Below are 115,343 nucleotides of genomic sequence, written 5' to 3'. Positions count from 1 at the left end.
CTAAGAGTGAAGAAAAATCATAACAGACTCTGGATTGTGACATTTGTATGTTTATGTCTGTGTCTGACTTCGACTATCTCTGCCATGCAGATGGGAGGTTTTGATATTGATGTAGGAAATGGAGAAAACAGCAGCTGGCAATGGCATGAGGAACAGCAGTGGAATCAGAGCAGTTGGGAGAATGCGTGGGAAAATAACCGGCAGACTGGAGACAACACATCAGAAACTCCTGCACAGAACGATCAGGCCCAGGACAATGGATATCAGTATGATTCTGATACAGGAAACGGAACACAGGATAATATACAGCAATGGAATGGTGTACAGCAGAATAACACTGACTGGAATAACAGCAGTCAATGGAACAATAATTCTCAGTGGGATAATAATTCTCAGAATAATAATGCCCAGAATAATAACGTTCAGAGTAATAATGCCCGGAATAATAATTCTGCATGGAACGCTCAACCTCAGACAGATAACAATATGCAGATAACATCCCGGACGGATAATGAATCCGCTGTTAAGATATCAGAAAAACCCACCTCAACATCAATACCTGTACCAACACCTAAACCTGCGAAAAATCCGAAGCTGACAAAAACACCCAAATCAACTCAGCCCCCAACTCCTAAGCCGTCAAAAAAGAAAAATAAGAAGAAACAAAATAAAGCAAAGAAAACAGAAAAAGAAAACAAGAATACAGGTAATTCCAAAGTGTTTCAGAATAAAGAAAACCAGGGGGATACTGTTGAATACACGCATGTAAAAGATGAAGCTGTTAAGTTTCATTGCACACAAAATACAGATAGTTTCCATACCCCGCGAATTCAGATAATATCCCGGGGCTCTGTTCAGATTCTTTCTTTTCGGCTTAACAAAACAGAATGTCCCTGGCATTGGGAAGGAGACTGGATCATACCGGATACGGAAGATGAAAATGTAAAAGAAATAGAATTGTTGGTTATCTCTCAAGGCGGAAAGCTGATAAAAATGAATCCCTGGATTTTTTCCTCATAGACGCTTCAGGAAAACAATGCTATAATTTATCATATTATATCAATTTTTCTGAGACAGGAGGAACCTATGTACAAAGTAATTTTGTTTGATTTAGATGGAACATTAACAGAATCCGGAGAGGGTATCACGAAATCTGTTCAGTATGCACTGGAGAGAATTGGAAAGCCTGAACCGGACCTTGAGAAACTGAAGGTTTTCATAGGACCGCCGCTTATGGAGATGTTTATGCAATATGCACAGATTGATGAGGCAACCGCAAAACAGGCGGTGGAAATTTACAGAGAACGCTATTCTGTGACAGGAATCTTTGAAAATGCCGTATATCCGGGAATTGAGAACATGCTGGCACAGTTGGAGAAGAAAGGATATATTCTCGCAGTAGCATCCTCTAAACCGGAAGTATATGTGAGACAGATCCTGGATCATTTTGGACTTACCCGGTACTTCACAGAAATCGGCGGAAGCGAATTGAATGGTCGAAGAACAAACAAGACAGAAGTGATCGAAGATGTTCTGAAACGTCTGAATATGGACAAACACAGAGATCAGGTTATTATGGTTGGAGATAAAGAACATGATGTATACGGAGCACGCAAAGCTGGCCTGGAATGCATTGCAGTTTCTTTCGGATATGGAACTGAAGAAGAGCTTAAACAGGCAGAACCTCTGAAAATCGTTGATTCTGCAGAAGGAATCGTAGATTTTTTCGCCTGAGCCCTCTGCGAAAACAAAATATTGTTTCTAAAATCTGGAGGGCAGGATATCCGGCAGGAATCCATTTTGTGATTTCGCAGATCGTTGCAGGGACTGCGTTGGCAGTATTTGCAAGAACAGCAGAAAATTCGGCAGAGACATACTATAATTACACGATTTTTCTCACAGGCTTAACAGGAATCCTGGCTATGATCCCGGCATTGTATTTTTATCGAAGAGATAAAGTTAGAAGAATTGCCGGCGGTCTGATCCCGGCACAGAAAAAAGTACCGCTTTCCTTACTGGAAATAATTCTTCTGCTTCTGGCAGGAGCCGGACTTGCACAGTATGGAAACTTCCTGATGGCAATTCTTCAGTCATTTATCAACAGCAGTGCCTACCAGGAAAGCATGACCAGAATTACAGAAGGAAAATCACTTCTTATGATGATTTTCTGGATGGGAATTATTGCACCTGCGGCGGAGGAAATGATCTTCCGCTGGTTAATCTATCTGCGTCTGCGTGACTGGCTGAAGATGCCGGTGGCAGCAGTGATTTCCGGAGTGGTCTTTGGTATCTATCACGGAAATATCGTACAGGGAATTTACGCAAGTATCCTCGGAACTGCATTTGCATGGATACTGGAAATGAGTGGAAATATTTACAGCAGTATGCTGCTCCATATGGGAGCAAACATCTGGTCACTGCTTATCTCAGAATATGCACTGGATTTGTATTCCATGAAATATGGGGTACAGATTCTCATATTGATCTATCTGATTCTGTTGATCAGTGTGGTATATTGCCTTACCCATTTCGAAAAGATGTGCAGTATAAGAAAAAAGAAAAGAATGATATAAAAATAGAGACAAGATAAAGACATCTGCAATTGTGGAATGACAGTACACATGCAGGTGTCTTTGTTATTAGAAAAAAGATTATGTTAAGGCAAAAAGAAAATAATCAGTATACGGAAATTTAGATGTACTGGAAAGAGTAAAACCTAACAGTTTGATTAGGATTCGGAAATAACCTTTTACTGAATTAAACAGAGAATATCTGTTTGACAAATAAGTATTTAGCTATTAAGTACTTGACAGATACAACAGTATTTTGTATTATGAGTGTATCAATACAACTAATACACTGAATACACGCATAAAATAAAACAACACATCATGAAACACGTAACAGAAAGGAGGAATCACCAGTGATTGTTTTGGATTATCAGGACAGGCGTCCAATCTATGAACAGGTTACAGATAAATTTCAGATCCTAATCCTGAACGGTGTCCTGCCGCCGGGATCGCAGATGCCGTCAGTAAGGCAGCTTGCCACAGAACTGTCCGTCAATCCCAACACGATCCAGCGTGCATATATGGAGCTGGAGAAACTGGGACTGATCTATCCTGTAAAAGGCAGAGGAAATTTCGTAGCAGACAGCTCTCAGGTACAGAAGATAAACAGAGAGAGCTACCGAAAAGAATTCACAGCACTGATACAGAAAGGCAGAAACACAGGATTCAACAGAGAGGAACTGGAGAAAATGCTTGCGGAAATCTTTGAAAAGGAGGACGAATCATGATAGAGATCAGAAACTGCAGTAAAGCTTTCGGAGAGATCCATGCCATTGACCATGTATTAATGGAAATCGGTGAACGCCAGATTTTCGGACTGGTAGGGACCAACGGTGCAGGAAAGAGCACGCTGCTTCGAATGGCTGCCGGAGTGATAAAGCCGGACGAAGGAGAAATCCTGGTGGATCAGGAACCGGTCTATGAGAATGAAAAGATAAAACAGCAGATATTTTACATTTCAGACGGTGGATATTTTCCACAGGGATATACGGCAGCAGATCTGAAAGATTTCTACAGAGAATATTATCCGGACTTTATGACTGACCGTTACAGTAAATTAATGGACCAGTTTCATCTGGATGAGAAACGCAGGATCAGTTCCTACAGCAAGGGAATGAAGAAACAGCTTCTGGTCATTATGGGAATCAGTGCAGGGACAAAATATCTGTTATGCGATGAAACGTTCGATGGACTTGATCCGGTCATGCGTCAGGCAGTAAAGAGTCTGTTTGTGTCTGAAATCATGAATCGGGATTTTACCCCGGTGATCGCATCTCATAATATGAGAGAACTGGAGGACGTGTGTGACCATGTAGGACTCCTGCACAAAGGAGGAATTCTTTTATCCAGAGAACTGGAAGACATGAAATTCCATATCCATAAGATCCAGTGTGTACTGCCGGATCAGACAAAAGAAGAAGCACTTTTGAAAGAATTGGACGTTTTAAAGAAAGAACATCAGGGATCACTTCTGATACTTACTGCAAGAGGGACCAGAGAAGAAATACTTCAGAAAGTACAGACACAGAATCCAATATTCTGCGAAGTGATTCCATTGACACTGGAGGAGATATTTATCAGCGAAACGGAGGTGGCAGGCTATGAAGTCAAAAACATTTTCTGGTAGATCATTAAGAAGCAGCTTAAAAGGCAGTACCTGGATTCTGGTGCTGTTGTTACTGGGGTTTATGGTTGCATTTCCGGTAGCAGAACTGATGCTGATCGGAAATCAGACGGATGAAATCCACAGGATGACTTTTGCCATGATCTGTTCCTATCTGATAGTTCCAGGCTTTTTGGTTACAATGCTTGCGGCCGTTGTAAATGCCCTGAATGAATTCTGGTATCTTTTTTCCAGAGATAAGATTGATTTTTATCACAGTCTTCCGGTAACAAGAAGCAGGTTCTTTTGGGAAAAAGCAATCAGAGGTCTGGTGCTGTATCTGGTTCCATATGTGATCATGGAACTGATCACAATGGCGATCGCAGTCAGCAAAGGACATGGTAGTCATCTGATCACGGCAGCGGGGAAAATGTTTCTGGAACATTTGCTTATGTATCTGCTGCTGTATTTCGGAGCAGTGTTGGCACTGGCAATTGCGGGAAATATTCTGGCAGGTATTCTGTCATTATGCTGTGTTTACCTTTACGGACCGGTACTGGGCATTCTTTTATGGGTGCTGGAAATGATGTATTTCAGAACGAATATGGGACTTAAAGAGGGAATGGCAGAAAAGATATCTGTTTTTCTTTCACCTGTATCTATTTCCGTGGCATTGCGGACTTATTCAGGACAAAAGAATTTCTGGATCATTATAGTGGGCGGGATACTGCTTCTGATTGTTCTGGCAGTATGTGCATATCTGGCATATACAAAGCGTCCAGCTGAGAAAACAGGAAAATCTTTTGTTTACGGATTTCTGGAACCAATCCTTTTGTTTATGGTCGTAATCCCTGCTGCTCTGGCAATTGGAACGATGTTTGCGCTGATCGGACCGGAAGAGAACAGGACTGGCTGGTGGATATTCGGGCTTGTGTTGGGGACAGTTGCATTTTATGGAATTTTGCAGGTTATTTTTGCAATGGATTTCCGTAAAATGGCAGCACATAAGCTGCAGCTTCTGCTTTTGGGAATATGTGTAGCTGTCAGTGCCTGGATATTACACACAGATGCCATCGGATATGATACAAGAATTCCGACAATGGCAAAAACTGAGGGAATCAGTCTGAATCTGGAGCGGATAGGAACTGAGAGTGTGAATGAACCGCAGATGGAAGTGAGCTCTGGTTCATATAAACTGGACAGACTCTTTTATTTTATGGGCGGAAATTATGGCAGATGGACAGATGCAGGAATGTCAGATACAACCTATGAAGTGTTAAAAGAAATTGCGTCTTATCAGAACAGTAAGGAGTGCAGCGGAACAGAAATAGGAGTTCAGTTTAAAAAGAAGAGCGGTTTCGATATTACCAGACAATATATAGTGACAGCGGAGCAGCTTGGCAGACTGCTGGAAGCATGCTATGAGCAGGGAACATTAAAAGATAATAAATATGATATTCTGGAAAAGTACAGACAGAAAGTGTCTTTTATAACAGTAGATCCTTTAAATGAATTAGATGATCAGTACTCTGTAACATTGGAAAAATCTGACAGTCAGAAGCTGCTGGATCTGCTGAAACAGGATATAGCAGAAGCCTCACCGCAGGAACTTATAGGAATCCCGTGTGGACAGATGGAGCTTTACGCTACTTCCTATGCAGATATGGATGAGCATATTGCACCGGAATCCTATGCAGAAGTAGGAAGATATATTTTCCCGACATTTAAGCGGACACTTGTTTTCCTGAAAGAAAAAGGTTATGCTTTTGTTATGGAAAAAGAAAATCTGAAACAGTACGATTATTCAGTGACATATAATGCAGAAGAAATGGATGTCACAGATCCTGAACAGAAAGAAGAATTAGCCCAGAGCCTGATCCGTGAATTGGAGTGTCCGGCATGGCTGGAAACGGAGGCGGGTGTGAGTGTGAAAGTGGCTCTGAACAGTACAGAGTCTGCCGGAGAATCGCTAAACGGAATAGAGTTTGCTGTACTGAAAGAGAAAGAGCCGGAATTTATAAAGAAAATAGTAGAAACTGGCGAGGAAGAAGAATGAAGAAAGCAGTTCGTCTGGACAAGTTCCTGGCAGATGCAGGAGCAGGAACCAGAAGTGAGGTAAAAAAATTTATTCAAAAAGGAAAAGTCCAGGTCAACGGTGTGCCTGCAAAGAAATCGGAGATCAAGGTCAGTGAAGAGGATGAAGTAGTTCTGGACGGAAACAGAATTTCCCAGGCACCGGAATTTGTCTATTATCTTCTGCACAAACCGGCAGGGTATGTTAGTGCCACAGAAGATAAGCGGGACAAAACAGTGATGGAACTTGTAGCATCAGACAGAAAAGGCCTGTTTCCGGTGGGAAGACTGGACAAAGATACGGAAGGACTGCTTCTGATCACAGACGACGGGGCAGTGGCGCATGAATTGCTTTCTCCAAAGAAACATGTGGACAAGACCTATTATGCGGTTACAGACGGATGTATGACCAAAGAGGATGTGCAGCGCTTCGCAGATGGTCTGGAAATCGGAGAAAAAAATCCCACAATGCCGGCAAAACTGGAGATCCTCAGTACAAGAAAAGTTGAAGAGACAGAACTGGAACAGTACCCGTCAGGATGGTCATCAGAAATTCAGCTTACGATCAAAGAGGGGAAATTCCATCAGGTCAAGCGAATGACAGAAACAGTAGGAAAGAAAGTCGTCTATCTGAAACGAATTTCCATGGGAGTATTGACATTGCCGGATGATCTCAAAAAAGGCGAATGCCGACAGTTGACTGCAGAAGAAGAAAAGAGATTAAAAGAAAGTATTGTCACAAAATAAGTAAAATTGTAAGAATACATGGTTGATTGTCCGCTGATATAATGGACATTATAACATGTGTCGGTAAAGTGCAGGAAACTGAGTTTGTCAGAAGCAGATCAGAACCTGGAAGAAACTGTAAAAATAATAAAAAATTTGCAAAAAACCCTCTTTACATGGAGGGTTTTTGTATGCTATACTACAGAAGTTGCGAGTCATGCGCATCTATTGTGCATGCAAAAATATACACGTTCGGAGATTCCCGCGGATGGTGCCCTGCGGTGTGAGGCTGGGTCCCCAGGAAAAAGAACCGGGCGGAAGAAATTAACCAAAAAAGGAGAACAAACATGAGCGTTATTTCAATGAAACAGCTTTTAGAAGCAGGCGTACATTTCGGACATCAGACAAGAAGATGGAACCCTAAAATGGCTCCATACATCTACACAGAGAGAAACGGTATCTACATCATCGACTTACAGCAGTCTGTAGGTATGGTTGACGATGCTTACAATGCAATCGCTGATATCGTAGCAGACGGTGGAAGCATCTTATTCGTAGGAACAAAGAAACAGGCTCAGGATGCTATCAAAACAGAAGCAGAGCGTTGCGGACAGTTCTATGTAAACGAGAGATGGTTAGGTGGTATGCTTACAAACTTCAAAACTATCCAGAGCCGTATTGCAAGACTGAAAGAAATCGAAGCTATGGAAGCTGATGGAACATTTGATGTTCTTCCTAAGAAAGAAGTTATTGAGCTGAAAAAAGAACTTGCAAAATTACAGAAAAACATCGGCGGTATCAAAGAAATGAAGAGACTTCCGGATGCAATCTTCATCGTAGATCCTAAGAAAGAAAGAATCTGCGTACAGGAAGCTCATACATTAGGAATCCCGCTTATCGGTATCTGCGATACAAACTGCGATCCGGAAGAACTGGATTATGTAATTCCGGGTAACGATGATGCAATCCGTGCAGTAAAATTAATCGTTTCCAAAATGGCAGACGCTGTTATCGAAGCAAAACAGGGTACTGCAGATGCAGACGGTGAAATCGAAGCTGAATCTGAAGAGTTCGCAGCTACAGAAGAATAATTTTTTGAACCAGTACAGGAAAGCCGACAGGCTTTCCTGTCATTGAAAAAGGAAAAGCCCCTCCGGGCGATTTACGAATATTATTCAGGAGGAAAATGAAATGGCTATCACAGCAGCACAGGTAAAAGAATTAAGAGAAATGACCGGCGCCGGAATGATGGATTGTAAGAAAGCTCTTACAGCTACAGAAGGTGATATGGATAAAGCAGTAGAATTCCTTCGCGAAAAAGGTCTTGCTACAGCACAGAAGAAAGCAAGCCGTGTAGCAGCAGAAGGTCTTTGCAAAACTTTAGTTTCCGAAGACGGAAAGAAAGCAGTTGTTGTAGAAGTTAACGCTGAGACAGACTTCGTAGCTAAGAATGAAAAATTCCAGAACTACGTTGCAGATGTAGCAGCTCAGGCTATGAACACAACAGCAGCAGATATCGATGCTTTTCTTGCAGAAGCATGGGCACTTGATACAACTAAGACTGTTAAAGAAGCTCTTGCAGCTCAGATCGCAGTTATCGGCGAGAACATGAACATCAGAAGATTTGCTCAGGTTACAGAAGAGAACGGTTTCGTTGCTTCCTACACACATATGGGCGGTAAGATCGGTGTTCTTGTAGACGTTGAAACAGACGTAGTTAACGATGCTGTTAAAGAAATGGCTAAGAACGTAGCAATGCAGATTGCAGCTCTGAAACCACAGTACACAAGCGATAGCGAAGTAAGCGCAGAATACATTGAGCATGAGAAAGAAATCCTTATGGCTCAGATCCAGAACGATCCGAAAGAATCCCAGAAACCGGCTAAGGTTATCGAAGGAATGATCACAGGTCGTATCAAAAAAGAGCTTAAAGAAATCTGCCTTCTTGACCAGACATACGTTAAAGCTGAAGACGGAAAACAGTCTGTAGCTAAATACGTAGAGCAGGTTGCTAAAGAAAACGGTGCTAAGATCACTGTTAAAGGTTTCGTACGTTACGAGACAGGTGATGGTATCGAAAAGAAAGAAGAGAACTTTGCAGAAGAAGTTGCAAAACAGATGGGTAAATAATCTGTAAAGATTAATTTTCTATTTAAATTTCAGTATTTATAGGCCCTGAGAGTCTTATAAACACTACGTTTTAGAAGTGATTATAAGATTTTCAGGGCTTTTTTTCTCTATTTTTTTCTAAAAAGTCTAAATTATCTTCAGGCATCACTGAAAATCGTCAAAAAATGCAATTAGTTGAGTACAAAATGAGTAAAAGTTGAGTAAAAACCGAGGTCTGAAATCTTCAGCGAAGTTTACTCAAGTTATCGGCGATTTTATTAGATTACTATAATTTTCAAACTTCAAATTATAAAACTTTGAACTATAAGAAAGGAGAAAAATGGTAAAAATCAGATTGATGGGAAAGAAAGAAGATATGCATGCGATGATAAAAAGAATTTATCAGATTGAGGACGTGCAAGTCATAGAAACATCAGATTTTTATATGAACAAAGGTACAAGTAAATATGGAAGAATTTATATGGAAGTAGAACCCAGAAAATAAGAAAGATGATTTCAGTATAGAAAGGAAGCGGGTGATTGCAAATGAGTAATACAGCGCTAGGTGCAATGAAGAGTTTAGAGTTTGCAGGTAAAGAGCATGAAAATAGTGAATCAAAGATCAATGAATGTAAGGGATATTCCGTAGAGCAGATCTTCTGTTGTGATCATGCTAAATATTTTTGGGAAGCAGTTAAATTTAGATATCCAGAATATTGTCTGTAAAACTAAGGAGGAAGAGATATGTGTATTATTGCAGTAGCAAATCAGAAAGGCGGAACAGGAAAGACAACCACTTGTGTGAATTTAGGGATTGGACTTGCCAGGACGGGAAAAAAGGTTTTATTAGTAGATGCGGATGCTCAGGGGAGCATGGCTGTAAGTCTTGGAGTCGTAGAGCCGGATAATCTCGATCATACAATCGTGAGTATCATGGAAAAAGTAATCAATGATGAAAGTATAGATGATAATGAGGGAATTATGCATCACGAAGAGGGTGTTGATTTTATTCCGGCTAATATCGAATTAGCAGGATTGGAAACTGCACTGGTTGGGGTGATGAGTCGTGAATTTGTATTGAAGTCATATCTGGATCATATGAAGGATAAATATGATTATATATTGATCGACTGTATGCCGTCACTGGGGATGGTAACGATTAATGCACTGGTGGCTGCTGATTATGTATTGATTCCGGTGGAAGCTGCATATCTTTCGACAAAAGGTTTACAGCAGTTGATAAAAACAATTGGAAAGGTTCGCCGCAGGCTGAATCCGTCGTTAGAAATTTTGGGAATACTATTAACCAAAGTAGATCGCCGTGCAAATTTTTCAAAAGATATCTGCGATCAGATCAGAGAAGTGTATGGTAGAAATATCCATATTTTTGAAAACTGTATTCCAATGTCCATCCGGGCGGCAGAAACGTCTGCAGAGGGAAGAAGCATTTATTATTACGATCCTAAAGGTATTGTAGCAGAGGGATATCAGAGTCTGACGAAAGAGGTGCTGAGAAATGAGAAGTAAAAGTGCTGAAAAAATCAAACTTACATCATATGAAGATCTGTTTGGAGAAACTGTGCAGGATAATGGAGAAAAAGTCGTATATATTCCTCTTGATAAATTACATCCGTTTAAGAATCATCCATTTCAGGTAAAAGATGATTCCAAAATGCAGGAAACGGTAGCCAGTGTAGAACAGTATGGTGTACTGGTTCCTGGCATTGTACGTCCCTCTGAAAATGGTACATATGAGATTATTTCCGGTCATAGACGTTGTAGAGCATGTGAACTGGCAGGTATGGAAGACATGCCTGTTCTGATCAGAAATCTGAATGATGATGAAGCTACTATTATAATGGTAGACTCCAACATTCAGAGAGAGGATATTGCTCCCAGTGAAAAGGCTTTTGCTTATAAGATGAAATTTGAAGCATTGAGACATCAGGGAAGCAAAGGCGAAAAATTTACAGCTGATATAGTAGGAGAGAAAGCAGGAGAAAGTGGAAGAACCGTACACCGTTATATTCGTTTGACTGAGTTGATTCCTGGAATGCTGGAAATGGTAGATAACAATATGATCAATGTGGGGATTGGTGAAAGATTATCTTACCTGAGGAAGACTGAGCAGGAATATTTGCTGAAACTATTCGTGGAAAGAAATATCCGTATAAAAAAAGAACAGGCAGAACAGCTGAAAAAATTGAGCAGCAAAAAAATGCTTACAGAGGAAATGATAGATTCACTTCTTATTAAAAAAGATACCTCAGAGAAAAAGGATGTTCTTTCATACAAGACAATAGGAAAATTTTTTCCGCCAGAGTATACAAAAGAACAGATAACTGCTGTTGTATTTGAACTTTTAGCAGAATGGAAAGAGAACAAGGTAGGTGAGGAATAAATGCAGAAAGTACAATTTGAATATTTCTATAATGATGATTCTGATCAGTATAGTTTTTATCGTATTCCGAAATTGCTGTTTACAGAGGAATATTTTTCCTCACTTTCTTGTGAAGCAAAGGTATTGTACGGTCTTATGTTAGACCGTATGAGCCTGAGCTTAAAGAACAAATGGTTTGATGAGCAGGATCGGGCGTATATCATTTTTACAATAGAAGATGTAATGGAACTCTTGAATTGCAAAAGCCAGAAAGCAGTTAAGATTATGAAAGAACTTGATGCAGAGGATGGAATCGGACTTATTGAGAAAATAAGACAGGGCTTTGGAAAGCCTAATATCATTTATGTGAAAAATTTTATGATAAAAGAGGCTGAAGAACAACGGCAACAAGTCCAGCAGAATGAGCTGCCTAAGAATTGTGAAAATCAAAATTCAGTAATGCAGAACTCTGCAGATTTCAACACTGTCGATAGTGAAAATCAAAATTCAGTAATACGAACCCCCGTAAATTTCAGCACTGTTGATAGTGAAAATCAAAATTCAGTAATGCGAAATCTCGTAAATTTCGGCATTGTCGATGGTGAAAATCAAAATTCAGTAATACAGAGTCCCGCAGATTTCAGCGCTGTCGATAGTGAAAATCAAAATTCAGCAATTGTGAAAATCAAAAATCAAGAATGCCGAAAATCAAAATCTAATTATACTGATTATAGTAAAACTGATATAAGCAAGAATAATCCTATCTATCCATCAAAAACAGGATCGATGGATGAGATGGATAAATATAAGTGCGTTGTGAGAAAAAATATTAATTATACATGTTTTGAGAATGATTGGGCTTATGATATAAAGATGGTAGATGAGCTGATTGACCTGATAGTGGAGATCATGACACTGCCAGATACTACAACTGTGCGAATTGGCGGGATAGAAAAAAATGTAGCTCTGGTAAAAAGCCAGTTTATGAAGCTGAAAAAAGCACATATAGAGTATGTGATAAATTGCCTGAAGAAAAATACGACCAAAATCAGTAACATCCATGCATATCTACTTACAACCTTGTATAATGCGCCGTTGACCATGGACAGCTATTATCAGGCGAAAGTGAATTATGATCTGTACGGGAATAGTTAAGCGAATGACATAAAAGTTTATGACATTGTGTCATAAACTAAAAGAGGTACACAACTGGCATCTTTCAGTTGTGCACCTCTATAAGAATTATTTGCATCTAGGTAGTTTTAATAAATTATCGTTAGGTGTATCATTCGGCGCGGAGCGGACATATTTTTCTCCGTTTGAACTTGTTGCAGGTATTAAATCAGGATAAGGATAAATGTTTACTTGGATGGAATGAGGATGTTGTTTCAAATAATTATGTAAAGTAGTTTTATCAAAAAATCCTGGGCTAGTACATCCCTCTATATAAATTTCAGATATTTCAGATGTTCTGGTTGAATAATAACAGCCAGATTTCATTTTAATTTTAGTGGCTTTCATTATTATGAGTGCTCCTTTCTATGAGTTATATAAATAATAGTTATGTATGTAAACAATAAGAAAAGAAACAAACGAATGTTTTGGATTGTGTCGGTTATAATTCTATGATACACTAATCTCGGCTAAAAGTTTATATGTATATAGAAATCAGTATGCTATTCGTTTAGATGCTTTGGTTTCTTTTTTATTGGAATTTTTATTTCTGAATTTAATATATCATTACTACTAAAAAAAGTCAATATAAAATTTGTCCCAATATTGACAAATTTGTCCCATGACATTATTATATAAGTATAAAAAAGAATAGGGGTGACGCAAATGAAAAAAAAGAGCGTTATAAATTTAATTAAATATTATGCAGAGAATAATGATTCAGGATTTAGAAGTGAAGCATATGAAATAGCAAAAGACTTTGACAAATCAGGAGATTATCAGTTAGCAGAATATATTATGGCGTTGATGTCTGATGCTAACACATTTGTACCACAAATGCAGGAAAATGATTCAGCATTATTTGAGAGGATAGAATCTTCTGGAGAAAGTTTATGGCTTCCCGAAAAAATAACGCAGGATATGTTAGGAATTGTTCATGCAATATCGTACAATGCTGGAATAAATAAATTTTTGTTTCAGGGAGCGCCAGGAACTGGAAAAACAGAGGCTGTTAAACAATTAGCACGTATACTAAATAGAGAAATCTACATGGTTGATTTTGCTGGCGTTATTGATAGTAAGCTTGGACAGACGCAAAAAAATATTGCTACATTATTTAAAGAGATTAATAATTTTGTTCATCCTGAAAAGGTTATAGTTTTATTTGATGAAATTGATGCAGTTGCATTAGATCGTACAAACGCAAATGATTTGCGAGAAATGGGAAGAGCAACTTCAGCTATGCTTAAAGGAATGGATTATATGGATGAGAGAGTTGTTATGGTAGCAACAACAAATTTGTTTTCACATTTTGATAAAGCTTTGGTGCGAAGATTTGATTCAGTGATTGATTTTAATAGATATACACCAAAGGATTTAATTACGATTGCTGAAGAATTTCTAAATAAATTTCTCTCAAAATTTAAACTGGCAAATAAGGACATACGACTATTTAGGAAAATTATAATGCTGCTAGATCCAATTCCATATCCGGGAGAATTAAAAAATATAATCAGAACTGCGGTTGCATTTAGTGATCCGGGAGATTCCATGGATTATCTGCGAAGATTATATTATACAGCTACTAATGAAAACCCAGAGGATTTGAAGAAACTTCAGGAACAAAAGTTTACAATTCGAGAGATAGAGATATTGACAAAAATACCTAGAAGTACTGTGGCAAGGGAATTAAAGGGGATAAAGGATGAATAATATATTACAATTAAAAGGACAATTTTATAAAAGAAAAAATACACAAAGTTTTGGGCAGGTTAATTTACCTAAAGGAGCAAAAGTTTCAGCAAAACATGTGGATGATTTGAGAAAACAGTTAGAGGGTGTAAAAAAGTTTTGGGAAAATAATCCAGTAATCAAAGGAGCTTTGGTAAGTGTTCACTATCAGAGAGTAGTTCCTAAAAGTAATCGAGTTCAAATACTTTTGGGTGAAATAGGAAAACATCCCAATGATGCGATCCGGGGAGCTAAATTTGTAGATGAGCATATAGAAAATAATAAAATTAGAAAAAAACATGTGTTCACATATTTTGTTTCTTTGGAAACTCTCCAAAAAACGATTGACTATCTGGTGAAGTGCGAAAAAGTAATAAAGAAGTTTTATAATGATGAAATATCTGATATAGAGACAGAAATTATTAATCAGGGACGATATGATGATACTATCATGAAGAAAAATCCGTTTTTAAAGACAGTGGTTGACTCGTATTATGTAGAACGTTTTCAAATTGATCAGGCACCAGAAGAAGCAAAGGAAAGTTCAATAGTTACGATTTATAAAACTGGCGTAGAGACAATAGAACTTTTGAGTAAATTTGGAATTGAAATGATAAATGCCAAGATGATTAATGAGACTACACTACGTTTAGATAAAAATGAGATAGAAATATTACAAAATAATGCACCTTATTTAATTGCAATGCAGGTGAAAGATTTTTCCAAAGTTGTAGTAGATGATTTAGAACAAAGAGATAATGAAGAGGTAATATCAATAGTTTCTCCAAAAAATGAACCGACAGTAGGAGTAATTGATACTCAATTTGATGAAAGAGTTTATTTTCATGAATGGGTAGAATATCATAAAAGAATAGATGATAATATTAGTTTAAACTTGGATGATTATTTCCATGGTACAGCAGTTTCATCAATCATTGTTGATGGACCAAGGTTTAATCCTAAGTTAGAGGATGGATGTGGACATTTTAAAGTAAGACATTTTGGAGTTGCAAGAGCTGGTGGATTTAGTTCCTTTACAATATTAAAACAGATAAGGGATATTGTCGCTTCGAACAGGGATATTAAAGTATGGAATTTGTCATTAGGATCAGCAATGGAGATTAATCCGAACTTTATATCACCAGAAGCCGCTGAATTAGATCGAATTCAATGTGAATATGATGTTATTTTTGTTGTGGCAGGAACTAATAGAAGTCCTAAAAATATAGAAAGTATAAAAATAGGAGCACCTGCAGATTCTTTAAATTCAATAGTGGTAAATGCGGTTGATTTTGCCGGAAAGCCAGCATCATATACAAGAGTTGGTCCGGTATTATCCTTTTTTTATAAACCGGATATTTGTTATTATGGCGGAGATAAATCTGAAAGAATTACAGTATGTGAACCATTAGGTGAAGCAAATGTCTGTGGCACATCATTTGCTGCGCCTTGGATAACAAGAAAAGTAGCATATTTGATTCACATAGTTGGATTAAGTAGAGAAGTGGCAAAAGCTCTGATAATTGATTCCGCGGCTGGCTGGAATAGACAAGATGGCATAAATTATTCTATGGGTTATGGAATTGTCCCTAAAAATATACAGGATATAATACATTCTTCAGATGATGAAATTCAATTTATAATGAATGGAATTATAGATGAATATGAGACATATACTTATAATATACCAGTGCCTCAAGATATGAATGCATATCCATTTTTTGCCAAAGCAACATTAGTATATTTTCCAAGTTGTGATAGAGATCAGGGAGTTGATTATACAAGTACAGAAATGGATTTGCATTTTGGAAGAATTATGGAAAAAAACGGTAAAGCAACTATAAAAGCTATTGATTATAATAAACAGGCTGAAGAGGGATTACAAAAAATTTATGAAGAGTCTGCAAGAAAATTGTATCGAAAATGGGACAATGTAAAACATATCAGTGAGACATTAAAAGATAATGCAAGACCTCGAAAAGTTTATGATTCCGGAATGTGGGGAATAAGTATAAAAACAAAAGAGCGTCTTTTACCAAAAGCGGGTAGAGGGCTGCAATTTGGATTGGTTGTTACATTAAAAGAAATGAATGGTATTAACAGAATTGATGAATTTATTAAATTATGTATGATTAAAGGCTGGCTAGTAACATCTATCGACGTTCAGAATCAGATTGATGTTTACAGTAAGGCTGAAGAAGAAATTGAATTTGAATAAATTTATCGGTATAATATCATTTTTATAGGATGTGTAGATAGGACGAAATCTCTTGGCAGGGGATGTCGTCCTATTGTTATTTTAGTTAGATATATGTATTTTTGAGTTTATAAAGTTGAAAAAGACACATATGGAATACATGATAAACAGTCTAAAGAAAAATATCACCAAGATTGGTAACATTTGGGCATAGTTGCTGCGGGGCTGACAACCTGGTACAATGTTCTGCTAATAATGGAAGGCTATTGGGGGGCGAAAGTGAACTATGATTTGCATTAAGATATTTAAGGAAAATTATTAAAGAATGTGAGATTGTATCATAAAGTGAAAAAAGATGAGCATTGTGTAGTTAGATAAATACTTGTTATTTTGTATTATTATTGTTAATATATTTTTAGGTTAATATATAAAATAAATGGAAAGTGGTGAAGTATAATGAATAATCAAAAAAATGACAAACGACGTCAGCATTATGTGCCCAAATTTTATCTTCGTAATTTTTCTGAAAATAATAAGTCCGTTGGGATATATCTTTTTAAGGAAAATAAGATGATTAAACACGCTTCCATTAATGATAATCTCTGGAAAGAATATTATTATGGAGAAGATGCGGTGGTGGAAAATAAATTGGCTGATTACGAAGGACGATGGAATGAAATTATTTCTTCCATACTTGAGACAGAAAGTCTTCCTGATACAGAAAAAGATTTGGCATGTTTACGTTTTTTCATATTAATTGCATCTGCTCGTACATTAAAACGTGGAAATCAAATAAATAGTGACTATAACACATTAATAAAAAAAATTCTTGAGATAGAAGATCCAGAACTTTTAAAAAAAATAATAAATAGCGATGTTTGGATTGAAATGCAACATCCAGCATTAGTTTCTATAAAAGCGGCCCAAGAATTTTTGCCATTAGTAGTTGATCTGAAAATGGATTTACTAATTAACAAGAGTGAAGAGAGTTTTGTGACTTCTGATAATCCTGTTGTATTTTGTAATCAATTATTTCAAGAAAAAAATTTGTCCCGTGGATTTGGATGGGGAGAGATTGGAATACAGTTTATTATTCCGGTTAGCGCAAAAATTGCTGTTTGTATGTACGATGGTGAGGTATATGATATGAAAGAAAAAATATTGACTTCATGCAGTACAATAAATAAGCTGAATGAATTATTTTTGAATAATTCTGATGAAATGATTGTTTTTGAGTATAATGAAAAAGTAGCAAAAAATGAAAAGATAAATTATATTGATAAACTCATTAAAAAACCGAAACATATTTTGGAGTCAGATGAAAATGGCAATGTAATAAAATTTGTGAACAAACAAATTGCCGGAAGATATGATTTATCGGACATATTTGAAATAAAGCATAAGTATATAGAAATGAATATATCAAGTCATACAAAAGAAGAAGTTGAAGAGAAAATTAAAGAAAAAATTAAAGAAAAAATGAAGTCTGATATAGAAAAAACGCAAACAATGTCAGACACCGAAATACAAAAATTTTTAGAAAGTAAAAATGATGAATTAATAGAAATTGTGTTTGATGATATGATAAGACCATGGGTTAAATTATGTGAACATATATTTAATCTTTCTTAAGTGATATAACATTTCCATTAACAGATAAATAGTTTTTAGGTTGCTAATAAACGCAATGTGATATTAAGGGGGGATGAACAGAACCCCCTTTTACAAATTATTCCAGCTTTCCATGTTTTTTCTCGTACTCGGAAATTGCCTGTCTAATCAGATATAAAATTTCTCCATTGATAGAACGTCCATCATATTCTGCCATACTTTTCAGTTTTCTATGTGTATCTGAATCAATACGCAGTCCTAAGTGTTTATCTTTTTCCATAATAATCTCTCCTTAAAAATAAGTTCGAAATAAGTACATTCTAAGTATTTATATTAGACAAAAAGTTTGATAAGATGTTTTATATGAACTTATTTTAAGTACATAAAATATTTCAAAGGAGGCAGGAGATGAACGGACTAACAATTATCAAAAAGATATTGCAAAGAATTAATTTTATGCGTAAATACATGGACTATTACATATTTAATCGTGTGATGATCTCGCAGGAGAGAATGATATATCCGCTATCATTTTATATGAAATCTAAGAAAGAACAGGAGAAGATTGTTGAAGAAATCAGGAAAGAATTGCTGGAATATATAGATGAAATATCTAGGAAGTATCTGGATGATGAAAACGAGGCATTGGAGAATGACACAAAATCATAAATATGGAAGTTAAAGATCTGGTTTATTTATGTTTACTGAAATTGTGATTATGAAATAAATCAGATTTTTTTGTAAAAAAATATGTAAGACCCGAACATTTCCCCCTCGCCGGTTGGGAGATATAGCGAAAGGAAAAAACTTTGCTATATCTCCCAACCGGCGAGGGGGATTTTTATGGGTGAGGATTGTTCCTGTTATAAGGAAAGGATCCGGCATGAATTTGACAGAGCATGTATACTGGCAATCAATGGAGAGGCAGCAAACTATTTCAAGGCATTGGACCGGTACGGAAAAAGAGAAACCAGTTTTTCTGAGCTGTCAGAAGTACAGCTTGGGGAATTATATACCGTAGATGAATACAGTGTAGAAAATTTCTTTTTTCAAGTATTGGAATATGATATAGAGGTCAAAGACCCGAAGATCGCAATGGCATTAGAGAAACTTACGGAAAGAAAACGGAATGTAATTTTGCTTTACTTCTTTATGGATATGAACGATGTGGAAATTGCGAAGAGCATGAATTTGGTACGTAGCACTGTCTGCGAACACCGTAAGCGTTCTCTTGAAATATTAAAAGAAATTTTAAAGGAGGCAGAGACTGCCGATGGATAAAAGAAAAGAGCCATTAAACAGAAAACTGCCTGAATATGAAGTGATCCAGAAAGCAGCATCCGGAAACATTCTGGCTGTAAATCAGATCCTGGATCATTACCGTGGATACATAATAAAGAAATCCATCAGAAGATTAAAAGATGAGTATGGAAACACTTACTGTTATGTAGACGAAACATTACGTCAGTGTCTGGAGAATCAATTAGTTAAAAAAATCATAAATTTCAAATTATAACAAGAGATATAGAAACTTTTTTCCTTTCTGAATGTTTTCCCCCTATTGCACCTTGAAAATTTAATAGAAGTATCCCAGGTACGTTACTGTAATTAGGAGCAACAGGATTCGTGCCGCCATGATCTAAAGATAGGGAGCGATAAGCGCAGGTCAAAACAGACTTATTGGTACAGTCTGCTTGCCATGAGAAATTGCAGGGATAATGATACTTCTGTCCAGCCATAGGTATCCCCATGGGGACAGTAATTGAAAATAGATTAAGCCGCGCAGGGTTATGACGTTCAGACCATGAACGGCCTGGGACTCTTTTGAAAAAGAACTTTGTGACACGATGTCATAAAGTGAAAGGAGAACGCTGTATGGTATGTATTGCTATTTTACTGGTATTTTTAGAGGGTAATTCTATTCTTATGTATGCCTGTCTGATCGTTGCAAAGCGGGCAGATCAGGATGCAGAAATCATGTTTAAAAAGAAAATCAATGAAAAAACAGCAGGAGAGAATGATGGAAAATAAAATATACCGCCCTCAGATAAGACTGCATCGTGACAAACCGGAAGACCGGATCATCATAGAGAAAATCGAAAACAGAGATCAGTTACTGCATAAAACAGTAAATGATTATATCAAACATGCAGTTTACGCCTTTGAAGATAAAAAGATTCCATTGCCAGAGGAACAAAACCAGATGGAAACAGAACTGAAAGGGTTATTCGATACACATAAATTTTAATTGGGATTAAGGAAAAAGTGAGATGAAAGATCTTGCTTTTTTTATTGTAAAAATGGGGATGTGATGCCTATGAATGTGTGAGATTCTAATGAAAACGCAGAGAAAAAGAGGAGGAAAGCCCATGATTAAAAAAACATATGGAAAAGTAGTTGCGTTTTTCATGGTACTGTTAATGATCGTGAATACGGTGATCGGTTATCTGCCGTTTTCCGCGCAGATCGTATAGGCTGCAAGCGCAATGACATTAAAGACCATACAGAACGGCACGGATGTCACGACTATTGATCCGAGACAAGACAGTATCATTACTTTTAAATGGAATAAGAATAACGGATTTAAAACTGTAAATGTAGACAACGATATGTCCCCTATTATGGATGTATCAAAAGACGCGGCAGGAAAGAGTGTAAAAGTAGACAACCTTGGAGATAAAAAGCCGAAGATCATCTACTATAAAGCTGCCTACGATAAGATCAACAAAGTCTACTACAATGTAGAAATGACCGTTACCAACTGGAAAAAGCAGCCGTTCAGCTGGATCGATGTGCCGACAGGCAAAGCAATCCCTCCGTTTATCCGGTTCCATACAACAAAGATCGGTATCAGTATCCGTGGACTTGACTATATTGATACCACTTTTCAATGGACGAAATACGGAGAAGACAGTTCAGGTAAAAAGCAGTCCCTGAAATTAACCGATGAGGAAACCGCCAGACTCCGTTCCTATATTACATTAAGTGACCTGGATGCTGCGCAGGCATTCCGCATCAATGAACAGCCGGGTATGGTCGGCATTTATAAATTAAAGGGTTATGACCATATCTATCAGGAGGGAGGAAATGTAGTTTCCAAAGATGTCCTGACAACAGATGCAGATAAAAAAGCCTGGGTTACTGCCTATATAAAAGGAGCAGACCAGTTTTCCCTCCGCTTTTATGAGGGGATGAATTTTGGTAACCTGGGAAGCGGGGATACCATAAGAAATGCACGTACCTCTGCCGGAAACATTGGAAGCTCTTATTACAGCTTTACCAGCAAGTGTCTTTTAACCATCCCGAAAGTTGTAGATCCGAATGAGCCGGATATCGAGAAAAGGGTAGGGGACAAAGGAACTGCCTGGGATGATGCAGAGGAAGCAACGGACAAAGAGACCGCCTATGAGATCCAGGATTATAATGAATTTGACTATCTTGTAAGATCTGCAGGTCCAGGGATTGAAATAGAAAATTATACAAGATAAAAGATCAAAAAAGGACTGGTTTTATGGAAAAAATAGATCACAATGCACATTCAGTATATTTGATGTATTATCATCTGATCATGGTGGTAAAATATCGAAGAAAAGTTATCAATGACCCAATTTCAGAAAGAGCAAAAGAAATATGGGAATATATTGCACCCCGATATGGAATTGTTTTGGAGGAATGGAATCATGATATTGACCATGTGCATGTAATGTTTCGTGCACAGCCTAAAACGGGACTCAGTAAATTTATCAATGCATATAAAAGCGCCAGCAGCAGGCTGCTGAAAAAAGAGTATCCGGAAATCCGGGAGAACTTTGGAAAGAAGCATTCTGGAGCCAGAGTTTCTGCCTTTTGACGGCAGGAGGGGCACCAGTTGAAGTAATCCGTCAATACATCGAAACCCAGGGAGAGAAAAAGAATTGAACATAGCATATCGTTTCCGGATCTATCCAACAGAAGAACAGAAGATACTCCTTGGAAAAACATTTGGCTGCTGCCGTTTTCTGTATAACCAGATGCTTAATGACAAGATCCGGGAGTATAAAAAGACGAAAAAGCTGTTAAAAAATACACCAGCCATGTATAAAAAGGAGTATCCATTTCTGAGAGAAGTAGATTCGCTGGCACTGGCAAATGTTCAGCTTCATCTGGAGAAAGCATATAAGAACTTTTTCCGTGATCCCAAGGTTGGATTTCCACGTTTCAAGTCAAAACATCACTCCCAAAACAGTTACACAACAAATGTAGTCAACGGAAATATTCTGGTAGAAGATAAGCGGATCCGGCTTCCAAAATTAAAATGGATCTCCATGAAAAAACGCAGGGAGCCTGCAGAAAACTGCTGCCTGAAATCAGTGACAGTCAGTATGGAGCCGTCCGGAAAGTATTTTGCAAGTCTGCTGTATGAAGGATACAGCTGCGAAAACCAAGCAGCAGATAAAGATTACAGCAATGCCAAAATACTGGGGATTGATTATGCGATGCAGGGGATGGCAGTGTTTTCATAAGAGATTGAGCTTGAAAAAGCAGGATTCTTCAGAAGAAATGAAAAAAGGCTGGCGAGAGAGCAGCGTAAACTGTCGAGATGTGTAAAAGAAAGCCGCAATTATGTGCGGCAGAAAAAGAAAGTTGCCAGGTGCCATGAAAAAATACGAAACCAGAGAAAAGATTATCTGCATAAACTGAGCCGCAGGATCACAGACCAGTACGATATAGTCGCGGTAGAAGATATTGATATGAAAGCAATGAGCCGGGGCCTGCATTTTGGAAAAAGTGTACAGGATAATGGATACGGGATGTTCCGGAATATGCTGGATTATAAGCTTTCCTGGAAGGGAAAGAAATTAGTAAAGACAGACCGCTTTTTCCCTTCAAGCAAAAAATGCAGTAAATGCGGAAAGATAAAAAAAGAGCTGGGATTATCTGAAAGAGTATACCGCTGCACGTGTGGAAATGAGATGGACAGAGATCGAAATGCAGCGATCAATATCCGTGAAGAGGCAAGAAGGATGCTGGCAGTATAAACTGTCCATATCCGGACAATAAGTAAGAAAATACGCCCGTGTCCGGGCAAAAAGAATCGCGGGGCACGCGAGGATAGCTTGTAGATACTTGGCTCAGTAGAGTCATTGAGCAAGAAGCCCCCACTTCAAAATCTGGGATTTAAGTGGTGGGAGCATGTCACAACCTGATGAGACAGAGGACATGATTTTTGATTGATCTGTCCTGAGGGGCTGGAATCATTGACAGCCGTATCATGTAAAAACACATGGTACGGCTGTTTTTAGTACCTGGAATATTTTATAGCACCTTTCCGGGTAATCATGAAAAGCATGGAAGTGTTCAAACTAATCTTTTGGGGATTTTCTGAGATTGTTAAAAAAAGTGCAACTTTTTTGGGAGTTTGCACGTCTAATAAGTAGAAGCACATAAAGAAAAGCTTTTATACAATATTTCCTGATGACCGGTCTGATATAGGAGAAGGGAGACGACAATGAATGAGATTTTGATACGAAAAGCAAAGAAAGGCGATAAAGATGCTTTTTGTCGGCTTATAGATGAGAATGTACAGAGTATGTACAAGGTTGCAGCAGCATATCTGAAAAATGATGAAGATGTTGCGGATGCAATACAGGATACGATTCTTTCCTGCTATGAAAATCTGAAAAGTCTGAAACAGAACAGATATTTCAAGACATGGATGATTCGAATTCTGATCAATAAGTGCAAGGACATGATACAGAAGAAAAAGCTGGTTACTTATACGGATCAGATGCCGGAAACGCCTTTTCACGAAGAAAAATATGCAGCAATGGAATGGATCCAGGCCTTAGAGCCATTGGACAGTAAATACCGCTTGGTTATTCTTCTATACTATATGGAAGGATTTGGTATCCGGGAAATCAGTGACATTCTGGATATGAAGGAAAGCACTGTAAAATCTCGTCTTTATCGTGGCAGAAAACAGATTGCAGAGATGTATGGATATAAGGTTAAGGAGGGACGTGCCTAATGATGACTTTAAATTATAATGAGAAAGACTTTCAGAAAAAACTTCAAAAGGATATAGAAATGCCGGAAATCGTGAATGAACATATTAATCAGGCATATCGTTTGATTGAAAATAACACTGTTTTACAGAGAAAAGCATCAAAGGATCCATATCATTGGATGAAAAGTGGAGGCAGGATAGCAGGAGGTATGGCAGCGGTACTGGCAGTAGGATTTGTATTCTGTGCAATCAATCCGGTAATGGCAAAGAATATCCCGGTTGTAGGAGGACTCTTTGAAATTTTACAGGATAATGTGAGTTTCTTTGGTGACTTTTCAGATCATGCAACAACTTTGGAAGCTGTTGATGGAACGAAGACAGACAGCAGTGAAACAGATGGAGCCAAGAACGGCAACGCCAATAGTGGTGCTGCTTACACTAAAACTGCAGATGGGCTGACAATTACATGCTCTGAGGTGTATGCTAACAGCCAGGCGATTTATGTGACCATGCAGTTTAAAAGTGATACACCATTTCCGGAGACAGAAACTTTGGCGGAAAATGGAACACCGGTCATTGATCTGGATATGACTGGTGGTGTGGACTTTAATCCGGATGCCAGTCCTGTAATTGATGGTCAGGTGGAAGGACAATTTCTGGATGATAACACTTATGCATGTATTTTCCGCTATGATCTGGCAGAAGCTGCAAAAGATTATACTGAATACAGCGAGAAATACAATGAGATGACGCAGCAGGTACTGGACGAGATGGGAATAACACTGGACGATCTGGACGATCAGACAGATGAAGGATATGCGCTGTTGGAAGAGTTTACAAATAAAGTGTCTGAACGTGGTGGGGAATATCAGAAATATATTAAAGAAATTGAAATTCCAGATACCTTTAATCTGCATCTGGACATCACGAAGGTAAAAGGACTGGAAGCAAACTACCAGTGGTCAGAAGAGGATGAGAAAAAATATGGAACGGATGCCGGTTACTACAAATATGAAGGTGACTGGAGCTTCGATATCCCGGTTACGGTAGATGATTCCCAGACAGAAGTATTGGAACTTAATGATACAAACGATGCAGGTATTGGACTTAAATCGGTGATTCGTACTCCATATGAATTAACGGTAAATGAACTTTATAAGGAAGGTTCCAACAGTGATTGCTTCATGGTAGCTCTTGATGCCAATGGAAACACACTTCCGTACAATGAGTCTACTGGAAACTGTAATAACTTCGCAATTCAGGACAGAGATATTTCTACGGTAGACATTTATTTTCTGGATTATGTCCAGTATATGGATGAGCTGAAAGGTCAGCAGAATTTTGATAATCCTACGAAAGAGGATGGACAAAAATGGAAAAAACTTCTGGAGGAGAATGCGAAGTACCATAAGACATTGCATTTTGACAATGACAATGCAAAAAACTAATTGATATAAAAGAAAGATGAATAAGATATGAGACAAAAAGAAGTGATAGGGCAATCAATAAGAACCTCAAAATCGGCAAGACCCGGAACAATTACTTATGTGCCGATGAACAAGTCTGAATTCAGATCTACTGTATTTTCAGACAAAAACAAAATTATGAAAATAGTTGTAATGCTTATAGTGATGATTTTGGTTATTAGCTGTTGTGTGTATGCAGGTATATCTTATTATTACTCATATCACTTCTTTTTGGGTACGACCATCAATGGAATTGACAGTTCAAATAAGACAGCTTATGAAGTTGAGCAGGAGATTGCAGGGAAAAAGGATAACTATGTTATTCAGGTAAGTGCAAGGATGCAGGAACCTCAGACTATTACAGGTAAAGACATTGATTATCAATATGTATCCAGCGGGGAAATCCTTCAGCTGCTGAAGACTCAGAAACCATGGGAATGGATCAGAGGTTTTTTTGAAACGAAAAATTATATGGTTCAAGAAGAGACTGTTTTCAGTCGGGAAAAGCTGGAGGAACAGGTAAGTTCATTAAATTGTGCCAAAAAAGAGAATCAGATAGCACCGGAAAATGCGTATGTAAGTTTTTCTAATTCAGAATTTACTATTGTGCCAGAGACAGAAGGCAGTGAATTAAATGCCAAGGAAGCTTATCAGATGATAAGCAGAGCAATTGATAATGAGGCGGCAGATGTAGATCTGGGAAGCAATCCAAAGGCTTATAAGGAAGCAGATGTGACGAGAGATAGTTCAGAACTTCAGAATATGGTAAATATGTATAATGGCCTGGCAAAAGTAAATATCACATATACATTTGGAGATGAAACGGTAACACTTGACGGGAATACCATCAAAAACTGGCTGCAGTTTGACGAGAAAGGGCAGTTGCTTCCGGATGATGGAGCCTTCAGGCAGCATGTAGTGGATTATGTGGCACAGCTTGCAGCAGATCATGATACAGTTGGCACTGAAAGACAATTTGAGACCACAAGCGGAAGGATTGTGTATGTATATGGCTCAGCCTATGGATGGAAGATTGATCAGGACAAGGAAGCAGCACAGCTCATGCAGGAAATTCAATCAGGAACCCAGACAACCAGGGAACCGGTATATTCTATGAGAGCAAATGCACATGGGATCAATGATCTCGGAGATACATATATAGAGGTAGATCTTACAGAGCAGTATATGTGGTATTATCAGAATGGAAATATTATTTTTCAATCAGAAATCGTATCCGGACTGCCAGGTGATCCGGATAGAAAAACACCCCCTGGAATATTCACACTGAATTCAAAGAGCAGTCCGTCTGTGCTGCGAGGTGAAATGACAGCAAATGGAACCTATTCTTATGAACAGCCGGTAACGTACTGGATGCCATTCAATGGAGGAATTGGCTTTCATGATGCAGACTGGCAGCCGTACTTTGGTGGTGACAGATATCTTACAGGTGGTTCTCATGGATGCATCAATCTTCCCCCGGAAAATGCCGGGCAGCTTTATAGTCTTATTCAGTATGATGTCCCGATAATTTGTTTTTACTAATTCTATATTATTCTGCCAGACGGCTTTAATTAATATGTTTTCAATCCGCCGGATATTTGTTTTTGGAAAAGAAGACCTCATTTTTAAAGAATAAAAAAATACCTGTGATGTGGGCAAAACTTTTTCAGGATCTTTTAAAAGATTGTGACCGGGAGATATATTCAAATCCGCAATTTTATACATGGAAGAAAACAAAGTAATAGCAAGTCGAATGGCTGTGTATTAAAATTAGGTAATGTAATTGAAGAAAAGATATGATATCATATGGGTAACAAATTGAACTGTGTGTGGAGGTGATGGCTGTGAAGAAAAAAGTGACAATAGTGTTGGTCATTATTAGTATTGTTGCTATAAGTACAATGATTATGTTTTCAACATATAAGTCTTCAGAAGCCTGTCGAAAAGCAAATGCCGCGATACAGTGGGATTGTTCTGTAACCTGTGCGGAAGAGTCAACGCCTGATTCTTATGTAATTACATATTCTGATGCAAAAATTTTATCCAAAACAGGCGTGTTGACGGTTCAGAACAGAAACGATTTTGACGTTATTGTGCATCTGCTCTGCGAAGGAAAACAGGAACTCGTATCTGGCAGTATTCCTGCGGGTGGTTGCTATTCTTTTCTGAACGTTACAGATAAAGAATACACGGTAGGTATTCATGCTGATGTTGGTGAAAATACGGATATAAAAGTATTTGTATATGACGGAAAAGACACCGAACCATATACACGATAAATTTTTTATAAAAATGCATGAACCAAAAAACTAAAAGTGAAATCTCTGTGAAACAGGAAAGTTTCTTGACAGTAATACCAAGAACTCCTATAATGAAACCAATCTATTGGTTTTAGACACTTAGATACGTGTATGGACATAAATATAGAAACAGGAAAGTAAAATTTGTAAAGAAGTGTGGAGATTGATATGTATAAGATTAACAGTTCATCACAAAAAATACTTGAAAAGATGCTGGGAAAGAAATATCGGGAAATTGTAGATATGGACTATGATGACGAGATTTCGTATATCCAAAAAAAGAACAACAGAAAATTGGTATTTTCTAATAAGGTGGATCACAGGAAAGTGGGACGTGGAAATCCTTTATTGTCCAGAAGACGTATTAAAACAATGGATAAAGTAAATGCAGGATTGTCGAGGATTAAATAATGTCAGAAAGTACCAATAGTACACCAGTGTTTAAGGAAGAATATCAAAAACAAATAGCTGATATTTATAAACAGTACCAACAAACGGTAAAACCTTATGTAGCTCAATTGGAGGTAATGGAAAATGAATTTCCGATAGAAATCTTAAATGAAGTCAGGGCTATTATGAGTCATATAGCAAAATGCTATGAAATTACAAATGAGGAACTAATTCAAAAGAATATAGGAAAAGCCAAGAGTCATATGAAGCGTTGTGTACTGGATTGCTATAAGTATCTGTGCCTTGCGTACAGTGATTATTATGAAAATTTTGTACATAAATATCGCTTTACAGATTTAACTGTTGTAGATAATGGGGAATTTTGGTCAGATCTTTGTGAAACCGTATCTAAAGCAAAAAAGCAGTTAATACTTGCTAAGCAAAAGGAAGGTATGGTTGAAGATGTGGAAGACGCATACAACGAATTTGAGGCGGCGTATAATCAATATCATAGAGTGTATGAGATTATCGAAAATTCATATCGTCATCTAATAAAACTTAAAAGAAAGACGTTTTGGAAGGTAGCAATTTCCGTTTTAGCTTGGATAATCCCTCTTGTTCTTTCAATTGTGTTATTCTTTCTCGGATAAGAATATGGAAAGCATTATCGCTAAAAACGGTAGTGCTTTTTATTTTATTTTTTAAGGAAAAACGAATGGAAACTTTTGAAATGCCGTTTAAATTGGGAAATGATGCAAAAGCGGCCCTTGTAGGAGAAATATGTACTTGCAGACTATGAAGACAAAACAGAGCTGCATTTAATAGCAAATTTGAGATAGAGTGTATAGAAACAAACTATACGTTCTATTTTGGGGCTTTTTTGAGAAAAATCACAAAGTAATTTTTGACTATCTTTTCAAAAGTTCTTATATGCCGGTATAGCCTATTGTTACAGGCTTTTCCGGCATTTTTTGTTATGGAAGATATTCTCAAATCTTCTTATATCCCCGTATGTTTTGGTGTTCAAAAGTAGTATGTGGAGTAGTAAATTCTCCGTTTACTACTTATGCAATCAGCCGCTTCATTTCTGTTATCGACGTTTCGGAAGTCGTATGCGCGTAATAGTTCAGCGTCATATTGATGTTGGAATGTCCCATGATGTACTGCAATGCCTTTGGGTTCATTCCTGCATTTGCTAACGTGGTGCAGAATGTGTGGCGTAAGGTGTGCGGTGTCATTACCTTTGGCAATGCTACCTTTTGCGTTTTTGTGTATTTCCTTACAAGCCCCCGGAACATACTTTCATAGTTGACTGCCACTTTTGGCAAGCCGTTCCGGTTAAGAAACAGAAACTTTGTGTAGCCCTCTAAAATAACAGGCTGTGCATATTTCCGTTTGTTCAGCACCCGTTGAAATGCTTCCAACACTTTTTCACTCATAGGAATAACCCGATTGCCGCTTTTCGTCTTAGGCGTTTCCACATAGTAACCCACGTCTGCAATCTTCAAAAGTTGGTGGTCTACATTGATAAGCTGTTTGTCTAAGTCAATGTCAGCTTCCGTCAGTCCGCAGAGTTCCGAAATGCGAAGCCCTGTCCCTAACAGTATGATAATCTCGTCGTAGTATTTCTGATAGACTTTATCATGCTGCACAAAGGACAGAAAAGCCGCTTCCTGCGTAGGGGATAGAGGTTCCTTTGGTTCCGTATCATCTTCAAGGACTGTGTTCAACTGGAAGTCAAATGGATTTTTACGAATACAATCGTCCTGTATGGCTGTGTAAAAAGCAGCCTTTAAGGAACGCTTGTGGTTGTTGATAGTCTTGAAGCCGTAACCTTTTTCTTTCATGCGTAATGCCCATTCCTTTGCGTCGGAGAGCTTCACATTTTCAATCCGGCAGGCTCCAAGTTTATCCTCCTGCAAAATCCGCATGAGCTGTTTTCGCCCCTGCTTTGTACCATGCCGCACATTTGCCCGGTGGCGTATCTGCTTTGCGTAGAGTTGGCAGACCGTCATTTTCTTTCCGATATGGTCGATACCGTCGTCAAGGTCTTTTTGGATTTCTTTCTCTTTTTCCCTCAACGCTATATCGTCGCGTTTTCCTGCCGGGGTTTTGTCCGTAGGTACTAACTTCCAAGAATACACAAACTGCGGTTTTCCAAAGGTATCTATATATTTGTAGGCATATCTCCCGTCTTTTCTCTGGCTCTCTCCGGTGCGGAGAATACGATTTTTATTATCCCGTCTTTTTTCCGACATCGTTATGCTCCTTTCCATAATGGAAAGAGCCTTGATATGCTTGACTACATTGTACCACATTCAAGGCTCGATTTCACTATCAGATTGCGTCCACCGTATCAATCATTTTTTCAAACTGCTTACGCTTAATCTGAATACGGTTTCCGTTCATCATTACCCAGTCCGGGACGGGATTTTCTTCTGCCAGTTTCCGCAGCTTGCTTTCTCCGATACGGAAATATTTTGCGGCTTCTTCTATGGTAAGAGTGTACTTTTCCCAAATCGGCACGTCGTTATTGTTCAATTTGTCGTCCCCCTTTCTAAATGGGTCAAAAGTCAATTTGTAACATAGGCTTTAATCGGACGGCTATTAGCGTAACCTCATGGGACTTGCACCCCTCCGGCGGTCTGCCGAAGCCCTACCCATTGCCTGCGACGCTTCTAACGCTCGGACTATGGCTGTAAGGAAGTATCATTATGTATTCTGTGCGTTATCGCCCGCAAGTTGCTACACTTGCTTTGCAGCGGTGGTGTTGTTCGCTCGCTTTTCCCGTAGGAGAAAGGTCATGGCGCACCCGCCGTATGGCTCGGCACAAAAGGAACGTATCCGATTTGCCTTATGCTGCGTCGCCGTTCTATTGCGCCGCTTTCTTTGTCAAGGTTCAAAATGGCTGTGTTGCCGCATTAGCAGCGGAACGGAAAAGGGGGAGTAAAGACGTTCCACCGCCGATTGCGGTTATTTCTCTGTTCTAAAATTGAGGACAGCCATCATCAGTTTGGCTTGCAGCCGTTCCCGAATGTCGTTGTCTATACCAAAATAAACATTTCCACGCTCGTCATATAACTTTCGCATGGATAAACGGGCTATATAACCGCTGAAATGCTGCAAGACCATTTTCATAGCGTCCGGGTCGCCCTTTGTCGCTGCCACAATGACAGGATAAGGAACAAGGGCATTTTCCGGGTAGCCAGGTTGATTACCATTCGTCCCATTCATCAGCATTTTCCTCCAAATATTTTCTTAATTGTTCAAAAGAGCTTGTCCGCCTGTACTGTATTGTGCTTCTCGGTGTATTGAGCAACTCTGCAATTTCTGTATCGCTCATTCCCTCGAAATAATACAGCAATATGGCTTTGCGCTTTTCTTCCGGCAAAGTACGGATTGCTTCAAGAAGCAGCTTCGGCGTGATTTTCTTTCCGGCTTTTTCAAAGACGGTTTCAGCAGTTTCCCGTTTGAAATATTCATCAAAGGTATGTAGCTGTCGCGCTTCATCTAAGGTCATGTCGGAAAAGGTTACTTCCTTTGCCTTATGTGTACGAAGCTCTCTATGAGCGTCGCACGCTTCATTGTGCAATACCGCATTGCAATACTTCTGAAAAGAACATTGCTTATAAAACTCCCTGCTATTAGGTTCCACATTCTCACCTCCTTTCTCGTTGAAAGTTGGTGGTGCTTCCCCCTTTTCGCGGGGTAATACGGAGCTTTGAAAAAATGCCAAATATTTTCGGAAATTTTTTCAAAAATTTTTTTAAGCATACAAAATGCGCCCGTCCGCAAAAAAACGCGGACAGGCGCATAGGAATAATAAAAAGTATTTAGATGATTTAATAGTTCATATCTAAGGGTAGGAATATCCCCGGTGGCGGTCGGGCTTTTTTTGATAAATCAAAGAATGTAAGAATTTGTTGATGTGGTTTATAACTCATGGCGGCTACCTCCTAAAGCCGCCATGTCTACATGGTTAAGGGTCGTCGTACAGACAAAAAGAAACGGCGGCTCTGAAAATCAAAGCCGCCGAAATAGAATAGGCGCGTGAAAATATGGCTGCTCTGCGACGGCTTTTTTTCTTTGCCGTCGTCCGGCAGATGTTGGTTGTATCATTACTTATTTTTGATTGTTTTTTTAGATATTAAAATCAAGACAGAAAACAATCCACAAAAGAACAAACTCATAAGGCTAATAATGATTTCTCCAAAGGTGGCAGAATAATAGCCGGAAATATTGAATGTAGCAGTAATAGGATAGCAAGCCGAAAGAACATCGGATATACTTGTGAATAATCCTGCAAAAGAATAAATTACTGTAAAAATCAAAGCAAGCCAATAGCCTTTCTTTATTCTTGATACAACCGCAATAACAGGTGCAATAGCAAAGAAAATCCCAATGCCGTCAAGTAAATAGATTTTGAAAAAACTTAAAATCATTTTGATAGACAAGCCCCTAAAATGCAAAATAACTTCAACTAAAAATGTAATGCCGAAAAGCAGCAAATAAAAGAGTACGCTAAATGCAAAAGTAATAAGTAATTTTGCAATCGTCATTTTAGCTTCACTTATTGGAATTAAACGTAATGATTTAATAGTATCTTCTTGTTCCTCACGACAAATCATATAGCTCCCCAAAAGTGCAATAACCGCAGGAAGAACAAAAAAAGTTGCTAAAGACTGTGCTGCGTTCATAAACCACCCTGCGTCATCTATATAGCGTTTTTCCCCAAAAGAAAACTGCCCTTGAGTAAAAACAATAATTGCAACCATAATAACTGCGAATATGGCGACCAACACAATTTTTGAACGTCGGAGTTTTTGATGTTCTGCCCAAATCAATTCTTTCATCATTCAATCACTCACTTTCTATGCTTTAAGGAAATGTACGCAAATACGATAGAAACAATAGTCCATATACCGATACAAAAAAGTGCAGCCGGAATATTGACTTCCTGTGCCAAAATAACACCGGGAATATCTCGCATGATAATTGCTGTTGCACTGGATAGAGGGTGTAGGTACATATTAACCATAAGCAAAATAAAGCTAAGAAAGGTGTAAACCAGTGTCACACATACAGGGAGTATATAGTTCTTCCCGGCAGCTGCAACCGCTAAAAGTGGTAATATGGAAAATGCGGTAAGTATGGCGATTTCAATACATTTCTTAAATAGATAACTGATACTATTCCATTCAAAGGTTATATAACCGGGAAGCATACCGAAAAATACAGACGCTATGGCTGTAAGCAACATAAAACAAACGGAATAAGACAGTACAACAATAAATTTGCTAAAAAAATATCCTGTCTTGCTAATCGGTATAATCCACAACTGTTTGAGCATATCGTTTTGATTTTCGTCATACATGAGCATAGTAGAAACCAAACCCAATACAACAGGAAGTATAATCCAAGCTGTATAGCTGAATGTAGTCCACTTATAAAATTGTAATGGTTCAATAACTGTTTTATCAGCACTTCTGAAATAAAAAACTGCAAGAAGTGGCATGAAAAGAGCGGATAACAGCATTAACACAATAAATTTTTTTCGACGCAGTTTAAGAAACTCTGCCTGTATCAGCCTAAGCAATTCCTTCTCCTCCTGTGATTTTTTTGAAATAGTCCTCTAATGTATCATTGCATAGCTGAGAACTGATAACAGCTATATCCTGTACCACAAGAGCTTTATTGACAGCAGCCATATCCAACGAAGTGTCATAAATCCGCAGGGTGTGTTCGTCCTGTACGGAATATTCGGTAACCCCAAACTGCCTTTCCAAAACAAGAGAAGTTTTCGGTATATCAGAAACTTGCAGAAGTATATACTTACTGTTTTTCTTTTGTAGCTCATTCATGCTGTTTTCTTCCAGTAGTACACCATGGTCAATAATGCCGATGTCATCAGCCAGTAGTGCAATTTCGGACAGAATATGACTGGAAATGAGAATTGTTTTTCCGCGCTCGATACTTAAAGTCTTAATAAAGTCCCTTACTTCTGCAATGCCTATCGGGTCAAGACCGTTTGTGGGTTCATCTAAGATTAGCAGTTCAGGGTCATGTAAAATAGCATTTGCTATTCCAAGACGCTGCTTCATTCCAAGAGAATACTTGCTAAACAATTTTTTGTCCCGATAAGGCAGACCGACAATCTCCAAGGCGTTTTTTACTGCATTTGGCGCAGCAGTACCGCGCAGTTTTGCAAATATCTCCAAGTTTTCCGTACCTGTTAAATTCGGATAAAAGCCGGGTGTTTCAATAATAGCACCAATCCGGGGATATACTCTTTTTTCCCTCCCTTTGATATTTTGACCGAATACGTCTACTTCGCCGGAAGTAATATCGGTCAACCCCAAAATCATTTTCATAATTGTGGTTTTACCCGCCCCATTACGCCCCAACAGCCCATATATCTGTCCTTGTTTCACATGAATATTAACAGAATTGACTACCGTTTGCTCTCCATAAGTTTTTGTCAGTTGTTTTGTTTCAATTACATATTTATTCATCATATATCCTCACTTTCAATAGGTCTGTTTCCGCAATGCAAGTACGGAAACAATGGCTGAAATACTTCCAATTACCAAAAGAGAAATTAAACAGATATTCGGAGATATAGTTATTTCTATTCCTCCCGCCCATTTCTTAACCATTTCTGCTGCGTCAGATGAAATATAGGGATAAATTCCCATAACACTCGCCAGTGGGTGCAGTCCCATAATCCCCGACGGAATAAGCACGACAGGCACAAGATAAAGTAATGCAGCCCCAATCGGTAGAACATATCCCTTTGCCAATGTTGCTAAAAAAATAACGGGGAGCATTGCAAGTGGAACTAACACGCCACCGGCTAAAAATAATAATCCCGCCTGTAAAATTGTTTCCGTATTCAAATCTGTAAAGCCGCCTGCAAGAAAGCCGCCAAGAATACAGATTGCAAAAGTAAGCAGACATAGTGCTAATGACATAAAAATTACCACTGCTATCTTTGAAAAATAAAGTTGCGTTTTGGAAATCGGAATAATCAGAAGTCCTTTTAAGGTATCATTTTTCTGTTCATCAAAGAACAATGTGGTTGCAAACATACTCAACACAATAGGCAGAAACAAACTTGTAAGGTTCTTAAATGCCAATGTGTATAAATCACTAAAACTATTCATTAGTGAGCTACTTCTTGATATACTGAAAGCACGTTCAACTGCGAATATTCCTAAAATTGCAGTTAGAATAAAGATACCTAAGACTGTCTTATTGCGTTTCCATTTCAGCATTTCAGTAGAAATGATAGTCATTGTCTTTTCCTCCTTTCTACCTCCCATTATATAGTATCAACCTTGCCATAACCTTGCCGAAACCTTGCTTTTTTCTTGTTTTATAGCAGGAAAGCCCCGCATTATTTACAGGGCTTTGGGAAGCAATATAGTAAATACAGTCCCTTTATCAGAGCTGTTTTCAGCGGTAATGGTTCCTTTGTGAACACTGATAAGCTCTTTAGCAATCGCCAGTCCTAAACCATTTCCCTTTGCAGACCGCGACTGGTCGCACTGGTACATTCTTTCAAAAATATGTGGCAGCTTATCGGGAGCTATTCCTTTTCCATTATCTGAAATTATAATTTTAGCTTGTTGTATATCTTCACAAATATGCAGTGCCATTTTATCTCCCGCACTATGGATAATAATATTTTGAAAAAGATTGTTAAGTACGCGGGTATATGCGTTTACATCTATGTGAATAAAATACTCTGTTTCGGGTATGACAAACTCATATTCAAAATGATTGCTTTCTAAGACGGGAATCCAATCCGCTATAATGTTGCGGGATAACTCGTTAAGGTCAAATTTTTCAAAATGAAAAATCTGCTCTCCGGAATCCAGTTTTACCCATTCAAACAAATTTTCCACAAAGGATTTCATATAGTGGGCTTTTTCATGTGCGACATGGATATATTCGTCCTTTTCCTCTCCAATAACAATTTTGTTTTCAACCGCTTCCAGATAACCTACAAGAGAAGCAAGCGGGGTCTTTACATCATGTGAAAGACTTGTCATCAGCCGTTTATATGCCTGTTCAGATTGTCTTTGCCGTATAAGCTGCGCCTGACTGTTTACTGCTATTTTGTTAATGTCATAGCAAATTGTTTTTGTCATATCGTTTTCGCCTGCTAAAATACGTCGGTTCAAATTCCCTCCCTTTATATCATCTAAGGCGTCTTTTATCAGCGCAAGCTGTGTCCGCACACGCCGTAAGACAAAAAGGAGATACATAATAATAAGCAGCATAAGGGCTATCACTATGAAAAGATAAACATTTATATCCATGTTACGCCTCCTTGTTAAAACGGTAGCCGACACCCCGGACAGTTAAAATGTAAAAGGGGTGGTCGGGGTCTGGCTCAATCTTTTTCCTTAATTTGCTAATAAAAGACATAATATTGCTATCATCAAAAGCGTATTCTTCCTCCCATACCTGTGAATAAATTTGTTTTTTGGTAAATACTCGTCCTTTGTTGGAAGCAAGAAAGAGAAGTAAATCAAATTCTTTTCCTGTAAGCAAAACGGGAATATCTTTGACCGTAACTGTACGATTTAATTTGTCAATTACCATATCTTTCAACGATATGCTGTCTATGTCTGCCGTAAAGGGGTTTAAGGTGGTATATCGCCGGATAAGGGAATTGACACGCGCCAAAAGCTCGTTAATACCAAATGGCTTTGTCAAGTAGTCGTCTGCTCCCAGTCGCAGACCGAAAACCTTATCTTCTTCGCTGCTTTTTGCAGTAAGCATAAGCACCGGGATATTGCTTGTATCTCTAATTTTTTGGAGAATCTGAAACCCGTCTATATCCGGCAGCATTACGTCCAAAATAATAAGGGAATAGCTATCTTTATTTTCATCAATTAGACGAACCCCCTCAATACCGTTATATACAGTTACGGCTGATAATTTTTCCTGCTCTATGCACTTTTTCATAAGAGCGCAAAGCTCTTTATCATCATCTATAATCAAAACTTTATTCATGGTGCAGCTCCTTTCCTCGTTTTGTTCTCCCGTCAATCGGTTTTTCAGCGTCCTTTGGTATCAGCCACATATATCCAAGTTTTGAAACACCCGGTATGCGGTTTTCTCTGCAAAGTACCTGTACCCGCCTTTCAGAAATTCCCCATTTCTTCGCTGCTTCGGGGCAAGACATATATTCCATAACACCCAAGTCCTTTCTACAAATCATATCAGTATAATTATAGTCGGACATACGAATAATAGCAAGTATATAAATATGAATTATTATGGCTAATTAGTGGAACTGTATAGACATATCCAAGAAGAAAGGGGAACAGTAAAATGTAACTGGGTGAATAAATATGGCAAAAAGACCAGTAGAAAAATATGACTTCAAAGCCTTTGGAGAAGCGATAAAAGCTGCGCGGACAGGACGCAAGGAAAGCCGCAAACAGGTAAGTGATGAAATGTATATTTCCCCTCGCTACCTTGCGAATATTGAGAATAAAGGACAGCACCCCAGTCTGCAAATCTTTTTTGAGCTTATGCTCCGTTACAATATATCCGTAGACCAGTTTCTTTTAGATACGCCCGTCGGAAAAGATACAAAGCGGCGGCAGCTCGACGCTCTGCTTGATGATATGAGCGATAACGGCATACGGATTGTAACAGCAACCGCAAAGGAAATTTCAGAAGTCGAAAAAGAGGACAAATAGAAACGTCCGGCAAAATTGAATATGGATTTTCGGAAGCGTTGTAATCTTTTTTGAGATTGCAGCGTTTTTCTTTTGCATAAGTTCGGCAAAATGGTTTTTTCTCCGTAGAGGGAAATAAGGACATAAAAGATAAAAAACTTTCTTAGCAAGCATAGGAAAAGAGTACCCTTTTCCGTATTTTCGCCCTCCCGCCCTGCGGTGCGTCGGTTAAAAATTGCTTGTTGGGAAGTGTCCCAAACCCTCGGAATGGAAAGGAACGATTGCATGAACGGACGCAAAAGAAAAGTACAAATCAAATTCTATGTAACAGAGGAAGAACGGGCATTGATTGAACAGAAAATGAAGCTCGTCCCTACCCAAAATATGGCGGCGTATCTTCGCAAGATTGCCATTGACGGGTATATCATTCAGACAGACCATAGCGACATAAAAGCCATGACAGCGGAGATACAGAAAATCGGGGTCAACGTCAATCAGATTGCAAAGCGTGTCAATGCGACAGGCAGCGTCTACCAAGAGGACATAGAGGAAATAAAGGGGGTGCTTGCGGAGATATGGCGGTTACAAAGATTAAGCCTATTAAAAGCACGTTGAGCAAAGCCCTTGATTATATCCAAAACCCGGATAAGACAGACGGGAAAACGCTTGTGTCCTCCTTTGGGTGCAGCTATGAAACGGCAGATATTGAGTTTGAATATACTTTGTCGCAGGCTCGGCAGAAAGGGAACAACTTAGCCTTTCATCTGATACAATCGTTTGAACCGGGAGAGGTGGACTGTGAGAAAGCCCACACAATCGGAAAACAGCTTGCCGACGCGGTAACAAAGGGACAGCATGAATACGTCTTGACTACCCACATAGACAAAGGGCATATCCATAACCATATCATTTTTTGTGCGGTCAACTTTGTTGACTACCATAAGTACAATTCCAATAAGCGCAGTTACTACGGCATACGGAACATAAGTGATAAGCTGTGCAGGGAAAACGGGCTGTCCGTTGTCATTCCGGGTAAAGGCAGTAAGGGAAAAAGCTATGCAGAATATCAAGCGGAAAAGACGGGAACAAGTTGGAAAGGCAAGCTAAAAATTGCCGTTGATACACTTATCCCCCAAGTAGCAAGTTTTGAAGAATTATTGCAGCGGTTACAGGCGGCGGGCTATGAGATAAAGCCGGGAAAATATATCTCCTGCCGCGCTCCCGGACAGGAACGCTTTACCCGCATAAAAACCCTCGGTGCAGATTATACAGAGGAAGCAATCAAAGAACGGATTGCAGGCAAGCACACAAAGGCAGCGAAAGCTCCCAAAGAGCAGCGCGGCGTATCGCTGCTTATCGACATTGAAAGTAGTATCAAGGCACAAGAGAGCCGGGGCTATGAACAGTGGGCGAAAATCCATAATCTGAAACTGGCTGCAAAAACTATGAATTTCTTGACAGAACACAAGATTGAGCAGTACGCGGATTTAGTCAGCCGGATTGAAGAAATAAATGCGGAAAATGAAAAGACAGCAGACGCATTAAAGAGCGTGGAGAAACGTCTTGCAGACATGGCGGTGCTGATGAAGCACGTTACCACCTACCAAAAAACAAAAACCGTCTATGAAGCATACCGCAGGGCAAAGGATAAGGACACATACCGGGCAAAGCAGGAAAGCAGTCTGATACTCCATGAAGCGGTGGCAAAGGCATTGAAAGCGGCGGGCGTTACCAAGCTCCCCAATCTTGCCGCCATGCAGGAAGAATACGGGAAGCTCCAAGCGCAGAAAGAAGCCCTTTACACTGATTATGGCAAGCTGAAAAAACAGGTCAAGGAATACGACGTTATCAAACAGAACATAGACAGTATTTTAAGACTGGAAAAAGAACCGGAACGGGGCAGGGAAACCGAACGCTTACAGTAGAAATATCTATAAAAGCGTGGTAGGATAAAGGTATTCCAATATAGACAGGAGCGTGAAAACATGGCAGACCAAACGATACCCGATTATGAAACCATAAGCGCCGCCGTTACCGGAGAAACATGGGCGGTGGAAAAGGTGCTTATGTGCTACAAGGACGAAATCGACAGGCAGGCAACTGTAAAGAAACGTCAGCCGGACGGAACATTCAAACTGGAAATTGATGAAGATATGCGCCAGTATATCACAATGAAGCTGATAGAAGCCCTCCCCCAGTTTCCCCTTGAAGAAATGGAAAGAGAGGAAAAAAGAAATCGGGACAAAAAATCATAAAAAGGTAGACGGGAAGCTGCTGCGGACAGATAAGCAGTTCCGGCATTTGAAGCAACGGCAGAAAGAAACTATCAGTACATGGCTTTATGAGGAATACCGCCGTCTTTGGATAGAAAAGGGACAGGAGCCGCATAAGTACAACAACCGGGAAATCGTTGCCGCTGTTATGGAACGGATAGAAGCTGCGGGGATATGGCTGCCGGAACAGGAAGTAACAAAATATTTTTACCGCAGGAAAACCCATTACCGGAACCGGATAGAAAAAGAATTACAGCCGAAGCCGGAAATGCAGGATAAAGACAGTCAGACACAAAAAGAACAGGGCGCAGGAAGCCAGTAATGACCTCCCGCACCCTGTTCTTTTATAGGTACTGATTTTAAAATGTTACGCAGTAGAACCCCCATTTTAAGGGAAAAGGTATTCTGTATCGCCTATGCCAGTTTCACGTCATTTATGCCCTGTAAATCAAGGCTTTTTTTGCCCTTATCGCGTAACCGCCGCACGCCGTTTCCTCATGCGCTCGGCTGCCTGTCTGCGGGTAATCCGCTTCCGGCAGTCCGGGCAGTATTTGACGCTGTTCGATTTTGATACAAAGAACGTGCCGCACTCGGTACAACGCTTTTTGTCCTCTGTCTTGAAAAGCTCTGCATACAGTAGCTTATCAAGAGGAAGTACGGCAATTTGAAACCACTTGCATAAAAGCGAACAGGAAATGAGCTGCGGGCAGACACATTCCTCCCCGTCGTCCAGTAAGATACAGTGTCCGCGCTCGCAGTTGCAGCACTCCTTTTTTACAAGGCTGTTGACTTTTCGGCTCTGTGGCGGCGTAAGCCGCTTACCCCCGGTCATACTTCATCAGCGGCGAAAATGGCAAGCTCCGCATACTCGTTTTCTGTTAGCGGGGAAATTTTCTGTAAGGTGCGTTCTGCAAAGGGGCGCATATCCTCGTCCATGAACGGCAGCGCAGCCGTCATATTTTCCATAAGCTGTGCTTTGCTTCCCTCATGGTAAATACTCAACAGGTTCATTTCTTCAACGGTCAGTCTAATCATGCTCATACCTCCAATTCGTGATGTTTTGATTTTGCTGTCTTTTTCGGGACTTTTGGGGATTTTTCTGTTTGTAACTGCGCCCGGACAGAGGGAGGGGACTGTTTCATCTCTTTATTCCTCTCGCTTTTATCTATCAGCGCATAAACTCCATGCCTGCCCTCCAACGTAGATAAGGAAAGGCTTTTGTAAGGGAGCATGGAAAGCAGCCGTTCCATATCCTTATCCGTTGCCAGTGGAACAAAGTAGGGAGAAAGTTCTACCGCACAATGGGTCTTTTCGGGGCTGTCCGGTTCTCCAAGCCCTTTTACATTTTCCACAATCCGGCGGGCTTCTGTTTCAATCTGTCTATCATGCAGGGCGGCGATATGTAACTGAAAATCCCTCTGCGTATGCGGTGTTCGTTTTTTCTGCTGTTCCCTCAAAAGGCTTTTTAAGGCTTCCGGGTCGTTTGGCTGTGCTTCAAAACGTATAAACTTTCCAAGTTGCGGGTCAGTGTCCCCGTCAAAATATTGTCCGGCAGGCTTTGTCAGCTCCCCATGCTCATAAATCAGCGTGTAGTTGTCGGCAGGGATTGATTTTTCGATTACTTCCCGGAAATGCTGCAAATAATCCAGTTCATAAAGATTGCCCTTGATTTTTTCCTGCTCTGTGCCTGTCAGTTCCACCGCATAGGCAAGGATAGTATCGCGGGTCTGTTCCCCGTAAAACCGCCATGTATTATGCTGCCTTGTGTCCTTTAGAAAAACGTCCCGTTCCCGGAAGCAGCACGTCCCGGACGGGCGGGAAAACCACAAAAGCCGTTTGTCCTCCGGGATAAGGCTTACCGCCGCTTTCCGCAAAATCTGTTTGTCTATGTCAAAATCGCTCTGATAAAAAGCGGTGTTCTGTTTCATTATGGCTTCAAGGGAAGCAATAACGTCCACATTTTCAAATTTTTGTAACTTCATAGGTCAGCTCCTTTCCAAATCCTGTGTTTTCTGTCTTGCCTGTTTCTTCGGTGCCTGTTCTTTCGCTGCTTTAAGCTGCGCCCGGATAGAGGACTTTTTCTCCGGCTCTGCCTGTTTCTTTTCTGCTTTGAGGGCTTCGGCGTATTCTGCAAGGGAAATCTGTCCTCCGGCTTTTGCTTTTTCTTCCAGTTCCGTAGCGGTCGGGGTGTTGTTTATCTGCCCGTCAATCATGTTGTAATTCTGCTCGGTGGTCTGTTCGGCAGCTTTCAGATAATTTTCCGGCTGCAAAAACTCCGGCACGTCCTTATAACCGAAGCTGTCTACATAGTGGGCGGTGTCCTGTCCGTTCTGATGAAGTACCACCACGTCGGAAACGGAAAGGCTGTGTCCCTTAAAATCTTTCGGGTGGTCGATATTAAAGCGGGTGTAAATATCTTCAAGGGAAGTCCCCGGCGTAAGAGGTGCGGAATAGACAAGTGTATAGTTTTTCGCGTCTACCCGGTGTCCGGCGGCAATCAGACGGTCGTAAGGCTCAAAACGCAAGTCCCTTGTTTCGTCCCCGCCTTTTATCTGATAAATGGAAAAGGTGTCTTTATCCTGTGGGGCTTCCTGCTCCGGCTGCCCTTGTGCGAATTGTTCCTGTGCAGCTACCTTTTGCGCCCGGATATGCGCCCGCTGTAACTCGGTAGGCTTTTCCCCGGTAAGAGGTGCAATCGCCTTGACATAATCAGCCGCATAATAGGCGTTACTGGTAAGCTGCCGCTGCCATGCCCCGGCTTTTGGCGACCAACGGAAGCCGTTGCTTTTTAAGGCTTCCCGCGTAGCTTCGTCCGGCTTATCCTCAAAGAAGATTTGCAGACGGTTCGCTTCGGTGTTTGCTTCCACCTTGCCGCCGTCGAATTCCCAACCCACAAAACCGATTTCTTTTTGCTGTGAAAGGGATTTGATACGGTCTTTCACGCGCCGGATTTCCGCGCTGTTGTTGGATAACGCCCAAGTCGCAAAGGGCTTGTCCCCCAAATGCCAACTGCTCGCCATGTCCGCTTTTAATTTTTCAAGCTGTTCCGGCAACAAATGCGGGCAGCCGTCAAGGGTCTTGTGCTTACGGTAATAGGCGTTTACGGCTTTCATGGTTTCCTGTGATTTTTCAAGGCTTTCCAGTTTCTTTTCTAACTTCTGTACTGCCTGCGGGTCGTCTGCACTGATACCGCCCATGCCGGTACTGCGGATTTTATCAAGAAGTCCTTGTATGTCCTGCCATTCCCGGTAATTGCTGTCGCGGGCTGCGTTCTGCTTTTCTTTCTTCCTTGTGGGGAAGTTAGAGCCGCCCGCAATGAGGATAGAGGGAACACGCGCGTCAATCTCATAGCCTTTGTTCATGTTCGCCGCCAGTTTCCGGGCGTAGGTGTCAAGCAGGCTGTCGATTTTCTCATGGTACATCGGGTCTACCCGCTGTTTCTGCCTTTCTGCAAGCTGTACGGCTTCATCTACATAGTGCCTGTATTCAGCCGTCGCGCTGCCTTGCTTATAATCGGAAAAACTGTTTGCGTCCTTTGCACGTTTGGCGGCAGCTTCGTTGATTGTGTAATAAGGTGCGGCGGGTGCAGCTTGTTCCGGCTGTGGTGCTTCGCTGCTTGCGCCTGTATCAGCTTCCGGCTCGGTCTGTGCTTCTTTTTCCTGTACCGGGGCTGTTTCTTCGGGAAGCTCCGGCGCGGCTGCTTCTGCTTCGGGCTGTATGGTAGCTTCCTGTGGGGTCTGTGCCTGTTCGGTGGTCTGTTCCTTATCCTGTGCCTTTTGGATTTCTGCAAAATGTCCGTCTATGGTATCAATCAGACTTGCGGCGGTGCTGCGGATTGTTTCAAGAGAGCCTTTCAGTTCTGCAAGTTCTTTTCCGCTGCTCCACCCGGCGATATATCCAAAGGAATAGTCCGACGTATCAAGCCCGTAGTGTTGGCAAACGGCATAGGCGACGCTTTCTGCCTGTACCTCGCGGGTGCGACGGTCGGGACGTTCCGGCGCGTCTTTGTCTATGTCATGGAGTGTCGCATGGGCAATTTCATGGATAGCGGTCTTGATATTCTGCAATTCGTCCATGCCCTCGTTGATGAGAATACACTTTTCCTCATAATTGCAGCGTCCTTTTATACTGCCGCTTAGTGCTTCAAATCCCATAGCAAAGGGGGAAGTTTTTTCAAGGGCAGCGAAAAAATCCTGATACTGTTCCACGTCGCCCGTAAGCTCCTTTATCCCAAGGTCGGGCAACTCCTTACCCTCGGTCTGCGACACGTCAAAAACAGATACCACACGAAAGGCGGGGATTTGGATTTCCTTTTCCTCGGTAACGGCTTTCCCGTTCTTATCGAAAACAGGCTTTTGCGTGTCCGGGTCGATTTTTTCCACCTGTTTCTTAACGGTAAAGGGCGCGGGCGCAATTATCTTGATAGCTTTTTCCCCCGGCTTTACATGGCGGTCAAATTCCTTTTCCCATTGTTTATAGCCTTTTACAAGGTTGCCGCCCTGCATGGCGATAAGGATTGTATTGTTTAGGCTGTAATCATGGAATTTAGACATAGTACGCAGATAGTCGGCGTAACGGTCGCTTTCATAAATCCCCAAAATGCCCTGTTCCAGTCGGTCGGTAATCTCTTTCATTTTGTTGGCGGGCTTTTCGGAAGATAGGATAATCGGGAGAACCGGGGGCTGCTCTGTGGCAGTGGTCGGTATGGCTGCGGCAGCGTCAATGTCTGCCTGTTCCTTTTCCTGTACTGGCGGCTGCGGTGTTACCCGATATTCCTCCGGCACGTCCCGTCCGTCATACCACTGTGTAAAGGTGTTGCGGTTGTTGTAGATATATCCCTGCTCGGTAAATCTGCCCCCGTCATTGATAGCAGCGTCCCGCCCGTATTCCTCATAGAGAAAATAGTTTTTTGCTTCTTCCGGCAGCTCCAACTCGTCCAGTTCTTCAATCAGATAATGCCCGTAATCTTCCTCGGTTTTTACGGACGGATAAATCCAGTAACAGTCAAGATTTTGTGCAAGGTTTATAATGTCCTGCAAGTCCCTTGTATGGTCGCCGTATGTGATAGCCGCAGCAAATTTTTCCCGGTCGTCGTCAAACTGCATTTTCAAAAGCTCGCCCAAATAGTTCAGTTCGTCAAGGCTTTCAAGCTCGGTCAATTTCCCTGCCAGTCCCGGAATAGAGGACTGATATTCTGTGATGTGCAGCTCCCCGTAGTTTTTGCCGTCTATCCCGATACGGTCAAAGACTTCTTTCAAATGTTCAGCAGTCGTGGGGAATGATACCCATTCGCCCGCAGGTCTGCCCTCGGTGTACTTTCCAAGATTAGAAAGATACCCGCTTAAAATCGTTTCTTCCATGCGCTCACTCCTTTCTTTCTCAATCATGCGGTGCATAAGCTCGTAGTCCTCCATGCTCATGCTCCCGTCAAATAGATAGGGGTCGGGTTCTTCGCCGCCCCGGTAGGCTTTTTCAGAAAAAGGCAGCCCCGCAGCGTGGGCGGCGGCTCTTGCTTCCTCGATAAGCTCCGGCGGCAGCCTGTCGTCGTGGGCTTCGATAAATTCCCCGATATTGCTATATCCGTTTTCGTAGTGGCGGCGCACCCCGGCGGTCAGTTCGTCAAGGTTCCTGTCCTCGCCAAGATAGCCGGAATAATAGCCGTTTACCACAACGGCGGCAGGGTCAGCCTGTTTGATTTCTTCCATGCGGCTTCTGTCCTCCGGGTAGAGAATATCGCCCATTTCAAGGTGGAAATATTCCGCGTTCCAAGAACGTCCCGTTTTCCAAAACGCCACCCAAGCGATACCGTCCCTTAATTCTTCTTGATAGTCTTTTACGGTGTCCCGTAAATTTGCCATGTGTAACCTCCTTTCCCAAAGGCAGCGCGGACGCTGCGCTTTCCAGTTTCATCATTCAGTACCCCGCGCCCGCGTTTTTGCCAAAGAGTTTAGATATTTTTTCAAGATTTCAGAGGGTTTGGGAAACTTCCCAACAAGCAAAAATCCCCGCCGTTCTCGGTAGAGAAAGCAGGGATTTTACGGAAAAGGGTACTCTTTTCCTATGCTTGCTATTCAGTTATTTTTTCTTCGGAAGCTCCACCCGGTAGTTGACATATTTCCCGCCCGTATCAGCCAATACGATAGTTCCGTCGTAGGTCTTGCCAGTCTTTGGGGAATAGAGCTTTTTCACATTTACCTTGCCGGATTGTAAGAGCGCGGCGGCAATCTTCGGGGTAAAGGTTACTTTTCGTTCTTCAAAGAAACGGTCATTTTTCCACATGGTAAAGATACATTCCTTATTGCTGCAATAGTAATTCTTCTTGCCCTCATAGACAGGAGAACCGCAGCGGGGGCAGCTTCCCAACGCTTCCCGTTCCGGCTTGAACATCTGCGCTTTATCATCAGAAAGAAACGGGTACGTCTTTACCAGTTCCCGCGCCATATTCTCAATACCCTCCATAAATGCGGCGGGGTCTGCCTTGCCTTTTGCAATCTGTGTCAGATTGTTTTCCCATTCTGCGGTAAGCTGCGGGCTTGTCAAGGTGTCCGGCAGGACGCACACAAGGTTGATACCGTCCTTTGTGGGAAGTAGCTGCTTGCCTTTTCGCTCCACAAAACCGCCCTTTACCAGTTTTTCAATGACGGCGGCGCGGGTGGCGGGAGTTCCAAGCCCTTTGCGTTCTGCGTCCGGGTCGGTGTCCTCGCTTCCGGCGTGCTCCATAGCAGAGAGCAGCGACGCTTCGTTGTGAGGTTTTGGCGGTGTTGTGTCATGTTCCGTTACCGTTGCCGCCGGATTTTCAAAGGTCTGTCCCTCGGTAAATGGCGGCAGGGTCTTTTCTGTGTCGCTGTCTGCGTCGTCCGTTTCGGGCTTGTTCTTTAAGGCTGCCCGGTAACGGCGGTCAATCTCTTTCCAACCGTCGTACAGCACTGTTTTTCCCTTTGCGGTAAAGGACTGTCCGGCACATTCAAATGTAGCCGTAACCGCTTCAAAGGTATGTACTGCGGCGGTCGCCATGAGCAGACGCGCCCCGGCAAGGGTAAGGATATTCCTTTCGCTTTCCGGCAGCGCGGCAAGGTCGGTCTTTGCAAGCTCCATAGTCGGGATAATGGCATGGTGGTCTGATACCTTTTTACTGTTCAGCACTTTTGCAAGCTCCGGCGCAAAGTCCATGCCCGCCATAAAAGAAAATTTCCCACAAAGCAGCTTGATAATGCCCGCCGCTGTGTCGCCCATGTCGTCGGTCAGAAATGCGCTGTCGGTTCTCGGATAAGTAAGCAAACGCTTTTCATACAGGGCTTGTGCAAGGTCAAGGGTCTGCTTTGCGGTATATCCGAACAGGCGGTTTGCTTCCCTCTGCAAAGAAGTAAGGTCAAAGAGCTTCGGCGGGGCTGCGGTCTTTTTCTCTTTCACAAGGGAAGTACAGACTGCTTTTGACGCTTCACAAGCAGCTTTCAGCCTGTCAGCTTCGGAACGGTCAGACAGTTTTTCGCTTGCAGCTTCCGCGCCGGATAAGGACAGGCGCACATGATAGTATTTTTCTTTCTTGAACGTGGTAATCGCCGCGTCCCGGTCAACAAGCATTTTTAAGGTCGGGGTCTGTACGCGTCCCACATTCAAGGTATGGTTGTAAAGGACAGAAAAAAGACGGGTGGCGTTGATACCGATTAGCCAGTCAGCCTTTGCCCTGCATAATGCGGAAGCAAAGAGCGCGTCGTATGCTTCGCCGTTCTTCAGATGAGAAAAGCCCTCTTTGATAGCAGCTTCTTCCATTGAGGAAATCCACAAGCGGCGCGTGGGCTTCCTGCACCCGGCAACTTCGTAGACAAAACGGAAAATGAGTTCTCCCTCGCGCCCCGCGTCGCAGGCATTGACGACTTCGGAAACGTCTGCCCGGTGCATAAGTTCCTTTAAGGTCTTGAATTGCTTTTCCTTGTCAGAAGCAACGGTGTACTTCCATTCCTGCGGCAAAATCGGTAAGCTGTCATAGCTCCACTTTTTATACTGCTCCCCGTAGGCGGCAGCTTCGGAAAGCCCTACCAAATGTCCCACGCACCAAGAAACGATATAGCCGCTTCCTATGAGAAATCCGTCTTTCTTTTCCTTTGCCCCAAGTACGGCAGCGATTGTCTGTGCCACACTGGGCTTTTCTGCGATAACTAAAATCAATGATAATTCCTCCTTTTATCGTTCGGTCTGTCGTTTGTTTTCCAGTTTTCTCATACAGTACCCCACACAAGGGGACTGCCCCTTGTAAGGGCAGCCCGCGCAGCGTGGGGAAGAAATCTCCGGCGGGGATTTTTCCCGTTTGCCATAGTCCGGCTTCTGTATCATCATCTTTTCAAAGGGATTGTCGGTAAACAGGGTCATACTTCCTCGTCCTCCGTTTCTTCCTCTTTGGAAACTTCCCCGGTATCTGCTTCCGGCTCGTCCTCGTCGTAATCCTCAAAGTCAAAATCTTCAAGGTCGGTGCTTCCTTTCACGTTATGCTTCGGTTTTACAAACTTAAAGTAGTAGAACGCCGCGCCGCCACCAAGCAGCACAAAGAGGACTAAGGCAAGCACCGCGCCGGGATTGCCGTCTTTTTCTTTGGGTTCTTCCGGCTGCTCGGTGGGTGTTGGCGTGGGTTCCTTGCCTGTGCAGCCTGTCAGAGTAGTTGCACATACCGGGCAGGACGTATTTACCTTTCCGACTTCGCATTTTTCCGTACAGTTGCAGACTTCCGGCTTTTTCGTGGCTTCCCCGGTTTCGGTCAGTGCCATAAGGTCGGCTTCGTCCACTTGATTAAGGAAATGTACGGTCTGTTCCCCCTCGGTTGCCCGGTCAATGAGGATATAAAAGTAGTTGCCGCCTTTGGTGGTAACAGTGATAAGCTGCTTATTGCCGCCGAAATCGTCCACCAGTGTTGCGTTGCCCTTTGGGGTAAGGGGCGGCGTTTCCGGTTCTTCCACCACTACATTGCTGTCGTTGGTCGCGTCCTCTGTGGGTGGCTCTGCGGCTGTTCCCTGTGCATAGGCAGGGACAGAAAAACCGCCCATAAGGATAAGGGCGGCACAAAGGGCAGTCATGGTCTGTTTGAGTTTATTTTTCATCTGCATTGTCCTCCTGTTCTTCGTAGTCTGCCGCTTCGGTAGCGGGTGCGGCGTTCATGCCGGGAATACCGCCGCCGGACAGCATAGCATTTAATTCCTGCGGGGTAAGTCGCATAGCGCGTACAAGCTGCACGATTTCAAGGTTTTCCGCTTCGGTTTTCTGCGCTTCCAGTCCTTTTAACTTGTTCTGATACTCTGTGATTTTCTCGCGGGTCTTTGCGATTTCCTTATTGATACGGTCGATTTTGTTGTTTGCCATAAAATAAATTCTCCTTTCTTTTCGGGGCTGCTTACCAGTTCATCAGCCCGTAGCCTTTGATACATTGATAGTTGAGGTCATAGCTTTTAATCTTGCAGGCGTCGCCGGAATTGCCCTCAACGGTATAGACGTGGCTTCCGTCCCTGCCAAGCACAAGCCCCACATGGTCGGCAACGCCGTCTAAATCCCAGTCGAAAAAGATAGCGTCGCCCGGTGCGATATTCTCATAGCCGCGTGCGCCCCATTGTCCCCTTGACTGGAACCAAGGAACGCCCTGCCATTCGCAGCCCGCAAAGCGGGGTTCGCTTTTTCCGGCTTGATTGTAGCACCATGACACAAAGCAGGCGCACCATTCCACGCGGCTGTTAAATCCGTACCAAGACCAGTAAGGGTAGCCGCCCACGTTTCCGACCTGCTGTTTTGCAAGCTCCATAAGCTCCGGGTTTCCGGGACGTGTGCCGTTTACAAACTCCACGCCGCTTAAATCCTCGGACGGGCTTCCGTCGGGAGAGCCGCCGCCAAAAATCAACGGTTTGTTGCCCTGTGTCTGTAAGTACACCTTGAACATTTCAAACTGCTGTGGGTTCAGCAGTTCTTCCGCAAGGGAAGCAATCGGCTTGTTTGTCAGTTTCACATTTAAGATACGGTATTCGTATTCTTCCTCGTTGCCCTCCTCGTCGGTGGTGGTGCGTATCTCGATTTCTTCCGTCAGCGTCAAGGTGTACTGTAAGCCGAACAGCCGTTTTAGCTCTGCCTGTGCGCTCTGCGGGGTGTAACTCTGCAAAAGGGCAGTCAAGTACGACGCTAATTCGTGGGGGTTATGCCCGATAGTATCAAGGTCATAGCGGTATTCATCATAGCCGCTGTGGGTGCTTTCGATATTGTCAATTTCCTGTTGCAGCTCATTTTCCATTGCAGCATAGCTCTGTTCCGTTGCCACAAGGTCGCTGTCCTCGGACGTGTAGGAAGTCCCTAACACGCTGTTCATGCTGCCGGAAAACATTGCCCCACAAGAGGAAAGCCCTACGGATACCATGATGAACAGAAGCAGCGCGGCGATAGCGATTATCACGCCTGCCGGGTGTCGTCCTGCAAAGGCAGCCGCTTTCTTTGCTGCTGTTTGGGACGCTCCGGCGGCAGCTTTGGCGGTGGCTGCGCCGCTTTTCTTTACGGTTTTTGCATACTGGCGTTTGATTTTCTGTTTCTGCATGAACCGGGAAAAGGGATTGCTTGTAAGCTGCGGGTTCTCCTGCAAGGCTTTGTGATACTGAAAATTGACGTTTGCCTTAAACGCTGCCTGTTCTGCCTTTGCCGCTTCCCGGTAGGGTTTCAGCTTATGGCTGCGGTAGCCCTGTTTTAATTTTCTTGTCCCGTACCTTGCGCCGCGCTCGGCAAGTTTCTCCGATTTGTGCGCGCCCTCCACACCGGAATTATCTTTCTCGACGCTATGGATTTTGTTGTGAACAAAAATACCCGCTTCCTGCGCGGGGTGGGATAACGGGTTACTGTGGGCTTTGCCGCCGGGTATCGGCTTTTCCTGTTCTTCAAAGCGTAAACGGGTCTTTGCCTTTCCGGTGGTTTCCTCAAAGGTGCGCTCTTTTACAAGTTTCTTCTGCTTCGGGAGAGCTGCCTTTGCTGCGTCCAGTTTGTCGGCTGCTTTTTCCGATTTTTTGATGTAGGGTTGCAGTTTTGGCGTTTCCCGTTCCTCGTCGGTAAACTGCAAGCGTGAAGTGGAAGTACGCAAAACAGCCGCTTCCTGTGCTTTCTTGACTGCCTTTTTGCTTGCCTTTCGGGTATGGGCTGCGTCAAGGTGTTCCATGACACGCTCTGCGGTAGCGGTGTCCGGCTGTGAAAAGTCGCTGTCTGCTTCCCGGCTGCTGATACGCTCGGCAGTCTGCTGTGTTTCATTGATTTCCACCGCACCGTCGCGGGTCATTTTCTGCGTGATTTTATCGCGTGGTTTTAACTGTTTCATAGGCTGCTCACTTCCTCCGGCTTCGTCGTCATAATGCGGTAAAGCTCGGTATCTTTCGGGAAATGGTCTACAAAGGGAAGCACCACATTCCCATAAAAGATAAGTCCCTCGCCTGCTTCGGTGTGGGTTACATACTTCATCTGCTGTGGGCTGATATTTAACTGCTTTGCAAGGATAGCCCGGTCGCCCTGTGCCTGATTGAGCATGAGGACAAAATCAGAGTTTTCAAAGATATTTTCCACCTCGCGGGAAGCAAGCAAGTCCTTAATGTTCTGCGTGATAGCTGTGGGTATGCCTCCCCATTTTCTAAAACGCTTCCAAATCTCCACACTGTAAGCGGCGGTCTGTTCCTCTTTTAAGAGCAAGTGAAATTCGTCCATATAGTAGCGGGTAGATTTCTTTTCTGCCCGGTTAATGGTAACGCGGTTCCATATCTGGTCTTGCACAATGAGCATACCTAACTTTTTGAGCTGCTTCCCAAGCTGCTTAATGTCAAAGCAGACAAGGCGGTTAGAAAGCTCCACATTCGTTCTGTGGTTGAATACGTTAAGACTGCCGGAAACATACAGCTCCAATGCCGCTGCAATGCGGGCAGCTTCCGGCTCCGGCTGTTTTAACAGCTCGTCGTAAAGGTCGCCCAAGATAGGCATTTTTGCCGGGTCGGGGTCAGCAAGGTAGTCCCGGTACACATTCCTTACGGCGCGGTCGATGACGGTCTTATCAACGGGCTGCAAGCCCTCCTTGCCGCCAATGACAAGCTCGCAGAGGGACAGGATAAAATCACTTTTCAGTGCAAGGGGGCTGTCGTCCTCGCTGTAATTAAGGTTCATATCCATAGGGTTCACATACTGGGGCTTGCCGTCCATGCCTTTCCCGGTCGGGGATAAGCGTATCACTTGCCCGCCAAGCCGCTTGACAAGGGCAAAATACTCGGCTTCCGGGTCGCAGATAAAAATATCATCGTCAGTAATGAGAAAGGCGTTTGTGATTTCCCGCTTTGCCGCAAAGGATTTTCCGCTGCCCGGTGTTCCCAAGATAAGCCCATTCGGGTTTTTAAGCTGCTTGCGGTCGCAGAGTATCATGTTGTTGCTTAAAGCGTTCAGCCCATAATACAGGGCAGACCCGGTCTGAAATAGCTCCTGCGTGATGAACGGGATAAAAATAGCGGTGCTTGATGTGGTAAGTCCCCGTTGTATCGGGATAAGGTTCTCCCCCAAAGGGATAGAGGACATCAGCCCCGCTTCCTGCTGATAGTCAAGACGGGTCAGGGCGCAGTTGTATTTCTGTGCAATGCCCGCCGCCGCGAAAATGTCATTTTCCAGTTTCCGCTTCGTGTCTGCCATGTTTACCACAAGGAACGTGAGAAGAAACATTCGCTCGTTGCGGCTCTGTAAATCCTGCAACAGGTTCTTTGCTTCATTTCCAAAGGTGGCAAGGTCGGACGGAATTATATCCATATCGTAACCGCTTCTAACCGCTTTTTTCTGTTCCTCAATCTTCATCTTGTCAAGGTCAGTGATTTTGCGCTTAATGGTCTTGATTGCTTCCGACTGGTCGATACTTTTAATGTGGAGATTGACAATAACGCCTGTTTCCAAGTCCAACATATCCGCTAAGATACGGTCGTTAAGCTCCGGCGCAAGGATTTCAAGGAAGCTCGCCGCGCCGATTTTCTTCCCCATGCGGAAATATCTGCCCTCGCCAAAACGGAAAGAGGACGGGGCGATAAAATCCTTTGTAGACAGCCCCGACGGGGTAAGCCAGTCAAAGGAAAAGGAGAACGGCTCGCCCTCCGGGTGGAATACCCCATGCAGCACCTTTAAGCGTTCATAGCCGGATAAGGGGCGGGCGGTTACGCCAAGCACCTTGAAATTGTTAAACACGTCGGTTTCGATACGGGAAAGTCTTGATTTTGCAGCCGCCTTGTTATCGGCTTCAACGGTAAAGGTAATGTATTTGTGCTTCACAAGCCCGTTGTTGCCTTTACTAAGCTGATTTTTCAGCATATCCGAATACTCGGTGCGGATAGAGTTAAAAGCGTCCTCCTGTGCCGGGATAGTGATAGCTTTTTCTGCCTGTTCCCGCTGCGTCCCTTGATTGATGAAAGAAAGCTGCACGCTCACGCTCGCGTCAAAGTAGTTGAGGAAATCGCACCAGTTTTCAAAAATGGCGGTCTTATCGTCTGCCTGTGCAAGCTGATAATTGATGTCCTCGAACACGACGCACTTTGAATATCTCTTTTCCGTAACCTTGCAGATACCGTCCGGGTACATGGCAAGGTAAGGAATGGTCTGCTGTGCGGTGCGGGCTTTGCCGTCCCCCTTTGCCTTTCGGATAGCTTCGGCAATCTGTTTCTTTTCGGCGCGGGTCAGCTTACGCCTGTTTCCTGCGGCTTCCCGCGTCTTTTTTGTTTGTCCTTTTGACAATCGCTGATACCTCCTTTTCAAGTTTTCGCTGCTTTTCCAAGACAGCGTATAGGTTTTCGGTTCTGTAAGGTCGCTCCTTTGGGCGGGTAAACTTTGTCTGAACGACATTTCTTACCACCACTTCAAGGGGCTGCCCATGTTTTTCATACATGGCAAGCAGGAAACAGGGGAGCATGACGACAATCATCGCCATAGCCGCAAGGTTTGTCCCTGCGCTGCCTTTGAGCAAAAAAAACAGCGGCAGTCCGATTAAGAGAGCCGCCGCAAAACAAACGATTTGCCGCTTTGTCAGATTGAAAGCGACTTTTGTTTTGACTTTGGAAAGGTCTTTGGGTACAGGTACATACGCCAAGAAAATACCTCCTTTCTGCCCTTAGTGGGCGTTGAATATGGATTTTGCCAGTGTGCCGGATTTGAACAGGGAAAAACAGAGGATAACCGTATAGGCGGCAAGGGAAAATACCGCGCTGTGCAGATTGTCTGCGATTATCATATCGTTTACCAGTACGGCGTAAATACCGACACATATCATAATGAGGAAGCCTTGAAAACCAAGAGCGAACAGCCCTTTTAGGTAGTTGTTTCCAATCTGTCCCCATTCTCTGTTGGTCATGGTCGCAAATGGAATAGGCGATACCGAACAGTAAAGGTAAATCTCTATCATTCTGCCGTAGAGGATAACGGTTATCAGTACGGACATGATTTTCATGCAAAGGCTTACAAGGCTTGTTTCAAGCACAAGTAAGAGCAGTTCGGGGATTTCCATATCTTCAAGCCCCTCCTGCATGGTGGCAAGGGCTTCGGCAACGTCGATATTCGTATCGCCGCCGATAACCCCCGCTGCGCCGGAAACGATATGCTGCGCCATATCAAAGACCGCCATTGTGATGTTGAACGTGTTGGTTACGATAAACACCGCGACAAAGGCTTTGAATATCCACTTAAAGAACATGAATGTTTCTATGTCGTGCATATTGTTCTTTTCCGTTACCATGCTGATTAGCTCGTAGCATAGGACATAGGTAATGACAAGCCCCGCAATCGGAACGATTACATTTTCAGAAAGGGTCTGTATCATGCTGAAAATATTTGCGTTCCAACCCTGCGGGGTCTGTCCTACCTCGTTTGCGATAGTCCCGACTTTTTCGTTTACGTCCCCGAACATAGTTGACAGATTACCGTTTATCGCTCCGATAAGGATTTCCTTTATCCATTCGTTAATCGCGTCAAGTATGCTCTGCATAGGCAGCTACCCGCGCTTAACCGAACAAGCCGGAAAGCAGAGGTACAAGGATAGTGCCGATAAGGGCAACGCCGCCGCCCGCCATGAGCTGCTTAATGCCCTGTGATTTTGCGCCCGGATTATCATTTCCGTAGCCCTCCAAGAGATTGATAACGCCCCAAATGCCAAGTCCTGCTCCAAGAGCGATAACCAAAGTCTGTAATACGCCGATTGCGCTGTTGAAAAATTCCATAAAACTCCTTTCTGCCGCAAATGCGGCTTGCCCGTAAAAGGGCATAAAAAACGGCGGTCAGTTTTCAAACTGCCGCGGTCATAAGTCCCCGCGCTGCCTAAATGTCTGCTGCGCGGCGGTATTCAGTTGTCAGTGTGGGCGATAGGAATTTTTGTAGGGGCGCGTATCATGCAAGTTGTCTTTTTCTTTGTTACTGCGTCAATTCCTCCTTTCTTTTCGCTGCTGCTCATACAGGGCTTCACACCGTTTCACAAACTGCCGGATAGCAGCCTGCCGCTGCTGTTCCCGTCGTTCAGCAATCGAAACAAGCCCGTTTATGGCTTCTGTGATTTTCTTGTCCTTTTTCTTTCTGATACGTCTATTCATGGTCGGTGTCCTCCTGCAAATCGCTTTCGCTGATTTCGTAGTAGTCAAATACTTCGTCCGGCTTCACAAGGGCGGGTCTGCGCCTTAAATGCTTTTCCATATCAAAAGTATTTTTCTTGTCATAGTCGGAAAGATATTTATAGTTGGGGTGCTTTGTAATGTCGTACTTATCAGAGAAGAACGGGCGCACCCCTCGTAGCTGTAAAATACATTTCCCGCCGTCCATAACCGCTATTTCATCTTCCGTCATAAGCTGCTTGCCTAACTTCTGATAATTCAGCCCATGCGATACCTCGCGCCCCCGGTTCTCGGAAGTGTTGAAGCTGTCAATGGTTTCTTTCCCCAAGATTTCCGACATTTCTTTGAGGGTGGTTTTCTCCTTGCCGCCCAAGAAAAGGGTGGTGTCGCAGTTGCCGACTATGGTATCGGCGTTGTCCTTATAGATTGCCTTTAACTGGCTTTGCGACTGTAAGATAATCGACGCGGAGATTTCCCGGCTTCGTATGGTGGCTATGAGCTTTTCAAACTTCGGTATCTGCCCGATATTTGCAAACTCGTCTAACAGACAGCGCACATGGACGGGCAGCCTGCCGCCGTATTCATCATCTGCCTTGTCGCAAAGCAGATTGAAAAGCTGCGTGTAAAGAATACTCACGACAAAGTTAAAAGTATCGTCGGTGTCGCTGATGATAACAAACAGGGCGGTCTTGCGGTCGCCTATGGTGTCAAGCTCCATTTCGTCGGTTTCCATAAGGTCGCGCAGCTCCTTAATGTCAAAAGGGGCAAGCCGCGCACCGCAGGAAATGAGAATAGAGCTTCGTGTCTTTCCCGCAGATAACAGGAATTTCTTGTACTGCCGGACGGCAAAGTGTTCCGGGTCTTTTTCCTCCAACCGTTCAAACATGAGGTCAACGGGGGACTGAAATTCCGGGTCGTCCTCGCGGGCTTCACTGGCATTTATCATTTCAAGCAGCGTCGTGAAGTTCTTTTCTTCCTCCGGGGCTTCGTACCAAATGTAGCCGATAAGGGCGCAGTAAAAGAGCCGTTCCGATTTTACCCAAAAATCCTCCCCGGCTTTTTCCCCGTCCCCTTTGGTGTTGGCAATCAAGGTATTTACCAGTTTCAAAATGTCTTTTTCGCTGCGGATATAGGCAAAGGGATTATAACGCATGGATTTCTTAAAATTTATCGTGTTCAGCACCTTTATCCGATACCCGCCGCGCTGTAAGAGCTTCCCACACTCGACTAAAACCGTACCTTTCGGGTCAGTTACAACGTAGCTTGAGTGCATTTGCATTAAGTTGGGCTTCACAAAAAATCTCGTCTTGCCGCTGCCGCTTCCCCCGATAACAAGGATATTTTTATTCCTTGCATACTTCGGCTGCTTCGGGCGGCTGTTCATGGTAAGCCGTTCCGTCTGTGTCAGAAGCACGTTATTTTGAAATACCGGGTCGGTGTAGGGCTTAATATCTTCGGCAGTTCCCCAACGGGCAGAGCCGTATTCGATACCTTTCCGGTATTTCTTCGCGTTCTTGCCTTTTACATAGACAATCAGCCGGATAAGCACCGCGCCTAAAATTCCTATCAGTAAATCCATAGGGGCAAGGCTCGGAAGCGGGTTTGAAAAAGCCATAGAAAAGCCCTCCCCAAGCGACAGCACCTTGCCGGACAGGTCAGCTCCCGGCGCAAGGCGTACCGCCTGCCCGACTTTATCAAAGAGATACACAAAGAGCAGATAGGGAATGTTGGGAAGCAGCAGCTTTTTCCAGTTGATAGCGTTCATCTTGCAATCCCCCTGTCTTTGTTTTTTACTTTGTCCCGCTGTGCGTTCAAAGCCGCCGCCTTTTCTTTGAGGGAAACAATCAGCTTTCGGATAGAGGGCTTTTGTTCCTGCGTCAGCTTCTTTGCGGAAAACTCCTTGAAAGCTGCGGTCAGTGCGTCCGCGTCCCGTCCCTTGAAGAAAACAAGATAGCGGGGCGGGATTTCGGTGCTGTCTTTCTTTAGGGCAAAGTCAATCCCGTACTTTTTCGCCGTACTCTCAAAGGCTTTGATATTGTCCTTTGTGATTTCAATGTTGGAAACGCCCGCGTTCTGCTTCATAAGCTGCTTTAGGGTCTGTTTGCCATGCGGGATTTTCTGTCTGTCATGCTGCTTTTTCATCTGTGCAAGCAGGGCTTTCATAGCCTTTTGGAGCTGCTGTGCCGTCAGTTTCCCGGTTTTGATGTAAAGGGCTATGGTCTTTTCGTTGGTTTCCTCCTGCAATGGGTGTCCTCCTTTCATGTTCTATGGTGGTATGCCCGCCGCCGGGAAGCGGGGCGGGCATGAAAAAAGAGCGTCCGTTTTCACGCCGCCCTGTTAAATCCGTACCCGCAGCCCGGAAAGGTCTGCCGCCCGAATACCCACAAGATACCAGTTGTCCCCGTACTCCATACGGGTAGGCTTCCATTTGCCCCGCACAAAGACCTCCATGCAGTCGCCGCAATGTAAGCCCCCGTAGTAGTCGTTTACGTCAAAGCGAATGTCGTAGCGGTCAGCGGTTTCATCAAAAATCAAAGCTCCTGTTTTCTGTGTCATAATCAAATCCTCCTTTGGGTTGGTTTACAGGCTTTCGCCCTCGTTGCAGGTGTAATCGGGTATGCCGGATTTTTTCGGTTTCCCATAAAAAGTACCATCTGCCATATCGTGAGATACAAGGGACGTGTAATAGCTGCCAATCGTAGACGGGGCATTGAAAAGGGCAGCTTTCATGTACTGCTTGATGTTGCGGATTTTGGTGGTGTTTTCCTGCATACAGTCAAGTACAAAGCGGATATGTTCGCTGTTCAGTTTCATAAACCTTGCTTTTACAAGCTCTGCCGGGTAGTCGTCCCCGGCGATACGGATTGTTTTTCGTTTGGTGCAGACGGTTTCAAGAATAAGGGCAAGGATTTCCTCTATCCTGTCCCGGTCAAGGTATCTGTCCTGTATCAGATAGTCGTACTCAATATTGTCCTTGATGATTTCCTCATACACGCTGTATGCGTCTGTCGCTTCCTTTCGCTTCCGTTCCGGCGGCTGTGCCGCGTCCTCTAAGGGAGAGGGATTTAGGGAATGGAAAGGAATGGAATGGGTACTTGATACATCTGTATTTAATTTTTCTTTTTTGGGTAAGTTAGTTTTTAATAGTTCTTTATTTAATTGCGTTGGATTTTCCGACGTCGGGTTATCCGGTGTCGGATTTTCCAATATCGGCTTATCCGCTGTTGGATTTTCCAATACCGGACAATCCAATGCTAGGGGCTGTGGCTGTTCGTAAATGGTGTACTCGATAGCGGTCATTTTGCCTTTCTCGTCGCGTCCCTGCCGCCTTGTGATATATCCGGCTTTTTCAAGCTCCCATACAGCGGTGCGGATAGCGTCGATACTTTCCCGGTTGATAAGGGACAGCCCTGCAAGGGTGTAGTCCCAATCTTCGGGAAGTGAGAGCATTTGCGACAACAAGCCCTTTGCCTTTAGGGAAAGTTCCTTGTTGCGTAAATGGTGGTTGCTCATAACCGTATAACCTTTGTTCTTTTCCACGCGGAAAACTGCCATAGCTTCATCACTCCTTTGGTTGGATTTGTTACGCAGTAGAAACGCGGTTTTGAGGGAAAAGGTATCAACCCTTGCATTTCTCATTTCCGCGCTCTAAGAGCCGCATAAATCAAGGCTTCATTTGCCCTTACTGCGTAACATGAGGGCATAAAAAAGCAGCGTTCCTGTTCTCCAGTGTAGGAGTGAGAAACGCCGCCTTATAGGTGGTGTTATTTTATTTTTTCTTTTCGACGTGCCGCGTAAGGTGGTGTAGCGGTCTATCCGGCAGCCCGCAGGTGCTTTTTGCATATCAAGGCTCAATCCGTTAAAAGTAGTAAATGAGTAGTAAAATCAATTTGCAAACCTGCGAATATGCCCGTAAATCAAGCATTTTTCAAGACAATCAACTAATTTAGTAACAAATTAGATGTTATTACTGATGTGGAAGAAGAGGAATAGTAATTATACCAATTCAACAATATGCAATAACAGAAAACACTCCACTGCCGATAAAAAAGGTAGCTTTTCCCTATATCTACACGCCATAGGTATCGAAAACCTATGGCGTTTTTTATAAAAATTTTTTCTTGAAAGCAAATGGCTGTTTTTCAAGTCTAATAATTATAAGAAGAAAAGGAGGTACTTTATGGATGCTTTAATAACAGAGGCTAAAAATGGAGATAAAGAAGCATTTGTCAGATTAATCCGGATGAATAAGCAGAGCCTGTATAAGACTGCCTGGATTTATCTTCGGGATGAGCAGGACATTGCTGATGCCCTGCAAAATACAATCCTATCCTGCTATGAAAATATACAGAGACTGAGAGAACCGAAGTATTTTAAAACCTGGCTGATGCGGATCCTTATAAATGAGTGCAAGGACATTCTCCGCCAAAAGAACCATGCAGCAGAACTGGATGATTTTGCAGAAGGTGTACATTGTGAAGAACTGAATCTCTGTGAATGGAAACAATTGCTTTTATGCCTGGATGAAGAAAGTAGGAAAATCGTGGAACTCTATTATTTTGATGAGTTTTCAGTTAAGGAAATCAGTGCCCTTCTTGAAATGAACAGCAATACCGTATCAACCAAACTTTCCCGGGCAAGAGCAAAATTAAAAAAGGTGATCAGGAGGTGAGACTATATGAAAGAAATCAGAAGGATTTTAAAAGAAGAAACTGCAATACCGGAAAATATTGATAAAGCCATGGAAGATGTTCTGAGCGGAATTTTAAATTCCCCAGACGAGAAAACAACGGGGGCTTTAAGTAAAAAAACAAATGGAGAAAGAACGAAAAATTCAGGAAATAAGAAAAAAATAATTCGGATTCTTCTTCCGGTAGCTGCTATATTAGGAGTTAGTACTGGCGTACTTGCAACAAATATCGGACGACTGTATAAAGAACTTGAACAACAGGGGGTCGCTGAACAGGAGGCAGCTCAAATGGTTGTCACAGAACCTGAGTCAACTGCAGAAAATGTGGAAAATATTACTTCTTATCCAATAACTCCCGAGACGGTCGATTGGAATCAGTCCATGTTGACTGTTAAAGAAGCGTATTTTGATGGCGGTGGTTTAAGTTTTCTCGGAGAACCTTCCAATGAGGCAAAGAATTATATGATCACTTGCCGTGATCATGCAACGGTGAATGGAAAAGATGCACTGGCTTCTTTAAATAAAATAGAAGGAGAAGATCTTTATTATGGGCATATTACTTTGTATGATGACGCTTTGATTGAGAAAATATTAAAAGAAGATTCTGAAGTAGAACTTTCCATGACTATTCAGGCATATCCTGTTTATGACGGTAAGATTTATTATACCTGGAAAGACACTGAAGCTTACGAAAAGATTTTTAAAATTGGTTCTTTTACAGATTCAGAAGGAAAGGTTTCTTATGCACTTCCTGCGGAGGACGTTTACAGAGGATATACGCCTCAGACTCTTACGTTAACCCTTCCATTAAAGGATGAAGTAAAGGATATCATTGAAAAATATAGAAAAGAAGGGAAATTGCAGGCTGCTGACACCGGAATAGAACCATCTTCGGGCGAGAGTACGCAGAACACAACAGATTTGGAAAGTTCGTCAAATACTACGAGTGTAAATGAAAAATATGATCCGGAGAAAACAATATTGCAGGTAAAGGAAAACCATGTAACAGCTTCTCTGCCGGGAAAATCAGGAACCCTTACGATAGAAGCTGATATTACCGGAAATACTGATGACGTTTCAAAGGGAGTTCTGAAAAAATGCAATATATCAGGGAAAGACATCTGCTCCTGGTTTGGCGGGAAAGATGGATGGGAAAAATCTGTAACAGATGAAACGGTCTGGGAAAATAAAGAAAAAGGACTGCAGTTATTTATTTCGGATGGGATGATAGAGTGTGACGGATTAAGTGAAAAAGATCTGGGATTTTTAGGTGAGAATACGGAAGATGAGAAATTAAATATTATAAATCAACTGTTTTCCAAAGCTGATTTAACTGGAACTTCTGTAAGAAAATCAATTAGCGACATGACGGAAGGATATGATTATTACGACACAGAAATTCTGTTGAATGGAATACCGGCAGGTGGACTTTCCCAGTATCATTACCAGGGAAGCGCAGGATTTGGTCTCAAGCCTGAAGACTGCTATTTCAAAATACCGATCCCGCTTCAGGTGAAAGAGAAAGAAACAGTCACTATGCTTCCCATGGAAGAAATAATGAAATCGGTGGAACAATATGTAAAAGAAGGAAAAATCGGATTTTTTACGGAAGAGGACACGACGGAGAAAACAGAACCAATCACGATTCCAGTTACGAAAATCCGTCTGAAATATTATATTGATGAAACCGCAGATGGACTTGTTTACAGGCCTGTATGGAGTTTTTGCTGTCCTTACCAATGGAAGGATTCACCAGAAGAACAGGAATTGTTTTATATAGACGGAGAAACCGGGGCTTTGATCCGGGACGCATTTGGATGGTAGACATGAAAAACAAATTTTATGGGGAACATGACCATGGATGATGCTATAGCTTCTAAGGCAAAGCTTTCGTCATAGGCCTTGCATCTGCTTGAAGATAGTTAAGAATAGTTAAGGTACAGTTAAATGAACAGGTAAGAATTAAATGTTATTGTATAAGTACATTCTAAGAGATAACTCTTAGAAAATAATACATGAGGAGAAAAGTAAAGGAGCATTTATGAAAATAAAATGTACGTTCCATATTGCAATAGCATTCATTCTTATTCAGCTTACGGATGAATTTAGTATAGCATTTGCATATGGGATATGTGAGAAGAATCCATATGTGAGAATTCTATATGTGACATTTGCGATTTTGAGCCTGCTGACCATGATATATTTATATACGAAGTATATTATAAGAATTCAAATGCAGGATTTGTTTTTAGGAATGCCGCTTCCGAAAAAAAAGTGGTGTATAACAGCGGTATTAATGCCGGTATTAATATGCCTTTTTTATATATTTTTTACAAAGGGAACATTTGAAAAAGGAAACCTTACATATAAAGAAATCATAGATGTAGTTACAATTTCTATTTTATCATCAGGTATTAAAGCGGCAGTAACAGAAGAAATTGTCTTTCGTGGTATGATTTTAAGATTGCTTCAGAATACTTTTGGAAAGAAATGTGCAGTGTTTGTTTCAAGTTTTTTATTTGCTGTTTATCATTTTGATGGGATTGATACTTCTGATATAAAAAAAGTAATTATGATGATTATTTCTGTTGAAATTGCAGGAATTGCATTGGCACTTGTTACAGAGCAGACAGGTTCTATATGGTCTTCGGTTATAATTCATTGTCTGTATAATATTCTATCAGGAGAAAGCCAGATTTTTCATATTGATGTGGCACAGAACTTTCCTGCAATATGGATGTATACTGTAAACAGTAAAAATATGTTGCTTACAGGAATTAATGGTTCGGTAGGGTTTACAGCTTCAATTCCAACAATGGCAGGATTTACCGGGATCATATTAATGGTGATTTATGATGAAAAAAAGAAAAAAACATATGGGAAAAAGTTGTAGTAAAATTATTCTTCTGATTTTAATTCTGGCAGCATGGATAGTTGTGACAGTAAGAGCGAAAAAAACTGAAGAGGGTATTATATTGACAGATGCTTACAAAAAACAGATAATGGAAAGTGCAGAGTGGAAGAAGATATTTTTACATACAGAAAATTACCCGGATATTCTTTTAGAGGATTTAAAAAGAAATCCGGAAATGCTGGAATTTGTCGAAGGATACAATGATGTACATAAGAAGTCTTCTGAAGGACTTACATTTGAGGAACGGAAGAAAAAAGTTCCTTTATTTATTCAATGGGATAAAAGATGGGGATATGAACCTTATGGAACAAGTGATATAGGAATTTCCGGATGTGGTCCGACGTGCATGGCAATGGTAATATACAGTTTAACCAGAAATACAGAGGCAACACCACTTGTGCTTGCGCAAAAATCCATGAACGAGGGATATTATGTAGATGGTATTGGAACATCCTGGAAATTCATGAGAGAAGCTGCTTTGGATTACGGTGTAATTGCTTCGCAATTTGATATGCTGGGAGAACAGGAAATGGCCGACAGACTTAAAGATGGAAATCTGATAATCTGTGCTATGGGTCCCGGAGATTTTACAAATTCAGGGCATTTTATTGTTATTTATGATTATTCCAGAAAGAAATTTTCTGTAAACGATCCATTCAGCTATACAAACAGTTCAAAAAAATGGGAATATACGACCCTGATTTCTCAATGTCAGCAAATATGGGTATATGCAGTTTAGAAGACGAAAGGATGAAAATGGATAATCATATTTTGGTTGTAGAAGATGATGCAGCAATTAGAGAAGGAGTGAGGATACTTCTTGAAGGTGAGGGATATATTGTTCAGGAAGCAGAGGATGGATATCAGTGTTTGAAAAAAGTATCAGATGATATTGACCTTGTTATTCTTGATATTATGATGCCGGGAATATCCGGGATAAAAACTTGTGAAGAAATTCGAAAAATCTCACATGTTCCAGTGTTGTTTCTGACAGCCAAAAGTCAGGAATCTGATAAATTACTCGGACTTATGGCAGGAGGTGATGACTATCTCGTGAAACCATTTTCGTATGCGGAACTTCTTGCCCGGGTTAAAGCGTTACTACGAAGATATCATGTATATAGTCAGACATTACAAGGTGAGAAGACAAAAGAACATTGGATTGAATATGGAAAAGTAAAAGTGAATACTCAATGTAATGAGGTATTCCGCAATGAAAAGGAAATCAGTCTCAGAGAAATGGAATACAGAATCTTATTGCTTATGATGGAAAACCCGAAAAAGGTATTCTCGGTAAAAAATCTTTATGAGAGTTTGTGGGAGGAGCCGTTCTTATATTCATCTGGAAATACTGTTATGGTGCATATCCGAAGATTACGAATGAAAATCGAAGATGATCCACAAAAGCCAAAGATGATTCAAACCGTATGGGGAAAGGGATATCGCCTTGGATAAAATTTGCGGAAGTAGTTTGACAGGCAAGATAATTTGCTATCTTATGCAGGGGTTATTAGCAGGTTTATTAGTGTTAAGCGTGACATATTTCGGGGGAAAGGGGTTACTGCAACGCTTTTTCTTTCGTACAGGATATGTTTATGCTGAAGAGACAGAACGTGCAGAAGAACTTCAGGAATATGTCACACAAAATAAGTTGAGTGCATCTGATTATAAAATGTTGAAAAAATGGGGTACAGAACGAAATATTGATGACTTCACGATTTCAAGGGGAAAATGGCTGTTGTTTGATATTTCCTACAACGGTAAAATTATGTATGGCAGCAGAGAAATACCAAATCTGACATGGAGAATGTACCACAGAATTTCATTTAAGGATGGAACGGCAGATGTATATATATATGAAGGAACAGCGGATAAATATTTTAACATATTGATGGTCTTTTCTGTTGTACTTGGAGTCGCGGCGTGTATTGGAATTGTTGTATCCGGAATGTATGAGAATGTAAAATATATACAATGCCTTATGAAAGAGGTAAATATAATCAGCAGAGGAAATTTGCAGGGGAATGTAACTGTTCAGGGAACAGATGAAATTGCACAGTTAGCCAGTGGACTGGAACATATGAGACAAACATTGGTGAAAAAAGAGCAGATAGAGTATGACCTGAAGAGCGCACAGGAGAAGCTGGTGTTAGGAATGTCACATGATCTGCGTACTCCTCTGACTGGTTTGATGGCATATCTTGAGATTCTAAAAAAGCAGCAAAAAGAAGGTGCGGTTACTCAGGAATATATAAATAAAGCCTTTGATCGTGTACTTCAGATCAGAGATTTGTCGGAGCAGATGTTTGAATATTTTTTTGTAAATTCACGACACCATATAGAACTGGAACCTGCAGAAGATATTATGTGTGCTTTTGGAGATTATCTTTCTGAACTGTGTGCTTTACTGGAATATGAAGGCTTTAAAGTAAATACAGATCGGTTGGAGTGGAGACAGATATCTGTATGTATAAATACAGATTTTATCGGCAGAATTATGAATAATATTATTTCTAATATTGAAAAATATGGAAAACATGAAAATGAGGTATGTATACAGCTTTGTTATGGGAATGAAGAAGTAGGAATCAGTATTCAAAATAGTATTACCAGGTTTGATTCTGAGCATCAAAAAACAGGGATTGGGTTGCAGAATATTTCTATTATGATGGAGCAGATGGATGGGCGAATGGAAGTTAACGCAGACGATTTAACTTATTGTATAGTTTTGTATTTTCCAGAGAAAAAAGAGTATCATAAAATTTCAAAAGTATAGAGAAATCTGTTGGCATAGATGCCTGTTCAGGCAGACAATCATAAACAAGGTATCCGCAGAGTAGAAAATTATTTACACGCCATAGGCATTGGAAAAAACCTATGGCGCTTTTTATGTCCATTTCTGAAGGAGTACCGGAAATAAAACTGGCACAAGTAAAAATGAAGATGGAGTTTCAGAGTGAAAGTGATGGAGCACCACTCTGAGTGAAATTTACATAACATGATTCACTTGAAAAATCACCTGTTCTTTGTAAAAAATATAAAATTTTGTGCATGTTTTGTATTATATCTTTTATGTAAATTCAGTATGAACAGAGTTATTATAATGACGTAAAATCCAAAAAAATCAGAGAAAATTGTTGAGGTACATAGCATGAAATCTAAGTACATGGCAGTAATACCGTTTTTGTTTGCTTTTGGGGTATTACTGATATCAGGATGTTCAGTTACAACACAGAAAAGTACATTTTCACAGGAAAACATGCCAGAGATAATCATTGGAAGTGACGATTTTCCACCTTTTAACAAATGTAGCAAGAATTCTCCCACCTCTTCAGGAAGGCCACTGAAAAAGTCCTTTTTGCGTATAAATTAACAAAAAATAAAGTACATCAATCAACTTTGAGACACTGTATATAGTATGAAAAAACAGTTTTTCAGCGGCGTCCTTCAGGTGGTGAGATGAATTGCACATCTGAGCATATCTGCTCAAAAAATCCCTATATTATAAAAGAAACACTTGTTCTCCGTTTCCTAATGTAGTATACTAAAAAAGAACAATTAGTTCGTAAATATATATCAGTCGATATAAGAAAAAGGATGATAAATATAATGGAATTAGACCATAATTCTCATTCAGTATTTCTGTTATACTATCATCTAGTGATGGTTATAAAATACAGAAGAAAAGTACTGAACGACGAAATATCCGAAAGAGCAAAAGAGATCTTTGAGTATATCGCACCCCAGTAAATTCATCAATGCCTATAAAAGCGCCAGCAGCAGGCTGCTGAAAAAAGAGTATCCCAAGATAAGAGAAAAACTCTGGAAAGATGCATTCTGGAGCCAGAGCTTCTGTCTGCTCAGTGCAGGCGGGGCACCGATTGAAACGATACGACAGTATATAGAAAGTCAAGGTGAGAAGAATGAACCGCGCCGTAAAAATAAGAATCTATCCAAATAAAGAGCAGAGAGTCCAGATAGAGAAAACAATCGGCTGCAGCCGCTTTATTTATAACCAGATGCTGGCGGATAAGATCAGCTATTATCAGAAAGAAAAAAAGATGCTCAGGAACACACCGGCCGGATATAAGAAGGAATACCCCTGGCTGAAAGAGGTGGACTCCCTGGCCCTGGCGAATGTGCAGCTGCATCTGGAAAGTGCGTTCCGGAAGTTTTTCCGGGAACCATCCTGCGGATTTCCACGCTATAAATCAAAAAAACGTGCAGGAAATTCCTATACGACCAATGCAGTAAACGGGAATATCTTTTTGCAGGATACCCATCTGAAGCTTCCAAAGATGTCTGCCATAAAGATAAAATTCCACCGGCAGATCCCGTCAGACTGGGAACTGAAGTCTGTAACTGTGAGCCGTGAGCCATCCGGAAAATATTTTGCAAGTCTTTTGTTCTACTGTGAGAGCCAAACAGTGGAAAAAAGTCCGGCAGAAAAATTCCTTGGGATCGATTTTGCCATGCGGGGAATGTGTGTATTTTCCACAGGGGAAAGAGCCGGGTATCCTATGTTTTACAGGAAAGCAGAGAAAAAACTTGTAAGGGAACAGAGGAAACTCTCCCACTGTGAAAAAGGAAGCAGGAATTATCAGAAACAGAAGAAGAGAGTAGCGCTGTGCCATGAAAAGATAAAGAACCAAAGAAAAGATTTCCAGCATAAACTCAGCAGGGGGCTTGCAGAAAGATATGATGCGGTATGTGTAGAAGATCTGAACCTGAAGGGCATGTCCGGAGGCCTGCATCTTGGAAAGGGCGTGCAGGATAATGGGTACGGGCAGTTCCTGTCCATGCTGGGATACAAATTGGAAGAGCGTGGAAAGAATCTTATAAAAGTAGACCGTTATTTTGCATCCAGCAAGATCTGCAGTGTATGCGGACATAAGAAAAAGGAACTGGCATTGTCGGATAGAGAGTATGTCTGTGAGTGTGGAAACCGGATGGACCGGGATGTGAATGCGGCAGTCAATATCCGGGAAGAAGGAAAAAGACTTTATAAAGAATGTGCCTGACGGCACAGAAAAAGATCCGTATCCGAATAAAAAATAAAACCGCAGGATACGCGGGGATAGCCTGTTTTAGCTTTGCCCTAAAGGGCAATCGAGCAGGAAGCCCCCACTTCAAAATCGTAAGATTTAAGTGGTGGGAGCATGTCACAGGACGTGTATCAGCGAGATGGAAGTACTTTATCTGGCTGTTGATTACGATAAGCCTTTGTGTTCCGGTGCGCCTTCCGGAGAATCTGGCACTGGTGGATTTCAAAGTACTTAGAAGCAGTCAACAGAATACGCAAAACCCGAAGATAACGGATTACGCAGTCAGACCAGAGGAAAGTCAGAAGATAACAGAAACCGTATCATCTGCGAGCAATGACATGAAAAATCTGACAGAAATCCCGGAACAAAAGAGAACTGTCAGGTACGAATCAGATAAATGGCTGGGAATTGTGGCTGTGATTTTTGTTGCTGTCTGGCTGAGTGTAGCGGTACTTAAACTGACAGGAGAATTGCTGGCATATTATTTTTCTATAAGGAATCTGGAACGGATGAGTCTGCAGGTAAGTGATACGGTGGGTATTCAGATGTACCGTGCAGCATGTCAAAAGAAGCACGTACGCAGAAGACCGGAGCTCAGGCAAAACGCAGGTCTTACCACACCGCTTCTTGCGGGACTTTTTCATACAAAATTGTATCTACCAGCAACCGGGTATTCAGCAGAAGAAAGAAAACTTATCTTTTACCATGAACTTACACATTACTGTCATCGGGATCTCTGGTATAAGATGCTCCTTCGAATCTGTGCATCGATATACTGGTTCAATCCCTTTCTTCTTATCATGCTGAAAGAAGCGGATAAGGATATTGAGAATCTGTGTGATACAGCAGTTGTTCGCAGAGTTAATAAAAAAGAACATAAATTATATCGACAGCTGCTTCTCAGGACAGTGGCCATGGAAAATCAGATTCCATATGTGTCAGCAAGTCTTAATGACAGCGAAATGGTGTTTAAAGATCGGATTCTGTATATGGTGAACATTCGGAAGCTTCGCAGAGGAATTCTTCCGGGAATTCTTGTGACGTTGCTGCTTGCAGGCGGTAATCTGGTATTTAATGTTTCTGCCGGGACAGATACAGTTTCAGTAGAGACGGAGAAGTCTGGTATTGAAAAAAATGCAGATTCAGAGAAAAATAATGTACCGGATTATGCACCGTTTTCTGAAATGGTAACTATGCAGAAAGATGCTGAAACACAGGGCGAAGGAGGGGTGACAGAGAATGCAGATACAGAGGATTCTGTAGACGAAGAGGAAAAAGCAGATGCGGAAACAAACGATGAACCTGCTATGGAAAACAGCGGACAGGTAAGTGAAACGACCGATGATGGAATTACCTCTGACAACAACGAGTCTGTTTCATCTTATGAGAATCTGCCAGCAGGCGTACCATATACCAGTGGATTCACTACTGCTTCCGGTGTAGCATCAATTGTAGCACCGGGTGGAGGAGATGAAGAATCCAGAGTTCTTTACGATAACGGAGATGGGACCTATTCTGATGATTATGGGAGCCGATACAGTTATCAGGGAGATGGAAACTGGGCAGATGCTAATGGCAATTCATATCGTACCTGGAATGACGAAGATTATTATTCCGGAAACCAACTGGAACAGCATGAACTCCAGGGCAGTAACGGTACCGTTACTGTAAAAGAAACAACAAACGGAGATTATTACTATTGTGACGCAGATGGGGTCGGATACACAGACAATGGTGATGGCACTTGGACGGATGAGAATGGGAACATCTATACAGAATAAACAAAGAAGCAGGACAATGGGGATGCTACCCAATGCCCTGCTCCTTTGTTTATTCAAAATGAAGTTTCTTAAATCTTTGAAGCCGCAAAATGCTGCAAGCTCTTTCTTTGATTTTGATGTTGTGCAAAAAGCCAAAATCTGTTTGGATACCGTTGATGCTTCCGGCTCCTGTCTGTCAGCTAGATTTTCCAATGGGATAAATTTACTGGATTTACGCACAAGGCTGTAACATTCGTTGATTAAGATACGGATTAACCAGGTCCGGGCATAGTTATCGTTTTTTAATGTACCGACGTTGGAAAAAGCCTTCACAATTGTATATGGGTAAGAAGTAAGACAGGTGTATAATGTCAACAGAGGGGAAAGATTTATTTCCTCTATTATAAAAAAATAAAGTTTATTTGGGGATATTTTGAAAAGCTGTACGTCTAATCTATGTAAATGAAAATTGCCGACCGGCTAAAGAAGGTGGTGTTAAAGTGACCAAAGAAGAATTAGGGACGTTGATTCTCAATTCAGAGAGACAATTGTATTCTACTGCCAAAACAATTTTAATTAACGATCAAGATTGTGCGGATGCTATTCAGGAAACGATTGTTAAGGCATTTTCAAAGATTGGAACTTTGAGAAATGACAAATATGCCAAGACTTGGTTGATTCGTATATTGATCAATGAGTGTTATACTCTTTTGAGAAAGTCGAGTAAACTTGTTTCTTTGGAAGGGATGAGTGAAATGACAGAAATTGAGACAGATCAGAGAACTGACTATAGCGACTTGTACAGAGCCGTAAATTCTTTGAAAGAAGAATTACGAATGCCAGTTATTCTGTACTATATTGAGGATTTCAACATAAAAGAGATTGCGCAGATTTTTGAGATAACCGAGGGAGCAGTTCAAAAAAGACTTGCCAGAGCACGGGGAAAGCTTAAGCGTAATTTACAGGAAAGTGAGGAGTTGACAGTATGAGGTTAGAAGATATGAAAAAAGATATTCCTGAAACTCCGGAGTTCATCCACACGATGATCCAAAGCGAAGTGAAAAAACAGCTACAGGACACGAAGGTGGTTAATATTCAGACAAGGAGAGTGAAAAAATGGACAGGTGCCAGAGTGGTTGCAGCAATAGCCGTATGTGTATTGGCTACATCGACCATAGTCTATGCAGGTACCAAATTATATCATATGTTTTTAGAAAAACAAGGAGCCTACAGTATCGTAACGGGAATTAAGGCGGATGGCAGCACAGGGAAAATTAATCTTCCTGAAAGAATTCATGATATAGATATCTCAGCAGGATATATTCCAGAAGGAATGGAATGGATTGATGAATTTCATCTGGAATATCCTGAGCATGATCGAACCGGAGGATTCAGCTTTGCATCTGTGCTTTTAGACGAGGATGATTTGAGCAAAGTAATGCAAGATAAGAATGTTGTTGACTGTGAGGAACGAACTTTTGGCAATTATGAAGGTGTATATCTTAAATATAATGACCTGGCAGAGGATGGATCTTTTAATCAAAGGATTTACCTTCTTCGCCCAGATGTATATCGTGTAATTACTGTTTATATCGGTGATGATATTTCAAAAGAGGATGCCATTAAAGTGGTAGAAAACCTTGTAATCACTGAAAATGATACAATGATTGAAACCGCTGGTTTGTATACGTGGAGCGAAATGGTATCCCCTGAAGAATCATCGGGAGAAGCAGTGATGACTTCTATTGCAGATAATAAATTGCTAATGCATCAGATTGGTGAAGTGTTTGATATATCAGCATCTGGTGAAGACAGAGATGGCAACTATATTGAAAATGATAAAATTTCAGTTTGTGTTGATGCTGTTCAGGTGGAGGACAATCTGCAGCTGCTTGGTCAGAATAATGTGCCGGAAGAATGGACTGATGCAGTTGGAACTGATGGAAATTTAGTAAATAATACGCTGTCTTATATTAAGTCCGGTAATGGCATTGATTCAGTGGATGAGATTGTAAAAACAGAAAGTGTGAAACAAAAGCTCGTCTATGCGACAGTTACTTATACCAATAAGTCAGATGAAGAAATTAACCATATGCTTTATATTGGTACATTGCTGTTGATGGACCATGAAGATGGATCATATCAAATTTACGATCCGACAGAACCGTCCGGAGATGACTACGATCGTGTTATATGGGATGGTGTTGCACGTACAGCTGAAATGACATACAACAGTATATCAGAGGATTATGGAAATGGAGGAAACTATATTTCTTCATTAAAACCTGGTGAGAGTATACAGGTGAATATGGCATGGATCGTAAATGAGAATGACTTGAATAATATGTATCTGAATCTTAACGGTGATGGAGCTGCATATGAGTTTTCAGATTCAATGTTAAAAACAGGATTGGTGGACATATATCAGTAATGAAAATCTTATTATAGAGAAGAGGCTGTCCGTAGTGGGCAGCTTCTTTTAGATGCAGCGTTCGGTACGGATTGCTTAAAAACATCATTCCAGATGCTATACTCTATCATTAACCTGCCAAACATCAATCTGGGACAGTTGCAGATAATTCTTGCCGCAGCAGGCTTGCTCTCCGTATTAGCAACGGTTAGCTGTACGCTATTCCTGTCTGCGAAGTTTAAAGATACCCTGACGGTTTTACTGATCTCTATTGTGGTTCTTTTCATGCCGCTTTTTGCTTATGTGGCGATGGGAGCAACATGGTTCTCCACCATACTTCCATCTGCCGGAATTGGTATGCAGAACAATTTCCTTTATCAGCTGGCGAATTTCAATTATCTGCATATCGGTGGAATGAGCTTCTGGACACCGTATGGATTTCGGCAGGAATTGAATAACTGTGCGTCGCATTCTCGTTACTTAGTGATGAGTTAGGCGCACTTTTTTTAAAAAACGAGCAGAACAAATGTTTGCAAACACTTCTTGCATATGATATAATATAAACATGGAGAAAAATATGTTTAATATCAATAATAATGAACTTTCATATGGTAGAGGATATGTGTATTCCCTACAGTACCATCTGGTATGGTGCACAAAATATCGGAAAAAGGTTTTAAAAGATGGTATTGATGCAGAATGCAAAGAAATGCTCTGTGATCTTGCAGAAGAATATAAATTTCAGATTCTGGCAATGGAGGTTATGCCGGATCATATCCATCTGCTTGTAGATTGCAGACCACAGTTTTATATCGCTGATATGATCAAGATCATGAAGGGGAACATTGCCCGGCAGATGTTTCTTGCGCATCCAGAACTGAAGAAAGAGCTTTGGGGAGGGCATCTGTGGAATCCATCTTATTGTGCAGTAACGGTGAGTGACAGGAGCAGGGAACAGGTATGTTCTTATATCGAGGGGCAAAAAGAAAAACAGTAACCTGAAAGAATCCGTTTTTTATATTTGTAAGAAAGAGGAAAAAAGATGAGGACAGTATCCAGTTATGGTGTAGAATTGCGAAAACAAAATATCCCGATCCGCCAGACACTGGATATTTATCGTTCTGCGGTCAGTTGTCTGATTGAGATCTATGCCCAGATATGGGATGAACTGGCAGTGATCACAGAACCTAAAAAACGTTTCAACACGGCAGAACATCTGGTACATACCACCAAAAAGAACCAGGCAAGGTTTGATTTTGACCTGCGTTTTCCAAAGATGCCTTCTTATCTCAGAAGGGCAGCTATCCAGCATGCCCTGGGAAGTGTATCCTCATATAAGACAAGGATGGAACTGTGGAAAAAAACGGATCAGAAAGGCGGCAGGCCGAAGCTGGTGTGTGATAATCATGCCATGCCGGTATTCTACCGAGATGTGATGTATCGTGAGGATACAGAAGAAAAAGATGGAGCGTGCCTGAAACTTTATGATGGTCATGACTGGAAATGGTTCCGGGTCAGCCTCAGCCATACAGATATGGAATATCTAAGAAAGAACTGGGCAGGAAAAAAAGCTGCAGCACCCGTGCTGGAAAAAAGGCATCGTAAATACTTCCTGCGCTTTTCTTATACGGAAGAAGTGCCGCTTACAAAGACACCTGTAAAAGAACAGATCATCTGCAGTGTGGATTTAGGACTCAATACGGATGCAGTCTGTACCATTATGCGGGCAGATGGAACTGTCCTGGGAAGAAAGTTTATTGATTTTCCCAGTGAAAAAGACCGGATGTACCGTGTGCTGGGACGAATAAGCAGGTTCCAGAGGAAACATGGTTCTGCACAGGTGAAAAGCAGATGGGCCTACGCGAAGCGTCTTAACACAGAACTTGGAAGAAAGATTGCAGGTGCAGTCACAGGATATGCAGAAGAAAACCATGTGGATGTGATTGTGTTTGAGTATCTGGAAATAAAAGGAAAGATATCCGGAAGAAAGAAACAGAAGCTGCATCTGTGGAGAAAAAGAGATATCCAGAAAAGATGTGAACATCAGGCGCATCGCAGAGGGATGCGGATTTCCAGAATCTGTGCATGGAATACCAGCAGGCTTGCCTATGATGGGTCAGGAACAGTTGTCCGCGATCCGGGCAATCACAGTTTATGTACATTCCAGAATGGAAAAAGATATAACTGTGATCTTTCAGCGTCCTATAATATTGGAGCAAGATATTTTATACGGGAACTTTTAAAACCCATTCCGGTAACGGAAAGGTCTTTGCTGGAGGCAAAAGTCCCTTCAGTAAAGCGTAGGATCTCATGTGTATATGCGGACTTAAGAGAACTATTTTTAGAAATGGAACTCTTAAGAGCAGCATAAACACAGGCAGATATACAGCGGACTACCTGTGGTGTGGGAACCTGCCATATCTGGCATGGAAAAAAGCGCATGACTGCGCATATCCTAAGTTACAGGCGTATCCGCCGATATTTAGCCTTGTCGCTTAAAGCGGCTGAGGAGCATGTGACTTTAGTCATGTGAGATCCACAAGAAGCAAGGAATCTATACCCATATGCAGTCTGAAGCACATGTACCTTGGTTTCGCGTTGTATTTGAGATGACAGATGGAAGTTTGATGGAATTTCAAATGCAACAGGGAGATTTTCGTGAATTGGAAAAAGGCGATCGAGGTATGCTGACTTATCAGGGAAATCGGTATATATGTTACCAAAAATATAAATTTAAAAGTGAAGCACAGGAGGAAGAAAAATGTTAAGTGAAAGCATTGCAAAACTGGTACAGTATGGAATTACAACAGGTCTGACACCGGAATGTGAAAGAAACTACACAACAAATCTTCTGCTGGACGTTTTTCATGAGGATGACTATGAGAAACCGGACAACATTGAGGAATCTGTTAATCTTGAAGCAACATTGGGTGAATTGCTGGATGAAGCCGTAAAAAGAGGACTGATCGAAGACAGTATTGTATACCGGGATTTATTTGATACCAGATTAATGAACTGTCTGATGCCGCGTCCAGGCCAGGTGCAAAAAGAATTCTGGGATAAATATAAAGAAAGCCCAAAGGAAGCAACCGATTATTTTTATAAACTGAGTCAGGACAGCAATTATATCCGCAGATATCGCGTAGAGAAGGATCAAAAGTGGAAGGTAGACAGTCCATACGGTGAGATTGATATTACCATCAATTTGTCCAAACCGGAAAAAGATCCAAAAGCAATTGCCGCGGCAAGGAATGTAAAATCCGGAAGCTATCCGAAATGTCTTCTTTGCCCGGAAAATGAAGGATATGCGGGACGTGTTAATCATCCGGCAAGGCAGAATCACAGGATTATTCCGATCACAATCAATGATACTCCTTGGGGATTCCAGTATTCTCCGTATGTATATTACAATGAGCATTGTATTGTATTTAATTGCCAGCATACTCCAATGAAAATCGAGAGAAATGCATTCATTAAACTGTTTGATTTTGTAAAACTGTTTCCGCATTATTTCCTTGGATCTAATGCAGATTTGCCGATCGTAGGCGGCTCGATTTTAAGCCATGATCATTTCCAGGGTGGACATTATACATTTGCAATGGCAAAAGCACCAATTGAGCAGCATGTGGTACTTCCGGGATTTGAAGATGTAGAGGCTGGAATTGTAAAATGGCCGTTATCTGTACTTCGTATTCGTCATAAAGATTCTAACCGTTTGGTAGATCTGGCAACACATGTGCTGGAAGTATGGAGAGGTTATACTGACGAAGCAGCATTTATTTATGCTGAAACCAATGGAGAGCCTCATAATACAATTACACCAATTGCACGTAAAGTAGGGGATATCTACGAATTGGATCTGACATTAAGAAACAACATTGCAACAGAAGAACATCCGCTGGGTGTGTATCATCCGCATGCAGAATATCATCATATTAAGAAAGAGAATATCGGCCTGATCGAAGTTATGGGCCTTGCAGTTCTTCCGGCCAGATTAAAAGGAGAGATGGAACTTCTGGAAAAGTATATTCTCGAAGGCAAAGATATTTCTTCAAATGAACAGATTGAGAAACATGCAGAGTGGGTTAAGAAGTTTCTTCCGAAATATCCGGAAATCACAAAAGAAAACATCCATGGCATTCTTCAGAAAGAGATTGGAATCGTATTTACCCATGTTCTGGAAGATGCAGGAGTATACAAATGTACGACCGAGGGAAGAGAAGCATTCATGCGTTTTCTTGAAACATTATAAAAATTGAAATAAAAGGATTCTTTGCAGGAAATGATTGCAGGAGTACAGATAAACCAGGAATCGGATGTTTAATTGCATGTGCGATATGGTTTATTATGTTTATTCTGTTGCTTATGGAGAGACATAAAAGAGAAAGATAATTTATAGAAAAATAGAATGTTTTCGGGGTGAAAATGCTGTTTATTTGTTTTAGACATACGATGTCCGGTTGAAAATTAGCGGATTCTCGTTTTATGTCGTGGTAATTTTGGTGCATATTGGTAAGCTGTAAGAGGAAGGGAGGTAGAGACATGGATACAAAAAAGATTGGAGCTTTTTTAAAGCAATGTCGTAAAGAAAAGAATCTTACACAAGAGCAGCTTGCCGAGAAGTTTGAAGTATCTGCAAGAACAGTTTCCAGATGGGAAAATGGAGACACAGTCCCAAATACTGATACACTTAGGCTTTTATCAAAAGAATTTGATGTTTCAATTAATACGCTTTTGGGAGAACCAAGAAAGCTGATTTGTCAGTGCTGTGGAATGCCAATTGATGATGATTCTATCTTGGGACGTGATAAAGATGGTACATTAAACGAGGAATATTGTAAATGGTGCTATGCAGATGGAACGTACACATATAATGATATGGATGAACTTATTGATGTGTGTGTAAAGAATATGGTAAATGAAAACTTTACCGAAGAACAGGCACAATCTTATTTGAAAGAAATGCTTCCCAAATTGGATTACTGGAAAAGGTATGATGAACTTAGGATAATAAGCGGGAATCCTCGGCAATTCAATTACCGAGATGAAAGCGCAAACTGTGCATATCTGCACTCATAATAAATAAAAATAACAAAACGGCTTTCATTCAATTTCTCCCTATAAAAATCCTGAGAAAATATCACTCCGTATCCGGAATAAAAAGAGAATTGTCCGTAACCGGACTGAAAACACCGGAAATAATAAAAGTAGCTGTATAGCTCTAAAGAGCAAACAGTAGTGGTGCCATGGATGCACCCTGAAAAAAGGCGGTATCCCGCCTTAATTCAGATGCTCTGGTAACTCAGTTACCGAGTAATTCACAACTTGTTTCTTATCTTTCGGTACTCTCTTGGGGAATATCCTTTCAGCTTGTGGAAAAGCCGGCTGAAATAAAGCTGATTATCATACCCGACGATTTTAGAAATTTCATTGATGGAATAGGTTGTTGTTTCAAGTAACATCTGGGCATTGTTAATTCGGATTCCCACAATAAACTGCATTGGTGTAGAACCTGTGTATTTTTTGAAGTTTCGGATAAACCAGCTGACACTCATTCCACGTGAGGCAGCATAATCATCTATGCTAATATTCTGGTTATAATTTTCACTGAAAAAGGTAACTGCGTTATCCATCTCGTGATCCAGGTATTCATTTTTCGAGATATGTTCCCTGGTCAGTTCCCGATGAAAGATGATAAGAAGATGACGGAGCAGAAGGACAAGCATGTCCTCATAATTATCTTGGCAACGCTGAAGCTCGATGATAATACGCTTGAAAATCTGTTCGTATTCCATAGAGGTTCCGACCTGAAATACACGCTCTTTATCCGGGAATCCATATTGCCGTAGGATATTTTTTACATTGTTGCCTGTAAAATGAATCCAGTATACTTCTGTCTTATCTTTTCCATAATATTCATATTTCTGAAGTTCCTTCGGTCTGTACAGTACAATATTACCGGCGGGGACAATCGTTTCGTTATCCACATTGTCAAAATGAAAATGCCCACAACCAGCAGTGATATAGATAATCTGATAATCCAGGCGTCCCCTTGGACGGTAGGTTGGTAACTTTGGATGGCTGGAAAGGCGGTAAGTACCGCAACTTCCTACAACCAGTGGGCGACTTTTGTCTTTGAAATCCATATGGGAGTGGTTTAAATAACCGGTATTCATATACATATGGTAGCACCTCTTTTCCTTTTTTTTGTTATTGTATCATTTAGTGCATATTTTGTCTAATCCAATTCATAGACATGTTTTGCAGATTAGGATAAGATATATATAGCAAAACAGAGAAGCGTAAACATAAAAGTAAAAGACAAGGTTTGCTGTGGAAAAACAAAGTGTAAAAAAATGTATATGTATTAAAGGAGAGTTATTTATGATTGTACCACGTTATTATGAGGATTTAAGCGTACTGCATGAAAATACAATGCCAGCCAGAGCCTATTTTATTCCAGCATCCAAAAGAATGGATAACCTGGTGGAGCACAGGGAAGAGTCAGACCGAATGCAGTTATTGAACGGAACTTGGAAGTTCCAGTATTTTAACAGTATCTATGATGTTCAGGAACCCTTCTTTGAGAAAGATTATGATACAGAAAATTTTGATGAGATTCAGGTTCCGAGTGTATGGCAGATGGCAGGATATGATACACATCAGTATACAAACATCAGGTATCCGTTCCCATTTGATCCACCGTATGTACCACAGGATATTCCATGTGGAACATATGTACATACCTTTGTTTATCACAAAGATGAAAATGCACCAAAAGCTTTCTTGAATTTTGAAGGAGTAGACAGTTGCTTTTATGTATGGATCAATGGCTCTTATGTAGGGTATAGCCAGGTTTCTCATATGACCAGTGAGTTTGATATCACCGACCTCCTTCGGGACGGAGAGAACAGCATAGAGGTTCTGGTCATGAAGTGGTGTGATGGTTCCTATTTGGAAGATCAGGACAAATTCCGTATGAGTGGTATTTTCCGGGATGTGTACATTTTGAAACGCCCAAAACAGGCAATCAGTGATTATCATATTAAAACAAGAATTGAGGATATGCTTGCGAAAGTAGAAATTGAAATGAAATTCTACTCTCCCTTAAATGTAAAAATTTCGATTGAAGATAGAAACGGAGCAGTTGTAGCACTAGGAAGTATTGCTGAAGAAGGAACAGCTGTATTAGAAATTGCAAGTCCGGAACTTTGGAATACAGAAAATCCATATCTATATAAACTGATTCTTGAAACAGAGAATGAAGTAATTGTAGATCACATTGCATTAAGAAAGATAGAGATTAAAGACCAGGTCATTTACCTAAATGGACAGAAGATTAAATTCCGTGGTGTCAATCGACATGATTCCGATCCGGTTACTGGATTTACAATCAGTCTGGAACAGCTCACAACCGATCTTACGTTAATGAAGCAGCATAATTTTAATGCGATCCGTTCCAGCCACTATCCGAACGCACCATTTTTCTATGAAATGTGTGACAAGTATGGATTCATGGTGATAGATGAAGCAGATATTGAAGCTCATGGTCCATTTATGATCTACAGAAAAGAAGACACCGATTACAATCGGTTCAAACGATGGAATGAGATGATTGCAGATGATCCGGCATGGGAAGAGGCAATCGTTGATCGCGTAAAACTCATGGTGGAACGTGACAAAAACCGTTTCTGTATTGTTATGTGGTCAATGGGAAATGAGAGTGCTTATGGCTGCAACTTTGAAAAAGCATTGGAATGGACAAAGAATTTTGATCCAGACCGCATCACACAATATGAGAGTGCAAGATACCGCAATTATGATGAAACATATGATTACAGCAATCTGGATGTGTACAGCCGGATGTATCCGGCGCTTTCCGAAATTCAGGAATATCTGGATAAAGATGGAAGCAAACCCTTCCTTTTGGTAGAGTACTGTCACAGTATGGGAAACGGACCTGGAGATTTTGAAGATTACTTCCAGATGATTCAGGATAATGATAAAATGTGCGGCGGCTTTGTCTGGGAATGGTGTGACCATGCGATTGCTCATGGAACTGCTGAGAATGGAAAGACTATATATGCTTATGGGGGCGACCATGGCGAAGAAATTCATGATGGCAACTTCTGTATGGATGGATTAGTATATCCGGACAGAACGGTACATACAGGACTTTTGGAATACAAGAATGTTTATCGCCCGGCAAGGGTTATTTCCTATGACAAAGAAAGCGGAGAACTGGTGCTTCATAACTACATGGATTTTGATGACTTGAAAGATTATGTGAAGATCAGTTATGAACTGACGCAGGACGGGCTTGTAATCAGCAAAGGTAAACTTCCAGAAGTTTCAGCAGCACCACACAGTGAAGGAAAAATAAACCTTAAAATCAATGTGCCAGAGAGTGGAAAATGTTATTTAAAATTTATTTACCATCTGAAAAAGGAATTGCCATTGTTGGATGAAGACCATATTCTTGGATTTGATGAGATCGAAGTAAGCCAGAAGGATGCCAAATGCCAGTTAGCAGAAAAATGGTTTGAAAAAACAGTGACGGATTCTGAATTACAGGTGAGTGAAGATGATACACAGATTCATATCAAAGGCCGTGAATTCGCATATACAATCGACCGACGGACTGCACTTTTTACAGAGATGAAATTTGCAGGTCGGGAATATCTGAACCACCCGATGGAATTAAATATCTGGAGGGCACCAACAGATAATGATATGTACATCAAGTCTGAATGGAAGAAAGCCCATTATGATAAAGCTTATACAAGAGCTTACACGACAGAGGTCGTGCAGGGAAAGCATGGTGTGAAAATTACAAGCCATGCATCCGTTGTGGCAGAGACAGTACAGAAGATTCTTGATGTGACGATCACATGGAAAATAGAAGCTGCTGGAAAGATTGATGCAGATATTGCAGTAACAAAAGATGATGAATTTCCGGACCTGCCAAGATTTGGTGTGAGGATGTTCCTGGATAAAAAACTTTCAGCTGCACGATACTTTGGAATGGGACCACAGGAAAGCTATTGTGACAAACATCAGGCTGCGAGCCACGGTTTGTATCATGCAAATGTAGATGATTTGCATGAGGATTATATTCGCCCACAGGAAAATGGAAGCCATTATGATTGTGAATATGTAGAGCTTAACAACAGCCGATATGGAATTGTGGTATCTGCGGAAAATGCCTTCTCATTCAATGCTTCTTATTATACACAGGAAGAACTTGAGAAGAAAACGCATAATTATGAACTGACAGAATCAGATAGTGTAGTATTTTGCGTTGACTACGCATTAAATGGCATTGGTTCTAATAGTTGTGGTCCAGTTGTATTGGATCAGTACCGATTTGATGATGTATTATTCCGGTTCCAGTTTACGCTGATACCGTATGTAAAGGGATAATAAAGTTTCATGTAACCCGTAAACAAGGAAAGAGAGTCTGATTGTTATGTAAAGTCCGGATATACAGAGCAATCAGACAAAAACAGAGAAAAAAATATAATTAGACATCATACGGTTAGACATATTGAGATTCTAAGTGCGATGAAGATGAGGAGCAAAGAAATTCGATGGAAGAAAAAAAGTATTTGAAATGGTATAACAAAATTGGATATGGATCAGGTGATATTGCAGGTAATGTAGTCTATGCCTTCCTGACATCTTTCATGATGGTCTATCTGACGGACTCAGTAGGACTTGCTGCAGGTGTCGTAGGTACCCTGATTGCCGTATCAAAACTATTTGATGGTTTTACGGATATATTTTTTGGATCAATGATTGACAAAACACACAGTAAAATGGGAAAAGCGAAGCCATGGATGCTATACGGATACATTGGTTGTGCCATTACGCTGGTCTGCTGCTTTGCAATACCAGTCAGCTTTGGAACAACGGCTAAATACGCATGGTTCTTTATCTCTTATACACTGTTAAATGGTGTGTTTTATACAGCAAACAATATTGCTTACTCAGCACTTACGTCACTGATTACAAAGAACAGCAAAGAGCGTGTGCAGATGGGATCTTACCGTTTTATTTTTGCATTTTCAACAAGTCTTCTGATTCAGGCGATTACAGTTGGATTTGTAGATAAATGTGGTGGAGATGCTGCGGCATGGAGAACGGTTGCTATTATCTATGCAATCATTGGTCTTGTCATAAATACGATTTCAGCACTTTCTGTTAAGGAACTTCCTGAGGAAGAACTTAACGAAGGAGAAGTAAAGGATGATAATGAAAAGTACGGAATGGTACAGGCATTCAAGCTTCTTGTTAAAAACAAATATTACATGATGATTTGTGGAACATATATTTTACAGCAGTTATATGGTGCCATGATTGGAGCTGGCATTTATTACATGACATGGGTACTGAAAAATAAGAATTTGTTTGGACAATTTGCATGGGCAGTTAATATTCCACTGATCATTGCCTTAATTTTTACACCAACCTTAGTTGGTAAGTGGAAAGGTATGTACAAACTGAACTTAAGAGGTTATGTTTTAGCAGTCATTGGTAGAGCACTTGTTGTTATTGCCGGATATATGGGCAGTGTTCCGCTGATGATGGCGTTTACAGCTCTTGCAGCCTTAGGTCAGGGACCATGGCAGGGAGATATGAATGCAGTTATCGCATCCTGCTCTGAATACACTTATCTTACACAGGGAAAGAGAATTGACGGAACGATGTACTCTTGTACTTCTCTTGGCGTAAAAATCGGTGGAGGTATTGGAACTGCTGTTGTTGGATGGATGCTTGAGTTCAGTGGATATGTCGGAACAAATGTAACTCAGCCGCAGTCTGCACTTGATATGATGCAGTTTATGTATCTTTGGCTTCCGTTAATCTTTGATGTATTGATTATGTTTGTACTTTCAAGAATGAATGTAGAAGATGCAAATAAAAAACTGAAAGCAGAAAAAGAAATTGCTGCAGATGAAGTAACAGATGCATCGGACATAAATTAGAATTGACAGGAGAAAGCGTTGTCTGGTCATTGCTCGATGAGACAGTGCTTTTTTCTATATATAAAGTGATTGAACTGTATTTTGAAAATAAAAAAGGACCACTTCATTTTTGTGAAATGGCCTTAAGAAAATATTCAGTTTTCACAAAATAGTCCTTTTAGTATTTATACATGGTAAGGATGCTCAAAATATTCAGTGTAGAATACTAAAAGGTCATTCAGATATTTTTTTAGGTTGCTCATTTGCAATTCCTCCTTTCCTTATTTACAAGTTGATTATAAGATAGGTGTAAAAGGATTGCTTGCCAAATCGAAAGAAGATATAGACAAATGTTGCAAAGGGGAGTATTTCATGCAGTTAAAATATGTTGACACAAAAGAGGAGATCATAGCAATAAATAGGAAGTCAAAACATATTGAACCACATCTTCATAATGCACTGGAGATCGTTTGTGTAACAAGTGGAGCATTAGAATTTGGTGTCGGACAGGAACTATACCATATGGAAAAAGGAGATATAGGCTTTGTATTTCCAGATGTTATTCATCACTATCAGGTACTGACACCCGGTGTAAATAAAGCGACTTATCTGATTGCATCGCCATTTACGATAGCCAAATTTTCAGATATCATGCAATCCATGGCTCCTGAATACCCAATCATCAAAGCGGAAAAGGTTGAACCGGAGGTATATAGAGTTATAAATGCAATTTTAGAGACAGAACAGTCGGATATTACTGTTGCACAGGCATATCTTCAAATTGTGTTGGCACGCTGCATAGGAAAATTAAATTTGGTAGAAAAGAGTAATGTGGGGAGCAACGATCTTATTTACCAGACAGTTTCCTATATATCAGCAAATTTTAAGAAGAAGTTTTCTCTGGAAGAGATGGCAAAAGATCTGGGGGTGAGCAAATATGTTTTATCCAGACTCTTTTCCAAAACATTCCATAGAAACTTTAATCAATATCTTAACGATGCAAGGCTGAACTATGCATGCCATCGTTTGGAAAATACGAGTGATTCTATTACAAACATTTGTCTGGATAGTGGATTTGAAAGTCAGAGAACATTTAACCGAGTATTTAAAGAAAGATATAAAATATCACCGAGTGACTACCGGAGTACATGTCTGAAAGATATGTTGTCATAACATATAGATTAATAAATTCAATAAAAATCTGATTATCAGTCTGAAATAAGTATCTCTGAGTGTTATTTATAATATGGGGTAGTGGCTAATTATTATGTCATGTATGAATGGGGAAGAAACAAACGGAGAACTGCTTCAGAAAAAGAAGTAGACAAACTGTAAATAAAGAAGTTAAGAGAGGCTGTTACTTTAGAAACTATTTAAAGAAGTAACAGAAGTCGGGGAAGCGTTAGAAAAGATACAAGAAACATAAATCAATATTGTTCGTTCTATTTTCAGTAACACATTTCGCAATGCGAAAAATAAGTTGCTGAACAGTCATTGCCTATATTATAATGAAGCTATAGCACCCTGTTAAATAATACATTTGAGAAAGTTCAACTTTCACGCTTTGTTGAGCCAGATCAATATACATTATTTACGAGGAGTGCTACAGGTACAATAAAAAACGGACAAGAGGCAGACTGATATGGAAAATAAACTGGAACATTTAAAAGAATATCTGAAGGGACTTGGCAGTGTAGCAGTTGCTTTCTCAAGTGGAGTGGATTCTACATTCTTATTAAAAGTAGCTCATGATGTGCTGGGTGATAAGGCGATTGCGATTACAGCTCAATCCTGTTCTTTCCCGAAAAGAGAGCTGAATGAAGCGAAGGCATTCTGCGAGAAAGAGGGGATTCAGCATGTGATCTGCCAGTCTGAGGAATTGGAGATTGAAGGATTTTCAAAGAATCCTCCGAACAGATGTTATTTATGTAAAAAAGAACTGTTTGAGAAGATTGGCGATATTGCAAAAAAGAATGGGATTGAATATATTGCAGAGGGATCAAATATGGATGATAATGGCGATTACAGACCAGGTCTGATCGCCGTAAAAGAACTTGGAGTTAAGAGCCCGCTACGTGAGGCGAAGCTGACGAAAGCGGAGATCAGAGAATACTCAAAGGAACTGGGGCTTCCGACCTGGGACAAACAGTCATTTGCCTGTCTGTCCTCCAGGTTTGTCTATGGAGAGACCATCAGTGAGGAAAAGCTTGGAATGGTTGAGAAAGCAGAGCAGCTTTTACTTGACTATGGATTCCATCAGGTACGTGTCCGTATTCACGGTTCACTTGCAAGAATTGAGATCATGCCGGAGGAATTTCCGAAACTTCTGGAAAAAAATGTCCGAGAGGATATTGTGAAGAAATTTAAGGAGTATGGATTCACTTATGTGACCATGGATATTCTGGGATATCGTATGGGAAGTATGAACGAAACACTTGGCGAAAATGATAAAACGACTGCAGATAGCAGCCTTAAGGGTAAAAACGAATGACAGTAAAAGAGAGAATAACAGCACTTCGTGCACGCATGAAAGAGACAGGAATTGATGCATATCTGATTCCTACAGATGATTTTCATGGTTCAGAATATGTAGGTGAATATTTCAAATGCAGAAAATATATCACAGGATTTACCGGTTCTGCAGGCACTGCGGTGATCATGCAGGATATGGCAGGATTATGGACGGATGGACGTTATTTTATCCAGGCTGCAGATCAGCTGGAGGGAACAGGAATTACTTTATTTAAAATGGGTGAGCCGGAAGTTCCCACAGTTCATGAATTTCTGAAAAAAAATCTGACACAGGGAATGTGTCTGGGATTTGACGGACGTACTGTCAGCTCAAAAGAGGCATCAGAACTGGAGAAAATGCTGGATGAAAACGGTGTGTCTCTCAGCGTTGATCACGATCTGGCAGGGGATATATGGGAAAACCGTCCGGTACTTTCCTGTGAACCGGTTACAGAGCTGGATATAAAATGGGCAGGAGAATCCAGAGCTGATAAATGCGCAAGAATCCGCAAAGCAATGGAGAAGAAGGGTGCAGATTTATTTGTACTGACTTCTCTGGATGATATTGCCTGGCTGTTAAATATACGTGGGGGAGATATCCACTGTTGTCCGGTGGTTCTTTCTTATCTTGTAATGACAAAAACAGAGATCAGACTTTTTGCAAATGAGAAAGCCTTTCAGACAGACGTACTGGAAGCGCTGGAAAAAGATGGTGTGACCCTTTTTCCCTATGACAGTATCTATGAGTATGTGAAAACATTTAAAAAGGACAAAAAAGTTCTTCTCTGCAAAAAGAAAGTCAACAGTCGTCTGGTTAGCAATATTCCGGCAGACACCCGGATTCTGGATGAAGAAAATCTTACACTTCTTCCCAAGGCAACGAAGAATCCTGTTGAGGTGGAAAATGAACGCATTGCGCATATCAGAGACGGAGTTGCAGTTACAAAGTTCATATACTGGTTAAAGAAGAATGTTGGAAGGATTCCGATCACAGAATTAAGTGCAGCAGAAAAGCTGTATGAATTCCGTTTGGAACAGGAGGATTTCATAGATAACAGTTTTGATCCGATTATTGCCTATGGAAAGCATGCTGCTATTGTACATTATTTTGCAACACCCGAAACGGATATTCCTCTGGAACCATCCGGCTTTCTTCTGGCAGATACAGGAGGACATTATAAAGAGGGAACTACTGATATTACCCGTACTGTTGTCATGGGACCGACTACTGAGGAAGAGAAAAAGTATTTCACAGCAGTTTTGCGGGGAACTCTGAATCTGGGAGCTGCCAGATTTCTTCATGGCTGTACCGGTGTAAACCTGGATATTCTGGCGAGACAGCCGTTGTGGGAAATGGGAGAGGATTTTAAACATGGAACCGGTCATGGAGTAGGATATCTTCTGAATGTCCATGAAGGACCCAATAGCTTCCGATGGAAAATTGTTCCGGGTGGAAATGCAGTGCTGGAGGAGGGAATGATCACCTCTGATGAGCCGGGATATTACAGAGAGGATGAATTTGGAATCCGTCATGAAAATCTGATGGTCTGTAAAAAAGCTGAAAAAACAGAGTATGGTCAGTTTATGTGCTTTGAATTTCTGACTATGGTACCTTTTGACCTGGATGGAGTGGTGTCGGAACTGATGAGTGTCCGGGAACGTAACCTTCTCAATGATTACCATGCGCAGGTATATGAGAAGATTTCTCCGTATTTGAACGAAGAAGAAAAAGAATGGCTGAAAGATGCTACCCGGGCAATCTGATAAAAATAAAAAAACATTTTACAAAATCAAAAAGAGGAACAGCCGTGATGGACAGCTGTTCCTTTTTGATTTATTATCTGGCTTGTTTTATTCAGAAACTTTTGCAAACTGGCTGTTATATAAAGTATGGTAAAATCCACCTTTTGCAATCAGCTCATCATGAGTACCCTGCTCAATGATACTTCCGTCTTTCATAACAAGAATCAGATCTGCATTTCGGATGGTTGAAAGCCTGTGAGCTACGATAAAGCTTGTTCTTCCCTCCATCATTCGTTCAAACGCTTCCTGAATTTGTAATTCTGTTCGTGTATCAATACTGGAAGTGGCTTCATCCAGGATCAGCATCGGAGGCAGACAGAGCATAACTCGTGTGATACACAGCAGCTGTTTCTGTCCCTGGCTTAAGCTGTCTTCGTTGAGCATGGTGTCCAGTCCTTTAGGAAGCCTCCGGATAAATTCCCAACTGTGGGTAAGCTTGGCTGCTTCGATGATTTCAGTATCTGTAGCTTCCGGTTTTCCAATCGAGATATTGTCGCGGACAGTTCCGTTTTTGATCCATGTTTCCTGAAGCACCATACCATAGCTGCTTCTGAGAGAATGGCGGGTAATGTCTCTGATCGGTTTGCCGTCAACGGAAATAGATCCGGAATTTACATCATAGAATCTCATCAGAAGGTTGATAAAGGTTGACTTACCGCATCCGGTAGGTCCTACAATGGCAACGCGCATACCTGGTTTTACATGGAGATTAAAGTCCTCAATCAGTTTCTTTGATTCATCATAATGGAAGCACACATTCTTAATATCTACTTCACCCTTTACATCTTTCAGTGTCTCAGAAACCTCTGCAACTTCCGGTTCCTCCTCCAGCAGATCGAAGATTCTGCCTGCACAGGCAAGAGCATTCTGAAGTTCTGTAACAACGGAACTGATATCATTGAATGGTTTCATATACTGGTTGGCATAGGAGAGAAGTACGGAAAGTCCTCCGACTGTCAGTCTGCCTCCAGGGATAATGAATGCACCCACCAGTGCAACACAGGCATAAATAACATTATTGACAAAACGGGTGGAAGGGTTTGTCAGGCTGCTGTAAAAAACAGCCTTCAGACTGCATTCCTGTAATTCTTTGTTAACCTTTGCAAAGCGTTCAGAAGATTTTTCCTCATATCCAAAAGCCTGAACAACCTTCTGGTTTCCAATCATCTCTTCAATGAGAGCAGTCTGACGCCCTCTGGTATCGCTTTGCTTCCGGAACATCTGGAAGGTATGGGAAGAAATAAATTTGGCCACCAAAAAGCTTACGGGAGTCAAGACAATGACCATCAATGTAATCCAGAAGTTTTTGGAGAACATGAAGATCAGTGTTCCGATGATCGTTACGATTCCGGAAAAAAGCTGGGTAAATCCAAGCAGCATACCATCGGATAGAATATCTGTATCTGCGATAATACGGCTGATGATATCTCCGGTACTGTGTCCGTCAAGGTAAGAGAGGGGAAGTACCTGAATGTGTCGGATGGCTTTGGCACGTATATCCTTTACTGTCTGGTAGGTCATGCGGTTATTGATCACATTCATAAGCCACGTGGCAGCAGAAGAGAGGATGACCATTACAAGGATACGTGACAGGTAATACCACATCATTTCGAAGTTTACCTGATGTTGGGCAATGACCTGATCAATGGCATTTCCGAACAGGATTGGGACATACAGCTGAAGGATAACGGAAACTGCTGCCAGTATGATACTGAAGATCAGCAGAAAACGGTATCTTCCGATGAAACGCAGTACTTTAAAAAAAGTTTCGCTGCTTTTGCTTTTAGCAGGATCTTTTATTGTTGATCTGCTCATACAGTCACCTCCTTCATTATATTACCTGCAGATACAGAGGAGTATCTGGCTCTTTCTTCCGGAAACTGAGAGAAGTAGATTTCCCGGTAAGTATCACAGGTACGCAGCAGTTCAGCATGAGTACCCTTACCTGCCAGAGTACCGTTATCAAGGACAAGGATCAAGTCTGCCTGCTGAATGCTGGAGGAACGCTGGGATACCAGAAATGTAGTTACTTTCCAGTCAAGTCTGTTGAGAGACTTACGCAGTGCTGCATCAGTGGCAAAGTCCAGGGCACTGGCACTGTCATCCAGAATCAGGATTTCAGGTTTTTTTACCAGGGCACGGGCAATGGTAAGTCTTTGTTTCTGGCCGCCGGAAAGGTTTTTACCGTTCTGTTCCAGCATAAAATCAAGCTGTCCCGGTTTACCCTCTACTACCTCTTTTCCCTGTGCTGTGGTAAGTGCCTGCCATAGATCCTCGTCAGAGGCATCTTCCCGGCCCCATTTCAGATTGTCTCGGATAGAGCCTTTGAAAAGAGCTGCCTTCTGTGGAACAACGCCGATTCTGGAGCGGAGATCACTTCTGGTGTAATTTTCAATATTCTGACCATCCAGCAGAACAGTTCCTTTGCTGGCATCATAGAATCTGGAGATCAGATTTACCAGAGTGGTTTTTCCGCTTCCTGTACCACCGATAATACCTACGGTCTGTCCCTTTTTTACAGAAAAACTGATATGGGAAAGACTGGGGGCACCGGCTTTGCTGTACTCAAAGGTTACGTCATTGAATACGATGGCATTTTCAGAAAGTGATGCATCAGCAGTTGCTGTTGCAAGGTCCTTCGATATCTGAGCAGAATATGTGGAGGAAGAGGGGTAATCCATAGTAGATTTCACTTTCAGGATATCTGCCACACGTCCTGCGCTGGCTGCAGATTTGTTCAGGGTGATGATCAGGGAGGCAAGCTTGATCAGTTCCACGATCATCTGAGCCATATAGTTATAAAGGGCAACAACCTGTCCCTGCTGCATACCGCCAAGATTTACTTCTACTCCTGCTTTCTGGATCAGAATAACAGTAGCAATATTGATCAGTACATAAGTGACCGGATTTAACAAAGCGGAAAGCTTTCCTACAAAGAGATTTAACTTTGTCAGCTCCTGATTGCGGGTATCAAATTCTGCAACTGCCTCTTTTTCGCGGCAGAATGCACGGATAACGCGGACGCCTGTAAGGTTTTCTCTGGTCAGTCCGGTTACTGTGTCCAGTTTTCCCTGTACCTTTTTAAACAGAGGAATACTGAAAAACATAATGACAAAGACAACCAGAAACAGAAACGGGATCGCAACAGCAAAAACCAGAGCACATTTAAAATCAATGGTAAATGCCATGACCATGGATCCAAGTACGATAAACGGACTTCGAAGAAGAAGACGAAGCCCCATGTTCAGTCCGTTCTGGACCTGATTGATATCGTCGGTAAGTCTTGTGATCAGGGTGTCTGTTCCCAGGGTATCCAGCTCTGTAAAAGACAGATGCTGTACATGGTCATAAACTGCCTGTCTTAATTTAGTGGCAAAGCCCACGCTGGCTTTGGCTGCAAAGAACTGAGCTGTAATGCTGCTGGCAAGACCAAGAGCTGCCATTAAAATAAGAATAAAAAATCTCTGGACAATGTATTTGTTGTCATGGTTTGCAATACCTACATCAATGATCTGTGCAATGACGATAGGCACGATCAGGTCAAATACAACCTCCAGAAATTTAAAAAATGGCGCCAGGATGCTTTCTTTTTTGTAGTTTTTTAAATAAACTGCCAATGAACGCATTTTAAAAATTCCTTCCTTTCGTAAAAAATCTTTCCTATATTATTTCTTCCTTTTTTTGAAAAATAATACATTCAAAAGTGTATCATTTGAGACTTTTTTGTCAAGAAGAATGTGCAAAAACAGATGAACTTTGGAGAAAATTCAGCTTGACTTCAAAAAAAGATATTATTAAAATATTCCGTGGCACTATTTGTGCACTGACAATTGATAAATTATTATTACCATAATGAGGAAGAGACAGACTATGGAGATTATTGAGACATTTGGTCATTATGTGGAAAATCTGACGGATAAAAAGCCTCAGTCAGCCCGCCGGCTGTTAAAAACCGGTTGGGGGGCGCAGAATCTGAAGTTCCGTTACATGCAGGACAAGAGACTGATGCCTGCAGACAGGCATCTTGCAAACCTGATGATGGATACCATGCTGTGGCCCCTTCAGAAACCGGAAGATTCTGTTATTGTAAGTATTTTTACACCCTGCGAAATGATGCAGGAGGTGGGATTACATCCCTATAATGTAGAAGGATTTTCCTGCTATCTTTCTGCAAGCAAAGCAGAGAGGGCATTTTTGCAGCAGGCAGAGAATCAGGGAATTGCAGAGACACTGTGCAGTTATCACAAGACATTTCTTGGTGCAGCGCAGAAAGGACTTCTGCCAAAGCCTAAATGTATTGTTTATACCAACCTGACCTGCGATGCTAACCTGCTCACCTTCCGTACCCTGGCAGATTTTTACCAGGTACCTGTATTTGCCATTGATGTACCATGGAATCAGACCACAGAGAATGTACAGTATGTGGCAGATCAGTTAAAGGATTTAAAAATATTTCTGGAAAAAAATACAGGAAAAACAATCTCTGAGGACAGATTAAAGGAACGTCTTGCCTGCAGTAAGCGGACTCTGGAGAATTACAAAAAATATCAGCAGATGCGTGCAGACAGATATGTGCCCTCTGATCTGGTCACACCCTTGTATGCAGGAATGACAAACAATATCCTTCTGGGAACAGCAGAAGAAGAGAAGTATACACAGATGCTTCTTGAAGATATTAAGAAAGCACCGGCAGCGAAAGGGAAGCACATTTACTGGATGCATACCATTCCATTCTGGTCGGATGCAGTGCGCCAGGAGCTTTGCTTCAGTGAGAAAGCCCAGATCGTAGGATGTGAACTTGCAGAAACCTGTGAGCCGGATTTTGATCCTGAGAACCCCTTTGAAGCAATGGCAGAAAGAATGGTATATCATTCACTGAACGGAAGTGCCCTTAGAAGGATTGAAGCCGGTATCCGCCATGCGAAACAGGCAGGAGCAGACGGTGCTGTGTGGTTTGGACATTGGGGATGTAAACATACGCTTGGTGCGGCACAGCTTGCAAAGAAGAAGTTCGAGGAAGCCGGTCTGCCCCTTTTGATCCTGGACGGTGACGGGTGTGATCGAAGCCATGGAGGAGAAGGACAGACTTCCACCAGGCTGGGAGCTTTTCTGGAAATGCTGGGAGGTGCTGAGAATGAATAAAACTTACTATGTCTGTAAATATACCCCAATTGAACTTCTGGAATCTCTTGGCGGGGAATGTGAGAACTTTAATCATATGCCGGAGGGATTTGACCTGGCCGATCAGGTTTCACATCCCAATATCTGCGGTTTTGGAAAAACACTTCTGGAAGGAGTCATGGAGGGGAAAATCAAGGAACTTGTCCTGGTGAGCTGCTGTGATACTATCCGGAGTGTCTATGACATTCTGCTTGAAAGCGGCAAGCTGGATTTTCTCTATATTTTGGATGTGCTTCACTGTGACAGTGCCTGTAGCAGAGAGCGTATGGCTGTACAGTTAAAAGGGCTGGCGAAGGCTTATGCACAGTACAAAGGCACAGAGTTTGATGCCGGAAAATTCCGGGCTGCTTTCCATGCACAGGAGAAAATCACAAAGTCCCATATTGCAGTGCTTGGCGCCAGAATGGGGCAGGAATTATTTGAAATGACCAGCAAAGCTATGCCTCTTCCTGTAGAGAATGATACCTGCGTGCATAACCGTTCTGTGGGAAATATACTTCCACCGGAGGGTGCTTCTTTTGATGAGCTGATGGACTGGTATGCAGGTGAGATTCTGGGGCAGATTCCATGTATGCGTATGATGGACCCGACAGGTCGTAAGAAGCTTTATAATGATCCGTCTGTTGCGGGGATTATTTATCATACAGTGAAGTTTTGTGATTTTTACAGCTTCGAATATGCTGAGATCAAGAATCATACAGATGTACCTCTTTTAAAAATCGAATCAGATTATACTATTCAGAGCAGCGGTCAGCTTCTTACCAGACTGGAAGCTTTTGCAGAGAGCATTCAGCCTGAAACACTGGAGCAGACCATAGATGGAGACACAAAAGGAGAGAGAAAAATGGGAAAAGGTTATTTCGCAGGGATTGACAGTGGTTCTACCAGTACAGATGTGGTGATTTTAAATAAAGATCATGAGATTGTGACCAGCATTATCTTGCCTACAGGAGCAGGAGCTGCTATCGGAGCAGACCGTGCCCTTGCAGAGGCATTGAAGGAGGCCGGATTGCAGAGAGAAGATATTGATGCGCTGGTTACTACTGGATACGGACGTACAGCTATTAAAAATGGTGATAAGAGTATCACAGAGATCACCTGTCATGCAAGAGGTGCGCATTTCCTGAATCCGGAAGTCCGTACTGTTATTGATATTGGCGGACAGGACAGCAAGGTGATCCGACTGGATGAGAACGGTGCAGTTGCAAATTTTGTTATGAATGACAAATGTGCGGCAGGAACCGGACGATTTCTGGAAATGATGGCACGTACCATGGAAATGAATCTGGATCAGATGAGCGAATGTGGGCTGGAATTCAAAGAAGATATTACAATTTCCAGTATGTGTACAGTATTTGCAGAATCAGAAGTTGTATCCCTGATCGCCCAGAATAAGGCAACAGATGATATTGTCCATGGCCTGAATAAGGCGGTTGCCGTAAAGACTGCCGCCCTTACCAGACGTGTGGGCGGTGAGGAGAAATATATGATGACCGGTGGTGTTTCTAAGAATAAGGGCCTGGTAAAGACACTGGAAGAGAAGCTTGGAACAAAGCTGGTGATCAGTGACAAGGCTCAGCTTTGCGGTGCACTTGGCGCAGCACTGTTTGCGGCTGATATGGCTGATGTATAAAAATTATTTAAATATCCAGGGATTTTACAAGGTGGAAATCTCTGGAATTTTTATACTTTTTTTATAAAAGTTTAATTTTCTATTGACGAGTTCAAATTTAAGAGCTATAGTATACCACAGTAACAGCAAATTAACGAGGTGAAGTTTGCAGGAAAGAGGAAGCCACACAAAAGGCTATACCCGCCGAAGGAGTAAAACTCTCAGGTTCCCTGGATGCAGGGAAGAACTGCAAATGGATCGTTTCTCTGGAGACACCCGTTAGATCGGGGGCCGAAGGTGCAAATAACACGAATTATCAATAGCTGCCCACAAATGGTTATCTGATTCGTGTCTTGAATCTCTCAGGCAAAAGGACAGAGGATGCTTTATCATCCCCGCTGATTCATATGAACTATATGAACAGTATTTTCTGAACTTCTGATTTTTGAAACGGTCTGTTATTACTTTGTTTCCCAGCTGTACAATATATTACACTTTTTAAAAGAAAAAGGAGATTTATTATTATGTGGGAAGCGATCAATTCTTTTTTGACAACAGTAGACAATCTGGTCTGGGGCGTGCCCCTTATGGTCCTGATCATGGCAGGTGGTATCCTGTTAACTGCCAGACTTGGACTTCTTCAGATGCGAAGACTCCCTCTTGCATTGAAATGGATGTTTAAGAACGAAGAAGAAGGCGATGGTGAGATTTCCAGCTTTGCAGCTTTATGTACAGCACTGAGCGCCACAATCGGAACCGGTAATATCGTCGGTGTTGCAACTGCTGTCTGTGCCGGAGGTCCCGGAGCTTTATTCTGGATGATTCTGGCAGCATTCTTCGGAATGGCAACAAAATTTTCCGAAGGTCTTCTTGCAGTGAAATACCGTGTGGTAGCAGAAGACGGTCACAGCCTTGGTGGTCCTTTCTATTATATTGAGAAAGGTATGGGAACAAAATGGAAATGGCTTGCAAAGATCTTTGCATTCTTTGGTGTATGTGTAGGTCTTTTCGGAATCGGTACATTCAGTCAGGTAAATGGTATTTCCAGTGCAGTTCAGAACTTCTTTGATCCGAACAAATCAAACTGCGTAAATATTCCGTTCCTTGGAGAGTATTCCTGGGCAGTTGTAATTTCTTCCCTGATTCTTGCAGCCTGTGTTGCAGCAATCCTCATCGGTGGTCTGAAACGAATTGCAACAGTCAGCCAGATTATTGTACCGTTTATGGCGGTGATCTATCTGATCTTCAGTGTAGCGCTGATTCTTTTAAACATTACAGAGATCCCGGCAGCTATCGTAACAGTTGTGAAGGGAGCCTTTAATCCGTCAGCAGTGACAGGCGGTGTGGTAGGAACAATGATCGTATCCATGCAGAAAGGTGTGGCTCGTGGTATCTTTTCAAATGAAGCAGGTCTTGGTAGCGCACCTATCGCAGCGGCAGCAGCTCAGACAAAAGAGCCTGTACGTCAGGGTCTTGTAAGCATGACTGGTACATTTATTGATACAATCGTGATCTGTACAATGACAGGCCTTTCCATCGTGCTGACAGGTGCATGGCAGGTAGAAGGTCTGGAAGGTGTTCAGGTAACAACCTATGCATTCCAGCATGGACTTCCGATCCCTGGACAGATTTCTGCATTTGTATTAATGATCTGTCTGGTATTCTTTGCATTTACTACAATTCTTGGATGGGATTATTACAGTGAAAGATGTCTGGAATATCTGACAAACGGACATAAGAAAACAATCCTTACATATCGCTGGCTTTACATTCTGGCAGTATTTATCGGACCGTACATGACAGTAAGTGCTGTATGGACAATCGCAGATATCTTCAACGGACTGATGGCGATTCCGAATATGATCGCATTGTTCGCATTAAGTGGAGTGATCGTAAAAGAAACAAAAGCGTTCTTTGCAGCAGAAAAGCATAAAATGTAAGGAATCAAAAGTAATAAAATAACAGTAAATCCTCTGATTATGGAATTTATAGCAATCCTGATCAGAGGATTTTTTCTGCTTGCATTTGACTGATTATGACTTTTTGTGCAAAGTAAACCAAAATCAGTCATTATTTTTATGAATTAGTTTGATTGACTTTGGATGAATATGACAGTATACTAAGATCATAAACAAAAAACAGTCATGAACATGCAGAAAAGACATGACAATATGTACTTTTGGAATCTTTTGGTGAAAGTGAAATAAAGACTCCGAAAGGATACCAATATAAAACGGGAGGGCAAGAAGAGATGATTTACACAGTGACTTTTAATCCATCTCTGGACTATATCGTTTCGGTAGATGATTTTAAACTGGGGCTGACAAACAGAACAAGTTCAGAGCTGATGCTTCCGGGGGGAAAGGGAATTAATGTTTCCACAGTCCTTATGAATCTTGGGATTGAGAACACTGCACTTGGATTTACTGCAGGGTTTGTAGGGAAAGAAATTATCCGTAGATTACATGAGATGGGAGTGAAATCTGAGTTCATTCAGATTAGTGAAGGGGTTTCAAGGATCAATCTGAAACTGAAATCTATTGACGGAACCGAGATCAATGGTGCAGGACCGGTGATCAGCAAGGATAAAGTAGAGGAACTGATGAAGAAACTGGAAGAGCTTGGAGAAGGCGATGTACTTTTCCTGGCAGGCAGCATTCCATCTTCTATGCCAGATGACATGTATGAACAGATCATGGCAAGGCTGGATGGAAAAGGTGTGATGATCGTAGTTGATGCCACAAAGGATCTTCTGGTCAATGTCCTGAAATATCATCCGTTCCTTGTAAAACCAAATAATCATGAACTGGGCGAGATCTTCGGTATAGAATTAAAAACAAGAAAAGATGTAATTCCTTATGGAAAGAAACTTCAGGAAAAAGGTGCAAGAAATGTGCTGATCTCCATGGCCGGCGAAGGTGCAGTTCTGGTAGCAGAGGATGGACAGGTATTTGAAGAACCTGCACCAAAAGGCAGGCTGGTAAATGGTGTGGGTGCAGGAGATTCCATGGTAGCAGGATTCGTTGCAGGCTGGATGGAGAAGAAGGATTACGAACATGCATTCCACATGGGAATTGCAGCAGGAAGTGCAAGTGCATTTTCTGAAAATCTTGCAAGAAAAGAAGAAATAGAAGCGGTTTATCGTCAGATAACCGAAAAATAATAAAGGGGGAAGAAAAGATGAGAATAACAGACCTGCTTGACAGACGAAGCGTATCGTTAACAGCTGCTCCGAAAACAAAGTCAGAAACTCTGGATATGGCAGTTGATCTGATGGTAAAGAGTGAGAAGATCAGCAATCGTGAGGCTTATCGTAAACAGGTATATTTAAGAGAAGAAGAGAGCACAACAGGTATTGGCGAGGGAATTGCTATTCCTCATGGTAAATGTGATGCAGTTAAGAAGCCGGGACTTGCGGCAATGGTCATCAAAAATGGTGTAGAGTTTGAGGCACTGGATGATGAACCTGTAACCTTATTATTCCTGATCGCAGCGCCGAATACAGAGGATAACATTCACCTGGATGTACTCAGCAAGCTCTCTGTGATGCTGATGGATGAGGAGTTTACAGAATCTCTTCGCAATGCATCGTCTGTAGATGAGTTTATGGATATTATTGACAGGGCAGACAGTGAAAAGAAAGATATTGATGAGAGACTGGCAGATACCGGATCAACAGAAGGAACACAGGCTAAGATCCTTGCTGTTACTTCTTGTCCTACCGGTATCGCACATACGTACATGGCAGCAGAAGGAATTGAAAAAGCTGCAAAAGCAAAGAACTGTTTTATAAAGATCGAAACCCGCGGATCCGGCGGTGCAAAGAATGTGCTGACAGATCAGGAGATTGCTGATGCAGACTGTATTATTGTCGCAGCAGATGCCAAAGTTCCCATGGAACGTTTCGATGGTAAAAAAGTGATCGAATGTCAGGTATCCGACGGAATCAGTAAAGCAGATCAGCTCATTGACAGAGCAATCAATGGGGATGCACCGGTCTACCACGCAGCAGCCGGTTCCCAGACATCTTCTGCCGGTAACAAATCCGGTGGCAGTGTAGGACATAAGATCTATATGCAGCTGATGAATGGCGTATCTCATATGCTTCCGTTGGTTGTAGGCGGTGGTATCCTGATCGCCATTGCGTTCCTGATCGATGGATTAAGTGTAGATTTAAGTGCGCTTCCGGCAGATCAGAGAGCAAACTTCGGTACCATTACTCCGGTAGCGGCTCTGTTTAAAGGCATCGGTGGTACAGCATTCGGATTTATGCTTCCGATCCTTGCCGGATTTATTGCAATGGCAATCGGTGACAGACCGGCACTTGCACTTGGTCTGGTAGGCGGTATGATGGCAGCCAACGGTAAATCTGGTTTCCTTGGAGCTTTGCTTGCAGGCTTTGCAGCCGGATATATTATTCTTGGACTTCGTAAATTATGTGATAAACTTCCGGAAGCCCTGGAAAAGATCGCTCCTGTTTTAATCTATCCTGTAGTTGGAATCCTTGTTATGGGACTCCTGATGACATTTATTGTAGAGCCGGTTATGGGCGGTATCAACACAGGTCTGAATAATGCCTTGACAGGAATGGGAAGTTCTAGTAAAGTAATACTTGGCATTGTGCTTGGCGGAATGATGGCTATTGATATGGGTGGTCCGTTCAACAAAGCAGCATATGTATTCGGAACAGCTGCAATTGCAGCAGGTAACTATGATATTATGGCAGCAGTTATGATTGGCGGTATGACACCTCCCTGTGCAATTGCACTGGCAACACTGCTGTTTAAGGATAAGTTCACAAAAGAAGAGAGAGATGCAGGTCCTACCAACTTTATCATGGGTCTTGCATTTATCACAGAAGGTGCGATTCCATTCGCAGCATCTGACCCCCTTCGTGTACTTCCTTCCTGTATCGTAGGATCTGCGGTGGCAGGAGCGATTTCCATGGCATTCGACTGTACACTGATGGCACCACACGGTGGAATTTTCGTATTCCCTGTGGTTGGAAACGCAGTTATGTACCTGGTCGCACTGGTTGCGGGAACAGTAATCTCTGCAGTTCTTCTTGGTCTGTTAAAGAAGAAAGCAGCATAAGCAGCGAAATAAAAAAGCAATAACAAAAAATTAAAATAAAGAACATGGAGGATATCAAAATGAAAGAATTTAAGTATGTAGTTACAGACAACGAAGGAATCCACGCACGTCCTGCAGGAGAACTTGTAAAACTGGTAAAGGGATTTGAGTCAACAATCTCTATTGAAAAAGAAGGTAAAAAAGTAGACTGCAGAAAACTTCTTGCACTGATGGGACTTGGCGTTAAGAAAGGTCATGAAGTAACATTCACAATCGAAGGTGCTGATGAAGAAGCAGCATATGAAGCAGTGAGCAAATTCATGCAGGACAACCTGTAAATTTACGGAATAAAATAAGAAACTGACAGACAGGAGATGATGCATTCATCTCCTGTTTCTGTTATAATGAAATATCAGGGTCAAAAGGCAGAAAGTCGTTCGTGCTTGCACGATAAGACTTTTGAACTTGGGACCCGCCAAACATGAGGAAGTAGCGATTTACGAAGTAAATCTGCGGATTCCGAATGTTTGTAGAATTGCGGGAGCTACGAAGCAGCGGAGCAATTCGTAGATATCGGAGAAAATAATCAGAAGTAAACAATCAAAGCAAATATACAATGGAGGCAGGGGTACATGCTTACAGAACAGAGATTTGATATTATTCTGAAGCTTCTGGAAGAAAAAAAGAGTGTTACAGTAACAGAACTGAGAGAACTTCTGGATGCATCAGAGTCCACAGTGCGCAGAGACATTACTGCATTGGACAAAGCAGGAAAACTTACCAAGGTTTTCGGCGGTGCAGTAGCATTAAATCATAAAGTAACTGCCTATGAACCGACAGTAGCGCAGAAATCAGAATTAAATAAAGAAGAAAAGCAAAAGATCGCAAAATATGCAGCCAGCCTGATCACACCGGATGATTTTGTTTATCTGGACGCAGGAACCACCACTGGCCTGATGCTGGAATATCTGGCAGGTGTAAGAGCTGCCTTTGTCACCAATGCAGTATCCCACGCCCAGACTCTGGCAAAGATGGGAATCCGGGTTTATTTGATCGGAGGAGAACTGAAGAGTTCCACAGAAGCAGTCGTAGGCAGTCAGGCAATGCAGATGATCCAGATGTATCATTTTACAAAGGGATTTTTCGGAACAAATGGAATCACCAGAAGAGAAGGCTTCACCACACCGGATACCAGCGAAGCAATTGTAAAGAGTACTGCAATGAAGCAGTGCAAAGATGTATATATTCTGACAGATAAGTCAAAGTTTGGCGAAGTAAGTTCTGTGACATTCGGCGGGTTTACAGATGCTAAAATTCTTACAGAAGAAATTCCGGAGGAGTATCAGGATAGCAAAAATATTCTGAAAGTGAAATAAATAATTGACAGTATGCCGCCGGCAGACAGAGCAGGCAGGAATGATATTAAGATTGGAGAGATGTGGGATGAAGTTTGCGCATATTGGGGATTTGCATATTGGAAAAAGGGTGCATGATTTTTCCATGCTGGAGGATCAGAGGTATATTCTGGATCAGATGATGAAAATCTTTGCGGAACAGAAAGTGGATGGAGTTTTAATCGCAGGGGATGTTTATGATAAGACAGTGCCGTCGGCAGAGGCAGTGCAGTTGTTTGATGAGTTTATTACAGGACTGGCTAAAGCTGAGATTCCTGTGTACATGATCAGTGGAAATCATGATTCAGCAGAAAGGCTTTCCTTTGGGGCAAAGCTGTTTGAAAGCAGTGATATTTATATTTCGCAGGTTTATGATGGAGAGATGAAAAGGATTGTGTTAAAAGATCAGTATGGACCAATATCTGTATATCTTCTGCCTTTTTTGAAACCTGCGGCAGTACGCCATGCTTTGCAGAGGGATGACATTAATACTTATGAAGAGGGTGTTATGGCTGCTCTGCAGGAGTGTGAGATCGATACGACACAGAGAAATGTGCTGGTGGCACATCAGTTTGTGACCGGAGCAGACAGAAGTGACTCAGAAGAAACATGGGTTGGCGGTCTTGACAATGTCAGTGCGGAAGTATTTAAGGATTTTGACTATGTGGCACTGGGACACATCCACAGACCTCAGAAAATGGGGAGAGAGACCTTGCGTTACAGTGGGACGCCGCTTAAGTATTCTTTTTCGGAAGCAGATCATAAAAAGTCGGTAATGATTGTGGAGCTTCTGGAGAAGGGAAATGTGAGGGTCAGTACAGTACCTTTGATTCCCAGACGGGATATGCGTAAGCTGAGGGGAACCTATATGGATGTGACAGCGAAGGATCATTATACTGCTGAAAATAAGATGGATTATCTTCAGATTACTCTGACAGATGAGGAAGATGTGCCGGGGGCACTCCAGAAGCTGCGTACTGTTTATCCCAATCTGATGCGTCTGGAATATGACAATAAACGAACACGTGAGAACCGGGAGGTTCAGGCAGTGGAGGTTCAGGAACAAAAGTCAGAGCTGGAGCTGTTTGAGGAGTTTTATGAGCTGTTAAATAATGAACCTATGAAAGAAGAGCAGACAGAGTTTGTGGAAAAACTGATCCAGGATCTGAAGGAGGTGCGCGTATGAAACCATTGAAGTTGACATTATCTGCATTTGGTCCATATGCGGATGAGACTGTGATCGATTTTACACAGCTTGGAGGACAGGGCCTTTTTCTGGTGACCGGAGATACGGGAGCGGGAAAAACGACGATCTTTGATGGGATTACATTTGCGTTGTATGGGGAGACAAGCGGAGGAGTCCGGGAGGCATCCATGCTCAGAAGTAAGTATGCAAAACCGGAAACACCTACGTATGCGGAATATATTTTTGAATATAAAGATGCAGTGTATACAGTGAAGCGAAGCCCGGATTATGAGCGGCCAAAGACCAGAGGCACTGGAATGACTACCCAAAAGGGGGAGGCGTTGCTTACTTTTTCTGATGGAAGAGCTCCTGTGACAAAGCTAAAGGAAGTGAACCAGGCGGTTACTGAACTGATCGGACTGGATATGAAGCAGTTTACGCAGATCGCTATGATCGCACAGGGAGATTTCAGGAAATTGCTGCTGGCTGATACAGAGGAACGCAGCAACATTTTCAGAAAGCTTTTCCATACGGATATTTATAAGGTGATTCAGGAAAAATTAAAATTCGAGGCCGGTGGTCTGGACAAGGCGTATAAAGAGCTGTTGAGAAGTATCCGCCAGTATACGGAACAGGTCAGATATTCTACAGAAGATCAGCTGGGACAACAGTGGATATTGATGGAGAAGAATGGCTTTGAAGGAAATCTGGAAGAGAGTCTGGAAATTCTGGAGCAGTTTCTGAAGGCAGATAAGGATAACTTGAAAGCTGTAAATAAGCAGATCAAAGAGAATGATACAGAACTTGAAAAAGTAAATCAGCTTTTGGGAAAGGCTCATAAAGAAGCAGATGCAAAGGCAAGGAAGGAACAGCTTCTGCAAGAGAGAGAAGGATTGCTTCCACAGTTGGAACAGGCACAAAAAGATGCAGAAAATGGGGCAAAGGAACCAGAGGAGATCCAACGCCTGATACTTTCCATACAGAAAGAAAAAGAGAATCTGAAGCGTTATACAAATCTGGAAAATCTGCGCAGAGAAATAGAAAATGTTTCAAAACAGATTGAAAAATTGGCAATAGACAGTATTGCACTGCAGAATCGTCAGAAAGAAAAGAAAACTGTTCTTGAACAAAAACAAAAAGAATATCAGACAACAGACAGTGCGGAGAAAGAAAAAGCAGAAACAGATTTCCGGAAAGAGAAAATAGATACTCTTTATGCAGGAGTTTATAAGAACTGCGGAAATCTTGAGTTTCTTCAGACAAAAATCAGTGAACTGAAAATACAGTCCGGACAGGAAGAACAACTTGCGAAACAGATAAAAAAGGATTTGACTGATCTGGAAGAGAAAATTGTTTCCGGTGGGAATTTGGAAATCAAAGAGAACAGCCTGGTCGTATGTTTGCAGCAGATACAGAAAATAGAAGATCAGCAGAAACGGTATCAGGATCTGGAAAAGAAAGCAGAAAGCAAAAAGAAGGCTTATCTGACCGCTTCTCAGAAACGGGCAGAAATAAAAGAAATCCTGAACAAAATGGAACAGGCTTATCTGGATGGGCAGGCGGGGATATTGGCAGCAGGACTTCAGGATGGAATGCCGTGTCCGGTATGTGGTTCTGTTCATCATCCAAAGCTTACGCAGACTCCGAAGGAAGTTCCCACAGAAGAACAACTGAAAAAACAGAAAAAGTTAACAGAAGCTGCGGAAAAAGCGGCATCTGACGCAAGTGTGCAGGCAGGAGAGGCAGCAGGACTGCTGCAGCGTTGCAGGGAAGAATTGACAGAAGGGTTTAAAAGCTATGCAGCACAGTTTCTGCCACAAGAGGAAACACAAGAAATACTTCGAAATGAACTTTCTGATCATGAATTATGTTTATTTATAAAAAATCAGGAAAGCAGCGTACAGACAGGATTAGAAGAAATCCAAAAACAGAAAAAAGTTTATCAGGATCTGTTGAAGAAAAAGGAAGAGTTCACCACACAGTCGGAGCAGCATGCAAAAGAATTTCAGAAATTACAGATCAGTCTTGAAAAGAGGAAGAGCCAGCTGGAGAGCATTCAGGAACAGCTGAATAACCAATTGAAGGAACCTGTACTTTCATGGATCTATGAAGAAGATGCAAGACAGAGGATGAAAACTGATCCGGAACTGTTACAGGATCATAGCAGTGAAACAGTGTATCAAAAGGAAACTGGTAATGTATCACAGGTTTTGCTGCAGGGAAAGAAAGCGGCAGAATGGCTAAAACAGCAGCAGGATATTCTGGAACAGAAACAAAAGGATCTGACAGCACTTCTGGAACAGAGAAAACTTCTGGAGATGCAGATTGGTAAGACTCAGACAGAACTTACAACGATCACAGACCAGATCAATCAGAATCAGCAGCAGACAGCAGCAGAGAAATCCAGATATGAGCAGCTGCAGAAGCAGAGAGAGAATATGGAAAAAGAGCTGGGTGAGAGGACAAAGGAAGAAATCCTGTCTCAGATCCAGCTTAAGACTGAGGAACAAAAGAAGCTTGAAATACATTATAAAACAGTAACAGAAGCGAGAGAAGTATTAGAAAAGAGAATGACAGAACTGGATTCGGTAATTGCATCTCTGACAGAACAGTTAAAAGAATCCATAAGTATTTCAGCTGAGGAACTGAATGCTCAGAAAGAAAACTTTGCACAGCAAAAGAAATCACTTTCAGAAAATCGTGATGAAATCCATGCCCGCCTGGAAATCAACAGTGACATGTATGAAAAAATCCGCAGACAGCAGACAGAACTTCTGAAAACGGAAACCCGCTGGAAGTGGATGAAATCTCTCTCAGACACTGCCAATGGTACGATCACAGGTAAGGCAAGGATCATGCTGGAAACTTACATCCAAATGCAGTATTTTGATCGCATTCTTGCGCGTGCCAATATCCGTCTGATGACCATGAGCAGCGGTCAGTACGAGTTAGTTCGCAGAAAAGAAAACAAGAGCAGGGTAGGGAAAACCGGTCTGGAACTGGATGTAGTAGACCATTACAATGGAACTGTCCGAAGTGTCAAGACCTTATCAGGCGGAGAAACATTTCAGGCATCTCTGTCTCTGGCACTGGGACTTTCCGATGAGATTCAGTCAAGCTCCGGTGGGATCCAGCTTGATACCATGTTTGTGGATGAAGGTTTCGGATCTCTGGATGAAGATGCCCTTGATCAGGCAATCCGCGCATTGAAGGATCTCAGTCAGGGAAGCAGACTGGTGGGGATTGTTTCCCATGTAGCAGAGCTGAAAGAACGTATTGATAAGAAGATCATAGTAACAAAGAAACGGACAGAAGATGGAGTTGGAAGTACGATCTGTATAGAAGGATGAGATTTTATGGAATTGCTCTGCTGCAAAGCGGCTCCCACAATTCTCAATAAGAAATAGAGTAGAAAAACAGAGGGGATACAGTATGTATATTCCTCTGTTTTTTGCGATTTAAAAAATTACTAAAAAGTTATATAAAATTAACTTGACAGAATATCAGAGATAGTATATATTAAACTATAGAGTTAGATGCAAATAACTTAAGCTACTGACCAATCTGTTGAAGGTCTTTTTGCAGCAGTAAATTCAAGCCTTACAGCAAACAAAAGCAATAAAATGTTTCGTAAAGCTTTATTTTTTAATAAATGGTTAGTGCATTCTAACCGATATTTTGTTATTGAGAAAGGAATCATAACATGCTGGAGAAATCTGTGATCGAACATTGTTCACCTACATTAGCATCTATTAAAACCGGAAATCTTTTTACATATAAATATGAATCTGAGGAAGAATTATGGAAAAGCGTAGAAGGTTTTAATGAATGTGTAAGAGAAAAAGGCGTTTCCCTCACAGTACTTCGCAGGAGTGAGAAAAAGGCGCTGATTTATGTCTGCCGGTTCTCAAGCCTTGAAAGAGATCTGAAGAAACCTGGTGTTGCGAATTTCATAAAGAAGTATGGGTATGAGAGTACAGATCCTGCATATGCACTTGAGAGACTGAGAAGCCGCCTGGCCCAGAGAGAAGATTTTCCTCATGAAATCGGATTGTTTCTGGGATATCCACTGGGAGATGTGATCGGATTTATCAAGAATGCAGGGCAGAACTGTAAATGTGTAGGTTGTTGGAAGGTTTACTGCAATGAATGTGAGGCAATAAAGGCTTTTGCCAGATTTAAGAAATGTACCAACGTGTATGTACGTCTTTGGAATCAGGGAAGAAGTGTACGCCAGCTGACAGTAGCTGCGTAAGGAAGAAGCTATATACAGTAATATAGCAGGGACGGAGAGTCCATTTAAGAATCAGTATAATAGAAAAGCCGTATGACTTTTTATTATAATATAAATCATGGCTTTGCGGCAAAGAAAAAGCAGAGCGAATTTAAGGAGGATTTTAATCATGAGTAAAGTAGCAGTTGTATATTGGAGCAGCACAGGAAACACAGAGGCAATGGCAAATGCAGTTGCAGACGGAGTTAAGGGAAAAGGCGGCGAGGCTGTTCTTCATACTTGTGAGGATTTTGACGGATCTAAAGTAACTGAATATGATGCAATTGCTTTTGGATGCCCGGCAATGGGAGATGAAGTTCTGGAAGATACAGAGTTCGAGCCGATGTTTGATGGATGTAAAGATGCACTCAAAGGCAAAAATATCGCTCTTTTTGGTTCTTACGGATGGGGAGATGGCGAATGGATGCGCAACTGGGAAGATTCCTGCAAGGAAGCTGGTGCAAACCTTGTATGTGAAAGTGTGATCTGCCAGGAAGAACCAGATGATGAAGCTACAGAAGCATGCAAAGCACTGGGTGCTGCATTAGTATAATTGAAATAAATATGAGAAAATAATGATTTACGTAATAAATCAGCGGGTTCTAAATATTTAAAGTGCGAAAAAGAGACTGTTTACATATTAAGATGTAGCAGTCTCTTTTATAGTTTTGCTAAATTAAGTAAGTCTCCTGCATTAATTACGAAGGATAATGAGCAGCGGATGGGAAATTACTTATACCGGGAAAAGTGCAAGCCTCTTCTTATAAACTGCGAGACAGTTATTTGGCGTAGAGCTACATAACGAAATCGGGGAATAGTATCGTACAGATAATAATCAAGTCAAAAGTGTTTCGTGTTCATGGAGCGTACGATATTCTCTTGGCGTACATCCATAACATTCCATAAAATATTTGGAAAAATAACTTAAATGATTAAATCCGCACAAGATAGCAATCTCTGTTATGCTTTTCTGCGTAGTGCACAGGAGACGGCAGCTGATCTTTAATCGGTAGGTATTGAGAAAATCCACAGGAGACTGCTGCATATAATGTTTAAATATTTGGCAGCATTTACTCCTTCCTACATGACCGGCGGCTGCAATATCCGTAAGAGATATTTTCTCAGGATAATGCTGATAAATAAAGGATACCATATCTTTCTGAATGTTCAGTTCCTGTTTGGACTCTGATTTATTTTTTGCAGCTGACAGCAGATCAGTGCGGATAAGAAAGCTCCATAGTTCCAGCATACAGCTTATAACACCTAATTCATAACCTGAATCAGAATCTTCTTTCAACAGGAGAACTTCCTGTAAATATCTGCCGACTTTCACCCCTGCTTCATCATTTGAGTAAAAATGATGAAATTCCAGGCTGGTGTTTTCGAAAAAAGGAAGAAAATATTTTTCCTGTAATATCTGGTTATTCCCAAACAAAGAAGGGTGAAACAGAATACAGAGAAAATAGCAGTCCTGTTGTTCAAAAGCATATCCGTAATGCATCTGTCTTGCATTGACCATCAGGGAATCACCTTCATTTAAGATAAGTCTTTTTCCGTTCACATAATATCTCATTCTTCCAGTGATAATATAGATCCATTCAATATCATCATGCCAGTGGCAGGGAGCACACATGTTATAATAAGAAGCAAGATGTGCCGCCCGGATATACAAAGGAATTCCGGCATGATCATAAGGAACTACTTCTGAAGAATCTGGCATAAGTTCTGTTCTGATTAATCCCATAAATTCACCTCGCGTACGATTTTTATAAAAAATAAGGACTATTCTGATAGATTACTGTATCTGAGAATACTATAATTATAACATCTGCAGATGTAAAAAATCAATCAGAGGGATATGATGGAATCAGAAAAAAGAATTTTTTACAGAAAGCTATGGGGACTGGTATTTCCAATCGCAATCCAGAATCTTATGACTGCGCTGGTAAGTGCTTCTGATGCGTTTATGCTGGGATTTGTCAGCCAGACATCATTATCTGCTGTTTCACTGGCAACACAGATACAGTTTGTGCATAATCTGTTTATGCTTGCCCTTACGATTGGCGCGACAACTCTGGCTGCGCAGTACTGGGGAAAAGGCGATACAGATTCAGTAGAGGAGATTCTGGCAATCGTTCTTAAAATTTCTATGGCTGTATCAGTTGTATTTTTTATAGCTGCAATGTTTTTTTCGGGATTTCTTATGAGAATATTTACGAATGACATAAGATTGATTCAGGCAGGAATTCCGTATCTTCGAATTGTGAGTGTTTCTTATCTGTTTATGGGATTTTCGCAGATTTATCTCTGTATTATGAAAAACAGCGGAAGAACTGCAAAGAGTACCATCTATGGATCAGTAGCGGTTGTGATTAATATTGGATTTAATGTGATATTTATTTTCGGGCTGGCGGGATTTCCTGCTATGGGAATTGCGGGGGCTGCACTTGCAACTACAGTTTCCAGGGCGCTTGAATTGCTACTGACTATTTATGAAAATATGCACCGTTCATTAGTATGTGTCCGACTAAAATATATCCGAAACAGCTCGAAGAAACTGAAAAAGGATTTCTGGCACTATACGACACCTGTTCTTGGAAATGAACTGGTCTGGGGATGTGGATTTACCATGTTTTCGGTTATTATGGGACATCTGGGCAGTGATGCGGTGGCCGCCAATTCCGTAGCAAATATTCTGAAAAATATTATCGCATGTGTATGTAATGGAATCGGAATCGGAGCTGGTATTATTGTCGGAAACGAGCTTGGAAAAGGCGAGATGGAACGGGCCACGGAATACGGAAACAGACTTTTTAAGCTTGCGGTATTTGCAGGCGCAGTTTCAGGGCTTATACTTTTGGCAGTGAGCCCGGTTTTAAGGATATTTACGGGCAGTCTCAGTGCACAGGCACATTCTTATTTAAAGAATATGATGTATATCTGTACCTATTATATGATAGGAAAGTCGGTGAATGCCACAGTGATTGCCGGTGTATTCTGCGCAGGCGGAGACACGAAATTTGGACTGAAATGTGATGCAGTAACGATGTGGGTGATTCTGATCCCGATAGGGATGATAACAGCATTTGTGCTGAAACTTCCGATCATGGTGGTTTATTTTATTATCAGCATGGACGAGATAATAAAACTTCCTGCTGTATATAGACATTACAAAAAATATAACTGGGTGAGAAACCTTACAGAACTCAATTAAATCAGAATATAAATGCTTGGAAATAGTGTAACTATTAAGGCTTCTGGCACATCATTTACAAAATAATGATGTGATAAGGTTGTGCAGGGTATTTAACAGTTAAAAATAAAAACGTAAAGGAGAAGATAACAAATGAATCAGAGAGAAAGAATGTTAAGCGGACTTCCGTACAAAGCGTGGTTAGATGGGCTTGAAGAGGACAGACAGGCATGCAAACAGAAGATTTATGATTTTAATCAGCTGCCACCATTCAGACAGAGTAAGGAAGCGCCTCAGATGATCAAGAATATTTTTGGAAAAACAGGCGAAAATGTCTGGGTGGAAGCACCATTCCACTGTGACTATGGCTGGAACATTGAAGTAGGTGAGAATTTCTATTCCAATTATAATCTGACAATCCTTGATGTGGGAAAAGTAACATGTGGAAAAAATGTTCAGATCGCGCCAAATGTCTCCATTTATACAGCGGGTCATCCGGTTCATCCGGACAGCCGTAATTCAGGATATGAATACGGAATTCCTGTAACAGTGGGAGATAATGTATGGATCGGCGGAAATACAGTGATTCTTCCGGGTGTTACCGTTGGAAGTAATGTAGTGATCGGTGCAGGAAGTGTAGTATCCAAAGATATCCCGGATAATACGATCGCAGCTGGAAATCCATGTAAAGTAATCCGCAAGATTACAGACGAAGACAGAATCTATTACTTTAAGAAACAGAAATTTGATGATGAGGCGTGGGAAGAAGTAAAGAATAAAAATAAATAGCAGAACTGACAGTTTGCCTATGCCAAAATCCCGAGACATACTTTGCGAAGCGTGTTGCTGTGAACGGAGTGAACAGTAATCAATTCCACAAAATACAGGTAAATAATAGACAGGAGATGATGCATTCATCTCCTGTTTATGTTACAATGAATATGATAAATATGGGAGTTGTTCAGTAATGGAGCAATTTGCAGATATCAGGGTGGATAGAGTGAATATACAGATGGAGGCAGAAGATGCTGACAGAACAGAAATTTGACATTATCTGAAAAAGGAGAGAGAAAATGAGTCTAAAAATTGAAAAGAAAAATGAAGGAACAAAAGATACGGTATTTTTGACCGGGAGATTAGATACAGCAACTGCACCTGAATTGGATACTTTTGCCGAGAAAGAGTTGATCAATACTCAGGAACTTGTATTGGATTTTGCAGGGCTTGAATATATTTCATCAGCCGGCCTGCGTGTTATTCTGAAAATGCAGAAATTTATGAATGTAAAAGGAACTATGAAATTGATTCATGTGAGTGATATCATACAGGATGTATTCGATATTACGGGATTTGCAGACATACTGTCAATCGAATGACTGTGGTTGTAAAGATACAGAACTGCACAGCGAAAAGGGGGATTCTATTTACCTGAACTGAATGAAGGAAGGAGAAGTGGATTTGAAAAGTATTACAGAAGAAGCAAAAATAGAGAATATAGCGGTAATTACAGATTTTGTAAATTCCATACTGGAAGCAAATGGATGTTCTGCAAAAGTACAGATGGAGATAGATATTGCGATAGATGAGATATTTGGCAATATTGCCTATTATGCTTATACGCCAAAAACTGGAGAGGCAACTGTACAGGTTGAAATAAAGAATTTTCCTGAAAGACTGGAACTGACGTTTATAGACAAAGGCATTCCTTATAATCCATTAGAAAATAAAGATCCGGATGTTACCCTGGATATAGAAAAAAGAAAAATCGGGGGGCTTGGAATTTTTCTGGTTAAGGAAATGATGGATGAGGTTTCATATGAATATGCAGACGGGAAAAATATATTGAAATTAAAAAAGAATTTATAGATTTCATACATTGTAAGTGTATATTGCTATTCATGAACTTTTGAATAACTGCGCGTCGCATTATAGTTACTGTGGAGTGGACTGCAGCGATTTATGTGCTCATATGTTGCAAAATGACAGAAAAGAGGAGTTTTTGCGCATGACAATTCGGAAAATGTATGATATGATGAACTTATAAATATCAATTTGTAACTGTAAAAATATTATATTGTAAAAAAACACACACAATTACCCGCAAAATAAGAAATTTAGACGCAAGATTGTTCGAGAAATCAACTTGTCGGCACACTAACAGGAAATATGGGTAGAAAATATCTGTAAGAAATATGTATAAAATAATATGTAATCAGGAAGGAGATATAAATTATGGGATTGATCAAAGCAGCAGCCGGTGCATTTGGCGGAACAATGGCAGATCAGTGGAAGGAGTTTTTTTACTGCGATGCAATAGATAAAGATGTTCTGGTTGTAAAGGGTGAGAAGAGAGTAGGCGGACGTTCTTCCAACAAAAAAGGCAGCGATAATATTATTTCAAGCGGTTCCGGAATTGCTGTTGCAGATGGTCAGTGTATGATCATCGTAGAACAGGGAAAGGTTGTGGAGGTTTGTGCAGAACCCGGACAGTTTACCTATGATGCATCCACAGAACCAAGTATTTTTGCCGGAAGTCTGGGAGAGGGGATCCACAGGACTTTTGATACAGTAAAGAAGCGTTTTACATTTGGCGGCGATACAGGCAAAGACCAGAGGGTTTATTATTTTAATACAAAAGAACTGGTAGATAATAAATTCGGAACAGCAAATCCAATCCCATTCCGGGTAGTTGACAGAAATATCGGTCTTGACATAGATGTATCTGTGCGCTGTAATGGAGTATATTCTTATAAGATTGTCGATCCGCTCCTGTTTTATACAAATGTGTGCGGAAATGTTGAACAGCAGTATGACAGAGAAGAAATTGAAGTTCAGTTAAAGACAGAATTTGTAAGTGCTCTTCAGCCTGCATTTGCAAAAATCTCAGAACTTCAGATCCGTCCAAGTGCCATTCCGGGACATGTTCTGGAATTATGCGATGCCATGAATGAAGCCCTTACGAAAAAATGGCAGCAGACCAGAGGTCTTGCGGTTGTTTCCATTGCCATGAATCCTGTGACTCTTCCGGAAGAGGATGCACAGCTTATCAAAGATGCACAGAAGAATGCCATTCTCAGAGATCCGACTATGGCAGCAGCGACACTTGCCGGTGCTCAGGCAGATGCAATGAAATCAGCAGCCTCCAACACTGCAGGTGCTATGACCGGATTTATGGGAATGGGCATGGCAGGCCAGGCAGGTGGAGCGAATATGCAGAATCTCTATCAGATGGGGGCACAGCAGCAGGCAGCACAGCAACAGGCAGCACAGAATATGCAGCCGGCATCCGGGGCAGGAACATGGAAATGTGAATGTGGTGCAGAGAATACAGGAAAATTCTGCTCTGAATGTGGTAAACCGAAACCGCAGCGGGAAGAGTGGATATGCAGCTGCGGCGCAGTAAATACCGGTAAATTCTGTTCTGAATGCGGAAGCCCAAGACCGACCGGAAAGTGGACATGCAGCTGTGGTGCGGTAAATACAGGAAAGTTCTGTGCAGAATGTGGAAAGCCAAGACAGTAAAATACAGCAGGGGGAGAAATGTCTATGTCTGATCTGAGAGAATATAAATGCCCTGCCTGTGGCGGTGCAATAGAATTTGACAGTAAGTCCCAGAAAATGAAGTGTCCATACTGTGATACAGAATTTGAACTGGAAACATTAAAAGAACTGGATGCGCAGATGGAGCGTGAAGCCGGACAGCAGGATGATCTGTCAGGATGGCAGACAGATGCCGGTGGAGAATGGCAGGAAGGTGAGACAGATGGAATGAATGTCTATACCTGTCAGTCCTGTGGTGGTGAGATTATCGCAGATGAGAATACAGGAGCATCAAATTGTCCGTATTGTGGAAATCCCGTAATTATGACAGAGAAGTTTAAAGGTGCATTAAGGCCGGATCTGGTGATTCCGTTCAAATTGGATAAGAAAGCGGCAAAAGAAGCATATTACAGGCATATTAAGGGAAGAACATTTTTGCCAAAAGCATTTCGCAGGGAAAATCATATTGATGAGATTAAGGGGCTATATGTTCCGTTCTGGCTTTTTGACGGGGATGTTGATGCTGATGTGCGTTATAAGGCGACAAAGGTAAGAATGTGGAGTGACCATGATTATGATTATACGGAGACCAGCTACTATTCTGTGGAGCGAAGCGGAGAGATGACATTCGTTTCTGTACCTGTAGATGGATCAGAAAAGATGGCAGATGATTTGATGGAATCCATTGAACCATTTAAAATTTCAGAGTCTGTGGATTTTCAGACCGCATATCTTTCCGGATATCTGGCAGATAAGTATGATGTCAGTGAAAAAGAGAGCATCAACAGGGCACATGACCGTATGAAAAAGAGCGCAGAGGAAGTACTGGCAGATACAGTGAAGGGTTATGCTTCTGTTGTTCCCGAAAATACAAACGTAAATATTTCAGGCGGAAAAGCACAGTATGCACTGTATCCGGTATGGATTCTGAATACAACATGGAAAGATAAGAAATATATATTTGCAATGAACGGACAAACCGGAAAAATGACAGGAGACCTTCCGATTGACAGGGGAATTTATTTGAAATGGCTTGCCGGACTGACCGCTGTATTTACGGTTGTTTTGTGCCTTGCCGGACTGCTGATTTTTTAGGGGAGGACGAAAGATATGCTGAAGAAAAAGATCATACCTGTATTTCTGGCTTCTGTCCTTACTGTATCAGGTACAACAGGATTTGTGACGGAAGCATTTTCAGAAAATGTTTATGCAGCAGAAGAAGTGCATACAGAAAGGCTGGCAGATTTTGCAGATCTGTTAGATGATGGGCAGGAAGAAGAACTGGAGGCGAAACTGGATCAGGTCAGCGAGGACTACGGCTGTGATGTTGTGGTTGTCACAGAGGAGACTCTGGATGGTGCAGTTCCGCAGGATTATGCAGATGATTTCTTTGATTATAATGACTATGGCATGGGAGAGGACAAGAGTGGTATATTGTTTTTGATAACCATGTCAGAACGTAAGTGGTGTATCTCCACACATGGAGAGGCTATTCAGATTTTTACTGATGCAGGACAGGAATATATGACGGACAATTTTGGGTCATATTTATCCGATGGTGAGTATTATGAGGGCTTTATGAAGTTTGCTGATCTGTGCGAAGAATTTATCATTCAGGCACAGAGCGGAGAACCGTACGATGTAGAAAATCTGCCGGAGGAAACCATCCCTTTTTATATGATATTTCTCATTTCGCTTGTGGTCGGATTTGTGATCGCGCTGATCGTAACCGGAGTAATGAGAAGCCGGATGAAGACTGTACATATGAAGCCGGATGCAGCAGATTATATGAAAGACGGAAGTCTTCATATTAACAGAAGCCGGGATATATTTCTGTATCATCAGGTCACACGTACGGCGAAGCCGAAGGAAGAGAGTTCCGGTGGCGGTGGAAGCA

General features: G+C 41.5%; 109 protein-coding genes, 3 pseudogenes and 1 riboswitch (2 of these 113 cut by a window edge). Of the genes and pseudogenes, 77 read left to right on the top strand and 35 right to left on the bottom strand.

Annotated features, from left to right (window positions below):
- From NQ550_RS12435 to NQ550_RS12365, 15 genes are all read left to right on the top strand, one after another.
- Positions 1 to 23, top strand: the 3' end of a protein-coding gene (locus tag NQ550_RS12435) for a serine/threonine protein kinase (protein ID WP_025578703.1). 1,234 nt of this gene lie to the left of the window's left edge; only the last 23 of its 1,257 coding nucleotides appear in the window; its start codon lies off the left edge, out of view; its stop codon occupies positions 21 to 23.
- Positions 7 to 1,020: a hypothetical protein gene (locus NQ550_RS12430; RefSeq protein ID WP_025578705.1), complete on the top strand. Its 1,014-nt coding sequence runs from the start codon at positions 7 to 9 to the stop codon at positions 1,018 to 1,020. The genes NQ550_RS12435 and NQ550_RS12430 overlap by 17 nt, the downstream gene beginning before the upstream one ends.
- A 66-nt stretch (positions 1,021 to 1,086) precedes the next feature.
- A complete protein-coding gene (locus NQ550_RS12425) occupies positions 1,087 to 1,734 on the top strand; it encodes an HAD-IA family hydrolase (protein ID WP_022380896.1) in 648 nt (215 codons plus the stop codon).
- Positions 1,735 to 1,802: 68 nt separating this feature from the next.
- Positions 1,803 to 2,573 (top strand): CPBP family intramembrane glutamic endopeptidase, encoded by a 771-nt coding sequence (locus NQ550_RS12420; protein ID WP_242833580.1) that lies wholly within the window; start codon positions 1,803 to 1,805, stop codon positions 2,571 to 2,573.
- Positions 2,574 to 2,923: 350 nt separating this feature from the next.
- Positions 2,924 to 3,298, top strand: coding sequence for a GntR family transcriptional regulator (locus NQ550_RS12415; RefSeq protein ID WP_019162114.1), 375 nt, complete (start codon positions 2,924 to 2,926; stop codon positions 3,296 to 3,298).
- Positions 3,295 to 4,197, top strand: a complete 903-nt coding sequence (locus NQ550_RS12410; RefSeq protein ID WP_025578709.1) for an ABC transporter ATP-binding protein — start codon at positions 3,295 to 3,297, stop codon at positions 4,195 to 4,197. Before NQ550_RS12415 ends, NQ550_RS12410 begins: the two co-directional genes overlap by 4 nt.
- A complete protein-coding gene (locus NQ550_RS12405; protein ID WP_025578710.1) occupies positions 4,172 to 6,229 on the top strand; it encodes a DUF6449 domain-containing protein in 2,058 nt (685 codons plus the stop codon). The genes NQ550_RS12410 and NQ550_RS12405 overlap by 26 nt, the downstream gene beginning before the upstream one ends.
- Positions 6,226 to 6,993 carry a pseudouridine synthase gene (locus NQ550_RS12400; protein WP_025578712.1) on the top strand — a complete coding sequence of 256 codons (768 nt, stop codon included), beginning with the start codon at positions 6,226 to 6,228 and terminating at the stop codon, positions 6,991 to 6,993. Before NQ550_RS12405 ends, NQ550_RS12400 begins: the two co-directional genes overlap by 4 nt.
- Before the next feature lie 326 nt (positions 6,994 to 7,319).
- Positions 7,320 to 8,063, top strand: coding sequence for a 30S ribosomal protein S2 (gene rpsB, locus NQ550_RS12395; protein WP_008703689.1), 744 nt, complete (start codon positions 7,320 to 7,322; stop codon positions 8,061 to 8,063).
- Positions 8,064 to 8,163: 100 nt separating this feature from the next.
- Positions 8,164 to 9,102 (top strand): translation elongation factor Ts, encoded by a 939-nt coding sequence (gene tsf, locus NQ550_RS12390; RefSeq protein ID WP_019162109.1) that lies wholly within the window; start codon positions 8,164 to 8,166, stop codon positions 9,100 to 9,102.
- Between the two features lie 319 nt (positions 9,103 to 9,421).
- On the top strand, positions 9,422 to 9,586 hold the full coding sequence (locus NQ550_RS12385; RefSeq protein ID WP_197724771.1) for a hypothetical protein: 165 nt from the start codon (positions 9,422 to 9,424) through the stop codon (positions 9,584 to 9,586).
- Between the two features lie 41 nt (positions 9,587 to 9,627).
- Positions 9,628 to 9,807 (top strand): DUF6075 family protein, encoded by a 180-nt coding sequence (locus NQ550_RS12380; protein WP_172730324.1) that lies wholly within the window; start codon positions 9,628 to 9,630, stop codon positions 9,805 to 9,807.
- 18 nt (positions 9,808 to 9,825) lie between these two features.
- Entirely contained in the window at positions 9,826 to 10,608 is a 783-nt protein-coding gene (locus NQ550_RS12375; RefSeq protein ID WP_025578717.1) for a ParA family protein, read from the top strand.
- Positions 10,598 to 11,482, top strand: coding sequence for a ParB/RepB/Spo0J family partition protein (locus tag NQ550_RS12370; protein WP_025578719.1), 885 nt, complete (start codon positions 10,598 to 10,600; stop codon positions 11,480 to 11,482). Before NQ550_RS12375 ends, NQ550_RS12370 begins: the two co-directional genes overlap by 11 nt.
- Positions 11,483 to 12,616 carry a DUF6017 domain-containing protein gene (locus tag NQ550_RS12365; RefSeq protein ID WP_025578721.1) on the top strand — a complete coding sequence of 378 codons (1,134 nt, stop codon included), beginning with the start codon at positions 11,483 to 11,485 and terminating at the stop codon, positions 12,614 to 12,616.
- 87 nt (positions 12,617 to 12,703) lie between these two features.
- Here the strand turns inward: NQ550_RS12365 and NQ550_RS12360 are convergent, their stop codons facing one another.
- Entirely contained in the window at positions 12,704 to 12,982 is a 279-nt protein-coding gene (locus NQ550_RS12360; protein ID WP_081703229.1) for a DUF3892 domain-containing protein, read from the bottom strand.
- 318 nt (positions 12,983 to 13,300) lie between these two features.
- Between NQ550_RS12360 and NQ550_RS12355 the strand changes: the two genes are divergently transcribed.
- The 3 genes from NQ550_RS12355 to NQ550_RS12345 all read left to right on the top strand — a co-directional run bounded on the left by NQ550_RS12355 (position 13,301) and on the right by NQ550_RS12345 (position 18,194).
- Positions 13,301 to 14,347, top strand: a complete 1,047-nt coding sequence (locus tag NQ550_RS12355) for an ATP-binding protein (protein ID WP_025578723.1) — start codon at positions 13,301 to 13,303, stop codon at positions 14,345 to 14,347.
- Positions 14,340 to 16,583 carry a S8 family peptidase gene (locus tag NQ550_RS12350; RefSeq protein ID WP_025578724.1) on the top strand — a complete coding sequence of 748 codons (2,244 nt, stop codon included), beginning with the start codon at positions 14,340 to 14,342 and terminating at the stop codon, positions 16,581 to 16,583. Before NQ550_RS12355 ends, NQ550_RS12350 begins: the two co-directional genes overlap by 8 nt.
- A 435-nt stretch (positions 16,584 to 17,018) precedes the next feature.
- Positions 17,019 to 18,194, top strand: coding sequence for a DUF4238 domain-containing protein (locus NQ550_RS12345; RefSeq protein ID WP_025578725.1), 1,176 nt, complete (start codon positions 17,019 to 17,021; stop codon positions 18,192 to 18,194).
- A gap of 97 nt (positions 18,195 to 18,291) precedes the next feature.
- On the opposite strand, the gene NQ550_RS12340 is transcribed toward NQ550_RS12345, so the two are convergent.
- Positions 18,292 to 18,453 (bottom strand): type II toxin-antitoxin system antitoxin, encoded by a 162-nt coding sequence (locus NQ550_RS12340; RefSeq protein WP_025578727.1) that lies wholly within the window; start codon positions 18,451 to 18,453, stop codon positions 18,292 to 18,294.
- 128 nt (positions 18,454 to 18,581) lie between these two features.
- Here NQ550_RS12340 and NQ550_RS12335 point away from each other — a divergent pair, with 128 nt between their 5' ends.
- From NQ550_RS12335 to NQ550_RS12270, 14 genes and pseudogenes are all read left to right on the top strand, one after another.
- The gene (locus tag NQ550_RS12335; RefSeq protein ID WP_025578728.1) at positions 18,582 to 18,842 is read left to right on the top strand and encodes a hypothetical protein; all 261 of its coding nucleotides are present in this window, start codon (positions 18,582 to 18,584) and stop codon (positions 18,840 to 18,842) included.
- 174 nt (positions 18,843 to 19,016) lie between these two features.
- A complete protein-coding gene (locus NQ550_RS12330) occupies positions 19,017 to 19,454 on the top strand; it encodes a sigma factor-like helix-turn-helix DNA-binding protein (protein ID WP_025578730.1) in 438 nt (145 codons plus the stop codon).
- A complete protein-coding gene (locus NQ550_RS12325) occupies positions 19,447 to 19,689 on the top strand; it encodes a helix-turn-helix domain-containing protein (protein ID WP_025578731.1) in 243 nt (80 codons plus the stop codon). The genes NQ550_RS12330 and NQ550_RS12325 overlap by 8 nt, the downstream gene beginning before the upstream one ends.
- Before the next feature lie 359 nt (positions 19,690 to 20,048).
- Positions 20,049 to 20,204, top strand: coding sequence for a hypothetical protein (locus NQ550_RS12320; protein ID WP_172730325.1), 156 nt, complete (start codon positions 20,049 to 20,051; stop codon positions 20,202 to 20,204).
- On the top strand, positions 20,191 to 20,421 hold the full coding sequence (locus NQ550_RS12315; protein ID WP_259837429.1) for a hypothetical protein: 231 nt from the start codon (positions 20,191 to 20,193) through the stop codon (positions 20,419 to 20,421). The genes NQ550_RS12320 and NQ550_RS12315 overlap by 14 nt, the downstream gene beginning before the upstream one ends.
- Positions 20,422 to 20,659: 238 nt before the next feature.
- Positions 20,660 to 21,661, top strand: a complete 1,002-nt coding sequence (locus NQ550_RS12310; RefSeq protein WP_025578736.1) for a hypothetical protein — start codon at positions 20,660 to 20,662, stop codon at positions 21,659 to 21,661.
- Positions 21,662 to 21,684: 23 nt separating this feature from the next.
- Positions 21,685 to 22,013: pseudogene (gene tnpA, locus NQ550_RS12305) on the top strand (IS200/IS605 family transposase); the annotation flags it as partial.
- Positions 22,014 to 22,087: 74 nt separating this feature from the next.
- Positions 22,088 to 23,191 (top strand): annotated as a pseudogene (locus NQ550_RS12300) (RNA-guided endonuclease TnpB family protein).
- Between the two features lie 470 nt (positions 23,192 to 23,661).
- Positions 23,662 to 24,180 carry an RNA polymerase sigma factor gene (locus NQ550_RS12295; RefSeq protein WP_025578738.1) on the top strand — a complete coding sequence of 173 codons (519 nt, stop codon included), beginning with the start codon at positions 23,662 to 23,664 and terminating at the stop codon, positions 24,178 to 24,180.
- Positions 24,180 to 25,607 carry a DUF4179 domain-containing protein gene (locus NQ550_RS12290; protein WP_025578740.1) on the top strand — a complete coding sequence of 476 codons (1,428 nt, stop codon included), beginning with the start codon at positions 24,180 to 24,182 and terminating at the stop codon, positions 25,605 to 25,607. Before NQ550_RS12295 ends, NQ550_RS12290 begins: the two co-directional genes overlap by 1 nt.
- A gap of 156 nt (positions 25,608 to 25,763) precedes the next feature.
- Positions 25,764 to 27,167: a L,D-transpeptidase family protein gene (locus NQ550_RS12285; protein WP_259837423.1), complete on the top strand. Its 1,404-nt coding sequence runs from the start codon at positions 25,764 to 25,766 to the stop codon at positions 27,165 to 27,167.
- A 296-nt stretch (positions 27,168 to 27,463) separates the two neighbouring features.
- On the top strand, positions 27,464 to 27,904 hold the full coding sequence (locus NQ550_RS12280) for a hypothetical protein (protein ID WP_025578742.1): 441 nt from the start codon (positions 27,464 to 27,466) through the stop codon (positions 27,902 to 27,904).
- A 189-nt stretch (positions 27,905 to 28,093) separates the two neighbouring features.
- Positions 28,094 to 28,336, top strand: coding sequence for a hypothetical protein (locus tag NQ550_RS12275; RefSeq protein ID WP_020994008.1), 243 nt, complete (start codon positions 28,094 to 28,096; stop codon positions 28,334 to 28,336).
- Complete coding sequence (locus NQ550_RS12270; protein WP_008703665.1) at positions 28,336 to 28,965, top strand: hypothetical protein; 630 nt, start codon at positions 28,336 to 28,338, stop codon at positions 28,963 to 28,965. The genes NQ550_RS12275 and NQ550_RS12270 overlap by 1 nt, the downstream gene beginning before the upstream one ends.
- A 414-nt stretch (positions 28,966 to 29,379) precedes the next feature.
- On the opposite strand, the gene NQ550_RS12265 is transcribed toward NQ550_RS12270, so the two are convergent.
- From NQ550_RS12265 to NQ550_RS12215, 11 genes are all read right to left on the bottom strand, one after another.
- On the bottom strand, positions 29,380 to 30,573 hold the full coding sequence (locus NQ550_RS12265; RefSeq protein WP_022398882.1) for a site-specific integrase: 1,194 nt from the start codon (positions 30,571 to 30,573) through the stop codon (positions 29,380 to 29,382).
- A gap of 79 nt (positions 30,574 to 30,652) precedes the next feature.
- Positions 30,653 to 30,856, bottom strand: a complete 204-nt coding sequence (locus NQ550_RS12260) for an excisionase (protein WP_009905235.1) — start codon at positions 30,854 to 30,856, stop codon at positions 30,653 to 30,655.
- Positions 30,857 to 31,288: 432 nt separating this feature from the next.
- Entirely contained in the window at positions 31,289 to 31,549 is a 261-nt protein-coding gene (locus NQ550_RS12255) for a helix-turn-helix domain-containing protein (RefSeq protein ID WP_005933821.1), read from the bottom strand.
- On the bottom strand, positions 31,530 to 31,970 hold the full coding sequence (locus NQ550_RS12250; protein ID WP_021421424.1) for an RNA polymerase sigma factor: 441 nt from the start codon (positions 31,968 to 31,970) through the stop codon (positions 31,530 to 31,532). The genes NQ550_RS12255 and NQ550_RS12250 overlap by 20 nt, the downstream gene beginning before the upstream one ends.
- 463 nt (positions 31,971 to 32,433) lie before the next feature.
- Positions 32,434 to 33,171, bottom strand: coding sequence for an ABC transporter permease (locus NQ550_RS12245; protein ID WP_005933814.1), 738 nt, complete (start codon positions 33,169 to 33,171; stop codon positions 32,434 to 32,436).
- Between the two features lie 8 nt (positions 33,172 to 33,179).
- The gene (locus NQ550_RS12240; protein ID WP_334319812.1) at positions 33,180 to 33,851 is read right to left on the bottom strand and encodes an ABC transporter permease; all 672 of its coding nucleotides are present in this window, start codon (positions 33,849 to 33,851) and stop codon (positions 33,180 to 33,182) included.
- 52 nt (positions 33,852 to 33,903) lie between these two features.
- Positions 33,904 to 34,827: an ABC transporter ATP-binding protein gene (locus NQ550_RS12235; RefSeq protein ID WP_021421427.1), complete on the bottom strand. Its 924-nt coding sequence runs from the start codon at positions 34,825 to 34,827 to the stop codon at positions 33,904 to 33,906.
- A gap of 15 nt (positions 34,828 to 34,842) precedes the next feature.
- Positions 34,843 to 35,610 (bottom strand): ABC transporter permease, encoded by a 768-nt coding sequence (locus tag NQ550_RS12230; RefSeq protein ID WP_021421428.1) that lies wholly within the window; start codon positions 35,608 to 35,610, stop codon positions 34,843 to 34,845.
- Positions 35,611 to 35,715: 105 nt separating this feature from the next.
- On the bottom strand, positions 35,716 to 36,639 hold the full coding sequence (locus NQ550_RS12225) for a sensor histidine kinase (protein ID WP_025578755.1): 924 nt from the start codon (positions 36,637 to 36,639) through the stop codon (positions 35,716 to 35,718).
- A 1-nt stretch (position 36,640) separates the two neighbouring features.
- Positions 36,641 to 37,339 (bottom strand): response regulator transcription factor, encoded by a 699-nt coding sequence (locus NQ550_RS12220; protein ID WP_005933804.1) that lies wholly within the window; start codon positions 37,337 to 37,339, stop codon positions 36,641 to 36,643.
- Positions 37,332 to 37,520, bottom strand: a complete 189-nt coding sequence (locus NQ550_RS12215; RefSeq protein WP_025578756.1) for a helix-turn-helix domain-containing protein — start codon at positions 37,518 to 37,520, stop codon at positions 37,332 to 37,334. Before NQ550_RS12215 ends, NQ550_RS12220 begins: the two co-directional genes overlap by 8 nt.
- A 160-nt stretch (positions 37,521 to 37,680) precedes the next feature.
- On the opposite strand from NQ550_RS12215, the gene NQ550_RS12210 reads away from it, so the two are divergent.
- The 5 genes from NQ550_RS12210 to NQ550_RS12190 all read left to right on the top strand — a co-directional run bounded on the left by NQ550_RS12210 (position 37,681) and on the right by NQ550_RS12190 (position 40,608).
- A complete protein-coding gene (locus NQ550_RS12210) occupies positions 37,681 to 38,034 on the top strand; it encodes a helix-turn-helix domain-containing protein (RefSeq protein ID WP_005933802.1) in 354 nt (117 codons plus the stop codon).
- A 264-nt stretch (positions 38,035 to 38,298) separates the two neighbouring features.
- On the top strand, positions 38,299 to 38,628 hold the full coding sequence (locus NQ550_RS12205; RefSeq protein ID WP_015529200.1) for a plasmid mobilization protein: 330 nt from the start codon (positions 38,299 to 38,301) through the stop codon (positions 38,626 to 38,628).
- Positions 38,589 to 39,938 (top strand): relaxase/mobilization nuclease domain-containing protein, encoded by a 1,350-nt coding sequence (locus NQ550_RS12200; RefSeq protein WP_025579758.1) that lies wholly within the window; start codon positions 38,589 to 38,591, stop codon positions 39,936 to 39,938. Before NQ550_RS12205 ends, NQ550_RS12200 begins: the two co-directional genes overlap by 40 nt.
- A 60-nt stretch (positions 39,939 to 39,998) precedes the next feature.
- A complete protein-coding gene (locus NQ550_RS12195) occupies positions 39,999 to 40,268 on the top strand; it encodes a helix-turn-helix domain-containing protein (RefSeq protein WP_015529202.1) in 270 nt (89 codons plus the stop codon).
- Positions 40,219 to 40,608 (top strand): hypothetical protein, encoded by a 390-nt coding sequence (locus NQ550_RS12190; RefSeq protein ID WP_217292091.1) that lies wholly within the window; start codon positions 40,219 to 40,221, stop codon positions 40,606 to 40,608. Before NQ550_RS12195 ends, NQ550_RS12190 begins: the two co-directional genes overlap by 50 nt.
- Positions 40,609 to 40,752: 144 nt before the next feature.
- Here NQ550_RS12190 and NQ550_RS12185 read toward each other — a convergent pair whose 3' ends face one another.
- The 18 genes from NQ550_RS12185 to NQ550_RS12100 all read right to left on the bottom strand — a co-directional run bounded on the left by NQ550_RS12185 (position 40,753) and on the right by NQ550_RS12100 (position 59,449).
- The gene (locus tag NQ550_RS12185) at positions 40,753 to 41,118 is read right to left on the bottom strand and encodes a cysteine-rich VLP domain-containing protein (protein ID WP_005933796.1); all 366 of its coding nucleotides are present in this window, start codon (positions 41,116 to 41,118) and stop codon (positions 40,753 to 40,755) included.
- Complete coding sequence (locus tag NQ550_RS12180) at positions 41,115 to 41,321, bottom strand: transposon-transfer assisting family protein (RefSeq protein WP_015529203.1); 207 nt, start codon at positions 41,319 to 41,321, stop codon at positions 41,115 to 41,117. Before NQ550_RS12180 ends, NQ550_RS12185 begins: the two co-directional genes overlap by 4 nt.
- A 2-nt stretch (positions 41,322 to 41,323) precedes the next feature.
- The gene (locus tag NQ550_RS12175; protein WP_025579754.1) at positions 41,324 to 42,268 is read right to left on the bottom strand and encodes a hypothetical protein; all 945 of its coding nucleotides are present in this window, start codon (positions 42,266 to 42,268) and stop codon (positions 41,324 to 41,326) included.
- Positions 42,269 to 42,271: 3 nt separating this feature from the next.
- On the bottom strand, positions 42,272 to 46,144 hold the full coding sequence (locus NQ550_RS12170) for an antirestriction protein ArdA (RefSeq protein ID WP_025579752.1): 3,873 nt from the start codon (positions 46,142 to 46,144) through the stop codon (positions 42,272 to 42,274).
- A gap of 217 nt (positions 46,145 to 46,361) precedes the next feature.
- On the bottom strand, positions 46,362 to 48,452 hold the full coding sequence (locus NQ550_RS12165) for a DNA topoisomerase 3 (RefSeq protein ID WP_173681264.1): 2,091 nt from the start codon (positions 48,450 to 48,452) through the stop codon (positions 46,362 to 46,364).
- A gap of 15 nt (positions 48,453 to 48,467) precedes the next feature.
- Positions 48,468 to 48,653, bottom strand: a complete 186-nt coding sequence (locus NQ550_RS12160) for a hypothetical protein (protein ID WP_117472559.1) — start codon at positions 48,651 to 48,653, stop codon at positions 48,468 to 48,470.
- Positions 48,650 to 49,375 (bottom strand): DUF4366 domain-containing protein, encoded by a 726-nt coding sequence (locus NQ550_RS12155; protein ID WP_173681265.1) that lies wholly within the window; start codon positions 49,373 to 49,375, stop codon positions 48,650 to 48,652. The genes NQ550_RS12160 and NQ550_RS12155 overlap by 4 nt, the downstream gene beginning before the upstream one ends.
- Positions 49,365 to 49,634, bottom strand: a complete 270-nt coding sequence (locus NQ550_RS12150; protein WP_005933780.1) for a DUF4315 family protein — start codon at positions 49,632 to 49,634, stop codon at positions 49,365 to 49,367. Before NQ550_RS12150 ends, NQ550_RS12155 begins: the two co-directional genes overlap by 11 nt.
- A gap of 31 nt (positions 49,635 to 49,665) precedes the next feature.
- Positions 49,666 to 51,453, bottom strand: coding sequence for a CHAP domain-containing protein (locus NQ550_RS12145; protein WP_430393321.1), 1,788 nt, complete (start codon positions 51,451 to 51,453; stop codon positions 49,666 to 49,668).
- A gap of 152 nt (positions 51,454 to 51,605) precedes the next feature.
- On the bottom strand, positions 51,606 to 54,035 hold the full coding sequence (locus NQ550_RS12140) for a VirB4-like conjugal transfer ATPase, CD1110 family (protein WP_117472563.1): 2,430 nt from the start codon (positions 54,033 to 54,035) through the stop codon (positions 51,606 to 51,608).
- Complete coding sequence (locus tag NQ550_RS12135) at positions 53,983 to 54,387, bottom strand: PrgI family protein (protein WP_003529188.1); 405 nt, start codon at positions 54,385 to 54,387, stop codon at positions 53,983 to 53,985. Before NQ550_RS12135 ends, NQ550_RS12140 begins: the two co-directional genes overlap by 53 nt.
- A 21-nt stretch (positions 54,388 to 54,408) precedes the next feature.
- Positions 54,409 to 55,278 carry a VirB6/TrbL-like conjugal transfer protein, CD1112 family gene (locus tag NQ550_RS12130; protein WP_025581197.1) on the bottom strand — a complete coding sequence of 290 codons (870 nt, stop codon included), beginning with the start codon at positions 55,276 to 55,278 and terminating at the stop codon, positions 54,409 to 54,411.
- 16 nt (positions 55,279 to 55,294) lie between these two features.
- Positions 55,295 to 55,510, bottom strand: coding sequence for a Maff2 family mobile element protein (locus NQ550_RS12125; RefSeq protein ID WP_002610321.1), 216 nt, complete (start codon positions 55,508 to 55,510; stop codon positions 55,295 to 55,297).
- Positions 55,511 to 55,708: 198 nt separating this feature from the next.
- A complete protein-coding gene (locus tag NQ550_RS12120; protein WP_002610319.1) occupies positions 55,709 to 55,876 on the bottom strand; it encodes a hypothetical protein in 168 nt (55 codons plus the stop codon).
- The gene (locus NQ550_RS12115) at positions 55,869 to 57,659 is read right to left on the bottom strand and encodes a VirD4-like conjugal transfer protein, CD1115 family (protein WP_217292088.1); all 1,791 of its coding nucleotides are present in this window, start codon (positions 57,657 to 57,659) and stop codon (positions 55,869 to 55,871) included. The genes NQ550_RS12120 and NQ550_RS12115 overlap by 8 nt, the downstream gene beginning before the upstream one ends.
- Positions 57,656 to 58,138, bottom strand: a complete 483-nt coding sequence (locus NQ550_RS12110; protein ID WP_021395806.1) for a PcfB family protein — start codon at positions 58,136 to 58,138, stop codon at positions 57,656 to 57,658. Before NQ550_RS12110 ends, NQ550_RS12115 begins: the two co-directional genes overlap by 4 nt.
- Positions 58,139 to 58,231: 93 nt before the next feature.
- A complete protein-coding gene (locus NQ550_RS12105; protein ID WP_004611927.1) occupies positions 58,232 to 58,450 on the bottom strand; it encodes a DUF5348 domain-containing protein in 219 nt (72 codons plus the stop codon).
- A 24-nt stretch (positions 58,451 to 58,474) separates the two neighbouring features.
- Positions 58,475 to 59,449, bottom strand: coding sequence for a DUF6017 domain-containing protein (locus NQ550_RS12100; protein ID WP_022399381.1), 975 nt, complete (start codon positions 59,447 to 59,449; stop codon positions 58,475 to 58,477).
- 625 nt (positions 59,450 to 60,074) lie between these two features.
- Between NQ550_RS12100 and NQ550_RS12095 the strand changes: the two genes are divergently transcribed.
- The 17 genes and pseudogenes from NQ550_RS12095 to NQ550_RS12015 all read left to right on the top strand — a co-directional run bounded on the left by NQ550_RS12095 (position 60,075) and on the right by NQ550_RS12015 (position 77,792).
- Positions 60,075 to 60,566, top strand: a complete 492-nt coding sequence (locus NQ550_RS12095; protein WP_025577142.1) for a sigma-70 family RNA polymerase sigma factor — start codon at positions 60,075 to 60,077, stop codon at positions 60,564 to 60,566.
- 6 nt (positions 60,567 to 60,572) lie between these two features.
- The gene (locus tag NQ550_RS12090) at positions 60,573 to 62,408 is read left to right on the top strand and encodes a hypothetical protein (protein WP_025577140.1); all 1,836 of its coding nucleotides are present in this window, start codon (positions 60,573 to 60,575) and stop codon (positions 62,406 to 62,408) included.
- Between the two features lie 217 nt (positions 62,409 to 62,625).
- Entirely contained in the window at positions 62,626 to 63,477 is an 852-nt protein-coding gene (locus NQ550_RS12085; RefSeq protein WP_025577138.1) for a CPBP family intramembrane glutamic endopeptidase, read from the top strand.
- Complete coding sequence (locus tag NQ550_RS12080) at positions 63,461 to 64,237, top strand: C39 family peptidase (protein WP_197724762.1); 777 nt, start codon at positions 63,461 to 63,463, stop codon at positions 64,235 to 64,237. Before NQ550_RS12085 ends, NQ550_RS12080 begins: the two co-directional genes overlap by 17 nt.
- An 11-nt stretch (positions 64,238 to 64,248) precedes the next feature.
- Positions 64,249 to 64,953, top strand: coding sequence for a response regulator transcription factor (locus tag NQ550_RS12075; RefSeq protein WP_008703658.1), 705 nt, complete (start codon positions 64,249 to 64,251; stop codon positions 64,951 to 64,953).
- 43 nt (positions 64,954 to 64,996) lie between these two features.
- Entirely contained in the window at positions 64,997 to 66,274 is a 1,278-nt protein-coding gene (locus tag NQ550_RS12070) for a HAMP domain-containing sensor histidine kinase (protein ID WP_081018870.1), read from the top strand.
- Between the two features lie 833 nt (positions 66,275 to 67,107).
- A pseudogene (locus NQ550_RS12065) lies at positions 67,108 to 67,459 on the top strand (transposase).
- Complete coding sequence (locus NQ550_RS12060) at positions 67,422 to 68,519, top strand: RNA-guided endonuclease TnpB family protein (protein ID WP_029676814.1); 1,098 nt, start codon at positions 67,422 to 67,424, stop codon at positions 68,517 to 68,519. The pseudogene NQ550_RS12065 and the gene NQ550_RS12060 overlap by 38 nt, the downstream one beginning before the upstream one ends.
- Positions 68,510 to 70,324, top strand: coding sequence for a M56 family metallopeptidase (locus tag NQ550_RS12055; protein ID WP_025577128.1), 1,815 nt, complete (start codon positions 68,510 to 68,512; stop codon positions 70,322 to 70,324). The genes NQ550_RS12060 and NQ550_RS12055 overlap by 10 nt, the downstream gene beginning before the upstream one ends.
- 479 nt (positions 70,325 to 70,803) lie before the next feature.
- Positions 70,804 to 71,292: a sigma-70 family RNA polymerase sigma factor gene (locus NQ550_RS12050; protein WP_025577122.1), complete on the top strand. Its 489-nt coding sequence runs from the start codon at positions 70,804 to 70,806 to the stop codon at positions 71,290 to 71,292.
- On the top strand, positions 71,289 to 72,734 hold the full coding sequence (locus NQ550_RS12045; RefSeq protein ID WP_025577120.1) for a hypothetical protein: 1,446 nt from the start codon (positions 71,289 to 71,291) through the stop codon (positions 72,732 to 72,734). The genes NQ550_RS12050 and NQ550_RS12045 overlap by 4 nt, the downstream gene beginning before the upstream one ends.
- 93 nt (positions 72,735 to 72,827) lie before the next feature.
- The gene (locus tag NQ550_RS12040) at positions 72,828 to 73,208 is read left to right on the top strand and encodes a hypothetical protein (protein ID WP_008703595.1); all 381 of its coding nucleotides are present in this window, start codon (positions 72,828 to 72,830) and stop codon (positions 73,206 to 73,208) included.
- A gap of 70 nt (positions 73,209 to 73,278) precedes the next feature.
- Positions 73,279 to 73,710, top strand: coding sequence for an IS200/IS605 family transposase (gene tnpA / locus NQ550_RS12035; protein ID WP_465221258.1), 432 nt, complete (start codon positions 73,279 to 73,281; stop codon positions 73,708 to 73,710).
- Between the two features lie 45 nt (positions 73,711 to 73,755).
- Entirely contained in the window at positions 73,756 to 75,084 is a 1,329-nt protein-coding gene (locus NQ550_RS12030) for an IS200/IS605 family element transposase accessory protein TnpB (RefSeq protein WP_025577116.1), read from the top strand.
- A gap of 193 nt (positions 75,085 to 75,277) precedes the next feature.
- Positions 75,278 to 75,481, top strand: a complete 204-nt coding sequence (locus tag NQ550_RS12025) for a DUF2500 family protein (protein WP_008703590.1) — start codon at positions 75,278 to 75,280, stop codon at positions 75,479 to 75,481.
- Complete coding sequence (gene galT, locus NQ550_RS12020; RefSeq protein WP_025577114.1) at positions 75,475 to 76,965, top strand: UDP-glucose--hexose-1-phosphate uridylyltransferase; 1,491 nt, start codon at positions 75,475 to 75,477, stop codon at positions 76,963 to 76,965. The genes NQ550_RS12025 and galT overlap by 7 nt, the downstream gene beginning before the upstream one ends.
- Positions 76,966 to 77,255: 290 nt before the next feature.
- Positions 77,256 to 77,792, top strand: a complete 537-nt coding sequence (locus tag NQ550_RS12015; RefSeq protein ID WP_025577112.1) for a zinc ribbon domain-containing protein — start codon at positions 77,256 to 77,258, stop codon at positions 77,790 to 77,792.
- Positions 77,793 to 78,031: 239 nt separating this feature from the next.
- On the opposite strand, the gene NQ550_RS12010 is transcribed toward NQ550_RS12015, so the two are convergent.
- A complete protein-coding gene (locus NQ550_RS12010; RefSeq protein WP_025577110.1) occupies positions 78,032 to 78,895 on the bottom strand; it encodes an AraC family transcriptional regulator in 864 nt (287 codons plus the stop codon).
- A 202-nt stretch (positions 78,896 to 79,097) separates the two neighbouring features.
- Here NQ550_RS12010 and NQ550_RS12005 point away from each other — a divergent pair, with 202 nt between their 5' ends.
- The 5 genes from NQ550_RS12005 (at position 79,098) to NQ550_RS11985 (ending at position 87,955) form a co-directional block, all read left to right on the top strand.
- Positions 79,098 to 82,136, top strand: coding sequence for a glycoside hydrolase family 2 TIM barrel-domain containing protein (locus tag NQ550_RS12005; RefSeq protein ID WP_025577108.1), 3,039 nt, complete (start codon positions 79,098 to 79,100; stop codon positions 82,134 to 82,136).
- Between the two features lie 167 nt (positions 82,137 to 82,303).
- Positions 82,304 to 83,701 carry an MFS transporter gene (locus tag NQ550_RS12000; RefSeq protein WP_025577106.1) on the top strand — a complete coding sequence of 466 codons (1,398 nt, stop codon included), beginning with the start codon at positions 82,304 to 82,306 and terminating at the stop codon, positions 83,699 to 83,701.
- Positions 83,702 to 84,052: 351 nt separating this feature from the next.
- Positions 84,053 to 84,853 (top strand): helix-turn-helix transcriptional regulator, encoded by an 801-nt coding sequence (locus tag NQ550_RS11995; protein WP_025577104.1) that lies wholly within the window; start codon positions 84,053 to 84,055, stop codon positions 84,851 to 84,853.
- A 469-nt stretch (positions 84,854 to 85,322) separates the two neighbouring features.
- The gene (gene larE / locus NQ550_RS11990) at positions 85,323 to 86,171 is read left to right on the top strand and encodes an ATP-dependent sacrificial sulfur transferase LarE (RefSeq protein WP_025577103.1); all 849 of its coding nucleotides are present in this window, start codon (positions 85,323 to 85,325) and stop codon (positions 86,169 to 86,171) included.
- Positions 86,168 to 87,955 (top strand): aminopeptidase P family protein, encoded by a 1,788-nt coding sequence (locus NQ550_RS11985; protein WP_025577102.1) that lies wholly within the window; start codon positions 86,168 to 86,170, stop codon positions 87,953 to 87,955. The genes larE and NQ550_RS11985 overlap by 4 nt, the downstream gene beginning before the upstream one ends.
- An 87-nt stretch (positions 87,956 to 88,042) precedes the next feature.
- Here the strand turns inward: NQ550_RS11985 and NQ550_RS11980 are convergent, their stop codons facing one another.
- Together NQ550_RS11980 and NQ550_RS11975 are read right to left on the bottom strand one after the other, a co-directional pair.
- Positions 88,043 to 89,809: an ABC transporter ATP-binding protein gene (locus tag NQ550_RS11980; protein ID WP_022379900.1), complete on the bottom strand. Its 1,767-nt coding sequence runs from the start codon at positions 89,807 to 89,809 to the stop codon at positions 88,043 to 88,045.
- A complete protein-coding gene (locus NQ550_RS11975; protein WP_008703566.1) occupies positions 89,806 to 91,620 on the bottom strand; it encodes an ABC transporter ATP-binding protein in 1,815 nt (604 codons plus the stop codon). Before NQ550_RS11975 ends, NQ550_RS11980 begins: the two co-directional genes overlap by 4 nt.
- Positions 91,621 to 91,864: 244 nt before the next feature.
- Here NQ550_RS11975 and NQ550_RS11970 point away from each other — a divergent pair, with 244 nt between their 5' ends.
- The 11 genes from NQ550_RS11970 (at position 91,865) to NQ550_RS11920 (ending at position 107,266) form a co-directional block, all read left to right on the top strand.
- Complete coding sequence (locus NQ550_RS11970; protein WP_008703564.1) at positions 91,865 to 93,136, top strand: 2-hydroxyacyl-CoA dehydratase subunit D; 1,272 nt, start codon at positions 91,865 to 91,867, stop codon at positions 93,134 to 93,136.
- Positions 93,129 to 94,808 carry an acyl-CoA dehydratase activase gene (locus tag NQ550_RS11965; RefSeq protein ID WP_008703563.1) on the top strand — a complete coding sequence of 560 codons (1,680 nt, stop codon included), beginning with the start codon at positions 93,129 to 93,131 and terminating at the stop codon, positions 94,806 to 94,808. Before NQ550_RS11970 ends, NQ550_RS11965 begins: the two co-directional genes overlap by 8 nt.
- 235 nt (positions 94,809 to 95,043) lie before the next feature.
- Positions 95,044 to 95,175: riboswitch (glycine riboswitch) on the top strand.
- A 136-nt stretch (positions 95,176 to 95,311) separates the two neighbouring features.
- A complete protein-coding gene (locus tag NQ550_RS11960; RefSeq protein WP_008703562.1) occupies positions 95,312 to 96,727 on the top strand; it encodes an alanine/glycine:cation symporter family protein in 1,416 nt (471 codons plus the stop codon).
- Between the two features lie 311 nt (positions 96,728 to 97,038).
- Positions 97,039 to 97,950 (top strand): 1-phosphofructokinase, encoded by a 912-nt coding sequence (pfkB, locus tag NQ550_RS11955; RefSeq protein WP_025577101.1) that lies wholly within the window; start codon positions 97,039 to 97,041, stop codon positions 97,948 to 97,950.
- A 17-nt stretch (positions 97,951 to 97,967) separates the two neighbouring features.
- On the top strand, positions 97,968 to 99,881 hold the full coding sequence (locus tag NQ550_RS11950; protein ID WP_008703560.1) for a PTS fructose transporter subunit IIABC: 1,914 nt from the start codon (positions 97,968 to 97,970) through the stop codon (positions 99,879 to 99,881).
- 59 nt (positions 99,882 to 99,940) lie between these two features.
- Entirely contained in the window at positions 99,941 to 100,198 is a 258-nt protein-coding gene (locus NQ550_RS11945) for an HPr family phosphocarrier protein (RefSeq protein ID WP_020993975.1), read from the top strand.
- Between the two features lie 294 nt (positions 100,199 to 100,492).
- Complete coding sequence (locus NQ550_RS11940) at positions 100,493 to 101,236, top strand: DeoR/GlpR family DNA-binding transcription regulator (RefSeq protein ID WP_008703558.1); 744 nt, start codon at positions 100,493 to 100,495, stop codon at positions 101,234 to 101,236.
- 40 nt (positions 101,237 to 101,276) lie between these two features.
- Complete coding sequence (locus tag NQ550_RS11935; protein ID WP_330366318.1) at positions 101,277 to 102,440, top strand: exonuclease SbcCD subunit D; 1,164 nt, start codon at positions 101,277 to 101,279, stop codon at positions 102,438 to 102,440.
- A complete protein-coding gene (locus tag NQ550_RS11930; RefSeq protein WP_008703556.1) occupies positions 102,437 to 105,790 on the top strand; it encodes an AAA family ATPase in 3,354 nt (1,117 codons plus the stop codon). Before NQ550_RS11935 ends, NQ550_RS11930 begins: the two co-directional genes overlap by 4 nt.
- A gap of 353 nt (positions 105,791 to 106,143) precedes the next feature.
- The gene (locus NQ550_RS11925) at positions 106,144 to 106,695 is read left to right on the top strand and encodes a DUF3793 family protein (protein ID WP_008703555.1); all 552 of its coding nucleotides are present in this window, start codon (positions 106,144 to 106,146) and stop codon (positions 106,693 to 106,695) included.
- 148 nt (positions 106,696 to 106,843) lie between these two features.
- The gene (locus NQ550_RS11920) at positions 106,844 to 107,266 is read left to right on the top strand and encodes a flavodoxin (protein WP_008703554.1); all 423 of its coding nucleotides are present in this window, start codon (positions 106,844 to 106,846) and stop codon (positions 107,264 to 107,266) included.
- Between the two features lie 282 nt (positions 107,267 to 107,548).
- On the opposite strand, the gene NQ550_RS11915 is transcribed toward NQ550_RS11920, so the two are convergent.
- On the bottom strand, positions 107,549 to 108,457 hold the full coding sequence (locus NQ550_RS11915) for an AraC family transcriptional regulator (protein ID WP_025577099.1): 909 nt from the start codon (positions 108,455 to 108,457) through the stop codon (positions 107,549 to 107,551).
- 114 nt (positions 108,458 to 108,571) lie between these two features.
- On the opposite strand from NQ550_RS11915, the gene NQ550_RS11910 reads away from it, so the two are divergent.
- The 7 genes from NQ550_RS11910 to NQ550_RS11880 all read left to right on the top strand — a co-directional run.
- Positions 108,572 to 109,927: an MATE family efflux transporter gene (locus tag NQ550_RS11910; protein WP_008703550.1), complete on the top strand. Its 1,356-nt coding sequence runs from the start codon at positions 108,572 to 108,574 to the stop codon at positions 109,925 to 109,927.
- A 132-nt stretch (positions 109,928 to 110,059) separates the two neighbouring features.
- Complete coding sequence (locus NQ550_RS11905) at positions 110,060 to 110,695, top strand: sugar O-acetyltransferase (RefSeq protein WP_025577098.1); 636 nt, start codon at positions 110,060 to 110,062, stop codon at positions 110,693 to 110,695.
- A gap of 284 nt (positions 110,696 to 110,979) precedes the next feature.
- On the top strand, positions 110,980 to 111,282 hold the full coding sequence (locus NQ550_RS11900) for an STAS domain-containing protein (RefSeq protein WP_008703548.1): 303 nt from the start codon (positions 110,980 to 110,982) through the stop codon (positions 111,280 to 111,282).
- Between the two features lie 61 nt (positions 111,283 to 111,343).
- Positions 111,344 to 111,772, top strand: coding sequence for an ATP-binding protein (locus NQ550_RS11895; protein WP_242859398.1), 429 nt, complete (start codon positions 111,344 to 111,346; stop codon positions 111,770 to 111,772).
- A 366-nt stretch (positions 111,773 to 112,138) separates the two neighbouring features.
- Positions 112,139 to 113,428, top strand: coding sequence for an SPFH domain-containing protein (locus NQ550_RS11890; protein WP_008703546.1), 1,290 nt, complete (start codon positions 112,139 to 112,141; stop codon positions 113,426 to 113,428).
- Positions 113,429 to 113,452: 24 nt separating this feature from the next.
- Positions 113,453 to 114,541, top strand: a complete 1,089-nt coding sequence (locus NQ550_RS11885) for a TFIIB-type zinc ribbon-containing protein (RefSeq protein ID WP_008703545.1) — start codon at positions 113,453 to 113,455, stop codon at positions 114,539 to 114,541.
- 15 nt (positions 114,542 to 114,556) lie between these two features.
- A protein-coding gene (locus tag NQ550_RS11880; protein WP_025577097.1) for a TPM domain-containing protein crosses the window boundary here: on the top strand, positions 114,557 to 115,343 show its 5' portion. It continues 56 nt past the right edge of the window; the window shows 787 of its 843 coding nt (coding positions 1-787); it begins with the start codon at positions 114,557 to 114,559; its stop codon lies beyond the right edge, outside the window.

The organism is Blautia wexlerae DSM 19850, assembly GCF_025148125.1.
In the GTDB taxonomy this organism is placed as follows: Bacteria; Bacillota; Clostridia; order Lachnospirales; family Lachnospiraceae; genus Blautia_A; species Blautia_A wexlerae.
Note: the sequence above shows the minus strand (reverse complement) of the source record. Positions and strands in the feature narration are given on the sequence as shown.

Excerpts from the sequence above, each read along its gene's own strand:
- NQ550_RS12215 (WP_025578756.1), bottom strand. The coding sequence starts at position 37,520 with ATGGAATATATGTCTTGCCCCGAAGCAGCGAAGAAATGGGGAATTTCT.
- NQ550_RS12100 (WP_022399381.1), bottom strand. The coding sequence starts at position 59,449 with ATGGCAGTTTTCCGCGTGGAAAAGAACAAAGGTTATACGGTTATGAGC.
- NQ550_RS12360 (WP_081703229.1), bottom strand. The coding sequence starts at position 12,982 with ATGAAAGCCACTAAAATTAAAATGAAATCTGGCTGTTATTATTCAACC.
- NQ550_RS11905 (WP_025577098.1), top strand. The coding sequence starts at position 110,060 with ATGAATCAGAGAGAAAGAATGTTAAGCGGACTTCCGTACAAAGCGTGG.
- NQ550_RS12105 (WP_004611927.1), bottom strand. The coding sequence starts at position 58,450 with ATGACACAGAAAACAGGAGCTTTGATTTTTGATGAAACCGCTGACCGC.
- NQ550_RS12235 (WP_021421427.1), bottom strand. The coding sequence starts at position 34,827 with ATGAATAAATATGTAATTGAAACAAAACAACTGACAAAAACTTATGGA.
- NQ550_RS12005 (WP_025577108.1), top strand. The coding sequence starts at position 79,098 with ATGATTGTACCACGTTATTATGAGGATTTAAGCGTACTGCATGAAAAT.
- NQ550_RS12350 (WP_025578724.1), top strand. The coding sequence starts at position 14,340 with ATGAATAATATATTACAATTAAAAGGACAATTTTATAAAAGAAAAAAT.
- tnpA (WP_465221258.1), top strand. The coding sequence starts at position 73,279 with ATGGAGAAAAATATGTTTAATATCAATAATAATGAACTTTCATATGGT.
- NQ550_RS12290 (WP_025578740.1), top strand. The coding sequence starts at position 24,180 with ATGATGACTTTAAATTATAATGAGAAAGACTTTCAGAAAAAACTTCAA.
- NQ550_RS11915 (WP_025577099.1), bottom strand. The coding sequence starts at position 108,457 with ATGGGATTAATCAGAACAGAACTTATGCCAGATTCTTCAGAAGTAGTT.
- NQ550_RS12375 (WP_025578717.1), top strand. The coding sequence starts at position 9,826 with ATGTGTATTATTGCAGTAGCAAATCAGAAAGGCGGAACAGGAAAGACA.
- NQ550_RS12120 (WP_002610319.1), bottom strand. The coding sequence starts at position 55,876 with ATGAATAGACGTATCAGAAAGAAAAAGGACAAGAAAATCACAGAAGCC.
- NQ550_RS12245 (WP_005933814.1), bottom strand. The coding sequence starts at position 33,171 with ATGATGAAAGAATTGATTTGGGCAGAACATCAAAAACTCCGACGTTCA.
- NQ550_RS12355 (WP_025578723.1), top strand. The coding sequence starts at position 13,301 with ATGAAAAAAAAGAGCGTTATAAATTTAATTAAATATTATGCAGAGAAT.
- larE (WP_025577103.1), top strand. The coding sequence starts at position 85,323 with ATGGAAAATAAACTGGAACATTTAAAAGAATATCTGAAGGGACTTGGC.
- NQ550_RS12170 (WP_025579752.1), bottom strand. The coding sequence starts at position 46,144 with ATGGCAAATTTACGGGACACCGTAAAAGACTATCAAGAAGAATTAAGG.
- NQ550_RS12075 (WP_008703658.1), top strand. The coding sequence starts at position 64,249 with ATGAAAATGGATAATCATATTTTGGTTGTAGAAGATGATGCAGCAATT.
- NQ550_RS12405 (WP_025578710.1), top strand. The coding sequence starts at position 4,172 with ATGAAGTCAAAAACATTTTCTGGTAGATCATTAAGAAGCAGCTTAAAA.
- NQ550_RS12275 (WP_020994008.1), top strand. The coding sequence starts at position 28,094 with ATGTATAAGATTAACAGTTCATCACAAAAAATACTTGAAAAGATGCTG.
- NQ550_RS12410 (WP_025578709.1), top strand. The coding sequence starts at position 3,295 with ATGATAGAGATCAGAAACTGCAGTAAAGCTTTCGGAGAGATCCATGCC.
- NQ550_RS12160 (WP_117472559.1), bottom strand. The coding sequence starts at position 48,653 with ATGACCCTGTTTACCGACAATCCCTTTGAAAAGATGATGATACAGAAG.
- NQ550_RS12220 (WP_005933804.1), bottom strand. The coding sequence starts at position 37,339 with ATGAATAAAGTTTTGATTATAGATGATGATAAAGAGCTTTGCGCTCTT.
- NQ550_RS12095 (WP_025577142.1), top strand. The coding sequence starts at position 60,075 with ATGGATGCTTTAATAACAGAGGCTAAAAATGGAGATAAAGAAGCATTT.
- NQ550_RS12130 (WP_025581197.1), bottom strand. The coding sequence starts at position 55,278 with ATGCAGAGCATACTTGACGCGATTAACGAATGGATAAAGGAAATCCTT.
- NQ550_RS12240 (WP_334319812.1), bottom strand. The coding sequence starts at position 33,851 with ATGCTGTTATCCGCTCTTTTCATGCCACTTCTTGCAGTTTTTTATTTC.
- NQ550_RS12320 (WP_172730325.1), top strand. The coding sequence starts at position 20,049 with ATGGTATGTATTGCTATTTTACTGGTATTTTTAGAGGGTAATTCTATT.
- NQ550_RS12185 (WP_005933796.1), bottom strand. The coding sequence starts at position 41,118 with ATGACCGGGGGTAAGCGGCTTACGCCGCCACAGAGCCGAAAAGTCAAC.
- NQ550_RS11935 (WP_330366318.1), top strand. The coding sequence starts at position 101,277 with ATGATATTAAGATTGGAGAGATGTGGGATGAAGTTTGCGCATATTGGG.
- NQ550_RS12315 (WP_259837429.1), top strand. The coding sequence starts at position 20,191 with ATGATGGAAAATAAAATATACCGCCCTCAGATAAGACTGCATCGTGAC.
- NQ550_RS12225 (WP_025578755.1), bottom strand. The coding sequence starts at position 36,639 with ATGGATATAAATGTTTATCTTTTCATAGTGATAGCCCTTATGCTGCTT.
- NQ550_RS11890 (WP_008703546.1), top strand. The coding sequence starts at position 112,139 with ATGGGATTGATCAAAGCAGCAGCCGGTGCATTTGGCGGAACAATGGCA.
- NQ550_RS12345 (WP_025578725.1), top strand. The coding sequence starts at position 17,019 with ATGAATAATCAAAAAAATGACAAACGACGTCAGCATTATGTGCCCAAA.
- NQ550_RS12015 (WP_025577112.1), top strand. The coding sequence starts at position 77,256 with ATGGATACAAAAAAGATTGGAGCTTTTTTAAAGCAATGTCGTAAAGAA.
- NQ550_RS12115 (WP_217292088.1), bottom strand. The coding sequence starts at position 57,659 with ATGAACGCTATCAACTGGAAAAAGCTGCTGCTTCCCAACATTCCCTAT.
- galT (WP_025577114.1), top strand. The coding sequence starts at position 75,475 with ATGTTAAGTGAAAGCATTGCAAAACTGGTACAGTATGGAATTACAACA.
- NQ550_RS12285 (WP_259837423.1), top strand. The coding sequence starts at position 25,764 with ATGAAAATAGTTGTAATGCTTATAGTGATGATTTTGGTTATTAGCTGT.
- NQ550_RS12425 (WP_022380896.1), top strand. The coding sequence starts at position 1,087 with ATGTACAAAGTAATTTTGTTTGATTTAGATGGAACATTAACAGAATCC.
- NQ550_RS12330 (WP_025578730.1), top strand. The coding sequence starts at position 19,017 with ATGGGTGAGGATTGTTCCTGTTATAAGGAAAGGATCCGGCATGAATTT.
- NQ550_RS11885 (WP_008703545.1), top strand. The coding sequence starts at position 113,453 with ATGTCTGATCTGAGAGAATATAAATGCCCTGCCTGTGGCGGTGCAATA.
- NQ550_RS11960 (WP_008703562.1), top strand. The coding sequence starts at position 95,312 with ATGTGGGAAGCGATCAATTCTTTTTTGACAACAGTAGACAATCTGGTC.
- NQ550_RS12010 (WP_025577110.1), bottom strand. The coding sequence starts at position 78,895 with ATGTATATGAATACCGGTTATTTAAACCACTCCCATATGGATTTCAAA.
- NQ550_RS11995 (WP_025577104.1), top strand. The coding sequence starts at position 84,053 with ATGCAGTTAAAATATGTTGACACAAAAGAGGAGATCATAGCAATAAAT.
- rpsB (WP_008703689.1), top strand. The coding sequence starts at position 7,320 with ATGAGCGTTATTTCAATGAAACAGCTTTTAGAAGCAGGCGTACATTTC.
- NQ550_RS12045 (WP_025577120.1), top strand. The coding sequence starts at position 71,289 with ATGAGGTTAGAAGATATGAAAAAAGATATTCCTGAAACTCCGGAGTTC.
- NQ550_RS11970 (WP_008703564.1), top strand. The coding sequence starts at position 91,865 with ATGGAGATTATTGAGACATTTGGTCATTATGTGGAAAATCTGACGGAT.
- NQ550_RS12335 (WP_025578728.1), top strand. The coding sequence starts at position 18,582 with ATGAACGGACTAACAATTATCAAAAAGATATTGCAAAGAATTAATTTT.
- NQ550_RS12280 (WP_025578742.1), top strand. The coding sequence starts at position 27,464 with ATGGCTGTGAAGAAAAAAGTGACAATAGTGTTGGTCATTATTAGTATT.
- NQ550_RS11965 (WP_008703563.1), top strand. The coding sequence starts at position 93,129 with ATGAATAAAACTTACTATGTCTGTAAATATACCCCAATTGAACTTCTG.
- NQ550_RS12195 (WP_015529202.1), top strand. The coding sequence starts at position 39,999 with ATGGCAGACCAAACGATACCCGATTATGAAACCATAAGCGCCGCCGTT.
- pfkB (WP_025577101.1), top strand. The coding sequence starts at position 97,039 with ATGATTTACACAGTGACTTTTAATCCATCTCTGGACTATATCGTTTCG.
- NQ550_RS12380 (WP_172730324.1), top strand. The coding sequence starts at position 9,628 with ATGAGTAATACAGCGCTAGGTGCAATGAAGAGTTTAGAGTTTGCAGGT.
- NQ550_RS11930 (WP_008703556.1), top strand. The coding sequence starts at position 102,437 with ATGAAACCATTGAAGTTGACATTATCTGCATTTGGTCCATATGCGGAT.
- NQ550_RS12060 (WP_029676814.1), top strand. The coding sequence starts at position 67,422 with ATGAACCGCGCCGTAAAAATAAGAATCTATCCAAATAAAGAGCAGAGA.
- NQ550_RS11985 (WP_025577102.1), top strand. The coding sequence starts at position 86,168 with ATGACAGTAAAAGAGAGAATAACAGCACTTCGTGCACGCATGAAAGAG.
- NQ550_RS12180 (WP_015529203.1), bottom strand. The coding sequence starts at position 41,321 with ATGATTAGACTGACCGTTGAAGAAATGAACCTGTTGAGTATTTACCAT.
- NQ550_RS12085 (WP_025577138.1), top strand. The coding sequence starts at position 62,626 with ATGAAAATAAAATGTACGTTCCATATTGCAATAGCATTCATTCTTATT.
- NQ550_RS12205 (WP_015529200.1), top strand. The coding sequence starts at position 38,299 with ATGAACGGACGCAAAAGAAAAGTACAAATCAAATTCTATGTAACAGAG.
- NQ550_RS11975 (WP_008703566.1), bottom strand. The coding sequence starts at position 91,620 with ATGCGTTCATTGGCAGTTTATTTAAAAAACTACAAAAAAGAAAGCATC.
- NQ550_RS12025 (WP_008703590.1), top strand. The coding sequence starts at position 75,278 with ATGCAGTCTGAAGCACATGTACCTTGGTTTCGCGTTGTATTTGAGATG.
- NQ550_RS12200 (WP_025579758.1), top strand. The coding sequence starts at position 38,589 with ATGGCGGTTACAAAGATTAAGCCTATTAAAAGCACGTTGAGCAAAGCC.
- NQ550_RS12000 (WP_025577106.1), top strand. The coding sequence starts at position 82,304 with ATGGAAGAAAAAAAGTATTTGAAATGGTATAACAAAATTGGATATGGA.
- NQ550_RS12310 (WP_025578736.1), top strand. The coding sequence starts at position 20,660 with ATGACATTAAAGACCATACAGAACGGCACGGATGTCACGACTATTGAT.
- NQ550_RS12400 (WP_025578712.1), top strand. The coding sequence starts at position 6,226 with ATGAAGAAAGCAGTTCGTCTGGACAAGTTCCTGGCAGATGCAGGAGCA.
- NQ550_RS12210 (WP_005933802.1), top strand. The coding sequence starts at position 37,681 with ATGGCAAAAAGACCAGTAGAAAAATATGACTTCAAAGCCTTTGGAGAA.
- NQ550_RS11900 (WP_008703548.1), top strand. The coding sequence starts at position 110,980 with ATGAGTCTAAAAATTGAAAAGAAAAATGAAGGAACAAAAGATACGGTA.
- NQ550_RS12090 (WP_025577140.1), top strand. The coding sequence starts at position 60,573 with ATGAAAGAAATCAGAAGGATTTTAAAAGAAGAAACTGCAATACCGGAA.
- NQ550_RS12055 (WP_025577128.1), top strand. The coding sequence starts at position 68,510 with ATGTGCCTGACGGCACAGAAAAAGATCCGTATCCGAATAAAAAATAAA.
- NQ550_RS12255 (WP_005933821.1), bottom strand. The coding sequence starts at position 31,549 with ATGAATGGGACGAATGGTAATCAACCTGGCTACCCGGAAAATGCCCTT.
- NQ550_RS12295 (WP_025578738.1), top strand. The coding sequence starts at position 23,662 with ATGAATGAGATTTTGATACGAAAAGCAAAGAAAGGCGATAAAGATGCT.
- NQ550_RS11895 (WP_242859398.1), top strand. The coding sequence starts at position 111,344 with ATGAAGGAAGGAGAAGTGGATTTGAAAAGTATTACAGAAGAAGCAAAA.
- NQ550_RS11980 (WP_022379900.1), bottom strand. The coding sequence starts at position 89,809 with ATGAGCAGATCAACAATAAAAGATCCTGCTAAAAGCAAAAGCAGCGAA.
- NQ550_RS12270 (WP_008703665.1), top strand. The coding sequence starts at position 28,336 with ATGTCAGAAAGTACCAATAGTACACCAGTGTTTAAGGAAGAATATCAA.
- NQ550_RS12125 (WP_002610321.1), bottom strand. The coding sequence starts at position 55,510 with ATGGAATTTTTCAACAGCGCAATCGGCGTATTACAGACTTTGGTTATC.
- NQ550_RS11950 (WP_008703560.1), top strand. The coding sequence starts at position 97,968 with ATGAGAATAACAGACCTGCTTGACAGACGAAGCGTATCGTTAACAGCT.
- NQ550_RS11945 (WP_020993975.1), top strand. The coding sequence starts at position 99,941 with ATGAAAGAATTTAAGTATGTAGTTACAGACAACGAAGGAATCCACGCA.
- NQ550_RS12385 (WP_197724771.1), top strand. The coding sequence starts at position 9,422 with ATGGTAAAAATCAGATTGATGGGAAAGAAAGAAGATATGCATGCGATG.
- NQ550_RS12070 (WP_081018870.1), top strand. The coding sequence starts at position 64,997 with ATGCAGGGGTTATTAGCAGGTTTATTAGTGTTAAGCGTGACATATTTC.
- NQ550_RS12175 (WP_025579754.1), bottom strand. The coding sequence starts at position 42,268 with ATGAAGTTACAAAAATTTGAAAATGTGGACGTTATTGCTTCCCTTGAA.
- tsf (WP_019162109.1), top strand. The coding sequence starts at position 8,164 with ATGGCTATCACAGCAGCACAGGTAAAAGAATTAAGAGAAATGACCGGC.
- NQ550_RS11940 (WP_008703558.1), top strand. The coding sequence starts at position 100,493 with ATGCTTACAGAACAGAGATTTGATATTATTCTGAAGCTTCTGGAAGAA.
- NQ550_RS12030 (WP_025577116.1), top strand. The coding sequence starts at position 73,756 with ATGAGGACAGTATCCAGTTATGGTGTAGAATTGCGAAAACAAAATATC.
- NQ550_RS12145 (WP_430393321.1), bottom strand. The coding sequence starts at position 51,453 with ATGGAACACCTTGACGCAGCCCATACCCGAAAGGCAAGCAAAAAGGCA.
- NQ550_RS11920 (WP_008703554.1), top strand. The coding sequence starts at position 106,844 with ATGAGTAAAGTAGCAGTTGTATATTGGAGCAGCACAGGAAACACAGAG.
- NQ550_RS12080 (WP_197724762.1), top strand. The coding sequence starts at position 63,461 with ATGGGAAAAAGTTGTAGTAAAATTATTCTTCTGATTTTAATTCTGGCA.
- NQ550_RS11925 (WP_008703555.1), top strand. The coding sequence starts at position 106,144 with ATGCTGGAGAAATCTGTGATCGAACATTGTTCACCTACATTAGCATCT.
- NQ550_RS12040 (WP_008703595.1), top strand. The coding sequence starts at position 72,828 with ATGCTATACTCTATCATTAACCTGCCAAACATCAATCTGGGACAGTTG.
- NQ550_RS12155 (WP_173681265.1), bottom strand. The coding sequence starts at position 49,375 with ATGAAAAATAAACTCAAACAGACCATGACTGCCCTTTGTGCCGCCCTT.
- NQ550_RS12325 (WP_025578731.1), top strand. The coding sequence starts at position 19,447 with ATGGATAAAAGAAAAGAGCCATTAAACAGAAAACTGCCTGAATATGAA.
- NQ550_RS12370 (WP_025578719.1), top strand. The coding sequence starts at position 10,598 with ATGAGAAGTAAAAGTGCTGAAAAAATCAAACTTACATCATATGAAGAT.
- NQ550_RS12150 (WP_005933780.1), bottom strand. The coding sequence starts at position 49,634 with ATGGCAAACAACAAAATCGACCGTATCAATAAGGAAATCGCAAAGACC.
- NQ550_RS12265 (WP_022398882.1), bottom strand. The coding sequence starts at position 30,573 with ATGTCGGAAAAAAGACGGGATAATAAAAATCGTATTCTCCGCACCGGA.
- NQ550_RS11910 (WP_008703550.1), top strand. The coding sequence starts at position 108,572 with ATGATGGAATCAGAAAAAAGAATTTTTTACAGAAAGCTATGGGGACTG.
- NQ550_RS12340 (WP_025578727.1), bottom strand. The coding sequence starts at position 18,453 with ATGGAAAAAGATAAACACTTAGGACTGCGTATTGATTCAGATACACAT.
- NQ550_RS12365 (WP_025578721.1), top strand. The coding sequence starts at position 11,483 with ATGCAGAAAGTACAATTTGAATATTTCTATAATGATGATTCTGATCAG.
- NQ550_RS12230 (WP_021421428.1), bottom strand. The coding sequence starts at position 35,610 with ATGACTATCATTTCTACTGAAATGCTGAAATGGAAACGCAATAAGACA.